The 98293-nt window shown below is 50.9% G+C and carries 87 protein-coding genes and 2 tRNA genes (1 of these 89 only partly in view); 48 read left to right on the top strand and 41 right to left on the bottom strand.

What is annotated here, in order from left to right:
* Nucleotides 1-149 precede the first annotated feature (149 nt).
* Complete coding sequence (sfsB, locus tag LVQ79_RS09340) at nucleotides 150-413, bottom strand: DNA-binding transcriptional regulator SfsB (RefSeq protein ID WP_151992984.1); 264 nt, start codon at nucleotides 411-413, stop codon at nucleotides 150-152.
* A 224-nt stretch (nucleotides 414-637) separates the two neighbouring features.
* The gene (gene ispB / locus LVQ79_RS09335) at nucleotides 638-1609 is read right to left on the bottom strand and encodes an octaprenyl diphosphate synthase (RefSeq protein WP_232864710.1); all 972 of its coding nucleotides are present in this window, start codon (nucleotides 1607-1609) and stop codon (nucleotides 638-640) included.
* 261 nt (nucleotides 1610-1870) lie between these two features.
* On the opposite strand from ispB, the gene rplU reads away from it, so the two are divergent.
* The 4 genes from rplU to cgtA all read left to right on the top strand — a co-directional run bounded on the left by rplU (nucleotide 1871) and on the right by cgtA (nucleotide 4731).
* Complete coding sequence (gene rplU, locus LVQ79_RS09330) at nucleotides 1871-2182, top strand: 50S ribosomal protein L21 (protein ID WP_034498836.1); 312 nt, start codon at nucleotides 1871-1873, stop codon at nucleotides 2180-2182.
* A gap of 18 nt (nucleotides 2183-2200) precedes the next feature.
* Nucleotides 2201-2458, top strand: a complete 258-nt coding sequence (rpmA, locus tag LVQ79_RS09325) for a 50S ribosomal protein L27 (protein ID WP_024549632.1) — start codon at nucleotides 2201-2203, stop codon at nucleotides 2456-2458.
* Nucleotides 2459-2576: 118 nt separating this feature from the next.
* Nucleotides 2577-3542, top strand: a complete 966-nt coding sequence (locus LVQ79_RS09320) for a DMT family transporter (RefSeq protein WP_064514076.1) — start codon at nucleotides 2577-2579, stop codon at nucleotides 3540-3542.
* Between the two features lie 16 nt (nucleotides 3543-3558).
* Nucleotides 3559-4731, top strand: coding sequence for an Obg family GTPase CgtA (gene cgtA / locus LVQ79_RS09315; RefSeq protein ID WP_232864709.1), 1173 nt, complete (start codon nucleotides 3559-3561; stop codon nucleotides 4729-4731).
* A gap of 52 nt (nucleotides 4732-4783) precedes the next feature.
* Here cgtA and pmrB read toward each other — a convergent pair whose 3' ends face one another.
* Genes pmrB through dacB form a run of 3 tightly spaced genes read right to left on the bottom strand, consistent with a single transcriptional unit; the run spans nucleotide 4784 to nucleotide 7938 of the window.
* Entirely contained in the window at nucleotides 4784-5842 is a 1059-nt protein-coding gene (pmrB, locus tag LVQ79_RS09310; RefSeq protein ID WP_232864708.1) for a two-component system sensor histidine kinase PmrB, read from the bottom strand.
* Nucleotides 5839-6501 (bottom strand): two-component system response regulator PmrA, encoded by a 663-nt coding sequence (pmrA, locus tag LVQ79_RS09305; RefSeq protein ID WP_232864707.1) that lies wholly within the window; start codon nucleotides 6499-6501, stop codon nucleotides 5839-5841. The genes pmrB and pmrA overlap by 4 nt, the downstream gene beginning before the upstream one ends.
* A 3-nt stretch (nucleotides 6502-6504) precedes the next feature.
* Nucleotides 6505-7938, bottom strand: coding sequence for a serine-type D-Ala-D-Ala carboxypeptidase (gene dacB / locus LVQ79_RS09300; protein WP_232864706.1), 1434 nt, complete (start codon nucleotides 7936-7938; stop codon nucleotides 6505-6507).
* A 254-nt stretch (nucleotides 7939-8192) separates the two neighbouring features.
* On the opposite strand from dacB, the gene greA reads away from it, so the two are divergent.
* A complete protein-coding gene (greA, locus tag LVQ79_RS09295; RefSeq protein ID WP_034459707.1) occupies nucleotides 8193-8669 on the top strand; it encodes a transcription elongation factor GreA in 477 nt (158 codons plus the stop codon).
* Nucleotides 8670-8775: 106 nt separating this feature from the next.
* On the opposite strand, the gene yhbY is transcribed toward greA, so the two are convergent.
* Complete coding sequence (yhbY, locus tag LVQ79_RS09290) at nucleotides 8776-9069, bottom strand: ribosome assembly RNA-binding protein YhbY (protein ID WP_064514066.1); 294 nt, start codon at nucleotides 9067-9069, stop codon at nucleotides 8776-8778.
* Between the two features lie 126 nt (nucleotides 9070-9195).
* Between yhbY and rlmE the strand changes: the two genes are divergently transcribed.
* The 18 genes from rlmE to mtr all read left to right on the top strand — a co-directional run bounded on the left by rlmE (nucleotide 9196) and on the right by mtr (nucleotide 28607).
* On the top strand, nucleotides 9196-9825 hold the full coding sequence (gene rlmE / locus LVQ79_RS09285) for a 23S rRNA (uridine(2552)-2'-O)-methyltransferase RlmE (protein ID WP_064514064.1): 630 nt from the start codon (nucleotides 9196-9198) through the stop codon (nucleotides 9823-9825).
* A 56-nt stretch (nucleotides 9826-9881) separates the two neighbouring features.
* Complete coding sequence (ftsH, locus tag LVQ79_RS09280; protein WP_232864705.1) at nucleotides 9882-11819, top strand: ATP-dependent zinc metalloprotease FtsH; 1938 nt, start codon at nucleotides 9882-9884, stop codon at nucleotides 11817-11819.
* A 99-nt stretch (nucleotides 11820-11918) separates the two neighbouring features.
* Entirely contained in the window at nucleotides 11919-12767 is an 849-nt protein-coding gene (gene folP, locus LVQ79_RS09275; RefSeq protein ID WP_232864704.1) for a dihydropteroate synthase, read from the top strand.
* On the top strand, nucleotides 12760-14097 hold the full coding sequence (gene glmM / locus LVQ79_RS09270; RefSeq protein WP_034459694.1) for a phosphoglucosamine mutase: 1338 nt from the start codon (nucleotides 12760-12762) through the stop codon (nucleotides 14095-14097). The genes folP and glmM overlap by 8 nt, the downstream gene beginning before the upstream one ends.
* Nucleotides 14098-14331: 234 nt before the next feature.
* Nucleotides 14332-14661, top strand: a complete 330-nt coding sequence (gene secG / locus LVQ79_RS09265) for a preprotein translocase subunit SecG (RefSeq protein WP_034459692.1) — start codon at nucleotides 14332-14334, stop codon at nucleotides 14659-14661.
* 45 nt (nucleotides 14662-14706) lie between these two features.
* Nucleotides 14707-14793: transfer RNA gene (locus LVQ79_RS09260), tRNA-Leu, on the top strand.
* Between the two features lie 60 nt (nucleotides 14794-14853).
* Nucleotides 14854-14930: transfer RNA gene (locus tag LVQ79_RS09255), tRNA-Met, on the top strand.
* A 210-nt stretch (nucleotides 14931-15140) separates the two neighbouring features.
* Nucleotides 15141-15593: a ribosome maturation factor RimP gene (gene rimP, locus LVQ79_RS09250; protein WP_151992992.1), complete on the top strand. Its 453-nt coding sequence runs from the start codon at nucleotides 15141-15143 to the stop codon at nucleotides 15591-15593.
* Between the two features lie 27 nt (nucleotides 15594-15620).
* Nucleotides 15621-17108 carry a transcription termination factor NusA gene (nusA, locus tag LVQ79_RS09245; RefSeq protein ID WP_064555429.1) on the top strand — a complete coding sequence of 496 codons (1488 nt, stop codon included), beginning with the start codon at nucleotides 15621-15623 and terminating at the stop codon, nucleotides 17106-17108.
* Between the two features lie 24 nt (nucleotides 17109-17132).
* A complete protein-coding gene (gene infB, locus LVQ79_RS09240) occupies nucleotides 17133-19817 on the top strand; it encodes a translation initiation factor IF-2 (protein ID WP_232864703.1) in 2685 nt (894 codons plus the stop codon).
* Between the two features lie 68 nt (nucleotides 19818-19885).
* Nucleotides 19886-20290, top strand: a complete 405-nt coding sequence (rbfA, locus tag LVQ79_RS09235) for a 30S ribosome-binding factor RbfA (protein WP_034459684.1) — start codon at nucleotides 19886-19888, stop codon at nucleotides 20288-20290.
* The gene (gene truB, locus LVQ79_RS09230; RefSeq protein WP_232864702.1) at nucleotides 20290-21234 is read left to right on the top strand and encodes a tRNA pseudouridine(55) synthase TruB; all 945 of its coding nucleotides are present in this window, start codon (nucleotides 20290-20292) and stop codon (nucleotides 21232-21234) included. Before rbfA ends, truB begins: the two co-directional genes overlap by 1 nt.
* Before the next feature lie 153 nt (nucleotides 21235-21387).
* Complete coding sequence (rpsO, locus tag LVQ79_RS09225; protein WP_064514052.1) at nucleotides 21388-21657, top strand: 30S ribosomal protein S15; 270 nt, start codon at nucleotides 21388-21390, stop codon at nucleotides 21655-21657.
* A 245-nt stretch (nucleotides 21658-21902) separates the two neighbouring features.
* Complete coding sequence (pnp, locus tag LVQ79_RS09220) at nucleotides 21903-24032, top strand: polyribonucleotide nucleotidyltransferase (protein WP_232864701.1); 2130 nt, start codon at nucleotides 21903-21905, stop codon at nucleotides 24030-24032.
* 117 nt (nucleotides 24033-24149) lie between these two features.
* Nucleotides 24150-25034, top strand: coding sequence for a lipoprotein NlpI (nlpI, locus tag LVQ79_RS09215; RefSeq protein WP_064514048.1), 885 nt, complete (start codon nucleotides 24150-24152; stop codon nucleotides 25032-25034).
* Nucleotides 25035-25144: 110 nt separating this feature from the next.
* A complete protein-coding gene (gene yrbN / locus LVQ79_RS09210; protein WP_110510645.1) occupies nucleotides 25145-25222 on the top strand; it encodes a protein YrbN in 78 nt (25 codons plus the stop codon).
* The gene (locus tag LVQ79_RS09205) at nucleotides 25215-27203 is read left to right on the top strand and encodes a DEAD/DEAH family ATP-dependent RNA helicase (RefSeq protein WP_232864700.1); all 1989 of its coding nucleotides are present in this window, start codon (nucleotides 25215-25217) and stop codon (nucleotides 27201-27203) included. Before yrbN ends, LVQ79_RS09205 begins: the two co-directional genes overlap by 8 nt.
* Before the next feature lie 159 nt (nucleotides 27204-27362).
* Nucleotides 27363-28607 (top strand): tryptophan permease, encoded by a 1245-nt coding sequence (gene mtr, locus LVQ79_RS09200; RefSeq protein WP_232864699.1) that lies wholly within the window; start codon nucleotides 27363-27365, stop codon nucleotides 28605-28607.
* Between the two features lie 31 nt (nucleotides 28608-28638).
* On the opposite strand, the gene LVQ79_RS09195 is transcribed toward mtr, so the two are convergent.
* From LVQ79_RS09195 to ubiU, 3 genes are all read right to left on the bottom strand, one after another.
* Complete coding sequence (locus LVQ79_RS09195) at nucleotides 28639-29634, bottom strand: luciferase-like monooxygenase (RefSeq protein WP_232864698.1); 996 nt, start codon at nucleotides 29632-29634, stop codon at nucleotides 28639-28641.
* An 82-nt stretch (nucleotides 29635-29716) separates the two neighbouring features.
* The gene (locus LVQ79_RS09190; protein ID WP_232864697.1) at nucleotides 29717-30601 is read right to left on the bottom strand and encodes a U32 family peptidase; all 885 of its coding nucleotides are present in this window, start codon (nucleotides 30599-30601) and stop codon (nucleotides 29717-29719) included.
* Nucleotides 30602-30609: 8 nt separating this feature from the next.
* Nucleotides 30610-31605 (bottom strand): ubiquinone anaerobic biosynthesis protein UbiU, encoded by a 996-nt coding sequence (ubiU, locus tag LVQ79_RS09185; RefSeq protein WP_232864696.1) that lies wholly within the window; start codon nucleotides 31603-31605, stop codon nucleotides 30610-30612.
* A 247-nt stretch (nucleotides 31606-31852) separates the two neighbouring features.
* Between ubiU and ubiT the strand changes: the two genes are divergently transcribed.
* Complete coding sequence (gene ubiT / locus LVQ79_RS09180; protein WP_034459662.1) at nucleotides 31853-32377, top strand: ubiquinone anaerobic biosynthesis accessory factor UbiT; 525 nt, start codon at nucleotides 31853-31855, stop codon at nucleotides 32375-32377.
* The gene (locus tag LVQ79_RS09175; protein ID WP_232864695.1) at nucleotides 32371-32877 is read left to right on the top strand and encodes a GNAT family N-acetyltransferase; all 507 of its coding nucleotides are present in this window, start codon (nucleotides 32371-32373) and stop codon (nucleotides 32875-32877) included. Before ubiT ends, LVQ79_RS09175 begins: the two co-directional genes overlap by 7 nt.
* A gap of 84 nt (nucleotides 32878-32961) precedes the next feature.
* Here the strand turns inward: LVQ79_RS09175 and LVQ79_RS09170 are convergent, their stop codons facing one another.
* On the bottom strand, nucleotides 32962-33285 hold the full coding sequence (locus LVQ79_RS09170) for a GIY-YIG nuclease family protein (RefSeq protein ID WP_232864694.1): 324 nt from the start codon (nucleotides 33283-33285) through the stop codon (nucleotides 32962-32964).
* 53 nt (nucleotides 33286-33338) lie between these two features.
* On the opposite strand from LVQ79_RS09170, the gene LVQ79_RS09165 reads away from it, so the two are divergent.
* Together LVQ79_RS09165 and LVQ79_RS09160 are read left to right on the top strand one after the other, a co-directional pair.
* Nucleotides 33339-33779: a YhbP family protein gene (locus tag LVQ79_RS09165; protein WP_232864693.1), complete on the top strand. Its 441-nt coding sequence runs from the start codon at nucleotides 33339-33341 to the stop codon at nucleotides 33777-33779.
* An 18-nt stretch (nucleotides 33780-33797) separates the two neighbouring features.
* A complete protein-coding gene (locus LVQ79_RS09160) occupies nucleotides 33798-34439 on the top strand; it encodes an NAD(P)H-binding protein (protein WP_232864692.1) in 642 nt (213 codons plus the stop codon).
* A gap of 6 nt (nucleotides 34440-34445) precedes the next feature.
* On the opposite strand, the gene nrdG is transcribed toward LVQ79_RS09160, so the two are convergent.
* The 5 genes from nrdG to treR form a co-directional block, all read right to left on the bottom strand.
* The gene (gene nrdG / locus LVQ79_RS09155; protein WP_232864691.1) at nucleotides 34446-34910 is read right to left on the bottom strand and encodes an anaerobic ribonucleoside-triphosphate reductase-activating protein; all 465 of its coding nucleotides are present in this window, start codon (nucleotides 34908-34910) and stop codon (nucleotides 34446-34448) included.
* An 18-nt stretch (nucleotides 34911-34928) separates the two neighbouring features.
* Nucleotides 34929-37079: an anaerobic ribonucleoside-triphosphate reductase gene (gene nrdD, locus LVQ79_RS09150; RefSeq protein WP_232864690.1), complete on the bottom strand. Its 2151-nt coding sequence runs from the start codon at nucleotides 37077-37079 to the stop codon at nucleotides 34929-34931.
* A 345-nt stretch (nucleotides 37080-37424) separates the two neighbouring features.
* Nucleotides 37425-39080, bottom strand: a complete 1656-nt coding sequence (gene treC, locus LVQ79_RS09145; RefSeq protein WP_232864689.1) for an alpha,alpha-phosphotrehalase — start codon at nucleotides 39078-39080, stop codon at nucleotides 37425-37427.
* Between the two features lie 45 nt (nucleotides 39081-39125).
* Complete coding sequence (gene treB, locus LVQ79_RS09140; RefSeq protein ID WP_232864688.1) at nucleotides 39126-40544, bottom strand: PTS trehalose transporter subunit IIBC; 1419 nt, start codon at nucleotides 40542-40544, stop codon at nucleotides 39126-39128.
* A 124-nt stretch (nucleotides 40545-40668) separates the two neighbouring features.
* Nucleotides 40669-41616 (bottom strand): trehalose operon repressor TreR, encoded by a 948-nt coding sequence (gene treR, locus LVQ79_RS09135; RefSeq protein WP_232864687.1) that lies wholly within the window; start codon nucleotides 41614-41616, stop codon nucleotides 40669-40671.
* 377 nt (nucleotides 41617-41993) lie between these two features.
* Between treR and mgtA the strand changes: the two genes are divergently transcribed.
* Entirely contained in the window at nucleotides 41994-44705 is a 2712-nt protein-coding gene (mgtA, locus tag LVQ79_RS09130) for a magnesium-translocating P-type ATPase (RefSeq protein ID WP_232864717.1), read from the top strand.
* Between the two features lie 185 nt (nucleotides 44706-44890).
* A complete protein-coding gene (locus LVQ79_RS09125; RefSeq protein WP_232864686.1) occupies nucleotides 44891-47281 on the top strand; it encodes a beta-N-acetylhexosaminidase in 2391 nt (796 codons plus the stop codon).
* 61 nt (nucleotides 47282-47342) lie between these two features.
* Here LVQ79_RS09125 and ridA read toward each other — a convergent pair whose 3' ends face one another.
* The 8 genes from ridA to arcA form a co-directional block, all read right to left on the bottom strand.
* Nucleotides 47343-47732, bottom strand: a complete 390-nt coding sequence (gene ridA, locus LVQ79_RS09120; protein WP_064560965.1) for a 2-iminobutanoate/2-iminopropanoate deaminase — start codon at nucleotides 47730-47732, stop codon at nucleotides 47343-47345.
* 67 nt (nucleotides 47733-47799) lie between these two features.
* Nucleotides 47800-48261, bottom strand: a complete 462-nt coding sequence (pyrI, locus tag LVQ79_RS09115) for an aspartate carbamoyltransferase regulatory subunit (protein WP_151993011.1) — start codon at nucleotides 48259-48261, stop codon at nucleotides 47800-47802.
* A gap of 17 nt (nucleotides 48262-48278) precedes the next feature.
* Nucleotides 48279-49211: an aspartate carbamoyltransferase gene (gene pyrB, locus LVQ79_RS09110; protein WP_154150851.1), complete on the bottom strand. Its 933-nt coding sequence runs from the start codon at nucleotides 49209-49211 to the stop codon at nucleotides 48279-48281.
* Between the two features lie 258 nt (nucleotides 49212-49469).
* Nucleotides 49470-49949, bottom strand: a complete 480-nt coding sequence (locus LVQ79_RS09105) for an arginine repressor (RefSeq protein WP_226811972.1) — start codon at nucleotides 49947-49949, stop codon at nucleotides 49470-49472.
* Between the two features lie 156 nt (nucleotides 49950-50105).
* On the bottom strand, nucleotides 50106-51575 hold the full coding sequence (gene arcD, locus LVQ79_RS09100) for an arginine-ornithine antiporter (protein WP_151993013.1): 1470 nt from the start codon (nucleotides 51573-51575) through the stop codon (nucleotides 50106-50108).
* A gap of 75 nt (nucleotides 51576-51650) precedes the next feature.
* Complete coding sequence (argF, locus tag LVQ79_RS09095; RefSeq protein ID WP_151993014.1) at nucleotides 51651-52655, bottom strand: ornithine carbamoyltransferase; 1005 nt, start codon at nucleotides 52653-52655, stop codon at nucleotides 51651-51653.
* 21 nt (nucleotides 52656-52676) lie between these two features.
* Nucleotides 52677-53591, bottom strand: a complete 915-nt coding sequence (locus tag LVQ79_RS09090) for a carbamate kinase (protein WP_151993015.1) — start codon at nucleotides 53589-53591, stop codon at nucleotides 52677-52679.
* A gap of 16 nt (nucleotides 53592-53607) precedes the next feature.
* The gene (arcA, locus tag LVQ79_RS09085) at nucleotides 53608-54828 is read right to left on the bottom strand and encodes an arginine deiminase (protein WP_232864685.1); all 1221 of its coding nucleotides are present in this window, start codon (nucleotides 54826-54828) and stop codon (nucleotides 53608-53610) included.
* A gap of 673 nt (nucleotides 54829-55501) precedes the next feature.
* On the opposite strand from arcA, the gene LVQ79_RS09080 reads away from it, so the two are divergent.
* Nucleotides 55502-55954 carry a NanQ anomerase/TabA/YiaL family protein gene (locus tag LVQ79_RS09080; protein ID WP_232864684.1) on the top strand — a complete coding sequence of 151 codons (453 nt, stop codon included), beginning with the start codon at nucleotides 55502-55504 and terminating at the stop codon, nucleotides 55952-55954.
* Between the two features lie 46 nt (nucleotides 55955-56000).
* Here the strand turns inward: LVQ79_RS09080 and argF (LVQ79_RS09075) are convergent, their stop codons facing one another.
* Nucleotides 56001-57005: an ornithine carbamoyltransferase gene (gene argF / locus LVQ79_RS09075; RefSeq protein ID WP_232864683.1), complete on the bottom strand. Its 1005-nt coding sequence runs from the start codon at nucleotides 57003-57005 to the stop codon at nucleotides 56001-56003.
* Entirely contained in the window at nucleotides 57002-57070 is a 69-nt protein-coding gene (gene argL, locus LVQ79_RS22665; protein WP_407643460.1) for a putative translational regulatory protein ArgL, read from the bottom strand. Before argL ends, argF (LVQ79_RS09075) begins: the two co-directional genes overlap by 4 nt.
* Before the next feature lie 99 nt (nucleotides 57071-57169).
* Between argL and rraB the strand changes: the two genes are divergently transcribed.
* From rraB to uhpT, 6 genes are all read left to right on the top strand, one after another.
* The gene (gene rraB, locus LVQ79_RS09070; protein WP_064513995.1) at nucleotides 57170-57598 is read left to right on the top strand and encodes a ribonuclease E inhibitor RraB; all 429 of its coding nucleotides are present in this window, start codon (nucleotides 57170-57172) and stop codon (nucleotides 57596-57598) included.
* A gap of 56 nt (nucleotides 57599-57654) precedes the next feature.
* A complete protein-coding gene (gene miaE / locus LVQ79_RS09065) occupies nucleotides 57655-58431 on the top strand; it encodes a tRNA isopentenyl-2-thiomethyl-A-37 hydroxylase MiaE (RefSeq protein WP_232864682.1) in 777 nt (258 codons plus the stop codon).
* 98 nt (nucleotides 58432-58529) lie between these two features.
* The gene (gene uhpA / locus LVQ79_RS09060) at nucleotides 58530-59120 is read left to right on the top strand and encodes a response regulator transcription factor UhpA (RefSeq protein WP_232864681.1); all 591 of its coding nucleotides are present in this window, start codon (nucleotides 58530-58532) and stop codon (nucleotides 59118-59120) included.
* Nucleotides 59120-60622, top strand: coding sequence for a signal transduction histidine-protein kinase/phosphatase UhpB (gene uhpB, locus LVQ79_RS09055; RefSeq protein WP_232864680.1), 1503 nt, complete (start codon nucleotides 59120-59122; stop codon nucleotides 60620-60622). The genes uhpA and uhpB overlap by 1 nt, the downstream gene beginning before the upstream one ends.
* A gap of 9 nt (nucleotides 60623-60631) precedes the next feature.
* Nucleotides 60632-61960, top strand: a complete 1329-nt coding sequence (locus LVQ79_RS09050) for an MFS transporter (RefSeq protein WP_232864679.1) — start codon at nucleotides 60632-60634, stop codon at nucleotides 61958-61960.
* Nucleotides 61961-62098: 138 nt separating this feature from the next.
* Entirely contained in the window at nucleotides 62099-63490 is a 1392-nt protein-coding gene (uhpT, locus tag LVQ79_RS09045) for a hexose-6-phosphate:phosphate antiporter UhpT (RefSeq protein ID WP_232864678.1), read from the top strand.
* 52 nt (nucleotides 63491-63542) lie between these two features.
* Here the strand turns inward: uhpT and LVQ79_RS09040 are convergent, their stop codons facing one another.
* On the bottom strand, nucleotides 63543-64046 hold the full coding sequence (locus tag LVQ79_RS09040; RefSeq protein WP_232864677.1) for a GNAT family N-acetyltransferase: 504 nt from the start codon (nucleotides 64044-64046) through the stop codon (nucleotides 63543-63545).
* A 170-nt stretch (nucleotides 64047-64216) separates the two neighbouring features.
* On the opposite strand from LVQ79_RS09040, the gene LVQ79_RS09035 reads away from it, so the two are divergent.
* On the top strand, nucleotides 64217-65404 hold the full coding sequence (locus tag LVQ79_RS09035; RefSeq protein WP_232864676.1) for a YjgN family protein: 1188 nt from the start codon (nucleotides 64217-64219) through the stop codon (nucleotides 65402-65404).
* 69 nt (nucleotides 65405-65473) lie between these two features.
* On the opposite strand, the gene LVQ79_RS09030 is transcribed toward LVQ79_RS09035, so the two are convergent.
* From LVQ79_RS09030 to pepA, 3 genes are all read right to left on the bottom strand, one after another.
* A complete protein-coding gene (locus LVQ79_RS09030) occupies nucleotides 65474-68329 on the bottom strand; it encodes a valine--tRNA ligase (protein ID WP_232864675.1) in 2856 nt (951 codons plus the stop codon).
* A gap of 6 nt (nucleotides 68330-68335) precedes the next feature.
* Nucleotides 68336-68794 (bottom strand): DNA polymerase III subunit chi, encoded by a 459-nt coding sequence (locus tag LVQ79_RS09025; protein ID WP_034459595.1) that lies wholly within the window; start codon nucleotides 68792-68794, stop codon nucleotides 68336-68338.
* A 76-nt stretch (nucleotides 68795-68870) separates the two neighbouring features.
* Nucleotides 68871-70382, bottom strand: coding sequence for a leucyl aminopeptidase (gene pepA / locus LVQ79_RS09020; RefSeq protein ID WP_232864674.1), 1512 nt, complete (start codon nucleotides 70380-70382; stop codon nucleotides 68871-68873).
* Nucleotides 70383-70659: 277 nt separating this feature from the next.
* On the opposite strand from pepA, the gene lptF reads away from it, so the two are divergent.
* The gene (lptF, locus tag LVQ79_RS09015; RefSeq protein WP_232864673.1) at nucleotides 70660-71763 is read left to right on the top strand and encodes an LPS export ABC transporter permease LptF; all 1104 of its coding nucleotides are present in this window, start codon (nucleotides 70660-70662) and stop codon (nucleotides 71761-71763) included.
* Nucleotides 71764-72843, top strand: coding sequence for an LPS export ABC transporter permease LptG (gene lptG / locus LVQ79_RS09010; protein WP_151993027.1), 1080 nt, complete (start codon nucleotides 71764-71766; stop codon nucleotides 72841-72843). It begins immediately after the preceding gene.
* 81 nt (nucleotides 72844-72924) lie between these two features.
* Here lptG and LVQ79_RS09005 read toward each other — a convergent pair whose 3' ends face one another.
* A complete protein-coding gene (locus LVQ79_RS09005) occupies nucleotides 72925-74427 on the bottom strand; it encodes a helicase HerA-like C-terminal domain-containing protein (RefSeq protein ID WP_232864672.1) in 1503 nt (500 codons plus the stop codon).
* Between the two features lie 136 nt (nucleotides 74428-74563).
* Between LVQ79_RS09005 and LVQ79_RS09000 the strand changes: the two genes are divergently transcribed.
* Nucleotides 74564-76201: a glycerone kinase gene (locus LVQ79_RS09000; RefSeq protein ID WP_232864671.1), complete on the top strand. Its 1638-nt coding sequence runs from the start codon at nucleotides 74564-74566 to the stop codon at nucleotides 76199-76201.
* Nucleotides 76202-76279: 78 nt separating this feature from the next.
* Here the strand turns inward: LVQ79_RS09000 and LVQ79_RS08995 are convergent, their stop codons facing one another.
* Nucleotides 76280-76780 carry a M48 metallopeptidase family protein gene (locus LVQ79_RS08995; RefSeq protein ID WP_151993030.1) on the bottom strand — a complete coding sequence of 167 codons (501 nt, stop codon included), beginning with the start codon at nucleotides 76778-76780 and terminating at the stop codon, nucleotides 76280-76282.
* A gap of 116 nt (nucleotides 76781-76896) precedes the next feature.
* Here LVQ79_RS08995 and rlmG point away from each other — a divergent pair, with 116 nt between their 5' ends.
* On the top strand, nucleotides 76897-78033 hold the full coding sequence (gene rlmG / locus LVQ79_RS08990) for a 23S rRNA (guanine(1835)-N(2))-methyltransferase RlmG (RefSeq protein ID WP_232864670.1): 1137 nt from the start codon (nucleotides 76897-76899) through the stop codon (nucleotides 78031-78033).
* On the opposite strand, the gene LVQ79_RS08985 is transcribed toward rlmG, so the two are convergent.
* The 3 genes from LVQ79_RS08985 to lsrR form a co-directional block, all read right to left on the bottom strand.
* Nucleotides 78030-80048, bottom strand: coding sequence for an oxidoreductase (locus LVQ79_RS08985; RefSeq protein ID WP_232864669.1), 2019 nt, complete (start codon nucleotides 80046-80048; stop codon nucleotides 78030-78032). The two genes, rlmG and LVQ79_RS08985, sit on opposite strands and share 4 nt — an antisense overlap.
* 209 nt (nucleotides 80049-80257) lie before the next feature.
* A complete protein-coding gene (gene lsrK / locus LVQ79_RS08980) occupies nucleotides 80258-81838 on the bottom strand; it encodes an autoinducer-2 kinase (RefSeq protein WP_151993033.1) in 1581 nt (526 codons plus the stop codon).
* A 29-nt stretch (nucleotides 81839-81867) separates the two neighbouring features.
* Nucleotides 81868-82839 carry a transcriptional regulator LsrR gene (gene lsrR, locus LVQ79_RS08975; RefSeq protein ID WP_064513960.1) on the bottom strand — a complete coding sequence of 324 codons (972 nt, stop codon included), beginning with the start codon at nucleotides 82837-82839 and terminating at the stop codon, nucleotides 81868-81870.
* Between the two features lie 231 nt (nucleotides 82840-83070).
* Here lsrR and lsrA point away from each other — a divergent pair, with 231 nt between their 5' ends.
* From lsrA to LVQ79_RS08940, 7 genes are all read left to right on the top strand, one after another.
* The gene (lsrA, locus tag LVQ79_RS08970) at nucleotides 83071-84552 is read left to right on the top strand and encodes an autoinducer 2 ABC transporter ATP-binding protein LsrA (RefSeq protein WP_232864716.1); all 1482 of its coding nucleotides are present in this window, start codon (nucleotides 83071-83073) and stop codon (nucleotides 84550-84552) included.
* Nucleotides 84549-85580, top strand: coding sequence for an autoinducer 2 ABC transporter permease LsrC (gene lsrC, locus LVQ79_RS08965; RefSeq protein ID WP_232864668.1), 1032 nt, complete (start codon nucleotides 84549-84551; stop codon nucleotides 85578-85580). The genes lsrA and lsrC overlap by 4 nt, the downstream gene beginning before the upstream one ends.
* Entirely contained in the window at nucleotides 85581-86582 is a 1002-nt protein-coding gene (gene lsrD, locus LVQ79_RS08960; RefSeq protein ID WP_232864667.1) for an autoinducer 2 ABC transporter permease LsrD, read from the top strand.
* Nucleotides 86583-86584: 2 nt separating this feature from the next.
* Nucleotides 86585-87604 (top strand): autoinducer 2 ABC transporter substrate-binding protein LsrB, encoded by a 1020-nt coding sequence (lsrB, locus tag LVQ79_RS08955; protein WP_151993037.1) that lies wholly within the window; start codon nucleotides 86585-86587, stop codon nucleotides 87602-87604.
* 10 nt (nucleotides 87605-87614) lie between these two features.
* Complete coding sequence (gene lsrF, locus LVQ79_RS08950) at nucleotides 87615-88505, top strand: 3-hydroxy-5-phosphonooxypentane-2,4-dione thiolase (protein ID WP_232864666.1); 891 nt, start codon at nucleotides 87615-87617, stop codon at nucleotides 88503-88505.
* Nucleotides 88502-88792 carry a (4S)-4-hydroxy-5-phosphonooxypentane-2,3-dione isomerase gene (lsrG, locus tag LVQ79_RS08945; RefSeq protein WP_232864665.1) on the top strand — a complete coding sequence of 97 codons (291 nt, stop codon included), beginning with the start codon at nucleotides 88502-88504 and terminating at the stop codon, nucleotides 88790-88792. The genes lsrF and lsrG overlap by 4 nt, the downstream gene beginning before the upstream one ends.
* 123 nt (nucleotides 88793-88915) lie before the next feature.
* Nucleotides 88916-89692, top strand: coding sequence for a glycosyltransferase family 25 protein (locus LVQ79_RS08940; RefSeq protein ID WP_232864715.1), 777 nt, complete (start codon nucleotides 88916-88918; stop codon nucleotides 89690-89692).
* A 26-nt stretch (nucleotides 89693-89718) separates the two neighbouring features.
* On the opposite strand, the gene ygjG is transcribed toward LVQ79_RS08940, so the two are convergent.
* The 7 genes from ygjG to proP form a co-directional block, all read right to left on the bottom strand.
* Nucleotides 89719-91113 carry a putrescine aminotransferase gene (ygjG, locus tag LVQ79_RS08935; RefSeq protein ID WP_232864664.1) on the bottom strand — a complete coding sequence of 465 codons (1395 nt, stop codon included), beginning with the start codon at nucleotides 91111-91113 and terminating at the stop codon, nucleotides 89719-89721.
* A gap of 252 nt (nucleotides 91114-91365) precedes the next feature.
* Nucleotides 91366-92088: an ABC transporter ATP-binding protein gene (locus tag LVQ79_RS08930; RefSeq protein ID WP_232864663.1), complete on the bottom strand. Its 723-nt coding sequence runs from the start codon at nucleotides 92086-92088 to the stop codon at nucleotides 91366-91368.
* Complete coding sequence (locus LVQ79_RS08925; RefSeq protein ID WP_232864662.1) at nucleotides 92075-92911, bottom strand: ABC transporter ATP-binding protein; 837 nt, start codon at nucleotides 92909-92911, stop codon at nucleotides 92075-92077. Before LVQ79_RS08925 ends, LVQ79_RS08930 begins: the two co-directional genes overlap by 14 nt.
* Entirely contained in the window at nucleotides 92904-93737 is an 834-nt protein-coding gene (locus LVQ79_RS08920) for an ABC transporter permease (protein WP_232864661.1), read from the bottom strand. The genes LVQ79_RS08925 and LVQ79_RS08920 overlap by 8 nt, the downstream gene beginning before the upstream one ends.
* Nucleotides 93737-94786, bottom strand: a complete 1050-nt coding sequence (locus LVQ79_RS08915) for an ABC transporter permease (RefSeq protein ID WP_232864660.1) — start codon at nucleotides 94784-94786, stop codon at nucleotides 93737-93739. The genes LVQ79_RS08920 and LVQ79_RS08915 overlap by 1 nt, the downstream gene beginning before the upstream one ends.
* A 67-nt stretch (nucleotides 94787-94853) precedes the next feature.
* A complete protein-coding gene (locus LVQ79_RS08910) occupies nucleotides 94854-96422 on the bottom strand; it encodes an ABC transporter substrate-binding protein (protein ID WP_232864659.1) in 1569 nt (522 codons plus the stop codon).
* A gap of 944 nt (nucleotides 96423-97366) precedes the next feature.
* On the bottom strand, nucleotides 97367-98293 hold the 3' portion of the coding sequence (proP, locus tag LVQ79_RS08905; RefSeq protein WP_151993047.1) for a glycine betaine/L-proline transporter ProP. 579 nt of this gene lie beyond the right edge of the window; the window shows 927 of its 1506 coding nt (coding positions 580-1506); the start codon falls outside the window, past its right edge — the gene reads right to left on this strand; its stop codon occupies nucleotides 97367-97369.

Here is a 98293-nt window from a genome sequence, read left to right as displayed (position 1 = left end):
GGGGGCAGTGAGATTGATAATACCGAGAGCTTGTGAAAGTTCCATTTAAAAAGGGTCCATGTTGAGCATGAACCCTTTTTACACGAGCCACCGGATCGGTCAACTGATCCTTAAACGATCGGCATTAACCGGGCTTGCCCGGTTTTTTTTTATCTTTTCCGCATAAGGCTCATTCGGTCAATGAACTGATGAGTTTGCGGATCGTAGTAGCGTGAAGGCCAAATCACCCAAGGTGAAGTTTCCAGTGCCTGCGCGATGATTAATTCACCTTTTGGCCAAGGGCGTGTCAACGTATTAGCTAAAGTAGAAGAGCTTAGACCTGCTTTCCGTGATTCAGCCGCAAGTGATGTTCCGCGTTTGCGTAGCCCTGCAATGATATCTGCCGGGTGCCAGTCAGTATTGTTACTTTCCATGTTTCTCCCTGTAACCGCTTCTATTTACCGGTTTACTCAATTGCGGTTATAGCACAGCATTAATCCAAAAGACTCCAATAAATGGCGTAAAAATTCAAATTTGTGTTAACACACACAAAGTGAATGAAACCAATGAATACAGGATGCTAGGGAGAGTGGTTTTGAGGGCTGGAATGAATTTATTGGAAACTTAGTGCGCCTTTGAACGGCGCACTAAATAGAGATTAACGATCGCGTTGAACAGCCATGCGGGCCAGAGCAATTAAAGCTTCTTTGTACTCGCTTTCAGGCAGAACATTCAGAGCTGAAATAGCTTTGTCAGCTTCTTGTTCTGCACGTAGTTGAGTCCATTCCAGCGAGCCACAGGCCGCCATAGCATCTAACACCGGCTGCAGTAAATGACGCCCGTTGCCTTGCTCAATAGCCTCACGAATCATTTTGGCTTGCTCAGCATTACCGTTACGCATTGCGTGCAGTAAAGGGAGAGTTGGCTTACCTTCGTTCAGGTCATCCCCCACATTTTTACCAAGCGTTTGGCCATCGGCACTATAGTCCAGAAGATCGTCGATAAGCTGGAAAGCCGTCCCGAGATAGCGGCCATAATCCTGAAGTGCGAGTTCTTGTTCCGCAGATGCATCAGCTAAAATACCTGAGCATTGAGCTGCAGCTTCGAACAAACGCGCTGTTTTGCTGTAAATCACCCGCATATAGCTTTCTTCAGTAATATCAGGGTCATTACAATTCATCAATTGCAGAACTTCACCCTCGGCAATGACATTCACTGCTTCGGACATCACTTCCAGAACCTTGAGCGAGCCTAGTTGAGTCATCATCTGGAAGGCGCGGGTATAAATAAAATCACCAACCAATACACTAGCGGCATTGCCAAATGCGGCGTTAGCCGTTGCTTTCCCGCGACGCATATCTGACTCATCAACGACATCATCATGAAGCAGTGTCGCGGTATGGATAAATTCAATGAGCGCTGCAATATTGATATGCGCGCTTCCCTGATAACCAAGCGTGCGAGCAGCAAGAACAGCAATCATTGGACGGATACGTTTACCACCGCCACTGACGATGTAATACCCTAACTGATTGATCAATTGGACATCTGAATTCAACTGTTCAAGGATGACCGCATTGACTCCCGCCATATCTTGCGCGGTTAACTCGTTAATTTTTTCTAAATTCATCGCAAAAGTCTGGCTTAAAGTCCTGTTTACCACATGTCTTTATGGAATCACGTGAGGGTAGAGGAGTAATAATGTAGTACAGATTGTACTGAAAAAACGAGGCAGATAAACGGCTGGTGTGATGTTGCGTTTTTTTTCTACTCTGTTTAATGACAGGGCTTGTCAAAGGCTCTCGTTTTGCGTAATATTCGCGCCCTATTGTGAATATTTATAGCGCCACCTGAAACATACGTAGGGTGCGTGCGGAAAGCGGAGTTTTATATGTACGCGGTTTTCCAAAGTGGTGGTAAACAACACCGAGTAAGCGAAGGTCAAACCATTCGCCTGGAAAAGCTGGACATCGCAACTGGCGAAGCAGTTGAGTTCGCAGAAGTTCTGATGATCGCTAATGGTGAAGAAATCAAAATCGGCGTTCCTTTCGTCGATGGCGGCGTAGTTAAAGCTGAAATTGTTGCTCATGGTCGTGGCGAGAAAATTAAGATTGTTAAGTTTCGTCGTCGTAAACACTACCGTAAGCAGCAGGGTCATCGTCAGTGGTTCACTGATGTGAAAATCACCGGCATCAGCGCTTAATACAGGGGAGCATATTAAATGGCACATAAAAAGGCTGGCGGCTCTACTCGTAACGGTCGCGATTCCGAAGCTAAACGTCTGGGCGTAAAACGTTTCGGCGGAGAAGCAGTTCTGGCAGGCAGCATTATCGTTCGTCAACGTGGTACTAAATTCCACGCTGGTACTAACGTAGGTTGCGGCAAAGATCATACTCTGTTCGCTTTGACTGACGGTAAAGTTAAGTTCGAAGTTAAAGGTCCGAAAAACCGTAAGTTCATCAGCATCGTTGCTGAATAAGTTTTTCGCGTCCCGGTAACGGATAGAAGCCCCGCAACACGTTGCGGGGCTTTTTACATTCTGCGACCGGTAAATCAATGAAGTATTTTCTTCAGATTTCGGGTTGCAGGATTAGATCATGAAACAGCAGGCAGGGATTGGCATTCTCCTGGCGCTTACAACAGCAATTTGCTGGGGTGCATTGCCAATAGCGATGAAACAGGTGCTGACGGTAATGGAACCGCCAACAGTTGTTTTTTATCGCTTCCTGATGGCAAGTCTGGGTTTGGGTAGCATTCTTGCTATACGCGGAAAATTGCCTCCGTTGGCGTTGTTCAGAAAGCCACGTTGGTTGGGCTTACTCGCGATTGCAACGGGTGGCTTGTTCGGTAACTTTTTGCTGTTTAGTTCATCACTACAGTATTTAAGCCCGACGGCATCACAGGTTATTGGCCAGCTTTCCCCAGTGGGAATGATGGTGGCAAGCGTTGTTGTGCTGAAAGAAAAAATGCGCGGTACGCAGGTCATCGGGGCCACAATGCTTCTTTGCGGGTTGGTGATGTTTTTTAATACCAGCCTGATAGAAATTTTTACCCGCCTGACAGATTACACCCTTGGGGTGATTTTCGGTGTTCTGGCGGCGACAGTGTGGGTCACCTATGGTGTGGCGCAGAAGGTATTATTACGCCGCCTGGCCTCGCAACAGATCCTCTTTTTGCTGTACACTTTATGTACTCTTGCGCTTTTCCCATTGGCTCAGTTGGATAAAATCTTCCAACTCAGTAATTGGCAACTGGCGTGTTTAGTTTTCTGTGGCCTGAATACACTGGTTGGGTATGGGGCACTGGCAGAAGCCATGGCACGGTGGCAGGCGGCACAGGTTAGCGCCATTATTACGCTAACTCCGCTGTTTACTTTGCTATTTTCAGATTTATTAGCGTTAGCCTGGCCCGATTTCTTCGCCATGCCGTTACTTAACCTTGTGGGTTATTGCGGCGCGTTTATCGTGGTTGCAGGTGCGATGTATTCAGCCATTGGTCACCGTCTTTGGGGACGCTGGCGCAAAACCGAAGCTGTTCTTCCAGTACAACGTTCGGGCGAATGATTTACGGAGAAGTGAAATGAAGTTTGTTGATGAAGCAACGATCCTGGTCGTAGCAGGTGATGGCGGTAACGGCTGCGTTAGCTTCCGTCGTGAAAAATATATTCCCAGAGGTGGCCCGGACGGTGGTGATGGCGGTGATGGCGGTGATGTGTGGCTTGAGGCTGACGAAAACCTCAACACCCTTATCGACTATCGCTTTGAGAAATCTTTCCGCGCTGAACGTGGTCAAAATGGCCAGAGCCGTGACTGTACCGGTAAACGTGGTAAAGACATTACCGTTAAAGTCCCTGTAGGGACGCGTGTTATCGATCAAGGCACTGGCGAGACTATGGGTGACATGACCCTGCATGGTCAGAAGCTGATGGTTGCTAAAGGCGGCTGGCACGGTTTGGGTAATACCCGTTTCAAGTCATCTGTAAACCGTACACCACGCCAGAAAACCATGGGTACCCCAGGTGAGAAGCGTGATATCCAACTTGAGCTGCTGCTGCTGGCAGACGTGGGTATGCTTGGTTTGCCAAATGCGGGTAAATCTACCTTTATTCGTTCTGTCTCTGCGGCAAAACCAAAAGTAGCGGATTATCCGTTTACTACCCTGATCCCAAGCCTTGGCGTTGTCCGTATGGATAACGAGAAGAGCTTTGTGGTTGCCGATATTCCAGGGCTTATCGAAGGTGCAGCTGATGGCGCAGGCCTCGGCATCCGCTTCCTGAAACACCTTGAGCGTTGCCGCGTGTTATTGCACCTCATCGATATCGCACCAATTGACGAATCAGATCCGGTTGAAAATGGCCGAGTCATCATTGGTGAGTTGGAAAAATACAGCGAGAAACTTGCTGAGAAGCCACGCTGGTTGGTCTTCAACAAATGCGATTTGATGAGCAAAGAAGACGCCGAAGCGCGTGCAAAAGAAATTGCGACCGCAATGGGCTGGGAAGAGAAATACTACCTGATCTCTGCAGTTAACCGCGAAGGCGTTAACGCGCTGTGCTGGGATGTAATGGACTTCATCATTGCTAACCCGAAAATCACTGAGCTTCAGCCTGTTGCTCCTGAGAAAGTCGAGTTTATGTGGGATGATTATCATCAGCAGCAACTCGATGCAGTAGAAGCAGAAGAAGATGATGACTGGGATGACGATTGGGATGAAGATGACGACGAAGGTGTCGAGATCATCTACCAGAAATAAGACGTTATCTTTGAAGGGGCCGGAAATTTTCCGGCCTTTTTTTATTTGGGAGTCACTGGCTTTGCGCAGGGATCCAGCAGCTCGCCTGAAGACCAATCTCTTTAGGGCCACTCTCTAACGCTAATTTCCCATGATGTAGCTGAACGATACGCTGAACAATATTCAAACCTAAGCCACTGCCGCCATAACGTTGATCCATACGGCGGAAAGGATCGGTAATCGTCTGGCGATGTTCTTCGTCTATACCTGGCCCTTGATCGGACACCGCAAGTGTTGCGCCATTACCCTCAGCAGTTAATGACACCGTAATGTTACTTTTGACCGGGCTATAACGGGATGCGTTTTCCAGCAGGTTACGCAGCATCAGACGCAGTAGTACGGCATCCCCCTGAACGATGTTTTCACTTTCCTTTGGCCAGATGATCGATTGTTCACGCGAGGCGACCATTTCTTCCATTTCCATTTTGAGCGGCGAAATAATGTCGCGTTGCCAGTTCAGCGTATCGTAATGCCCACTCGCCAGAGCTTGCCCTGCACGCGAGAGCATTAGCAACTGCTCTATGGTATGCATCAGCTGATCTATTCGCTCCAACAGCATAGGAGCTTGCTGAACGCCTGAGTTTGCCATCAACTCAAGGTGCAGTCGAATGCCAGCCAATGGCGTACGAAGCTCGTGGGCAGCATCGGCAGTAAATAAGCGTTCTTGCTGAATAGTATGGTCAAGCCTTGCCAGCAATTGATTCAGTGAATTGGTGACGGCAACCATCTCTTCCATGTCTGAATACATTGGCAGAGGGGTAAGATTATCAGCGGAACGATTAGCAAGGCTGGTGCGCAGTCGATTCAATGGACGGGTAATCCAGGTGATCGCCCAGAAAGAGAAGAACAATGTGAAACCAATCATCACCAGAGAAGGAACCAGCAATGAAGCAATAGCTTCGCGGATCTCCTTCTCTACATGCTGATTTCGTGCCTTGGCGGACAGCGTTTCACTGACCAGGAAACTGATTTGCTCTCGACTTTCATGCCATAACCAAATGACACTAATTAACTGGAAAAACAAAAGAATAAGAGCGAGAAGTATCATCAAACGCTGGCGCATGCTGTTCATGTTCGGCTCTCCAGTCGATAGCCAACACCACGCACGGTTTTTATTCTGTCTTTGCCTAGCTTGCGTCGAAGATTGTGGATATGCACTTCTAACGTATTTGAGCCAGGGTCATCCTGCCAACTGTAGATATCTTGTTGTAATGTTTCACGGTGCACCGTCTGCCCGATTCGCATCATCAATCGTGTGAGTAACGCGAACTCTTTTGGCGTGATTTCAACGGCCTGGTCTTGTAGAAGTACTTGCTGAGTCTGCAGGTTGAGTGTCAGATCATCATGCTGAAGAAGGTTATCGCTATGTCCTTGATAACGGCGAATCAATGCCCGCGTACGAGCTTGTAATTCAGCTAGAGCAAAGGGTTTGACCAGATAATCATCGGCACCAGAGTCCAGACCGTTAACTCGATCTTCAAGAGCGTCACGTGCTGTTAATATCAACACTGGTGTACTGATACTACGGCGTCGCCATTGCCTCAAAAGGGTGGCACCATCTTTGTCTGGTAGGCCAAGATCGAGGATGATCATGCCATATTCGCCACTTTCTATCAGTGCATCCGCTTCGACGGCTGTCGTTGCACAATCGAGAGCATAACCCTCGTTGTTTAATGCCAGCACCAAGCCTTCCCGTAACAGTAAATCGTCTTCAACAATCAGCAGTTTCATAACTCAATTATTCTGGTAGATATCCTTATAGAGACGACTTTCAAAGCGCACTAATGGGATACGACGGTTACGTTGATCGGCAGGCTCAACAGCATAGCCTGACAAATATTGCACAAAGGCCATGCGCTGGCCGCTGGCAGTGGTGATAAATCCTGCAAGGTTATATACACCTTGCAGTGAGCCTGTCTTAGCCGAAACTTTGCCGTCAACACCCGCCTGATGTAGGCCTGCACGATACTGCAGCGAGCCGTCATAACCGGCCAACGGTAACATTGAGATAAAGTTAAGCTCAGTGTCATTCTGGGCGATGTATTGCAACACCTGCATCATGGTGGCGGGTGAAATCAGATTATGTCGAGACAACCCCGAACCATCTACCAGGATACTATTACCTAAATCGACACCCGCTTTTTGTCGCAGGATTTGTCGTACTGCGTCAGCACCTGAACGCCACGTCCCCGGGACGCCAAAACGGTTATGGCCGATGGTTCGAAAAACAGTATCGGCGATCATGTTGTCTGATTTCTTCAGCATTACCTTTAGCAAATCGTGCAGTGGTGCAGATTGCTTGCTGGCAATTACCGTTCCTGGGGTATTGGATTGCGTCTGACGCAATAAGGTCCCGCTGTAGCTTATCCCGGCCTCTTTCAGTTCGGCTTTCAAAATCGCGCCTGCGTAACTGGCTCCATCCTGTATTGCGAAGGCTAGCGGGAGGGGGTCTGCACGTTGTGTCATGCAGCCGGTAAGCGTAAAGCGATTCAGGTCGCCTGGCACCACATCCAGTTCACAATATTGTGCATCTGGTGAGCCTTTGGCGAGAGTTCTAACCTGGCTGAACATAACCACAGGATAGTAGGAAGCGATGCGGATGAAGGCTAAATCATCAGCTTTTGGGGCACTATAGAGCGAAACAGAAAAACAGTTTCGGTCGACAATTGCAGCAGCAGGCGGGGCGCTAAAACACTGAGTCATATCATTCCACGGCCAGCCAGGCGCTTTGTCATGACTGGCGAATATGGATGTGTCGATCAGTACATTACCCTGAATTTGCTGTACGCCTGATTTTTTCAGGACAGCGACCATATTGCGAATATCCTGCCGTTTTAGCGTAGGATCGCCACCAAATCGGGCAATAAGGTCACCTTGTAATACACCGTTACTGACTTGTGCATTACTTTCAAGCGTGGTGTTAAACCTGAAATCTGGGCCCAATTGTAATAATGCTGCCAGAGCCGTGATGACTTTTTGGGTACTTGCGGGCAGCGCCATCTGTTGACTGTGATAGTCAATCAATGGGGCCGGCGCACCAATTTTTTGCACCATCAAAGCCAAGTTCGCGCCAGCGGGGAGCTGGGAAGTATAGTCTTCAACGTTGGCGGCCTGGACGGTAAACACCACAGCGCTGGTCAATCCAATGACAAATCTAAAAAATCGCATAATCTCGCGGTAACAACCTGGAAACGTATCGTCATACTACGGTGCATCGCAGTGCAAAGTAAACGATGACCCTTAGTGAACTCCAGGGTAAAATACAGGTCAATTTGGAAACCGTTCCTGACCTGGTGCTTTGCTCCGGGTCAGTTTTATTTTGCTTAGTGCCAGGGGTTTGGCTTATTTAAAGCAAACCAGGCTCTGGATTCAGGAATGCCGTTTGGTAATTCTGAACAGGAAAGTTTTGAAGAGGTATAACAATGCAACCTATTCCGATGACCCTACGTGGCGCAGAAAGATTACGTGAAGAGCTGGATTTCCTGAAGTCTGTGCGTCGCCCACAAATTATTGCCGCGATTGCTGATGCTCGCGAACATGGCGATCTGAAAGAAAACGCTGAGTACCATGCCGCACGTGAGCAACAGGGTTTTTGTGAAGGCCGTATCCAGGATATCGAAGCGAAGCTGTCTAACGCTCAGATTATCGATATCACCAAAATGCCAAACAATGGCCGTGTCATTTTTGGCGCGAGCGTTACGGTTTTGAATCTGGATAACGACGAAGAGCAGACTTATCGCATTGTTGGTGATGATGAAGCTGATTTTAAACAGAATCTTATTTCAGTGAACTCACCGATTGCTCGTGGCCTTGTGGGCAAAGAGCAGGAGGATGTTGTTGTTATCCGCACGCCGGGCGGTGATGTTGAGTTCGAGATACTAAAAGTGGAATATTTATAATATCTGCTACGCTTTTTTATAGCGTGGCGTATTGTAAAGAAAGGAAAAAGGCCGCACCGCGGCCTTTTATCAACTAACAGAGCGTGGCATTTTGCACACTCTCTGCTTATTTTGGCAGAGAAATTTTGCGCTCTTTAGACGCGCGATAGAGCACCAGCGTTTTACCGATAACCTGTACATTACAGGCGCCGGTTTCACGCACGATGGCATCCACGATCAAGGTTTTAGTTTCGCGATCTTCCGTTGCGATTTTCACCTTGATTAACTCATGATGTTCAAGCGCTTGTTCAATCTCGGCCAGTACCCCTTCGGTCAAACCGTTATTGCCAAGCATAACTACTGGCTTGAGCGGATGAGCAAGACCTTTCAGGTGCTGTTTTTGTTTAGTACTCAGATTCATCGTATTTTTTGCTTACGTTGGGATTGAAAACGGTTCATTCTACCGCCATATCTCCCGTATCGCCAATCGGCTGTGCTGATAACTCTTACAGCCTGCTATTCACGATGAACAAAGTTGGAATTTGAGATGACAGGTAAAAAGCGTTCTGCCAGCTCTAGTCGCTGGCTGCAGGAACACTTTAGCGATAAATATGTAATTCAGGCGCAGAAAAAAGGGTTACGTTCCCGTGCCTGGTTTAAACTTGATGAAATACAGCAAAGTGACAAACTTTTTAAGCCAGGAATGACTATTGTTGATCTTGGCGCTGCTCCCGGAGGCTGGTCACAGTATGTGGTGACTCAAATCGGGAATCAGGGGCGAATCATTGCTTGCGATCTTTTACCAATGGATCCTATCGTTGGTGTTGATTTCCTTCAGGGTGACTTTCGTGATGAATTAGTCGTGAAAGCTCTGTTGGATCGTGTTGGTGACAGTAAAGTTCAGGTTGTCATGTCAGATATGGCTCCAAATATGAGCGGGACACCGGCAGTTGATATTCCTCGGTCTATGTATTTAGTAGAGCTGGCACTGGAAATGTGTCGTGATGTTCTTGCACCGGGTGGTAGTTTTTTAGTGAAAGTGTTTCAGGGCGAAGGTTTCGATGAGTATCTGCGGGAAATTCGCTCCCTGTTTACGACAGTTAAAGTTCGTAAACCGGACTCTTCTCGTGCCCGCTCACGTGAAGTGTACATTGTAGCGACTGGGCGAAAAGTATAGTCCCCTGACGCTGTTTGTTAACACAGTTGTAATATGAGGTTAATCCCTTGAGTGACATGGCGAAAAACCTAATACTCTGGCTGGTCATCGCGGTTGTGCTGATGTCTGTGTTCCAGAGCTTTGGGCCCAGCGAGTCAAACGGCCGTAGGGTGGATTACTCCACTTTCCTGTCTGAAGTAAATCAAGACCAGGTTCGCGAAGCGAGTATCAATGGACGTGAAATCAAAGTTACCAAGAAAGATAGTAACCGATACACGACTTACATCCCCGTTAACGATCCTAAGCTGCTTGATAATCTGCTGACCAAAAATGTGAAAGTAGTAGGCGAACCGCCTGAAGAGCCAAGCCTGCTGGCTTCTATTTTCATCTCCTGGTTCCCAATGCTATTGCTGATAGGGGTCTGGATCTTCTTTATGCGTCAAATGCAGGGCGGCGGAGGCAAAGGTGCCATGTCGTTCGGTAAGAGCAAGGCGCGTATGCTCACCGAAGACCAAATTAAGACCACTTTTGCTGACGTTGCTGGTTGTGACGAAGCAAAAGAAGAGGTTGCTGAGCTGGTTGAGTACCTTCGTGAGCCAAGCCGTTTCCAGAAACTGGGCGGTAAAATCCCGAAAGGTGTGCTGATGGTTGGCCCTCCGGGTACCGGTAAAACCTTGCTGGCGAAAGCCATTGCAGGCGAAGCGAAAGTACCATTCTTTACCATTTCCGGTTCTGACTTTGTTGAAATGTTCGTGGGCGTGGGTGCATCTCGTGTTCGTGACATGTTTGAACAAGCTAAGAAAGCGGCACCATGCATCATCTTCATCGATGAAATCGACGCCGTAGGCCGTCAGCGTGGCGCGGGTCTTGGTGGTGGTCACGATGAGCGTGAACAGACACTGAACCAGATGCTGGTTGAAATGGATGGATTCGAAGGTAACGAAGGTATCATCGTTATCGCTGCGACTAACCGTCCAGACGTACTTGACCCAGCGTTGCTGCGTCCAGGCCGTTTTGACCGTCAGGTTGTTGTTGGCCTGCCAGACGTGCGTGGTCGTGAGCAAATCCTGAAGGTGCATAGCCGCCGTGTGCCACTGGCTCCAGATGTCGATCCAGCAATCATTGCACGTGGTACTCCAGGCTTCTCCGGTGCAGATCTTGCAAACCTGGTGAACGAAGCTGCTCTGTTTGCTGCCCGTGGCAACAAGCGTGTGGTTTCCATGGTTGAATTCGAAAAAGCGAAAGACAAAATTATGATGGGTGCGGAACGTCGCTCCATGGTGATGACTGAAGCGCAAAAAGAATCCACCGCATACCACGAAGCGGGTCACGCAATTATTGGTCGCCTGGTTCCAGAGCATGATCCTGTGCATAAAGTAACTATCATTCCGCGCGGTCGTGCGCTGGGTGTGACGTTCTTCCTGCCAGAAGGTGATGCAATCAGTGCCAGCCGTCAGAAACTGGAAAGCCAGATTTCTACGCTGTACGGTGGTCGTCTTGCTGAAGAAATTATTTACGGTGCTGAGCATGTTTCTACCGGTGCGTCTAACGACATCAAAGTAGCAACATCTATCGCTCGTAACATGGTCACCCAATGGGGCTTCTCTGAGAAACTCGGTCCGTTGCTATATGCGGAAGAGGACGGTGAAGTGTTCCTGGGCCGCTCCGTGGCGAAAGCAAAACATATGTCCGATGAAACTGCACGTATCATCGATCAGGAAGTGAAGCTGTTGATTGAGCGTAATTACGCTCGTGCTCGTCAGCTCCTGAATGAAAATATGGATATTCTTCACACCATGAAAGACGCACTGATGAAGTATGAAACCATCGATGCGCCACAGATTGATGATCTGATGAATCGTCGTGATGTGCGTCCGCCAGCGGGCTGGGAAGAATCAAATAACGGCAACAACAATTCTGATAACAATGGTACACCACGAGCACCGCGTCCGGTCGACGAACCGCGTACGCCAAATCCTGGTAATACTATGTCAGAGCAGTTGGGCGATAAATAAGTCGTCTCTGCCGGATGTTACTGCAGTAATCTATAAAACCCTGGGCTTGTCCCGGGGTTTTTGTTTTTGTCTTAACCAAAGTCTATGCAGGGAATTTTGATGAAACTCACCGCTCAGGGCACTACGCTCGATCTTTCTCATCCTCATATCATGGGTATTTTGAACGTCACGCCAGACTCTTTTTCCGATGGTGGAAAGCACAATTCGTTAGTGGAAGCCTTAAAACACGCTAACGCGATGATTAACGCTGGTGCGACGATTATTGATATTGGTGGTGAGTCGACGCGCCCAGGGGCGGCTGACGTGAGTGTAGATGAGGAGCTGTCGCGTGTGATTCCGGTCGTTGAAGCAATTGCACAGCGCTTTGAGATCTGGATTTCAGTCGATACCTCCAAACCTGAAGTGATTCGCGAAGCAGCACGGGTTGGGGCACATATCATCAACGATATTCGCTCGTTGCAAGAACCTGGCGCGCTTGAAGCAGCCGCTGAAACTGGTTTGCCCGTTTGCCTGATGCACATGCAGGGCGAACCTAAGAATATGCAGCAGGCTCCGCGTTACGATGATGTTTTTGCAGATGTGAATCGCTTTTTTATCGACCAAATAGCACGCTGTGAAGCGGCGGGCATCGCAAAAGAAAAATTGTTGCTCGACCCCGGCTTCGGTTTCGGTAAAAATCTGACCCACAATTATCAACTTTTAGCCCGACTTTCCGAATTCCATCACTTTGGCTTACCGCTATTGGTGGGGATGTCGCGTAAATCAATGGTTGGCCAACTGCTCAATGTCGGGCCGGATCAACGCCTGAGTGGCAGTATTGCGTGTGCAGTCATTTCTGCGATGCAAGGGGCTAATATCATTCGAGTTCACGATGTAAAAGAGTCAGTCGAAGCGATGCGCGTGGTGGAAGCCACACTTTCAGCGAAGGAAAAAAAACGCTATGAGTAACCGTAAATATTTTGGCACAGATGGCATCCGCGGTCGTGTAGGCGATTCCCCGATTACCCCTGACTTTGTGCTGAAGCTCGGCTGGGCTGCGGGTAAAGTATTAGCACGCCACGGCTCGCGTAAGATTATTATCGGCAAAGATACTCGTATCTCAGGTTACATGCTGGAATCTGCTCTCGAAGCGGGCCTCGCTGCTGCGGGTTTGTCTGCTTCATTCACCGGTCCGATGCCAACGCCTGCTGTTGCTTATCTGACCCGTGCATTCCGTGCCGAAGCAGGGATCGTTATCTCTGCATCGCATAACCCGTTCTATGATAACGGGATCAAATTCTTCTCAATTGACGGCACAAAACTGCCAGACGAAGTTGAAGAAGCCATTGAAGCTGAAATGGAAAAAGAGATCACCTGTGTTGATTCCGCGGAACTGGGCAAAGCCAGCCGTATTGTTGATGCGGCAGGTCGCTATATCGAATTCTGCAAAGGCACATTCCCTAATGAATTAAGCCTCAGCAGCCTCAAAATTGTTGTCGATTGTGCCAATGGAGCGACTTATCACATTGCGCCAAATGTGCTGCGTGAGCTGGGTGCTACGGTCATTACCGTGGGTTGTGAACCGAACGGCGTCAACATCAACGAAAAATGTGGTGCCACTGACGTTCGTATGCTCCAGGAGCGCGTGCTGGCTGAGAAAGCTGACATTGGTATTGCACTGGATGGTGATGGCGACCGTGTCATCATGGTCGACAACCTGGGCCATAAAGTTGATGGCGACCAGATCCTCTACATCATTGCTCGCGAAGGGCTTCGTCAGGGCCAACTGCGCGGCGGTGCCGTTGGTACACTGATGAGCAATATGGGTCTGGAGCTGGCGTTGAAACAGCTGGGTATTCCGTTTGCTCGTGCAAAAGTGGGCGACCGCTATGTGCTGGAAAAACTACAGGAAAAAGGCTGGAGAATTGGTGCTGAAAACTCAGGCCATGTGATCTTGTTGGACAAAACCACCACTGGTGACGGTATCGTTGCAGGTTTGCAAGTACTTACCGCTATGGTGCGTAACCATATGAGCCTTCATGACTTGTGTAGCGGAATGAAATTATTCCCACAGGTTTTGGTTAACGTACGCTTTACTGCGGGCAGTGGCGATCCGCTTGAGCACGACACCGTGAAAAAAGTGACCGCTGAAGTTGAAGAAGCACTGGGTAACCGTGGTCGTGTGCTACTGCGTAAATCGGGAACTGAGCCTTTAATCCGTGTGATGGTAGAAGGTGAAGATGAAGCGCTGGTTATTGAGTATGCCAACCGCATCGCTGATGCCGTAAAAGCGGTTTAATTTATTATCGCTATGGTTGTGTAAAAAGGCGGCACTTGCCGCCTTTTTTATAAACAAATCCAAATGTATTGCTGTTTTTTTCTCCAGTCAGTGAAATGTGAATAAATTGCCCTTGCGCGTGACCCCGGCTTTGGTTAGTATTCTCACCCGCTTCAGTGGGTAAACTTAAACGTATCCGCTTGACTGGTTTGAAGCTTTGGTATGCGGTAATACCGCAAGGAACAGGTTGATAATATGTACGAAGCTCTTTTAGTTGTTTTCCTTATTGTAGCCCTGGGCCTTGTAGGTCTTATCATGCTGCAACAAGGTAAAGGCGCTGATATGGGAGCCTCCTTCGGAGCAGGCGCTTCCGCTACGCTGTTCGGTTCAAGTGGTTCTGGTAATTTCATGACCCGCATGACCGCTGTGTTAGCAACGCTGTTCTTTATCATCAGCCTGGTACTGGGTAACCTCAATACCAACAAAACCGATAAAGGAAGTGTGTGGGATAATTTAACTCAGCCAACAAAAACTGAGTCACAGCCAGCGGCACCTACCAAGCCGAGCAGCGATATCCCGCAGTAAGTAGTAAGCTTCAATACGGTAAGAAGTGATTACCGTGTTCAAAGTGCCGAGGTGGTGGAATTGGTAGACACGCTACCTTGAGGTGGTAGTGCCCGATTGGGCTTACGGGTTCAAGTCCCGTCCTCGGTACCAAAATATCTGCATTTCTTGCATTTTATGCAATATCGGCGTAATATTTGCCACGTTTTCGGACGCGGGGTGGAGCAGCCTGGTAGCTCGTCGGGCTCATAACCCGAAGGTCGTCAGTTCAAATCTGGCCCCCGCAACCACTTTCCCTGAGAGTTCTTTTTCAAATATACTGTGAACACCAGATGGTGCCTCGCGAAGAATTTAGAAAAAAATTCTCCTGGATATTGTCCGAACCGCATTCGCGGTGTACAGGGTTCAGTTATATAAAGCCTCGATTTATCGGGGTTTTTTGTTATCTGACTTTAGAATAACTGGGCTATATGCCCTTTTTTTATTTCTTGGGGGTGGGCTTGTCCACATTAGAGCAAAAATTAACAGAGATGATTTCAGCACCGGTCGAGGCGCTGGGCTATGAATTGGTAGGAATCGAATTTGTTCGAGGTCGCCAATCCACGCTGCGCATCTATATTGATAGTGAAGATGGCATCAATGTTGATGATTGTGCTGATGTCAGTCACCAGGTAAGTGCAGTTATGGATGTCGAAGACCCAATCACTGTGGCTTACAACCTGGAAGTTTCCTCACCAGGCCTTGATCGCCCAATGTTTACCGCCGAGCATTACGTCCGTTTTACCGGTGAAGAAGTAAGCATTGTATTGCGAATGGCCGTGCAAAACCGTCGTAAATGGCAGGGTATTATTAAAGCCGTAGAAGGTGAGATGATCACGGTTACGGTGGAAGGCAAAGATGAAGTGTTCGCGCTGAGCAACATCCAGAAAGCGAACCTGGTACCCCACTTTTAATAGTTTGGATTGAGGTGAAAACCCAGGATGAACAAAGAAATTTTGGCTGTTGTAGAAGCAGTTTCCAACGAAAAATCACTGCCGCGTGAGAAGATTTTCGAAGCGCTGGAAAGTGCACTGGCAACAGCGACCAAGAAAAAATACGAACAAGAGATTGATGTGCGCGTTAGCATCGATCGTAAAAGTGGTGACTTTGATACTTTCCGCCGTTGGGTCATTGTAGAAGAAGTTACTCAACCTACGCGTGAAATCACTCTTGATGCAGCTCAATTCGAAGATCCAGAGCTGAATGTTGGCGGATATGTTGAAGATCAGATTGAATCTGTAACCTTTGACCGTATCACTACTCAAACTGCAAAACAGGTTATCGTACAAAAAGTACGTGAAGCTGAACGTGCAATGGTGGTTGATCAGTTCCGCGAGCACGAAGGTGAAATCATCACCGGAGTGGTGAAGAAAGTTAACCGTGACAACATCTCTCTTGATCTCGGTAGCAACGCTGAAGCTGTAATTCTTCGCGAAGATATGCTGCCACGTGAAAACTTCCGCCCAGGTGACCGTATTCGCGGTGTGCTTTATGCTGTGCGTCCGGAAGCTCGTGGTGCTCAACTGTTTGTTAGCCGTTCCAAGCCAGAAATGCTGATCGAATTGTTCCGCATTGAAGTGCCGGAAATTGGCGAAGAAGTTATTGAAATCAAAGCCGCTGCTCGTGATCCTGGTTCTCGTGCGAAAATCGCCGTGAAAACCAACGACAAGCGTATCGACCCAGTAGGTGCTTGTGTTGGCATGCGCGGTGCGCGTGTTCAGGCAGTTTCTACTGAACTGGGCGGTGAGCGTATTGATATCGTGCTGTGGGACGATAACCCGGCACAATTCGTTATCAATGCTATGGCTCCGGCTGACGTGGCTTCCATTGTTGTTGACGAAGACAAACATACAATGGATATCGCGGTAGAGGCAGGCAATCTGGCACAAGCAATCGGTCGTAACGGACAAAACGTTCGTCTGGCTGCACAGCTGAGCGGCTGGGAACTCAACGTTATGACTGTTGATGACCTGCAAGCCAAGCATCAGGCTGAAGCACATGCTGCCATTGATACCTTTACCAAATACCTCGAGATCGACGAGGATTTTGCCACTGTATTGGTAGAAGAAGGCTTCTCCACCCTCGAAGAGTTGGCATACGTGCCGATGAAAGAGCTGCTGGAAATTGACGGCCTTGATGAAGATACAGTGGAAGCATTACGTGATCGCGCCAAAAACGCCCTCACCACACTGGCATTGGCGCAGGAAGAAAGCCTGGGCGATAACAAACCTCAAGAGGATCTGCTGAACCTCGAAGGTATGGATCGCAACCTGGCCTTTAAACTCGCTTCGCGCGGTGTGAGCTCGCTGGAAGATTTGGCTGAGCAAGGTGTCGACGATCTGTCAGATATTGAAGGTTTAACCAACGAGAAAGCCGGGGAATTGATTATGGCTGCTCGCAATATCTGCTGGTTTGGCGGCGAAGCGTAATAAACTGTAGCAGGAAGGAACAGCATGACAGATGTAACCGTAAAAGCGCTGGCCGCAGAGATTCAGACCTCCGTGGACCGCCTGGTACAGCAATTTGCTGATGCAGGGATCCCTAAGGCTGCTGATGATTCTGTCTCGGCCCAGGAAAAACAGACATTACTGGCGCACCTGAATCGTGAACACGGTTCTGCGCCAGATAAGTTGACATTACAGCGCAAAACGCGCAGTACTTTAAACATTCCAGGTACCGGTGGGAAAAGTAAATCGGTACAAATCGAAGTCCGCAAGAAGCGCACCTTTGTGAAACGTGATCCGCAAGAGACAGAACGTCTTGCCGCGGAAGAACAGGCGCAGCGTGAAGCGGAAGAGCAAGCCCAACGTGAGGCGCAGGAAGCTGCCAATCGTCAGGCGCAAGAAAAAGCTAAACGTGAAGCTGAAGATAAAGCTAAGCGTGAAGCCGCTGATAAAGCGAAACGTGAAGCTGCGGAAAAAGACAAAGTGAGCAATCAACAAGACGATATGACGAAAAGCGCCCAGGCAGATAAAGCCCGTCGCGAAGCTGAAGCTGCAGAGCTTAAGCGCAAAGCTGAAGAAGAAGCCCGTCGCAAATTAGAAGAAGACGCCCGTCGTGTAGCTGAAGAGGCCCGTAAAATGGCTGAAGCTAACGCAGGTGTATGGACGGAAGAAGAGAAAGTGGAAGACGATAAATCTGATTACCATGTAACCACTTCTCAACACGCTCGCCAGGCTGAAGACGAAAACGACCGCGAAGTTGAAGCTGGCCGTACTCGTGCTCGTACTGCGACAACTAAAGCACCACGCCAGAAGAAAGGCGGCAAACACGGCGAGTCTAAAGCTGACCGTGAAGAAGCGCGTGCTGCAGTTCGTGGTGGTAAAGGCAAGCGTAAACCAAGTTCTCTGCAGCAAGGCTTCAACAAGCCTGCGCAGGCAGTTAACCGTGACGTCGTTATCGGCGAAACAGTGACTGTTGCAGAACTGGCTAACAAAATGGCTGTTAAAGGCTCTCAGGTCATCAAAGCGATGATGAAACTGGGTGCTATGGCGACCATTAACCAGGTCATCGACCAGGAAACCGCACAGCTGGTTGCCGAAGAGATGGGCCACAAAGTTATCCTGCGTCGTGAAAACGAGCTGGAAGAAGCGCTGATGAGCGACCGTGACACTGACGCAGTTGCTGAGTCACGTGCTCCAGTTGTTACCATCATGGGTCACGTTGACCACGGTAAAACTTCCCTGCTCGACTACATTCGTTCTACTAAAGTAGCGTCTGGCGAAGCGGGTGGTATTACCCAGCACATCGGTGCATACCACGTAGAAACTGACAACGGTATGGTTACCTTCCTGGATACCCCGGGACACGCAGCGTTTACTTCTATGCGTGCTCGTGGTGCTCAGGCGACGGATATCGTTGTTCTGGTTGTTGCTGCAGACGATGGCGTAATGCCACAAACTATCGAAGCTATCCAGCACGCGAAAGCGGCGCAGGTGCCGGTAGTCGTTGCGGTGAACAAAATCGATAAGCCAGAAGCTGATCCAGACCGCGTTAAGCAGGAACTGTCTCAGTACGGCATCATGCCAGAAGAGTGGGGCGGTGAAAGCCAGTTCATCCACGTATCTGCTAAAGCAGGTACTGGTATTGACGAACTTCTGAACGCAATCCTGCTGCAAGCTGAAGTTCTCGAACTGAAAGCAATGCGTGATGGTATGGCGAGCGGTGTAGTTATCGAATCCTTCCTGGATAAAGGTCGTGGCCCGGTAGCAACTGTTCTGGTTCGTGAAGGTTCGCTGAACAAAGGCGACATCGTTCTTTGTGGCTTCGAATATGGCCGTGTTCGTGCAATGCGTGACGAAATGGGGCGTGAAGTTACTGAAGCGGGTCCGTCTATTCCTGTTGAAATCCTTGGTCTGTCTGGTGTTCCGGCAGCGGGTGATGAAGTAACAGTTGTTCGTGACGAGAAAAAAGCTCGTGAAGTTGCTCTGTATCGTCAGGGTAAATTCCGCGAAGTTAAACTGGCTCGCCAGCAGAAATCTAAACTGGAAAACATGTTCGCCAACATGACCGAAGGCGAAGTGTCTGAAGTTAACGTTGTGCTGAAAGCGGACGTTCAGGGTTCTGTTGAAGCGATCAGCGATTCCCTGCTGAAACTGTCTACTGATGAAGTTAAAGTTAAAATCATCGGTTCCGGTGTTGGTGGTATCACTGAGACTGACGCAACGCTTGCTGCAGCTTCTAACGCTATTCTGGTTGGCTTCAACGTTCGTGCTGATGCATCTGCACGCCGCGTTATCGAGTCAGAAAGCCTGGATCTGCGTTACTACTCCGTCATCTACCATTTGATTGACGAAGTTAAAGCAGCAATGAGCGGCATGCTGTCTCCGGAACTGAAACAACAGATCCTCGGCCTGGCCGAAGTTCGCGACGTGTTCAAATCACCGAAATTTGGCGCAATCGCAGGTTGTATGGTTACCGAAGGTGTGGTCAAACGTCACAACCCAATCCGTGTTCTGCGCGACAACGTTGTTATCTATGAAGGCGAGCTGGAATCCCTGCGCCGCTTCAAAGATGACGCTAACGAAGTTCGTAATGGTATGGAATGTGGTATCGGCGTGAAGAACTACAACGATGTGCGTGTTGGTGATGTGATCGAAGTATTCGAAATCATCGAAATCCAACGTACCATCGCCTGATATCAGCCGGGTACATAGCTAATATCTTTAGGGGGCCGAGCGCCCCCTGATTTTATGGAGAATTTATTATGGCGAAAGAATTTGGTCGCCCACAGCGTGTTTCCCAGGAATTGCAGAAAGAGATCGCAATCATCCTGCAGCGCGAAATTAAAGACCCGCGTCTGGGCATGATGACCACCGTTTCTGGTGTCGAAGTGTCACGCGATCTGGCTTATGCCAAAGTGTTTGTAACCTTCCTGAACGATAAAGACGAACAAGCAGTGAAAGAAGGCATCAAGGTTTTACAGGATGCTTCTGGCTACATTCGTTCTTTGCTGGGCAAAGCAATGCGCCTGCGTATCGTGCCTGAACTGACTTTCTTCTACGATAACTCGTTGGTTGAAGGTATGCGCATGTCGAATCTGGTATCTAACGTCATCAGAAACGATGATGAGCGCCGTGTAAACGATACGGATGACAGCAAGGAGGATTAATGAGTCGTCCTCGTCGTCGTGGTCGTGATATCCACGGAGTACTGTTGTTAGATAAACCTCAGGGTTTATCTTCGAACGATGCATTGCAGAAAGTGAAGCGTATTTATAACGCTAACCGTGCCGGGCATACCGGAGCGCTTGACCCACTTGCAACTGGCATGCTGCCGATTTGCCTCGGTGAAGCGACAAAGTTCTCGCGTTATCTGCTCGACTCCGATAAGCGTTACCGTGTTATTGCCCGCCTTGGGCAGCGCACTGATACTTCTGATGCTGATGGCACAATCGTTCAGGAGCGTCCGGTAACCTTTACCGAGCAAGAGTTGGCGCAAGCGTTAGATAGCTTTCGTGGTGAAACGCAGCAAGTTCCATCGATGTACTCCGCACTGAAATATCAAGGCAAGCCACTTTATGAGTATGCGCGCCAGGGTATCGAAGTGCCGCGTGAAGCGCGGTCTATCACGGTTTACGAACTTCTGTTTATTCGCCATGAAGGCAATGAACTTGAGTTGGAAATTCACTGTTCTAAGGGAACATACATCCGAACTATCACTGATGATTTAGGTGAAAAACTCGGTTGTGGTGCTCATGTGACTTTCCTGCGTCGCCTTGCAGTGAGCAAGTATCCTGTCGAACGCATGGTAACGCTTGAGCAATTGCATGCATTGGTTGAGCAAGCACAAGCGCAAGAAATTGAGCCATTGGTGCTGTTAGATCCATTATTGATGCCAATGGATAGTCCGGCTTCAGACTTCCCAATCGTGAATTTATTACCTGCTGTTGCGGGTTACTTCAAGAATGGGCAGCCGGTGCAAGTGGCAGGTAGCCCAGTAGAAGGGCTAGTCCGCGTCACCGAAGGTGATGAAGGCAAATTTATCGGCATGGCCGAAATTGATGATGATGGACGCGTAGCGCCTCGTCGTTTGGTTGTTGAGTATCCGCTCTGACACCTGGAGTTGCCTTGCGATAAGAGGTGGCTACAGGTAAAATGGCGCGGCTTAACTTTCATACCTTTGTTTAACATTGTTGTGAAAGTGCACTGGAGTTGCTGAATTAGAGATCGGCACTCTATCTTTTTATCTATAATTTTGGAGTTTAAAATGTCTCTAAGCGTTGAAGCTAAAGCAAAAATCGTTTCCGAGTTCGGTCGTGGTTCTAACGACAGCGGTTCTACCGAAGTTCAGGTTGCACTGCTGACTGCTCAGATCAACCACCTGCAGGGTCACTTCTCTGAGCACAAAAAAGATCACCACAGCCGTCGTGGTCTGCTGCGTATGGTTTCTCAGCGTCGTAAACTGCTCGACTACCTGAAGCGTAAAGATGTAGCACGTTACACCAGCCTGATCGAGCGTCTGGGTCTGCGTCGCTAAGTCTTGCGAGTTTCAGAAAAAGGGGCCTTTTAGGGCCCCTTTTTTCAACCAGATGGCAGCAATTCTATGGAAACTAATGTATTGTTGCAGTGTGTGATCTTTGTTGCAGAGGTTCGCGCGGCTAATGAGAGGCTTTATCCGCATAGGCGGGTTAGGGTTGTCATTAGTCGCGAGGATGCGATAGAGATCGGGTTAAACGGAGCAAGTGCAATCACCTGCTACCAAAGATTATTAAGGATATTATTTTGCTAACTCCGATTGTCCGTAAATTTCAATACGGTCAGCATACGGTCACAATAGAGACCGGTATGATGGCTCGCCAGGCTACCGCAGCAGTAATGGTAAGCATGGACGACACCGCTGTATTCGTGACCGTAGTCGGTCAGAAAAAAGCGAAAGCAGGCCAGGACTTCTTCCCTCTGACTGTTAACTATCAGGAGCGTACTTACGCTGCTGGTCGCATCCCAGGTAGCTTCTTCCGTCGTGAAGGCCGTCCAAGCGAAGGCGAAACACTGATCGCGCGTCTGATTGACCGTCCAGTGCGTCCGCTGTTCCCGGAAGGTTTCGTGAACGAAGTTCAGGTTATCGCGACTGTTGTTTCCGTGAACCCACAAGTTCACCCAGACATCGTTGCAATGATCGGTGCATCTGCCGCTCTGAGCCTGTCTGGTATTCCATTCAACGGCCCAATTGGCTCTGCACGTGTTGGTTATATCAATGACCAGTATGTTCTGAACCCAACTGCTGACGAACTGAAAACCAGCAAGCTGGATCTGGTTGTTGCCGGTACCGAAGGTGCTGTGCTGATGGTTGAATCCGAAGCTGAACTGCTGAGCGAAGACCAGATGCTGGGCGCGGTAGTATTTGGCCACGAACAACAGCAAGTTGTTATTCAGAACATCAACTCTCTGGTTGCTGAAGCTGGCAAACCACGTTGGGACTGGCAGCCAGAAGCCGCTAACGAAGCGCTGAATGCGCGCGTTGCTGCACTTGCTGAATCCCGTCTGAGCGATGCTTACCGTATTACTGATAAGCAAGAGCGTTACGCACAAGTCGACATCATCAAATCTGACGTTATCGCTGCACTGTCAGCTGAAGACGATTCAATTGATGCTGGCGAAATCAGCGACATCCTGCATGCTATCGAGAAAAATGTTGTTCGTAGCCGTATTTTGGCTGGTGAACTGCGTATCGATGGTCGCGAAAAAGACATGATCCGTGGTCTGGATGTGCGTACTGGCGTTCTGCCACGTACTCACGGTTCTGCACTGTTCACCCGTGGTGAAACTCAGGCGCTGGTTACAGCAACTCTGGGTACCGCACGTGACGCACAGAACCTGGATGAGTTGATGGGCGAACGTACCGACAACTTCCTGTTCCACTACAACTTCCCTCCGTACTCCGTAGGCGAAACCGGCATGGTCGGTTCTCCTAAGCGTCGTGAGATTGGTCATGGTCGTCTGGCTAAGCGTGGCGTACTGGCTGTTATGCCAGAAGCTGACCGCTTCCCGTACACCGTACGTGTAGTGTCTGAAATCACTGAATCTAACGGTTCTTCTTCCATGGCTTCCGTATGTGGTGCTTCTCTGGCACTGATGGATGCAGGCGTGCCAATCAAAGCCGCTGTAGCCGGTATTGCGATGGGTCTGGTTAAAGAAGGCGAGAACTTTGTTGTTCTGTCTGACATCCTTGGTGACGAAGATCACCTGGGCGACATGGACTTTAAAGTTGCTGGTAGCCGTGAAGGTATCTCTGCACTGCAGATGGATATCAAAATCGAAGGTATCACTCGCGAAATCATGCAGGTGGCTCTGAACCAGGCTAAAGGTGCGCGTCTGCATATCCTTGGCGTGATGGAACAGGCTATCAACGCTCCGCGTGGCGATATCTCTCAGTTCGCTCCACGTATTCACACAATCAAAATCAACCCAGACAAGATCAAAGACGTGATTGGTAAGGGTGGTTCCGTGATTCGTGCGCTGACCGAAGAAACCGGTACAACTATCGAAATCGAAGATGACGGCACCGTGAAAATCGCGGCGACCGATGGCGAGAAAGCGAAGTTTGCTATTCGTCGTATCGAAGAGATCACTGCTGAAATCGAAGTAGGCCGTATCTACCAGGGTAAAGTTACTCGTATCGTAGATTTCGGTGCATTCGTTGCTATCGGCGGCGGCAAAGAAGGTCTGGTGCACATTTCTCAAATCGCTGACAAGCGCGTAGAGAAAGTGACTGACTACCTGCAGATGGGTCAAGAAGTTCCAGTTAAAGTACTGGAAGTTGACCGCCAGGGCCGTGTTCGTCTGAGCATCAAAGAAGCAACTGAGCAGTCTCCAGCGGAAAACGCAGCACCAGCTGCACCAGAAGCTGAGTAAGCGATACCGATTAAGCTCTCCATGGCGACATGGAGAGCTATTTATTACGGGGCAGGGAGTCTCGTTTTAGAGCCGGCGGACAGGACGTCATCCATATGTTGTCTTCGGGAGTGGGAAATGAAGCCTTTTTTGCGCTGGTGTTTCGTTGCGACAGCTCTCGCGCTGGCAGGATGCAGCAACTCCTCCTGGCGTGAACGTGAAGTCCTGGCGGTGCCATTGCAGCCGACTTTGCAGCAAGAAGTCATTCTTGCACGCATGGAACAGATACTTGCCAGCCGGGCTTTAACCGATGATGAGCGCGCGCAGCTTTTATATGAGCGCGGAGTGTTGTATGATAGCCTCGGCTTGCGGGCTCTGGCGCGAAATGATTTTTCACAAGCGTTGGCAATCCGCCCCGATATGCCTGAAGTATTCAATTACTTAGGTATATATTTAACGCAGGCAGGCAATTTTGATGCTGCCTATGAAGCGTTTGATTCTGTACTTGAGCTTGATCCAACTTACAACTATGCGCATTTAAATCGCGGTATCGCCCTCTACTACGGTGGTCGTTATCGTTTAGCGCAAGATGATCTGCTAGCGTTTTATCAAGACGATCCCAATGATCCTTTCCGTAGTCTGTGGCTCTACATTGCTGAAAGCAATTTAGATGCAAAGCAGGCTAAAGTGGCGTTACAACAGCGCCTCGATAAATCGGACAAAGAGCAATGGGGATGGAACATTGTCGAGTTCTACCTGGGGAACATTAACGAAAAAACGTTAATGGAACGCCTCGAGGCGGACGCAACGGATAACACCTCGCTCGCTGAGCATCTCAGTGAAACCAACTTCTATTTAGGTAAGTACTACCTAAGTCTGGGGGAAAAGGACAGCGCCACGGCACTGTTCAAGTTAGCGGTCGCTAACAACGTACACAACTACGTTGAGCATCGTTATGCATTGTTGGAATTAGCGCTCTTGGGCCAGGAGCAAGATGACCTGGCAGAATCGGACCAGCAATAGCTGACGAACATCGATCAGCCCATAAACTTTTTTATTAAAGTCATCACCTTAACGGGTGAGGGCGTTTTTGTTCGTTAATCAACCAAATTTGAGCCGGTTCACACTTTTCAATGAAAATTGCAGGTCAATTTCACGATGAGTTATGTAGACTGGCCGCCATCTACGAGGCACGTGTACTACATGACTGACAACATCGAGACTACTACTATCGAAACTACTTTTTCTGATCTGGGTCTTAACGACTCCATCCTTAAAGCCCTGAACGATCTGGGTTACGAAAAACCATCTCCAATCCAGGCAGAGTGTATCCCACAACTGCTGGCTGGCCGCGATGTACTGGGTATGGCCCAGACGGGTAGCGGCAAAACTGCAGCGTTCTCTTTACCGCTGCTGCACAACCTTGATCCAGAGCTGAAAGCACCACAAATCCTGGTGCTGGCACCGACCCGCGAACTGGCGGTTCAGGTTGCTGAAGCCATGACGGATTTCTCTAAACATATGCACGGCGTAAACGTTGTAGCCCTTTACGGTGGCCAGCGTTATGACGTGCAGCTGCGCGCCCTGCGTCAGGGACCACAAATTGTTGTTGGTACCCCAGGTCGTCTGCTTGACCACTTAAAACGCGGTACGCTGAACCTGTCCAGCCTGAAAGGTCTGGTACTGGATGAAGCTGATGAAATGTTGCGTATGGGCTTCATCGAAGACGTTGAAACCATCATGGCTCAGATTCCAGAAGGTCATCAGACCGCTCTGTTCTCTGCAACTATGCCAGAAGCGATTCGTCGTATTACCCGTCGTTTCATGAAAGATCCGCAGGAAGTTCGCATTCAATCTAGCGTTACTACTCGCCCGGACATCAGCCAGAGCTACTGGACTGTGCACGGTATGCGTAAGAACGAAGCACTGGTTCGTTTCCTTGAGTCTGAAGATTTTGATGCGGCGATCATTTTCGTACGTACCAAAAACGCAACTCTGGAAGTGGCAGAAGCGCTGGAACAGAGCGGCTACAACAGTGCTGCACTGAACGGTGACATGAACCAGGCGCTGCGTGAGCAAACTCTGGAACGTCTGAAAGACGGTCGTCTGGATATCCTGATTGCAACCGACGTTGCGGCTCGTGGCCTGGACGTTGAGCGTATCAGCCTGGTTGTTAACTACGACATCCCGATGGACTCAGAATCTTACGTTCACCGTATCGGTCGTACCGGTCGTGCGGGTCGTGCTGGCCGTGCTCTGCTGTTCGTTGAGAACCGTGAGCGTCGTCTGCTGCGCAACATCGAACGCACCATGAAGCTGACTATTCCTGAAGTAGAGCTGCCAAACCGTGAACTGCTGAGCGAGCGCCGTCTGGCCAAGTTCGCAGCTAAAGTTCAGCAGCAGCTGGAAAGCAGCGATCTGGATCTGTACCGTGGTCTGCTGGCAAAAATTCAGCCTGTGGCTGATGAAGAGCTGGATATGGAAACACTGGCTGCAGCACTGCTGAAAATGGCACAGGGCGAACGTCCTCTGATCCTGCCACCAGATGCACCAATGCGTCCTAAGCGTGAATTCCGTGAGCGTGATGAGCGTTTCGAACGTTCAGACCGTGCTCCACGTGGCGATCGTCCGGATCGTGCACCACGCGGTGACCGTCCAGAGCGTTCAGATCGTCCACAGCGTGATGGCGATGCACCACGTCGCGAACGTCGTGATGTTGGCGATATGGAACTGTACCGCATTGAAGTTGGCCGTGATGATGGTGTTGAAGTTCGTCATATCGTTGGCGCTATCGCTAACGAAGGTGATATCAGCAGCCGTTACATCGGTAACATCAAGCTGTTCGGAACTCACTCTACTATCGAACTGCCAAAAGGCATGCCGGGCGAAATCCTGCAGCACTTTACCCGTACTCGTATTCTGAACAAACCAATGAATATGCAGTTGATGGGTGATGCACAACCTCGTACTGACCGTGGCGGCGAACGTCGTGGCGGCGGTGCTGGTGCAGGCGCAGGCCGTAGCTTCGGTGGTGGTGGTGAGCGTCGTGAAGGCGGTCGCGGTCCACGTCGTGATGGCCCTGCAGGTGCTGGTGCACCACGTAGCTTCAGCGGCGAACGTCGTGAAGGCGGTCGTGGCCCACGTCGTGAAGATGGCGCAGCTCCAACTCGTCGTCGTACAACTGAAGCTTAATTGACAGAAGTTTATGCCTGCTGTTAATCAGCAGGCAGTGATAAAAATCCTGGTTAATGCAACCGGGATTTTTTTTATCCAAATTGTACTCATGTACTGGTACAATGTAGCGCAGTAAGCCTGTCGCTTCGACAGTCGTTCATTGTCTCAGGAATTCGTATGGCAACTTTTGCAACCACCCACGCTTCGCCGTCTATTTTCGGTGGGGTAATGATTATTGGCGGCACTATTATTGGTGCAGGAATGTTCTCTCTGCCGGTGGTGATGTCTGGCGCGTGGTTCTTCTGGTCTATTGCAGCGTTATTAGTGACCTGGTTTTGTATGCTGCACTCCGGATTGATGATTCTGGAAGCCAACCTCAATTACCGCGTTGGCTCAAGCTTTGATACCGTCACCAAAGATTTGCTGGGTAAAGGTTGGAATCTGATCAATGGCCTTTCCATTGCATTTGTTCTGTACATCCTTACCTACGCCTACATTTCGGCAAGTGGTTCGGTGATTCACCACACGCTCGGTAAAATGTCTGTCGATTTCCCTGCGCGATTTGCCGGGTTAATTTTTGCCTTTATCGTCGCTTTTATTGTTTGGCTCAGCACCCGTGCAGTGAGCCGCATGACGACGATTGTGCTCGGCGCAAAAATCCTCACCTTCTTTATGACGTTTGGCGGCCTGATGTGGCATGTCGAACCTGCAACGCTTCTGGATAGCAAAGCGATTAATCCAAGTTATCTGCCGTATTTATTCATGACGCTACCTTTCTGTCTGGCATCGTTTGGCTACCACGGTAATGTGCCGAGCCTGATGAAGTATTACGGCAAAGATCCACAGACCATTAAGCGTTGCCTTGTCTGGGGGACGTTAATGGCGTTAGTGCTGTACATCATTTGGTTGGTGGGCAGTATGGGAAATATTCCGCGCAGTGATTTTATTGCCATTGCCGACAAAGGCGGAAATATTGATGTGCTGGTAGGCGCGTTGAGCGGTGTGTTGAATAGCCGTGCGTTGGAGTTGCTGCTGATCGTGTTCTCTAATTTCGCCGTTGCGAGTTCCTTTTTGGGCGTGACCCTGGGCTTATTCGATTATCTGGCCGATCTGTTTAAATTTGATGACTCACCAGTTGGTCGCTTGAAAACCGCGTTAGTGACTTTCATCCCGCCAATGTTAGGGGGTGTTATCTGGCCTGACGGATTTATCTACGCGATTGGATTTGCGGGGCTGGCGGCGACTATCTGGGCGGCAATTGTTCCTGCTCTTCTGGCAAAAGCTTCTCGCAAGAAATTCGGTAGTCCAATTTACCGGGTGTGGGGCGGGAATAAAATGATTGTGCTGATTCTTATCTTTGGTGTGACTAACGCCACCATCCATATCCTTTCAAGCTTCGATTTACTGCCGGTTTATCACTAAAAATTCGCCCCTCGACCGAGGGGCGAAAACTTTACAAGCTCTCGTACACATCCATCGCCAGATCAAAGGAATGCAGGCGAGCTTGGGTATCAAAAATCTGGCCATTAACCATAATTTCATCAGCCTGCGTTTCACGCAGCAATGAGATCAGACCGTGGCGGACTTTTGCAATATCTCCCACCAGAGACATGCTCAATGCCTGCTGCACGCCATATTTCTCAGCCGGGCTCCAGAAGTTATCCATGTTTTCAATCGGCGGTGGTAACTGGCCCGTTTCGCCACGACGCAATTTAGCGAAAGCTTGCTGCATCGAGGTAAACAGGAATTCGGCATCGCGGTTGCTGTCAGCGGCAATAATATTGATGCATACCATTGCATACGGTTTTTCCAGGCGTGCAGAAGGTTTGAACTGGGCACGATAAAGTTGCAGCGCCTGGAACAACATATCGGGTGCAAAGTGTGAAGCAAAAGCAAACGGCAGCCCAAGTTGGGCCGCCAGTTGGGCGCTATACAAGCTTGATCCCAGAAGCCAGACAGGGATTTTAGTGTTGTAGCCAGGAACCGGGCGCACTGCCGGGTTTGGGTCAGTAGCATCAAACCATGACACCAGTTCGCTGACATCGCGTGGGAAGTTGTCGATATCACCACTCATATGGCGGCGCAATGCCATCATAGTGCGCTGGTCGCTTCCCGGCGCGCGACCTAATCCCAAATCAATACGCCCGGGATAAAGCGTTTCCAGCGTACCAAACTGCTCTGCAATCACTAGCGGTGAATGGTTTGGTAACATTACGCCACCAGAGCCCAGGCGCAAAGTCTCGGTATTCGCCGCCAGATAGCCAATCAACACGGATGTCGCAGCACTCGCGATGCCGGTCATATTGTGGTGTTCAGCCAGCCAATAGCGGTGGTAGCCACGTTTTTCGGCCAGGCGAGCTAAATCTAAAGAACGATGGAATGCATCACGAGGCTGAGAGCCTAGTGGAATCGGGGCTAAATCGAGTAGAGAGAACGGGACTGAAGTCATAACGGCTCACTTTGTTTTCTGCTGATTACTTTTCAGTATTACGCAAAATCATCAACAATTAAGTAACAAAGTGAGCCTTTTCTCAGCTCTGAGTAACCAGTTCTAAGCCAGCGACACGTCGCCAGTAACCATTACAATCGGTTTGCTGTGCCAGAGATAACGGCGCATTGCCATTTTCATTTTTGCGGAAGGCTTCCAGAACGCGAAGTGTTTCCATACCCATCGGTGATAAACGCACCATATCGACTAAGCCTTTCATCGACGCCAGTTCATTTCCGAGGTTGTAAACATAGCCGCTCATGGTCTGAATGCCATTAAGCACAAACACTTGCTGGTTTTCCTGAGACAACATGTTGCGGCCGACAGGATATTTAATGCAGCAGGTTTCGCATTCATCTTTTGGCTTGTCTTCGGAACGCGCGGTGAAACAGCGTGCGGAATAAGCCAAAGGCAAGTGGCCGTAGCTCAGTACTTCAACTTCAAACTTGTTGCGGATACCTAGCTCATCACACTGAGTCAGCATGTTTGCCAGCCAGTCGCGAGACAGCTCAACCGGCATACACCAACGAACCATGCCTTGTTTGTACAGCAAGCGTAGCGTAACCGCGTTATAGCAGTTAAGCGCGTGGCCTGCGACAAAGGGCAGTTTGCGTTCTGCCGCCATATTCACAGCACCGAGATCATTGGCTTCAATCAGGAAATCACCATTCTCGACGTAGCGTTTGAGCTCGTTTAATTCAGACGGTGCCTGAACCAGCGCGAGCGTGGAAAGCACCACTTGTTTGCCCTGGCCCGCGAGGCTCTTCGCCATATCCAGCCAGTCACCGGTTTTGGTTGCGCGGCGCTTGCTACACACTGACTCGCCAAGATAAATCGTTTCGGCACTGCTGCTTGCCGCAGCCTGGTAAAATTTTTCCAGCGTCTCTTTTGGCCAGTAGTACAGAACCGGCCCTAATGAATATTTCATGGTCATCCCTACTGCCATTTACGGTGATAGGCACCGAGAGTGGTTTGCGTGCCTTCGGCCATCGCTCCCAGATCTTCCATCCACGCAGGTTTCGCACGGTAGTTTTCCGGATCAGCCATACACAGATCGATTGCCTGACGCCAGACTTTCGCGACCTGGCTGACATAGGCCGGGCTACGCTGGCGGCCTTCGATTTTCACCGATGCAATATTTGCGGCTAATAATTCAGGCAGCAGTTCAAGTGTGTTCAGGCTGGTTGGCTCTTCAAGAGCGTGATACTTCTGATCGTCAACCAGATAGCGACCTTTGCACAGCGTTGGATAACCTGCGTTTTCACCATCCTGATAGCGGTCGATCAGCACATCGTTGAGGCGTGATTCGAGGCCCTGTGGCGTTTGCTGCCAGCGAACAAACCGCGCAGGCGAGCAGGCACCAACGGTATTCGGTGATTCACCGGTCAGATACGAAGAAAGATAACAACGTCCTTCAGCCATAATGCACAGGCTACCGAAAGCAAACACTTCCAGCGGAACCGGAGTGACCCGAGCCAACTGTTTTACCTGATGAATGGATAACACGCGTGGGAGAACAACGCGTGCAACGTCGAAGTTGCGATGATAAAAGCGGACAGCTTCTTCATTTGTGGCGGAGGCTTGTACCGATACGTGGCGCTCAATATGTGGGTAACGTTCAGCCGCATATTCAAGCATGGCGAGGTCGGCCAGAATTAAAGCGTCGGCTCCGAGTTGCGCTGCCATATCGACTGCACGTTGCCAACGCACGTAGCCGTCCGGATGCGCAAACGTATTGATAGCGATGTGCAGTTTACGGCCATGTTGATGCACGTAACTCACCGCTTCTTGCAGTTTCTTCTCCGTGAAATTTAGTCCAGCAAAATGGCGGGCGTTGGTGTCATCTTTAAGACCAATGTAAACCGCATCGGCACCATTATCGATGGCCGCTTTCAACGCCGGTAAGTTTCCAGCTGGGCAAAGCAACTCCATAATTTATCCTGAATCATTGGGTAACCTTAAAGGAAACCCATGCGGCCCAGTGTCGGACAGCAAAATTGTTAACGAACTGGGATTTTAGTTAACCCGTCCACGACAAATTTTGATTTAAGGCAGCTAATGGCGTATTGATGAAATCAATATGATGGTATTGATAACCCGCAAACTTGTTGATTTACACCGCTACGGAGAATGGCTGGTGTGGCAAAATGGTGGTTAAATTTCTCAAGGAGTAAAGCTTGTGTTGGATAAATTGCGTTCACGCCTGGTCCATCTTGGCCCGTCACTGTTAAGAACACCGGTTAAACTGACGCCCTTTGCTCTAAAGCGCCAGGTGCTTGAACAGGTTCTTGGCTGGCAGTTCCGTCAGGCAATGGAAGAAGGTGAACTCGAATTTCTTGAGGGACGCTGGTTAAGTATTGAAGTACGCGATCTCGGTCTAAAATGGTTTACTTCGGTACAAGATAATAAACTGGTTGTGCGTGAAGATGCTCCGGCTGATGTGAGTTTCAGTGCGACAGCCAACGATTTGTTGATGATCGCTGCACGTAAACAAGATCCCGATACCCTGTTTTTCCAACGCCGCCTGATGATTGAAGGTGACACTGAGCTGGGTCTGTACGTCAAAAATTTAATGGATGCCATTGAGCTGGATGCGATGCCAAAACCACTACGCATGCTGCTGCTGCAACTGGCTGATTTTGTCGAAGCGGGGATGAAGCATAAACCTGCTCCAGAAAGTAACTCGGTAGGTGAGCCATGCTAATTCGTGTAGAAATACCTATTGATGCTCCAGGCATCGACGCATTACTTCGCCGCTCCTTTAATGGTAATGGTGAAGCAGATTTGGTAAAGGATTTACGAGAAGACGGTCTGTTAACACTGGGTGTTGTTGCCACGGATGACGAAGGTCAGGTCGTTGGTTATGCTGCATTCAGTCCGGTTGCGGTAGAAGGTGAAGAACTTCAGTGGGTTGGTCTTGCACCACTGGCGGTAGACGAAGCTTATCGCGGCCAGGGGTTGGCGAAAAAACTGGTTTACGAAGGACTCGATTCACTCAATGAATTTGGTTATGCCGCCGTTGTGACATTGGGCGAACCCGCGCTGTATAGCCGTTTTGGTTTTGTTCCGGCAGCTCAACACGGTTTACGTTGTGCCTGGCCTGATACCGAAGCCTATTTTCTGATTCATCCACTGGCCGATGATGCGCTCAATGGCGTGAGTGGTTTAGTGGACTATCACGAGCATTTCAACCGGGAGTTTTAATCCCCTTCATCTTTCGTATCACAGCGGTGTTGGCTGCGTTCATGCACCCCAGTCACTTACTTGAGTAAGCTCCTGGGGATTTACTCACTTGCCGCCTTGCTGCGATACGAAATCTATTGGGGATTGAGTTAAGATGCCTGCCAACAGGTCTTCAAAAGGCAAAATGCCTGTCACTAATCTCTCTTTCTGAATCTTAGTCAGCTGTTTAATGCGGTATTCCAGGCGCAACGCACTTGAACGATCGCCAACCAGATGGCTGAATGCCAGCGTCAATTCACCTTTCCCGCGTAATGCTTTTGCCCCTTTTCCAGCCTGATGCTGCAAGAAACGGCGCTCCACATCGGTGGTAATGCCCGTGTATAAACGGTTATCGAGGGTGCGGACTAAATAGAGATACCAGGGAGACATAGGTCAGGCGCATAATTGATGTTTTCCGCAGAATATCACTCTTCAGGTTGCACATGGAAACTCTCAATGCCATTAGTCGTTGGCTGAACAAACAGCATGTACTGACTTACTGCGTAGGCAGTAATGGTGATTTATGGTGCGCAAATGCGTTCTACTTATTTGATGAACAACGCGTCGCTTTCTACCTGTTAAGCGAAAGTCACACTCGTCACGGAGAGTTGATTGGAAACCACGCCAATGTAGCCGGAACGGTTAATGGGCAGCCCAAAACCGTGGCGTTAATTCGTGGCGTACAGTTTCGCGGTGAAATCACGCTGGTTGCAGAGCAAGAAGCCGACAGCATTCGTGCTCGTTACTGCAAGCGCTTCCCAGTAGCGCGAGTGATGAAGGCGCCAGTGTGGGAAATTCGCCTTGATGAAATAAAAATGACAGACAACACGCTCGGTTTTGGTAAAAAGCTCCACTGGCTGCGAGATGACACTAAACTTGGTTAATAAGCGACAGGAGAACTTATGAGCCGGGTTTTGATAACAGGAGCTACAGGCCTGATTGGCGGGCACTTATTGCGAATGTTGATTGATGAGCCACAAATCAGTCATATCGTTGCTGCGACACGGCGCCCCTTGCCTGCAATGAATAAAGTCACCAATCCCTATGATCCTCAGTTGAGTGATGCACTTACACAATTAAGCGAGCCGATTGATACAGTCTTTTGCTGCCTCGGTACCACGATGAAAGAAGCAGGCAGCAAAGAAGCTTTTGTGCTGGCGGATTACACGCTGGTGGTGGATACCGCAATCACCGGGCTGCGTCTGGGAGCTAAGCAGATGCTGGTGGTTAGCGCCATTGGCGCGAATAGCAAATCGCCATTCTTTTATAACCGGGTAAAAGGGGAGATGGAGGCGGCATTGATAGCGCAACAGTGGCCGCGTCTGACGATTGCTCGTCCATCCATGCTGCTCGGACATCGGGAATCACAGCGTTTAAATGAGTCGCTGTTTGCACCTTTGTTCAAAATCATGCCTGGGAAGTGGAAGTCCATTGAAGCAAGGGATGTGGCGAAAGCAATGCTGCATGAGGCGCTTAAACCTGCAGGCGAGGGTGTGAATATTCTGGACTCAAGTCAGTTACGTGAAATAGCAAAAGCCCCATAAGGGGCTTTATCGCAAATGATGTACGACCTGGTTGCTGCTGCCGCGCCAGACCAGCGCTGGATCTTTCAAATCCTGAACGAACTTGCCATCGATTAGCACGTTAATTAAATCAACCACTTCGCGCTGAGCTGCCGTTAATTCATCAAGCGTGTAACCCGTCCACATCCAGATATCTTTGCCAGGGCATTCCGTCCGCACTCGCTGTACCAGCTTCAGCACATCCGCGATGTTTTGCGGATGAAGCGGATCGCCGCCCGAAAGCGACAGACCCTGGCGGCGGATACGTGTATCGTTCAGATCGTTAATGATCCGATCTTCCATTTCCTGGGTGAACGGCATACCTGAATTTAACCGCCAGGTGCTTTTGTTATAGCAGCCTGGGCATTCATGTACGCAGCCGGAAACGAACAGCGTGCAGCGTGTCCCAGGCCCGTTAACAATGTCTACCGGATAGTATTGATGCACATTCATTTTCGCTTTGCTCTGACGTTAATTGCTTTGCGAAGAATCTAACTGCCCGTTACCCAAATGCTTCACGCGGCGCTTCACTTCTTCCTGCTTGCCAGCGTTAAACGGACGTGCATCCGGGCTACCGAGATAACCACAAACACGGCGTGTTACCGATACACGAGCGGCATCGTGGTTGCCACATTTCGGGCAGGTAAAACCTTTGCTGGTGCATTCAAACTCACCGGTAAAGCCACACTCATAGCACTCATCAATTGGTGTATTGGTGCCGTAATACGGAACGTGCTTGTAGCTGTAATCCCAGACGTCTTCCAGCGCTTGCAGGTTGTGCTGGATGTTCGGGTATTCGCCGTAACAGATGAAACCACCGTTCGCGATCGGTGGATACGCTGCTTCAAAGTCGATTTTGTCGTACGGGTTAACTTTCTTCTCAACATCCAGGTGGAAGCTGTTGGTGTAGTAACCTTTGTCGGTCACGCCTGGAACCACGCCAAACTCAGCGGTATCAAGACGGCAGAAGCGGTCACACAGGTTTTCACTTGGTGTGCTGTACAGGCTGAAACCGTAGCCAGTCTCTTCTTTCCAGCTGTCGGTTGCCTGGCGCAGGCGTTCAACAATGGCGACGGCTTTCGCGCGTAATTCTTCGCTGTCGTAAACGTGCTGGTTACCAAACAGGGCATTCACCGTTTCGTGGATACCGATGTAACCCAGAGAAATCGATGCACGGCCATTTTTGAAGATCTCAGAAACGTCGTCGTCTGCTTTCAAACGTACACCACAAGCCCCTTCCATATACAGGATTGGTGCCACGCGAGCTTTTACACCTTCCAGACGAGCGATACGTGTCATCAGAGCTTTATAAGCCAGTTCCAGGCGCTCATCGAGCAGCTTCCAGAAGGCAGCTTCGTCACCTTTTGCTTCCAGCGCAATACGTGGCAGGTTCAGGCTGATAACGCCGATGTTGTTACGACCATCATGAATCTGCTCACCGTTTTCTTCGTACACACCCAGGAAACTGCGACAACCCATTGGCGTTTTGAACGAACCAGTGACTTTAACGACCTGGTCGTAATTCAGAATGTCCGGATACATGCGTTTGCTGGCGCATTCCAGAGCGAGCTGTTTGATGTCGTAGTTCGCATCGCCAGCCTTGTGGTTCAGGCCATCTTTAATGGCGAAAACCAGTTTCGGGAACACCGCAGTTTTACGGTTTTTACCCAGACCCGCGATGCGATTACGCAGAATAGAGGTCTGAATCAGGCGTGATTCCCAGCTAGTTCCCAGGCCGAAACCGAAGGTCACGAATGGCGTCTGGCCATTAGCGGTGTGGAGCGTATTCACTTCATATTCCAGCGACTGGAAAGCGTCGTAGCACTCTTTCTCAGTACGTGAAAGCGCATAACCTTTAGCGTCTGGGATCTGCCATTCTTCGGCAGTTTTACGGTGTTTCTCAAAGCTTTCGGTAACAAATGGTGCCAGCACTTCATCAATACGGTTAATAGTGGTGCCGCCATAAATGTGGCTGGCAACCTGGGCAATGATTTGTGCGGTAACAGCTGTTGCTGTTGAGATAGATTTTGGCGGCTCAATTTCCGCATTCCCCATTTTAAAGCCGTGCGTCAGCATGCCTTTAAGATCGATAAGCATGCAGTTAAACATCGGGAAGAACGGCGAGTAATCAAGATCGTGATAGTGAATATCACCACGTTCATGCGCCAGAACCACATCGCGTGGTAACAGGTGCTGTGAGGCATAGTGTTTAGCCACAATACCGGCTAACAGGTCGCGCTGGGTCGGGATAACTTTGCTGTCTTTATTGGCGTTTTCATTGAGCAAAGCGGAGTTGGTTTGTTCTACCAGACCACGAATTTCTTGATTCAGGCGGCCACGCTTCTCACGTTCGATATCGCGGTCGTGGCGATATTCAATGTATGCACGTGCAAGTTGCTTGTAGTCACCGGCCATTAATTGGTTTTCGACGGCGGTCTGGATTTCACCAATATCAACCTGGTTACGACCTTCCATCTGCGCACGGACAATATCTGCTACGGTGGCGCAATAGTCTGCGTCATCGACTCCCGCTGCTTTAGCTGCACGAAGAATAGCTTCTTTTATGCGCTCTGAAGTGAAAGGTACTTTGCACCCGTCTCTTTTCATCACATGCGGTGTCATGGTTTCTCCATATTTAAAAATGTTATCCACAAAGGATTAGAATTGCCTACGGGCTGTAATTGCTCGGGCTGTCATAGGCTTTCTGTTTTCTGGCCTACGTTTATCCACAGATAATCCCCAGAATCATCTGTGGAACATGTTGTTATAATAGTCGATAACTACAACATGTTGGGTCGGGGTGCATTTTAAGGTCTATATGTAGTGATTTGCATCAAAGATGTTTGCGATTTTATTGATACAGAACAAAGTAAATCAGGCGTAGCAGGAAGGATGGGCGGTGAGGGAAAATCTTTAAATTTGAAGGAGGAGATCTCCCTCAAATATGAGGGAGAAATCGGGTAAGGATTAACCTTGCAACCAATAGACAGCCTCGAATGGCCGTAAACTTATCTCGCCAGGTTTACCTACAGCATCAGAATAGTTGCTCATCAGTACATCCCAGTCACCTTCGAAGGCTTCCGGCATCCACCACTGATTTTCACGGCTGAGATTGGCTGCGACAATCAATGTTTGCCCTTGCCACTCGCGGCGATAACACCATAAATACGGGTGCTCCGGCAGCAAATCCTGATAACTACCCCAGGTGAAAACAGGGTTTGCTTTACGCAGCTTAATCAGTTGCTGGTAGGCATAAAATACCGAGTCCGGGTCATCCACTGCTGTTTTAGCATTGATGGTTTGATAGTTATCGCAAAGGTTAATCCACGGTGTTCCCTGGGTGAAACCTGCGTTTTCGCCATCGTCCCACTGCATCGGTGTGCGGCTGTTATCGCGTGATTTGCTGGCAAGAATAGCCAGCAGATTATCGCTATCCCGGCCTTGCGCCCGCAGTTCCGCGTACATGTTGTGGCTTTCCACATCGCGATAATCAACGATGCGTTTAAAGTGTGGATTGGTCATCCCCAGCTCTTCGCCCTGGTAAATATATGGCGTGCCTTGCATACCGTGCAGCACCATGCCCAGCATTTTTGCTGCCGGAACGCGCAGTTCGCCTTCATCACCAAAGCGCGACACAATGCGCGGCTGGTCGTGGTTACACCAGAACAGGGCATTCCACGCCACGTTGTGCATACCTTGCTGCCAGTGGCTGAAAATAGCTTTCAGTGCCACATAATCTGGAGCCGCCAGCGCCCATTTTTGCCCGTTGGGATAATCCACTTTCAGGTGATGGAAGTTGAACGTCATCGACAGTTCATCGCTGTTAAGCGCCGCGTATTGCTGGCAATTATCAAGCGTGGTTGACGACATTTCACCAACAGTCATCAATCCGCGTGGCTTAAACACATCGCGGCTGAATTCTTGCAGATATTCGTGAATGCGTGGCCCGTCGGTGTAAAAACGACGCCCGTCACCACCATCAATATCGCTTGGGAAATCTTGATCTTTCGATATCAGGTTGATCACATCAAGGCGTAAACCGTCTACGCCACGATCCGCCCAAAACTCGCAAACCTTCTTTAGTTCATCGCGAACCTGCGGGTTTTCCCAGTTCAGATCCGCCTGCTCCGGCGCAAATAAGTGCAGATAATACTGGCCGCTTTCCGCGTGCCAGCGCCAGGCGTTACCCCCAAATTTAGAGCGCCAGTTGTTAGGCACCAGATCTGGCGTACCGTCGCGCCAGATATAAAACTCGCGGTATGGGCTTTCTTTGTTTAGCGCTTCATGGAACCAGGCGTGTTGCGTGGACGTGTGGTTAAACACCATATCCAGAATGACGCGGATGCCGCGTTCATGGGCACCTGCGACCAATAAATCAAAATCATCCAGCGTGCCGTAGGTGTGGTCGATGGCGCAGTAGTTCGCCACGTCGTAGCCGTTATCCACCTGCGGGGAAACATAAAACGGTGTCAGCCAAATGGCATCAACACCCAGCAGTTTGAGGTAGTCGAGGCGCTTGATAACACCAATCAGATCGCCTGTGCCGCTGCCGGTCGTGTCCTGGAAACTCTTGGGGTAGATTTGGTAGATGACACCATGTTGCCACCAGGGAGTTGTGTTCATAATTCTTTCCTAAATCGAAGGGGCCAAAATTGGCCCCAGGTAAAACTAAACCACTAACAACGTGCCCTGACGATGTTTGCGCTTATACATCACGCTGGTCAGCACGATTGGAATCACCACCGCAATCAGCATCGCGAGGGAATACACTTCCCAGTAACGCGGCTGGATGGACAAAATGCCCGGCAAGCCGCCGACGCCAATCCCGTTCGCCATCACGCCGCTCAAGCCACACAACAAGCCTGCGATACCTGATCCAATCATCGCGCACAGCATCGGGAAGCGGTATTTCAGGTTGATGCCGTACATCGCCGGTTCGGTCACGCCGAGGAAGGCGGAAATCGCTGCCGGAACGGAAATCTCACGTTCGTTATGCTTACGGCTGCAAATAATGATGCCGACAACCGCAGACGCCTGCGCAATGTTAGACAGCGCAATCAGCGGCCACACTGGCGTTCCGCCCATGCTCTGAATCATCTGCATATCGATGGCGAGCGTCGTCTGGTGGACACCGGTAATCACCAGCGGGGCGTACAGGAAGCCAAACAGCGCGGCACCAACTGGCGCAAAACTTCCCGTCATCAAATGGCGAACCGCAAAGGCCACGCCATCACCAATCCAGCGGCCAAACGGGCCGATAAACGCGTGAGCCAGGAATACCGCCAGAATCAGCGAACACACAGGCACTATTACAAGATAGAGGTAATCTGGAACAATGCGTTTCAGACGCGTCTCAATAAAGCCCAAAGCCAGGCCCGCTAACAACGCTGGAATCACTTGCGCCTGGTAGCCGACTTTCTCGATAGTGAACCAGCCAAAGTTCCACACTTCTGGAATTTTGCTACCTAATTCATAGGCATTCATCAGCTGTGGTGATACCAGCGTGACGCCGAGCACAATCCCAAGGATAGGAGTTCCACCCATTTTCCGCACAGCTGACCAGCAAATACCGACTGGCAGATAGAAGAAAATTGCCTCGCCAATCAACCATAAGAAGTCGTAGATCGATTGCAGGGAAGGGTGCATTTGCGCGAGCGTAAGCCCGTTGCTCATTGGCAAATCGCCAATCACATTACGGAACCCGAGGATCAAACCACCGCTGATCAACGCCGGTAATAAAGGGAAGAAGATCTCTGCAAAGTGGGAAATAAGCTGTTCGTGCCATTTCATGTTCTGACGCGCGGCAAGTTTCGCTTGTTCTTTATCTGCGGTGCTGTGCCCTGTGGCGGCGATCAATGCCTGGTAGTAATCGCCCACTTCCGGACCAATCACCACCTGGAACTGCCCGGCGTTGGTAAAGCAGCCTTTAACCATCGGCAGCTCTTCAATCTCTTTCGGCTTCGCAATTGCGGTGTTGTTCAATACAAAGCGTAAGCGGGTGATGCAGTGACTGACGGTAGCAATGTTTTCACGCCCGCCGACCAGTTCTATCAGCTTATCGATATCCTGTTGTTTCACTTTGGCCATGATGAGGTTCCAGAGTAAGGAGAGAGTTTTTATCTGCCGCAAGGTTATCTTTTAATCTTCCCAACGAAAATGGGAACGTTCCCGAAATCCAGCGACGATCACAATAAACCGTCATCGTGGTGATTTACTGGAGAGTGCTGGGGATAACGATCTGGCGCAGATCGCGTGCTTTTGTGACTTGCCCGATCAACTGCAATACCGCCTGACGGCCTGCTTCCGCATAGCCGGGATCGACGGTAATAATCTCCGGATGCAGGAACTTCATCAGCGGCGTATTACCGACGCTCGCCAGTTGCAGCGTGTTGCTCTGGTGTTCCTGCAAATATTTGCTGGCACCCAGAGCGAGGGTATCGGTGGCGCATAACAGGGCGGTGGTCTCCGGCAGCAAAACTTCGGCGACGTGTTCGTAACCCTGTTTCATCGCCAGCCCCGGCAGGGCTACATTTGGCGCCAACTGATGTTGTTTGCAGAAGGTGAGATAGGCTTCATGGCGGCGTAAACCGGTAGTCACATCGCTATGCGGTACGCCGAGGAAACTGATGTGACGATGGCCTTGTTCATAAAGGCGCGACATTAAAATATTGATGGCCCCTTCATCGTCATAACAAACCGAGGCAAACCCTTTGGCATCCCGCGCCATCAGTACCAGCGTTGATTGCCACGGGGCGAGTATTTTTTCATTAATACCGGTAAAACCGAACAGGATTACGCCGTCGATATTGCGCCGCTTGAGCATGCCGAGGTGTTCTTCAACCAGCTCCGGGTCGAACTGGCTTTCCATCATAATCGGGTCGTAACCCTGCTCGTAAAGTGCCGGTAGCATGGTTTGTACTGCGAGGTTTTCCGATAACGAATCCAGACGCGTCACAATAATAGCGACCACTTTATCGCTCTGCCCGCGCATGGCGCGTGCCGAACGGGAAGGGGAAAACCCTTCTTGCTGCATCACCGCTTCAACCCGCTCACGTGTGCGAGCACTCACTCCGCTTTCATTGTTCAATACACGAGAGACGGTCGATTTACCCACACCGCTCAAGCGGGCGATATCTTTTATCGTGAGGCGGCTTTGCATAACAATCCTTATTCCCGGCAATCAATTGCTCATTAGAGTACGGCGGCGAAACAATATCACAAGGGAAAAAATTCTGGTTTACGTTAGGTTGATGTTTCGAGGCGTAGAATGCCCGCGACTAATGTGATGACTTTTCTTTTAACCGGAGGCGACATGGAACCTGATCCCAGTCCAGACCCTGTAATGACAGGAATAATCCGGTAAAAAACCCTTCTCAATAAGAAGTGGCAGCCTTACCGGATAGCGTAAGGCAGCGGCTTCAATCGTCCTTTTCGATTTGTCCCTGCTGATGAAAAAATTTGATCTGTAAGGTCGGCTGAGCCGCGCCTGCATGTCACCAGGCTCCATATTATGTGGGGCCGAGGGACTCTTTTATGCTGTTAAAAAATCTCACCCGGCAGTTGTTCGCACAACTGGGCCGTCACCTGCCTCGTCGCCTGATCCAGCGCGACCTGATGCCTGATGACAACACTGTTGCTCACGCACAAGAAGTTCCGGCTTCACTGAGCGAATCCTGCCTGAAATATGCGCAAGCATCTGAAGAACAACTGTATCGCGATTTCCAAAGCCATCCGGAAGGGCTGAATGTGCGTGAAGTTGAAAACGCTCTCGAACGCCACGGCCCGAACCAAATCCCGGCGCAAAAACCGTCGCCGTGGTGGGTTCATTTGTGGCTGTGCTATCGCAACCCTTTCAACATCTTGCTGACAATCCTCGGCATTGTTTCCTATTCCACCGAAGACCTGTTTGCCGCAGGCGTCATTGCGCTGATGGTGGTGATTGCCACGCTGCTGAATTTTGTGCAGGAAGCGCGTTCCACCAAAGCGGCGGACACGCTAAAAGCGATGGTCAGCAACACCGCCACCGTGCTCCGTGTGGTGAATGAAAACGGTGAAAACGAGTTTGTCGAAATCTCCCTCGACCAACTGGTGCCGGGCGATATCGTCAAACTGGCGGCGGGCGACATGATCCCGGCGGATTTGCGCGTCATTCAGGCTCGCGATCTCTTCGTCGGCCAGGCGTCGCTAACCGGTGAATCGCTGCCAGTTGAAAAGGTGGCAGTCAGCCGCGACATGTCGCACAACAACCCGCTGGAATGCGACACGCTGTGCTTTATGGGCACCAACGTAGTGAGCGGCACGGCGCTGGCAATGATTATTTCTACCGGCGGCAACACTTGGTTTGGGCAACTCGCCGGGCGTGTCACCCAACAAGAAAGCGAGCCGAACGCATTCCAGAAAGGCATCAGCCGCGTAAGCTGGGTGCTGATCCGCTTTATGCTGGTGATGACGCCGATTGTGCTGCTGATCAACGGCTTCACCAAAGGCGACTGGTGGGAAGCGGCGCTGTTCTCGCTCTCCGTTGCGGTGGGTTTGACGCCTGAAATGCTGCCGATGATCGTCACTTCAACGCTGGCTCGCGGGGCGGTAAAACTCTCGAAACAGAAAGTGATCGTCAAACACCTCGACGCGATTCAGAACTTCGGCGCGATGGACATTTTGTGCACCGATAAAACCGGCACGCTGACGCAAGACCGCATTGTTCTGGAAACTCACACCGACATTCTTGGCGCGGTAAGCAACCACGTTCTGCACACCGCGTGGCTCAACAGCCATTATCAAACCGGGCTGAAAAACCTGCTGGATGTCGCGGTACTGGAAGGTGTGGAAGAAGATCATGCTCGAAACGCTGCAGCCCGCTGGCAAAAGGTGGACGAAATCCCGTTCGACTTTGAACGCCGCCGTATGTCGGTAGTGGTTTCTGAGCAGCCGGATGTGCACCAGTTGATCTGCAAAGGCGCGTTGCAGGAGATCCTCAACGTCTGTACGCAAGTGCGTTATGGCGATGAAATCGTGCCGCTGAGCGAATCCATGCTGGCTCGTATTCGCCGCGTGACCGACGATCTGAACCGCCAGGGCCTACGTGTTGTAGCGGTGGCGACCAAATTCCTGCCAGCGCGTTGTGAAGATTATGGTCGTGTGGATGAATCTGATCTGATCCTCGAAGGCTATATCGCGTTCCTGGATCCACCGAAAGAAACAACCGCACCTGCGTTGAAAGCACTCAAAGCCAGTGGCATTGCCGTTAAGATCCTGACCGGGGATAGCGAGCTGGTAGCGGCGAAAGTGTGCCGTGAAGTCGGGCTGGACGTTGGCGAATTGGTTATCGGTAGTGATATCGAAAACATGGCTGACGAAGAACTGGCGGCGCTGGCGTTGCGTACCACGCTGTTTGCCCGCCTGACGCCAATGCATAAAGAACGCATCGTGCGTCTGTTGCGCGGCGAAGGCCACGTGGTTGGATTCATGGGCGACGGCATTAACGATGCCCCGGCCTTGCGTGCCGCAGACATCGGTATTTCCGTCGATGGCGCAGTGGATATTGCCCGCGAAGCCGCTGACATCATCCTGCTGGAAAAAAGCCTGATGGTGCTGGAACAGGGCGTAATTGAAGGGCGCAGAACCTTCGCCAACATGCTGAAATACATCAAAATGACCGCCAGTTCTAACTTCGGTAACGTGTTCAGCGTGCTGGTGGCGAGCGCCTTCCTGCCGTTCTTGCCGATGCTGCCGTTGCACTTACTGATTCAAAACCTGCTGTACGATGTGTCCCAGGTGGCGATTCCGTTCGACAACGTTGACGACGAGCAAATCAAGAAACCACAGCGCTGGAACCCGTCGGACTTAGGCCGTTTTATGGTGTTCTTTGGGCCAATCAGCTCCATCTTCGACATTCTGACGTTCTGCGTGATGTGGTGGGTGTTCAAGGCGAACGTGCCGGAAGCGCAAACCCTGTTCCAGACCGGTTGGTTCGTGGTCGGTTTACTGTCGCAAATATTGATTGTGCATATGATTCGTACCCGTCGCATCCCGTTTATTCAGAGCCGTGCCGCCTGGCCGTTGATGATCATGACGCTGGTGGTGATGGTAGTTGGCATCAGCCTGCCGTTCACTCCGCTGGCAAGCTACCTGCAACTTCAGGCGCTGCCGCTGAGCTACTTCCCATGGCTGATTGCGATCCTCGCCGGATATATGACGCTGACTCAATGCATGAAAGGTTTCTACAGCCGTCGTTACGGCTGGCAATAATATACCCATCATCCTTCAAGCTGCAGCGGCGTTGGCTGCAACTCGAATGCTAATGGATATAGTAAATATGAGCGGGATGTGATCTACATCCCGTCAGTTTTCTCCATAACCTTGATGAATATTTCCGCACGTGTTACCAGATTGTTTTTGCTTTTTTCTGGCCCGTCATTGTTAAAGGAATATTCATGTTTAAATCCATACGTTTGAGCCTGCTGGCAGGTTGCATCGCTGCAACTTGCCCGGCCTGGGCCGCACCAGCTGGTGATTTGCCACTGATGCCCTGGCCGCAGGAAGTTAACCGTCCGGCAGCGGAAGGCATGCTGCAAATTGATAACGCCATTTCCATAAAAATCAGCGGCGACAAACTGCCTGGTGCCACCGAACGCTGGCGGCAGCGAATTTCCCAGCAAACGGGCTGGCAGTTGCAACCCGCTCAGGCGAATCCCGCCAAACCGACTATCAATATCCAAATCAAAAATATCGTTGCCCCACTGCCAAAACTCGACAGCGATGAAAGCTACGAATTAAGCGTCACCGCTGACGGTGTAAAGCTCACGGCAAACACGCGATTTGGCGCGATGCGCGGCATGGAAACCCTGTTGCAGCTGATTCAAAATGGCCCGGAAAACACCGCCATTCCGTTTGTCGCCATCAAAGACCAGCCTCGCTTCCCGTGGCGTGGATTGTTAATCGACTCCGCCCGCCACTTCATGCCAATCAAAGATATTCTGCGTCAGTTAGATGGCATGGCCGCCGCCAAAATGAACGTGCTGCACTGGCATTTAACCGACGATCAGGGCTGGCGCTTTGCTTCCACTGCGTATCCAAAATTGCAGCAACTGGCGAGCGACGGTGATTTTTACACCCAGGCGCAGATGAAAGAAGTGGTGCGCTACGCGACTTCTCTTGGCATCCGCGTGGTGCCAGAAATGGACTTGCCAGGACACGCATCGGCGATTGCGGTGGCTTATCCTGAACTGATGAGCGCGCCGGGGCCATATCAAATGGAGCGCCATTGGGGCGTGTTGAAACCGCTGCTTAACCCGACCAAAGACGCGGCCTATAAATTTGTCGATACCCTGATTGGCGAACTGACGGCGATTTTCCCGGACGGCTATTTGCACATCGGCGGCGATGAAGTTGATGCTGAACACTGGCAAAATTCGAAAGAAATCCAGACGTTTATGAAGCAGAACAATCTGGCGGATACCCACGCATTGCAGACGTACTTCAACCAGCGCCTGGAGAAGATCCTCGAAAAACATCACCGTCACATGATGGGCTGGGATGAGATCTATCACCCGGATCTGCCGAAAAGTATTTTGATCCAATCATGGCAGGGACAGGATGCGCTGGGGACCGTCGCCGCGAACGGGTACAAAGGCATTCTCTCCACCGGCTTCTATCTGGATCAGCCGCAGTCTACCGCTTACCACTATCGAAACGAGATCCTGCCCCAGGGCCTGAACGGCATCGACAAAATTACCGAAGCTGACAGCGCCCAAAGTTGGTTCTTCAATATGCCGCGCCTGAAAGGCAGTGCGGTGGAAGGCAGTTTCACTCTGGTGAGCAGCCAAACGGCATGGCGTGGCTTTATCGACTTTAAAGGTAAATCCCGCCGCGCGGTACGCGATATTGAATGGCTGAGCCCAACCCAGGTGACGTTCACCGTCGATACCTGGATGGGAGAAACACGCCCGGTATTAACGCTCGATAAAGACAAATTGAGCGGATATATGCTGGTGGGCAATGTGCGTTACCCTGCAACTGGCCAGAAATTAGATGACGTGCCTGATGGCATCCAGCCTGTGGTGCCAACCCCTGAGCAGATGAGCAATATCCTCGGTGGCGAGGCGGCTCTGTGGGCTGAAAACGTGGCATCTCCATTACTGTATATCAAGCTGTGGCCGCGTGCCTTTGCGGTCGCTGAACGTTTGTGGTCCGCCGAAGATGTGAAAGATATCGATAATATGTATCAGCGTTTGCAGGCGATAGATGCGTGGTCAACCGTTTCAGTTGGCCTACAGCAGCACGCTGCTGCAGCTCTACAAATGACGCGCCTTGCGGGTTCGACGGAAATTATGCCGTTGCAGATCCTCGCTCAGGCGGTTGAACCGGCGCAGTACTACACGCGGCAGCATCTGAAATTCAAGGCGGGTAATTACCATCATTTCGAGCCGCTAAACCGTTTTGCTGATGCATTGGGTGCAGAAAGCAGCCAGGTGCGTGCGCTGGATCTCTGGGCCGATAAACTAATAGCCGACCCGGAGGACAGTAACAGTGCGGAGTCTTTGCACCGTACTTTTGCTCGCTGGCAAAGTAACACGCCAGATGTGCTGGAACTTATCGATGGCAATTACCAGCTTAAAGAGCTGAAACCAGTGGCTGAAAATGTCGATAAACTGGCGGGAATTGGCTTGCGATTAACGGACTTAGTGGCGAAACAGGGAACATTGAGCGCTGATGAAGTTCAGGGGATTCAAAAACAGCTCGATGAAGCGGCGCAAACGCAGGATGAAGTGGTGATTGCGGCGGTGTATCCGTTGCAGAAATTGTTGCGGGCGAGTGTTAAGTAGGCCGTACAGAAGCGCCATCCGACAAAACAAAAGGCCGCGAAAGCGGCCTTAAATTCAATCGTTAGCGGCGAATGGCAATCGCTTCGATCTCAATCTTCACATCTTTAGGCAGACGAGCTACTTCCACGCAAGAACGCGCTGGGAAAGTCGCTTTGTGCTCATTAAAGAATGCTTCGTAAGTTGCGTTTACGGTCGCAAAGTCATTCAAATCTTTTACGAAAACAGTCGTTTTAACGATATCGCCCACTTTCAGGCCAGCGGCTTCAACAATCGCCTGCACGTTTTCCAGAGACTGGCGCGCTTGTGCTGCCACGTCTTCCGGTACGGTGCCTGTTTTTGGGTTCACTGGGATCTGGCCAGAAGTGATAATCATGCTGCCAAGATCGACACCCTGAACATATGGGCCGATTGCTGCTGGGGCATTTTCGGTGCTGATGGTACGAGAAGACATTTTCATTCCTTATGAGAAGTGATAAAGCTCCCGTCCATTATAGGGACGAGAGCTTTAGCGGCAATGATTAATCTGCCAGCACAACGTAATGTGAGAACTCCTTCTCACAATATTTGCATTTGAGACTGATGTTCTCGTCGCGTTTTTTCACTGCGAACGAAGAGTGAACCGGTTCGCTGCGGCTGATGCAGTTGGTATTTGGGCAAACCAACACTCTATCAATGCGTGAAGGCAGGCTCGGTTTGCTCTTGCCGACCACTTCATATTCATCGATACGGTTTACTGTCGCATGCGGTGCATACAGCGCCAGTTGGTTAACTTGCTCATCGGTCAGGAAGGTATTTTCGATTTTAATCAGGTCTTTACGGCCCTGTTCTTTTGAAGGCAAGTTCAGGCCGATGGTGATGCGCTGGTCGGTTTCAGTTAACTGGAACAGAGTCAGTAACTTAAAGCCCACCTGTGCAGGAATATGATCGATAACTGTTCCGCGTTTAATCGCTTCAACTTGTAATTTGTTGTCGTGTGTCATCTTAATCTTCCTCTCACTCAAACCAGTTCAGGTTGCAAAACTAACGCCAGCAGAGCCTGGCGGGCATAAATACCGTTGCCTGCCTGCTGGAAATACCAGGCGTGCGGGGTTTTATCGACATCTGTAGTGATTTCATCAACGCGTGGCAGCGGGTGTAGCACTTTCATGTTCTCGCGGGCATCGACAAGGTCTGCTGCACGCAGGACAAACTGCGCCTTCACGTTGGCGTATTCAGACGGGTCCAGGCGCTCTTTCTGTACGCGAGTCATGTACAGAATATCCAGCTCGCCTACAACGTCGTCGATAGCTTCATGGCAGCTCCAGACGATGCCTTTTTCATCCAGCATATCGAGAATGTATTTCGGCATTGCCAGCGCGTTTGGCGCGATAAAGTAGAAGCGGTTACCTTCAAATTTCGCCAGAGCTTGTGCCAGAGAGTGCACGGTGCGGCCATATTTCAGGTCACCGACCATGGCGATATTCAGGTTTTCCAGACGCCCCTGCGTTTCCTGGATGGTGAACAGATCCAGCAGCGTTTGTGTTGGGTGTTGGTTGGCACCATCACCTGCGTTCAACACCGGTACATTGCCTGAGAACTCCGTTGCCAGGCGTGCAGCACCTTCTTGCGGATGGCGCATTACGATTGCATCAACATAGGTGCTGATAACTGAAATAGTATCGGCCAGTGTTTCGCCTTTCTTACCCAGCGAGGTATTGCTGCTGTCGGAGAAGCCGACAACCGATGCACCCAGACGGTGAATCGCGGTCTCAAAAGAGAGACGAGTACGCGTTGAAGCCTCAAAGAAGCAACTGGCAACAACGATGTGTTTCAACAGTTCAGGTTGCGGATTCGCTTTCAGTTTTGCCGCCGTAGACAACACCAGTTCAAGTTCTTCACGACTGAGATCGTTTATGGAAATGATATGTTTTTGATATAGGGGGTTAGCCATGTTTATCTCCTGTTCTCGGGCGTCGGGCAAAAAAAAAGCCCCTCAATGAGGGGCCTTTGGAATTGATTGCTGCAACGGAGAAAAAAACAGGTTAGCGCCGTCTTTTAGACGACGTGGTGTGGCAATTTTTTGAACACACTGGACCATGCTTCCTCCGGCAAATTGTGGCGCATTATACGCATGTGGGAGGACACTTCAAGGGATAAATTCACATATTTTGGCCATTAGCAATCGGTTGCTGTGAATATTTATCCGACTCTAATGTAATCCAAGGGTTTGCATAACCCGCCGATGGACCTGTGCGGTTTTTTGTACCTCGCGTGGTGCAATCCATACAATGCTGCTGCCCGCTACTACGCCTAAAATCTCTGGCACGGCACGATAATCGAGAATTCTTGCTATGGCTCGCCCGTATCCATGAACGGCATGAATCATGACAAACTCAGCATTATGCTCGACGCTAATCACCATCTCCGCTATTGAACGTGCTGCATCCGGTGCGGGTTGAGATTGCGGATTTAATGCATAAATTTTCTGACCTTTGGCGTTACGTATTTTGATAACGCCAAGCAATTTCAGCAGACGGGACACCGTAGACTGACTAATGTTTTCAAATCCGTGGAGCTGCATATCGCGGCGCAGTTCTTCTTGCGATTGATAGCTTTTATGGACAATGAGTCTTTGGCAGAGTGTTAGCTGATTATGATCCTTCTCCGAGGGTGCGTGGGATACGCTCATTGCATTCACCATTCCTTGATTTATCAGGCGACTAATTTACGCCGCTTATAAATCCAAACCGTTTGCTCGATCAGGTTTTTCTAATCTAACCAACAAATAATGTTGCTAAATGTATTATTATTAGAATTTAACGCCCCTTTCGGGGCGTCATAGTTATCAGGTAATCTGAATAGAACCGGAAACAACCAGTTTTAACGTCCAGGCTGCTAACAGTAGAATTGCCGCAGCGATTGCCCATTCATAACCCTTCAGCATTTGTTGCCCTTGCTGTTTCTTCTGCCACAGGAAGACCACAAGCCCTGGGGTGAATAGCAACGAACTCAGTAGCATTGAGTCGCCAGCGGCGTAGCAAAGCCAGAAACCGTAAACGGTGGCGATAACGCCGAGTATTAAACCGCTGGTGCGTGATTCTCCTTTCGCATAGCGTTCACCCGTCCAGGCAAGTTTCAAACCATAGGCGGCGCTAAACAGGTACGGCGGCAGAATGGCGGCGGTTGCGATAGAGAACAGCGCCTGATAACCCGCCTGGTAAAACAGAGTGAGAATCAGGAATAACTGGATCAGGCCGTTGGTTATCCACAATGAGAACGAAGGTGAATGTCTGGCGTTCTCCCTGGCGAAGATTTTCGGGAAGATCCCGTCTTTGGCGGCAACGCGAGGCAGTTCTGCGGCAAAAAGCGTCCAGGCGAGCAGGGCGCCGGCAACAGAAAGAATAACGCCACCGGCAACAAATTTAGCACCCCATGGCCCAACTACACTCTCCAGCACGCCTGCCATAGAAGGGTTTCTCAGCCCGGCAAGGGATGCCTGATCCAAAATCCCCATCGACAGCACGCTGACCAGCACATAGATTGCCAGTGCGCCCAGCAAACCAATCACTGTAGCCTTACCGATATCGCTACGATTTGCGGCACGAGCAGAAACGACGGTTGCCCCTTCAATACCGATAAACACCCATGTGGTCACCAGCATAGTATTTTTCACCTGATCGAACAGCTCAGGCGCGGTGCCGTTGACGAGCATCATGCGGCCCCAGAAGTCGGCTGTGAAGACACCGATCTTAAAGGCTATCAACACCGCGACGATAAACACCAGCAGGATAACCACTTTGACGACGGTGAGGATCGTGTTGATGTAAGCCGCTTCACGTACGCCGCGCAGAACCAGTGCGTGTACCAGCCACAACACTATAGATGCGCCGATTATCGACGGCAGGTTATTACCATCGCCGAATACCGGGATGAAAAAGCTCATCGCGCTAAACAGTAATACCGCGTAGGAAACGTTGCCCAGCCAGGCGGAGAACCAGTATCCCCAGGCAGATTGGAAGCCGATGAAATCGCCGAATCCAGCGCGAGCGTAGCTATAGACGCCCCCTTCAAGTTCCGGGCAACGGGAGCTGAGGTTTTGATAGATAAAGGCGAGACATAACATCCCGACTCCGGTTATTACCCAACCAATGAGTAACGCGCCCGGTGAGGCGACGGAGCCAAAGTTTTGCGGCAGGCTGAATACCCCACCGCCAATCATTGAACCAATTACCAGCGCAACCAGCGCGCTAAGCCCTAATTTTGTTTCTTTTGTTGTGGATGTCTCGGCGACATCTCCGTGGGTAGCATCGGCCATTTTCCTTTCCTCTTGCTGTGGGATGCAGCATGAATGCACGGGTGGCGGCGAGGGCATCCCCGCCGCCGGTGCGAATTACTCTCCGAGCGTGGCAACCATGACGGCTTTAATCGTATGCATACGGTTTTCGGCTTCATCAAAGACAATGGAATGCGCTGATTCAAAGACTTCTTCAGTCACTTCCAGCCCTTTCAGGCCGTATTCCTGCTCGATTTCTTTACCGACTTTGGTGTGTTCGTTATGGAAGGCTGGCAGGCAGTGCATGAATTTCACATTCGGGTTGCCAGTAGCATTGATGACATTTTGGTTAACCTGATAGGGGGTCATGATACTGACGCGCTCAGCCCAGGCTTCTTTAGGCTCGCCCATAGAAACCCACACATCGGTGTAGAGGAAATCAACGCCTGCCACACCTTCTTCGACGCTATCGGTCAACATGATGCGACCACCGGTTTCTTTAGCAATCGCGCGGCATTGCTCAACCAGGGCAGGTTCAGGCCAGAAGGCTTTTGGCGCGACCAGGCGAATATCCATACCCATTTTCGCAGCACCCACCATCAGGGAGTTGCCCATGTTATTGCGAGCATCACCCAGATAAGCGAAGGCGATATCCTGAAGTTTTTTGTCCGGCGCATGCTCAAGCATGGTCATCAAATCCGCGAGAATTTGAGTTGGGTGGTATTCATTGGTCAGGCCGTTCCACACCGGAACACCTGCGTACTCGCCCAGTTCTTCGACGATATCCTGGCCGTAGCCGCGGTATTCAATGCCGTCGTACATGCGGCCTAAAACGCGGGCGGTATCTTTCATGGATTCTTTATGGCCGATTTGCGAGCCGCTTGGGCCGAGGTACGTCACCAGCGCACCCTGATCGAACGCGCCGACTTCAAATGCGCAGCGCGTGCGGGTGGAGGTTTTTTCGAAAATCAGCGCGATGTTTTTGCCCACCAGGGTTTTCTTCTCAGTACCTGCTTTTTTGGCGGCTTTCAGTTCGCGAGACAAGTCGATCAGGTACTGGATTTCTACAGGTTTGAAGTCCAGCAGTTTCAAAAAGTTGCGGTTTTTCAGATTGATAGTCATTTTTTTATCCTTTTGAAATTATTAAGCAATACGAATCAGCGTACCTTTCTCACCCGCCAGAATTGCCGGGCCATCCTCAAGCGCTCCAATCCCGGCAATACCGTGGCACTGCGCCACAAACTTGCTACAGGCAGCGACTTTCGGGCCCATCGAACCGGCGTCGAATTTCATGGCATCCAGTTCCTGCGGCGTAATATGAGAAATTGGTCGCTGAGTTGGCGTGCCCCAATCGAGATAGACGGCGTCGGCATCGGTGAGGATCAACAGCGCATCGGCTTCGATCTGGCGCGCCAGCAATGCGGCGGAAAGATCTTTATCAATCACCGCTTCGATACCGTGGTAGCCGTCGGCTTTTTCGACTACCGGAACACCGCCGCCACCGTTGCAAATCACCAGGTGATCGCGCTGAATAAGGGCTGTGATCGCATCGCTTTCCACAATCTGTTTTGGTTGTGGGGATGGCACTACGCGGCGGAAATACTGGCCGTCGGCTTTAACTGTCCAGCCCTTTTCCGCAACCAGCATGTCGGCTTGCGCCTTGTCATACACCGGGCCGATGTACTTCGTTGGGTTTTCGAACGCGGGGTCGTTGGCGTCCACTTCTACCTGAGTCAGCAATACGCTGACTTCCCGGTTTGGCAGCTGATTTTTCAGCGACTGCTGTAGCATGTAGCCAATCATTCCCTGACTTTCGGCTCCAAGAATGTCGAGTGGATATGGCGTCACTTTTTCATAGGCACTGTTTTGTAGTGCCAGCAACCCGACTTGTGGGCCATTGCCATGAACCAGCACGACACGCCAGGAGGAGGTGAGTTGTGCTATGGTTTTAGCCGCTAAGTCAATGTTCTTACGTTGTATTTCTGCTTCCAGAGGCTCGCCGCGTTTCAATAGCGCGTTGCCGCCCAGTGCTACAACCAGTGTCGGTTTGTGTTCCATTTCATCTCTCCCTGGATTAAATACCGTCACGTTCTAGTGGGCAGCTCATGCAGCGTGCACCACCGCGACCACGGCCCAATTCGTCACCAGGAATCGGCAAGACTTTGATGCCCGCTTTGTCGTATTTTTCGTTGGTCCAGATATTGCGTTCATAGCCGATGACCACACCAGGGCGTACGGTTAGCACGTTGTTGGCGTCATTCCATTGCTCACGCTCAGCTTCAAACGCATCACCGCCAGTGGTGATTAAACGGACCTGATCGATACCCAGCGCTTGTTCAATCGCATGCAGCAGGTTTGGCTCCTGATGGCGTTTGATGCCACCGCGACCATCCGGGGTTAGCGTCCAGCACTGGGCGTCTTTGCGGACCACTTCCGGGTAAACGGAGAAGGTGTCGATATCGATGTGTGTCATCACAGTATCGAGGTGCATACAGGAGCGGTGTTTAGGCAGTTCAACGGCAATAACGCGAGTGGCTTGTTGATGTTTGAATAATGATTCAGCGAGGAACTCGACACCTTGCGGAGTGGTGCGCTCAGACAAACCAATTAATACCGCACCACGGCCAATGACTAATACATCACCGCCTTCTAATGTTGCGTGGTCATAATTAATATTGTCATCGCCATAATATTTAATAAAGTTTCCATCGGTAAATAATGGATGCCAACGGTAAATCGCTCGCAGGTTATTTGTTTCACGTTGGCGTGCGGCTTTCGCCATTGGGTTAATAGATACGCCATTATAAATCCAGCAGGAAGTATCGCGGGTGAATAAATGGTTAGGGAGCGGTTTCATAATAAAGTCGGTGACTTCATGGGTATCGACAACCATATTTTGAATATAAGTTGGAATTTCACCATAAGTCAGGCCGCCGCTCAGCCTGCGAGCCAATTCACGATGTGACATATCTGCAAGCCAGCTGCGAATGTCGGAGGCAAATGCTGGGCCAAGGCGGTAGTCAGAAATCTGTGTTGCCAGCAGCCATGCCTTGGCATCGCTGACATCCAGCGTTTGAGTGAGAAGGTCTGTCAGTAATAAAACCTCAACCCCCTCACCGCGTAATGTATTAGCAAATATATCGTGTTCTTCGCCAGCACGTTCTACAGATAAAACGTCGTCAAATAATAGTTCCTGGCAATTAGATGGGGTGAGTCTTTTCAGGCTCAGATTAGGGCGATGCAGCATTACACTGCGAAGTTGTCCAATTTCGGAACCAACATAGTGCTTGTCCATGACTATTCCTTTGCATTAATCCTGAGATGAAAATATCAGTGGTAATAGTTAGCTATTACCGCAAGTTAAATAGGCTTTCGAAATGTCTTCGAGGCGTATGTTAATTTCATGAGGGATATTTAATGTGAGCTTAATCACGCGCTCAAGCGCCTTTTTAATTCTCTGTTAATTAATTGATAGCTGTCATGGAATTATAAATAAAGCAATTGAGCAGTCTGAATAACTACGCGAAATTATGCATATTCTATTTTATTAGTGTTAACCCAATGTTATTGGGTAAACAAACTGATGTTTTTTAACTTGTTGAAATTTAACAGCATTTTGAAATTTAAATATAACTATGCATAAAGCCGCATTTTTCATCCACAGCATGGGAAAATAAACAAAATAGTTATGACTAAACTTCCACTAATTTACCTGGTTTTAAACTGTGACTGGTGGTTCATTTTAAATAATTTTGTTTTTTAAACAGTTAGTTACGAGGTTGTCTGTTGGGTTGGGTTTAGAGGTTATGCTTTTTTTATGCATAAAAACCTCATGGCTGATACAAAGCTGTAACATGTTTTGCGCTAAACATGCGCCAGCACAGGTTTTCTTAAAAAATTCATGGCGGCAAAAGGTGAATGCTCGTATAAATACCGTAATAAAACATCGTTTCAAAAAGGTATTAATCATGATTATTGGCAACATTCATTCTTTGCAATCCTGGCTTCCTGAAGAACTGCGTCAGGCGATTGAGCATGTTAAACAGCACATCACTCCTGAAACTCCATTAGGCAAGCATGACATCGACGGTAACCGTCTGTTTATGTTGGTTTCTGAAGACTCTACGCAACCTATTGAAGAGCGTCCGGCAGAGTTCCACCAGCGCTATCTGGATATCCAGATTGTGATGCGCGGCCTGGAAGGTATGACGTTTAGCTGCCTGCCAGCTGGTACGCCGGAAACTGACTGGCTGGCTGATAAGGACATTGCGTTCCTGCCAGAAGGCGAGCAGGAAAAAACCATCGTGTTAAATGAAGGGGATTTCGTGGTGTTTTATCCAGGCGAAGTTCACAAACCGCTGTGCGCTGTGGGGAAACCGGCGACTGTGCGTAAAGTCGTGGTTAAGATGCTGGTTGGATAACGAAATTTTTCCCTAACCCTCTCCCACGGGAGAGGGAAGGCTGTAGTTACTTCGTAAGCGTCGCCACCATCACCGCTTTAATGGTGTGCATCCGGTTTTCCGCCTGATCGAACACCACGCTGTTTGCCGACTCAAACACCTCGTCCGTCACTTCCATACCGCCATGCAGGTCATATTGTTCTGCCATCTGTTTGCCCAGCGTCGTCTGGTCATCATGGAAAGCAGGTAGGCAGTGCAGGAATTTCACCTGCGGATTGCCGGTCAGTGCCAGCATCGCGCTATTAACCTGATAAGCCCGCAGCAAGTTAATACGCTCCGCCCATTTCTCTTTGGCCTCACCCATAGATACCCACACATCGGTATAAATGAAGTCAGCATCTTTAACGCCTGTGGCAACATCTTCCGTCAGCGTTATTTTCCCGCCGTTGTGAGCGGCCATAGCCTGGCACTCTGCCACCAGATTTTCATCAGGCCAGCAGGCTTGTGGAGCCACAAGGCGCAAATTCAGCCCGGTGAGTGCGGCGGCTTCGAGCATGGAATTGCCCATGTTATTACGTGCATCACCTGCATAGACCAGCGTCATCTGCTGGAAGGTTTTGCCAGGCAGTTGTTCCTGCATAGTCAGTAGGTCTGCCAGTAATTGCGTAGGATGAAACTCGTTCGTCAGCCCATTCCATACCGGTACACCGGCAAACTGCGCCAGTGTTTCAACGATTTCCTGACCAAACCCGCGATACTGAATACCGTCATACATACGGCCTAGTACACGCGCCGTATCTTTAATTGATTCTTTATGCCCAATCTGGCTTCCGCTTGGGCCGAGATAAGTGACGCGAGCGCCCTGGTCAAATGCGGCAACTTCGAAAGAGCACCTCGTACGAGTCGAGTCTTTTTCGAAGATGAGCGCGATATTTTTTCCAGTAAGATGCTGAACTTCAGTGCCTTTTTTCTTATCGTTTTTTAGTTTGGCAGACAGGGTAAGTAACTCATGAAGCTGTGCAGGTGTGAAATCCAGTAATTTAAGAAAATGCTTTTGATAGAAATGACTCATATTTTCCTCGCATGGCACAAGCCATTTATTGAATTAATATTCAATTTATATGTATGAATATTCATTTGCAACCCCCGATGGATAAATCTTTATCGGGAAAGGTGGAGGCAAACTCAGCCGTGTGTGAAAATAGAAGTATCTGCCTACAAATTGAGGAAAGGGCCATGGCAAATCCAGAACTACTCGAAGAGCAACGCGAAGAAACGCGTTTGATTATTGAAGAATTACTGGAAGACGGCAGCGATCCTGACGCGCTGTACACAATCGAGCATCACCTTTCCGCAGACGATTTCGAAACTCTTGAAAAAGCAGCTGTTGAAGCTTTCAAAATGGGTTACGAAGTTACTGACCCGGAAGAGCTCGAAGTGGAAGAGGGTGATACCGTTATCTGCTGTGATGTGCTGAGTGAAAGTGCGTTAAAAGCTGAGCTGTTGGATGAGCAAGTAGAACAACTGCTGAACCTCGCTGAGAAATTCGGTGTGGAGTATGACGGTTGGGGCACTTACTACGAAGATCCGAATGGCGAAGACGGTGAAGAAGGTGATGACGACGAAGATTTAGCTGACGAAGACGACGACGGCGTACGCCACTAATCTCTTCTGTGCAGCGGCGATTGCCGCTGCACATCAAGGAAAGATAACTCCCCATTATGAACTACCCGCAACTACTCTCCCCGGTACTGAATTTTCTGCACTGCCCAACGCCTGATGCATGGATTGAAAAAGCCCGCCAGCCGGAGCATTTGCCATTGCTGCTGACTGACCATCTGGTGTGCGAACTCAAAGCTGCGCAAACGGCGATGTTTTTGATTCGCAAATATGTTGCCGATAAAAGCAGTGCGCAGTTTTTACTTGATTGGCTAAAACCCTATGAAGATTTCGCTTTCCGTGAGGGAGCCGAACCTGATTTTGTCGCGCTGCATAAAACCCTGAGCAAGAACGTCATGCCGCAAACGCAGAGTGCCTGGGGCCAGCAACTTATCGACAGCATGGTATTGTTGATTAAAGAAGAGCTGCACCACTTTTGGCAGGTGCGCGAGATCATGATCGCCCGCAATATTCCTTACGTGAAAATGACCGCCAGCCGTTACGCCAAAGCGCTTCTGAGCCAAACGCGTACTCATGAGCCGGTTATGCTGGTGGATAAACTGATTTGTGGGGCGTATATCGAGGCGCGATCCTGTGAGCGTTTCGCCTCTCTGGCTCCGCACCTGGATGATGAATTACAGAAATTCTATTTGTCGCTGCTGCGTTCGGAAGCTCGGCATTATCAGGATTATCTAGCGCTGGCAGAACAGATTGCAGGTGGGGACATCAGCGATCGTGTGCGTTTCTTTGGCGAGGTCGAAGCGGCATTGATTAGCAGCCCGGACGAAGAGTTTCGTTTTCACAGCGGCATACCTTTCTCTAAAACAGCAGGGTCGTGAATTGCCCCTGCCTGTGGCTTCACTGGAATTGCTTAAGGCTTGAACAGCTTCGCGCTTATCGCTAAGGTAAGCGCGTTTTTACCTTCCTGGAAAGTATCATGATAACCATCGCCCTTATTGACGACCACCTTATCGTCCGCTCTGGCTTTGCACAGCTGTTGGGGCTGGAGCCAGATTTTCAGATTGTGGTTGAGTTCGGCTCCGGGCGCGAAGCGCTGGCCGGGCTGCCGGGGCGTGGCGTGCAGGTGTGTATTTGCGATATCTCGATGCCGGATATTTCCGGGCTGGAACTACTCAGCCAGCTACCAAAAGGGATGGCGACGATTATGTTGTCGGTTCACGACAGCCCGGCGCTGGTGGAGCAGGCTTTAAACGCCGGTGCGCGTGGCTTTCTGTCAAAACGCTGCAGCCCGGATGAGCTGATTGCCGCGGTCCATACGGTGGCGACAGGCGGCTGCTACCTGACGCCAGACATTGCCATTAAACTGGCGGCCGGCCGGCAGGATCCGCTAACCAAACGCGAGCGCCAGGTGGCGGAAAAACTGGCCCAGGGCATGGCGGTCAAAGAGATTGCCACCGAACTTGGGCTGTCGCCGAAGACGGTTCACGTGCATCGCGCCAATCTGATGGAAAAACTCGACGTCAGCAACGATGTCGGACTGGCTCATCGCCTGTTTGACGGATGGTGATGCAACCCTTTTTCTCCCGGCTTATCTCCGTCGTCGCCAGTTTTTTTATCTTCACAGCCAGCTGGTTTTGCCTGTGGAGCATCAGCTTGCACCTGGTGGAACGGCCTGAGCTTGCAGTACTGCTGTTTCCCTTCGGCCTGCGTTTAGGGCTGATGCTGCAATGCCCGCGCGGCTACTGGCCTGTATTGCTCGGCGCGGAGTGGTTGATGCTCGTCTGGCTGGCGCAGGAAGTCGCACTGGCGCATCTTCCACTGTTGATGATCGGCGGTGTGCTAACCCTCCTGCCCGTGGCGCTGATTTCCCGCTACCGGCATCAGCGCGACTGGCGCACCTTGCTGCGTCAGGGTGGGGCGCTGATTGCAGCCGCACTATTACAGTCGTTACCGTGGCTCGGGCAAGGGCAGGAGACCCTGAACGCGCTGTTGCTCACGCTGACCGGCGGGTTAACCCTGGCCCCAACCTGCCTGGTTATCTGGCATTACCTCACCAGTACCGTCTGGCAGCCGCTGGGGCCGGGACTGGTTTCACAGCCGGTGAACTGGCGTGCTCGTCACCTTATCTGGTATCTGCTGCTGTTTGTGGTCAGCTTGTGGCTACAACTTGGACTACCAGCCGAACTTTCCCGCTTTACCCCATTTTGCCTGGCGTTGCCGATTATCGCCCTGGCCTGGCATTACGGCTGGCAGGGCGCGCTGATCGCGACGTTGATGAACGCCATTGCGCTGATCGCCAGCCAAACCTGGCACGATCACCCGGTGGATCTGCTGCTTTCGTTGCTGGCACAAAGCCTGACCGGGCTGTTGCTGGGTGCGGGGATCCAGCGCCTGCGTGAGCTTAACCAGTCCCTGCAAACTGAGCTTGCGCGCAATCACCGTCTTGCTGAACGCCTGCTGGAAACCGAAGAGAGCGTGCGGCGTGAAGTGGCTCGTGAACTCCATGACGACATCGGCCAGACCATTACCGCGATTCGTACCCAGGCGGGGATTGTGCAGCGCCTGGCTCCGGGAAACGAAGGGGTCAAATTGGGTGGGGCGCATATCGAACAGTTGTCCCTTGGGATTTATGATTCGGTACGCCGCCTGCTGGGACGGCTGCGCCCGCGCCAGCTGGATGATTTATCTCTGGAGCAGGCGATTCGTTCGCTGATGCGTGAAATGGAGCTGGAAAGCCGTGGCATCGTGAGCCACCTCGACTGGAAAATCGACGAGCCGCTACTGAGCGAAAGCCAGCGCGTTACGCTGTTCCGCGTCTGCCAGGAAGGGCTGAACAACATTGTGAAACACGCCAGTGCCAGCGCAGTAACGATCCAGGGCTGGCAGCAGGACATGCGCCTGATGTTGGTAATTGAAGATGACGGCAGCGGCCTGCCATCCGACTCCGGGCATCAAGGTTTTGGCCTGGCAGGTATGCGCGAACGGGTCACGGCGCTCGGCGGAACCCTCACTATTTCCTGTACTCACGGCACGCGCGTCAGCGTCAGTTTGCCATTGCGATACGCGTAAGGACTGACGATGTTCACTTTCCTGAAAGCCCCACTGGCGGCGACACCCGTCAGCGATAAAGCCGAAATTGACGCCCGCTATAGCTACTGGCGTCGGCATATTCTGATCACCATCTGGCTGGGCTATGCGCTGTTTTACTTCACCCGTAAAAGCTTTAATGCCGCCGCGCCGGAAATTCTCGCCAGCGGCGTGATGACACGTACCGATATCGGCCTGTTGGCTACGCTGTTTTACATAACTTATGGGCTGTCGAAATTTTTCTCCGGCATCGTCAGTGACCGTTCAAACGCCCGTTATTTTATGGGGTTGGGGCTTATCGCGACCGGCGTTGTTAACATCCTTTTTGGTTTCTCCACCTCCCTTTGGGCATTCGCCTTGTTGTGGGTGCTGAATGCCTTTTTCCAGGGCTGGGGTTCGCCGGTATGCGCCCGTTTGCTCACGGCATGGTACTCCCGTACCGAGCGCGGTGGCTGGTGGGCGGTATGGAACACCGCGCATAACGTTGGCGGGGCGCTAATCCCTATGGTGGTCGGCGCGGCGGCGCTGCATTACGGCTGGCGTGCCGGGATGATGATCGCCGGTTCACTGGCTATTCTGGCCGGGTTATTTCTCTGCTGGCGTCTGCGCGATCGCCCGCAAACCGTAGGCTTGCCGCCGATAGGTGACTGGCGGCACGATGAACTGGAAATCGCCCAGCAGCAGGAAGGTGCAGGGCTGACGCGCCGGGAAATCCTCTACAAGTACGTACTGGGGAATCCTTATATCTGGCTGCTGTCACTGTGCTATGTCCTGGTCTACGTGGTTCGGGCGGCGATCAACGACTGGGGTAATCTCTACATGTCGGAGACTCTGGGCGTGGATCTGGTCACTGCGAACTCGGCGGTAACGATGTTTGAGTTGGGTGGGTTTATCGGCGCACTGGTGGCAGGCTGGGGGTCAGACAAACTCTTCAATGGCAACCGTGGGCCAATGAACCTGATATTTGCCGCCGGGATTTTGCTCTCGGTAGGCTCGCTATGGCTGATGCCGTTTGCCAGCTACGTGATGCAGGCGGCCTGTTTCTTCACCACAGGATTCTTTGTGTTTGGCCCGCAGATGCTTATCGGCATGGCGGCAGCGGAGTGTTCCCACAAAGAGGCCGCGGGGGCCGCGACCGGCTTTGTTGGCCTGTTCGCTTATCTCGGCGCATCTTTGTCTGGCTGGCCGCTAGCGCGTGTGATCGATATCTGGCATTGGAACGGTTACTTCGCGGTGATTGCTATCGCGGCAGGCATTTCTGCGCTGCTGTTGCTGCCGTTCCTGAATGCCCAGTCCCCACGCGTCCGCAGCGAAGCGTGATACATCTCACCTTTTTACCTCGAATGGCGCAAAACTAAGAAATTTTCCAGGTTGTTCCTGGAAGCCATCTCAGGCCAAAGCCGCTGCTGATTTTTACAATGCCTGCCATCACGCAGGTTTTTAAATCAGGAGTAACCCATGCTGGCCTTATTAAATCAGGTGCGCAAGCCGACCCTGGATCTGCCGCTCGATGTGCGGCGCAAGATGTGGTTCAAACCGTTCATGCAGTCTTACCTGGTAGTCTTTATTGGCTACCTGACCATGTATCTGATCCGTAAGAACTTCAACATTGCGCAGAACGACATGATCTCTACTTACGGGTTGAGCATGACGCAACTGGGGATGATAGGCCTGGGCTTCTCCATCACCTACGGCGTGGGTAAAACCCTGGTTTCCTACTACGCAGACGGCAAAAACACCAAGCAGTTCCTGCCGTTTATGCTGATCCTCTCGGCTATCTGTATGCTCGGCTTTAGCGCCAGTATGGGGACCGGCTCGGTCAGCCTGTTTATGATGATTGCCTTCTACGCCCTGAGCGGTTTTTTCCAGAGCGCGGGCGGCTCGTGCAGCTACTCCACCATCACCAAATGGACACCGCGCCGCAAGCGTGGAACCTATCTGGGGCTGTGGAATATCTCCCATAACCTTGGCGGTGCGGGTGCAGCAGGCGTTGCGCTAATTGGCGCGAACGTCCTGTTCGACGGCCACGTCATTGGCATGTTTATCTTCCCATCCATCATCGCGCTGGTTGTTGGCTTCATTGGCCTGCGCTATGGCAGCGACTCCCCTGAGTCTTACGGCCTGGGCAAAGCTGAAGAGTTGTTTAGCGAAGAAATCAGCGAAGAAGATAAAGAGACCGAAGACGAGTCGATGACCAAATGGCAAATCTTCGTGGAGTACGTGCTGAAGAACAAAGTTATTTGGCTGCTGTGCTTCTCCAATATCTTCCTCTACGTGGTGCGCATCGGTATTGACCAGTGGTCCACGGTTTACGCGTTTCAGGAGCTGAATCTTTCCAAAGAAGTGGCGATTCAGGGCTTTACCCTGTTTGAAGTAGGGGCATTGGTCGGCACGTTGCTGTGGGGCTGGTTGTCGGATCTGGCGAACGGTCGCCGTGCGCTGGTCGCCTGCGTTGCGCTGGCATTAATTATTGCGACCCTCGGCGTTTATCAGCACGCCAGCAACCAGTATGTCTACCTGGCATCGTTGTTCGTGCTGGGCTTCCTGGTGTTTGGTCCACAATTGCTGATTGGCGTGGCGGCAGTCGGCTTCGTTCCGAAAAAAGCTATCGGTGCGGCTGACGGCATCAAAGGCACCTTCGCCTATTTGATTGGCGACAGCTTCGCTAAGTTAGGGCTTGGGATGATAGCCGACGGGACGCCAATTTTTGGTCTGACTGGCTGGGCAGGGACTTTCGCAGCACTTGATGCCGCTGCAATCTGTTGCATCGTGCTGATGGCGATGGTGGCGGTGATGGAAGAGCGCAAAATCCGCCGTGATAAGCGAATTCAACGGTTAGCTACCCAATAAAAGTTGCAGGGTTTACTGGATCGAATAGATTCAGTAAACCCATTTAAAGCGGTTACAGAGACTTAATCATCCGCACTTCGCAATCCACATGGCCAGTGCAGCCAAGCGGCTCAGAAATATGTTCAAAGCCCAGACGCTCATACAGCGCGATGGCTTCAGTCAGAAACGCTGTGGTTTCCAGATAGCAGCGCTTAAAGTCTTTTTCGCGGGCAAAATCCATTGCCTGCAACGCCAGGCGTTTAGCCAACCCTTTGCCACGCACTACCGGCAGGAAATACATCTTCTGCAATTCACAAATATCCGGTTCGCTGCACGTTAACGGCGCGACACCACCACCACCGACAACTTCACCATCCACTTCCACAACCCAATAGGCATGACCCGGTTGGCTGTAGAGCTGATAAAGCTCATCGAGATTTGGATCTGCCACGGTATAGCCTTTATCGGCGGTTAAGCCATATTCAGCAGAGACTTCGCGGATAACGCGCGCGATGGCCGCATTGTCCTGGGGGGTTATCCGGCGCAGTGCGATTTCAACCGGAGCAGCAAGATTCATAGCGTGGACTCATTAATGATGGGGATAAAGATTGAATATTTAAATACCACTGTGAAAGTTAATAAGCAAGTTCCTAAAGTAGCGAGGAAATCCCGAACCGGATTATTTCGAAGTAGTTTGCTGTGGTTAAATGCTGACCGTTAAGTATTTCATTTTCAATAAGGATGGATATGTTTGATCAGCAGGGAACTCCAGAAGTTAGCCACTCAAGGAATATTACTTTTCATGGCACAGGCAGCGGCTATTTTGGCGTGTGCGTTGTTAATTTTCTACTCACTCTTGTCACGTTTGGTATTTTTGCACCGTGGGCCTACGTGCGTTGTAAACGTTATATTTACAGCAATACCGAATTATCGGGTTCACGGTTTTCTTACAACGTGAAAGGTGGATCACTATTCATAAGCTGGCTTTGCCTTTTTGTTTTCTTTGGGGCTTTAGAATTTGCAATCATTAAACAAAGCAGTCCTTTGTCATTTTGCCTGTTAGCGATATTGATATTGTTCTTGCCTTATTTAGTTATTCAAAGTCTGCGTTATCAGATGCAATCAACAACGCTAAATAATGTACGGTTCAATTTTAATGCATCAGGATTTAAAGCCTGGTGGGTGATGATGGGTGCGCCATTATTAATGCTCGCAGGTGTTTTTTTAATCTGCTCGATGATTGTCTATACCGCAAGTTCGGCCTCTTTGTTTGAAATGGACAGGATTGTTATCACGATTGTTATTGCCATGATTGTAGGCATCCTGGGATTTGGCGCAGTACAGGGCGTTGCCGTCGGCATGTGGTTGAATTTATTATTCAATGGATTAAGCTTTGGAACGCAAAAATTTGCGGCTAGTGTCAGTGTCAAAAAATGTGTGATGTTCAGTATTATCGGTATGCTTCTTTTGACTCCATTCTTATTGCTGGTGTTGAAGTTAATAGCGCCGACTATAATACACGTGGTTTTATCTGGCGGCATGATGTCACCGGACGAGCTGGCATCAGTTCAAGGAACAATCCTAATTTGTTATTTGATTTATCTGCTTGGACTCATCGTTAGCTTTAGCTATTTATATGTGATGATGCGGAATTATTACTATAAGCAAGTAGCGCTGAGTGAAAAAATAGCTTTCCGCTCCACTTTGACATTAGCTGGATTTGTCGGGCAGCTTATTATTAATGGCTTAATCACTTTGTGCACATTCGGTATTGCCTACCCTTGGGCACGTATTCGTTACTGCCGCTATCTGGCAAAAAACACCTGGGTTGATGGTGATTTAGACGACCTGGAATTGCAGGATCACGACGATAAAATTGCCACCGATGTGGTGAGCCGAATTTCACGTGGGTTGGTACCGAATCTTAATTTATAGCATTCAAGCTTGATGGCACCAAAAAAAAGGCCGGGAAATGTCCCGGCCTTCTCATATCAAAGCACTCAATTACAGCGCAGCGATAGTTTCTTTCTGCTCAGCCAATTTCACTTTAGCTTCGCCACATGCCGCCAGACGTTCGCGTTCTTTCGCAACTACGGCTTCTGGCGCGCGCGCCACAAAACCTTCGTTAGACAGCTTGTTTTCGATGGATGTAATTTCCACATCCAGCTTCGCCATCTCTTTGTCCAGACGCGCAAGTTCAGCCGCTTTGTCGACCAGGCCTGCCATTGGGATCAGCAGCTCTGCACCTTCGATGATTTTGGTCACGGAAACCGGGCCTTTATCATCAGCAGGTAGCAGGGTGATGCTTTCCAGACGCGCCAGGTTTTGCAGGAAGGTACGGTTCGCATTAACACGACGTTCCGCTTCCGCGCTCACGTTACGCAGCAGGATTGGCAGTGGTTTGCCCGGAGAGATGTTCATCTCAGCGCGAACGTTACGCACGGCGGTGATCGCCAGCTTCATCCACTCGGTATCGGCAAACGCAGCTTCATCGTCCTGCTCGCTGTTATACGCCGGGAATGGTTGCAGCATGATGGTATCGTCGGTGATGCCTTTGAAGGTCTTCACGCGCTGCCAGATGGTTTCGGTGATGAATGGAATGATTGGATGCGCAAGACGCAGCAGACCTTCCAGCACGTTAATCAGCGTATTACGCGTACCGCGCAGTTCCGCTTCAGTGCCACTGTTCATAACTGGTTTGGTCAGCTCAAGATACCAGTCGCAGAACTGGTTCCAGGTGAATTCGTACAGAATGTTGGCAGCGATATCAAAGCGATAGCTGTCCAGCGCTTCACGGTACGCTTTCACCGTGCGGTTGAATTCCGCCAGAATCCAGCGGTCTGCCAGAGACAGAACCATTTCGCCGCCGTTAAAGCCGCAATCCTGGTCTTCAGTATTCATCATCACGAAACGGCTGGCGTTCCAGAGCTTGTTACAGAAGTTACGGTAACCTTCCAGGCGCTTCATGTCCCAGTTGATGTCGCGACCAGTAGACGCCAGAGCTGCCAGCGTAAAGCGCAGCGCATCGGTGCCGTGCGGTTCGATACCGTTCGGGAATTGCTTCTCGGTGCGCTTACGGATTTTCTCAGCCAGCTGCGGCTGCATCATATTACCGGTGCGCTTCTCAAGCAGGTCTTCCAGGGAGATACCGTCAACCATATCCAGCGGGTCGATGACGTTACCCTTGGACTTGGACATTTTCTGCCCTTCGTCGTCGCGGATAAGACCGGTCATGTAGACAGTTTTAAACGGAACCTGTGGTTTGCCGTCTTCATCTTTGATGAAGTGCATGGTCAGCATGATCATGCGCGCAATCCAGAAGAAGATAATGTCGAAGCCGCTAACCATCACGCTGGTTGGGTGGAAGGTGCGCAGCGCTTCGGTGTTCTCAGGCCAGCCGAGCGTAGAGAATGTCCACAGACCGGAGGAGAACCATGTGTCCAGAACGTCTTCGTCCTGGTTCAGAGCAACGTCGTCGCCGAGGTTGTTTTCAGCGCGAACTTCCGCTTCATTACGGCCAACATACACGTTGCCTTCGGCATCGTACCAGGCCGGGATGCGGTGACCCCACCACAGTTGACGAGAAATACACCAGTCCTGAATATCGCGCATCCAGGAGAAGTACATGTTTTCGTACTGCTTAGGCACGAACTGAATATCGCCTTGCTCAACAGCTTCAACCGCGACTTTCGCCAGCGGCGCGGTGCGCACGTACCATTGGTCGGTCAGCATTGGCTCGATAACCACGCCGCCACGGTCGCCGTAAGGAACGGTCAGATCGTGAGGTTTGATCTCTTCCAGCAGGCCCATTTCGTCGAACTTAGCGACCACAGCTTTACGCGCGGCAAAACGCTCCAGTTTCTGGAATTCAGCCGGGATCTCGTTGCTGTAAACGTCTGCTTCTTCGCCGTTGGTATCGAACACTTCTGCCGCTTCGCGGATATCACCGTCGAAGGTCAGAATGTTGATCATTGGCAGGGCATGACGGCGGCCAACTTCGTAGTCGTTAAAGTCGTGTGCAGGCGTGATCTTCACGCAGCCGGTGCCTTTTTCCATGTCGGCGTGTTCATCACCCACGATTGGAATCAGACGGTTAACCAGCGGCAGAACAACAAATTTGCCGATCAGATCTTTATAACGCGGATCTTCTGGATTCACTGCCACACCGGTATCACCGAGCACGGTTTCTGGACGGGTGGTGGCGACAACCAGGTAATCTTTGCCGTCAGCGGTTTTTGCGCCGTCAGCCAGTGGATAACGCAGGTGCCACATAGAACCTTTAGATTCGCGGTTTTCAACTTCCAGATCGGAAATTGCGGTGCGCAGTTTCGGGTCCCAGTTTACCAGGCGTTTGCCACGATAAATCAGATCTTCTTTGTACAGGCGGACGAACACTTCTTTCACCGCGTTGGACAGGCCTTCATCCATGGTGAAGCGTTCGCGCTCCCAGTCTACGGAGTTGCCGAGACGACGCATCTGACGGGTGATGGTGCCACCAGACTCTGCCTTCCACTGCCAGATTTTGTCGATGAAAGCGTCACGGCCATAGTCATGGCGTGTTTTGCCTTCTTCGGCGGCAATTTTGCGCTCGACGACCATCTGGGTCGCGATACCGGCGTGGTCAGTCCCCGCCTGCCACAGAGTATTTTTACCCTGCATGCGCTGGTAACGAATCATGGTATCCATGATCGTCTGCTGGAAGGCGTGACCCATATGCAAGCTGCCGGTAACGTTCGGCGGCGGGATCATGATGCAGAAGCTTTCCTGGCTAGTGTCGCCATTTGGCTTAAAGTAGCCCTGCTGTTCCCAGTGCTCGTAAAGCGGCTGTTCGATATCTTGCGGGTTATATGTCTTTTCCATTGTCTGCTATGTCGTTCCCGGCGGGGTATGAGTCGCCGTAGTCAAGTGGAAACCAGCAACGCGGTACGCCTTATAGCGATCACGGGCCAGTTGTTTTTGAGTGTCTTCGTAAGGTACGAAGTCTATCACTTCATGGAAAGCGGTGGCAAAATCTGCGAACTGTGGCAACAGGCTAATCAGCACATCGCGCGGAGAACTACCGCGTCGTTGCGGCCAGGCCAATTCTACCGGGGCACCATAACGCGGCCCTTCACCGGCAAGATTATGCGGCACAAATGCGTGCGCGTCGCGCTGCCAGAGTGCTTCATCCAGACGGATAGCTTGTTGTTCATCAACACAAGCAATCAGCAGGCGTTTTCCTGCACGAAAGCTTTCTGCCGCCAGTTCACACACCAACGCTTCAACGGCACTCAACTCACCGGAAGGCGTGTCGTTGTCGAGCAGGTAGAACGTCGCGTTTTTCATTAAGCCAGCTTTTTCTATTGAATGGTGTTTCACTCTAACCCTCGCCTGAGGAGAGGGTTAGAGTGAGGGTGTTAAATTACTCTTCGCCGTTAAACCCAGAACGGTTCAACAGGAATTGTGATAACAGCGCAACAGGGCGGCCAGTTGCGCCTTTGGCTTTACCAGAACGCCATGCGGTACCGGCGATATCCAGGTGCGCCCAGTTGTACTTACGGGTAAAGCGCGACAGGAAGCAGGCAGCGGTGATTGCGCCACCTGGGCGGCCACCAATGTTTGCCATATCCGCAAAGTTGGAGTCCAGTTGATCCTGATACTCATCAGCAATCGGCAGACGCCACGCGCGGTCACCGGCCTGTTCAGACGCGCCGATCAGTTCGTGAGCCAGTGGATTGTGGTTAGACATCAAACCGGTGATGTGATGGCCAAGAGCAATCACACAAGCACCGGTCAACGTCGCCACATCGATAACCACATCAGGTTCGAAGCGCTCAACGTAAGTCAGCACATCGCACAGAACCAGGCGGCCTTCAGCGTCGGTGTTCAACACTTCAACCGTTTGACCAGACATGGTGGTCAGCACGTCGCCTGGGCGATAAGCACGGCCACCAGGCATGTTTTCACAACCCGCCAGCACGCCAATAACGTTAATCGGCAGATTCAGCTCTGCAACCATACGCATTACGCCGTATACGGAAGCCGCTCCGCACATGTCGTATTTCATCTCGTCCATGCCTTCGGCAGGTTTGATAGAAATACCACCGGAGTCAAACGTCAGGCCTTTTCCGACCAGCACGATTGGGCGCACATCAGGATCGGCGCTGCCTTTGTATTCGATAACCGACATCAGCGATTCGTTCTGGGAACCATCGCCTACTGCGAGGTATGAGTGCATGCCCAGTTCTTTCATCTGCTGTTCGCCAATCACGCGAGTAACAACGTTTTTGCTGTAAGAATCAGCTAACTGACGCGCCTGGGAAGCCAGATAAGCCGCGTTACAGATGTTTGGTGGCATGTTGCCAAGATCTTTTGCCGCTTTAATACCAGCAGCAATCGCCAGACCGTGCTGAATGGCGCGCTCACCACTCGTCAGTTCGCGGCGGGTTGGCACGTTAAAGACCATTTTACGCAGCGGGCGGCGTGGCTCGCTTTTATTGGTTTTTAACTGGTCGAAGCTATACAAAGATTCTTTTGCCGTTTCTACTGCCTGGCGTACTTTCCAATAAGTATTACGGCCTTTTACGTGCAACTCGGTCAGGAAGCATACGGCTTCCATTGAACCGGTATCGTTCAGAGTATTAATGGTTTTCTGGATAACCTGCTTATACTGACGTTCATCCAGTTCACGCTCTTTGCCACACCCAATCAGTAGAATGCGCTCTGAGAGTACGTTTGGAACGTGGTGGAGCAACAAAGTTTGACCGGGTTTCCCCTCGAGCTCACCACGGCGCAAAAGCGCGCTGATGTAGCCATCGCTGATTTTATCGAGTTGTTCGGCGACCGGGGACAGGCGACGCGGTTCAAAGACTCCCACAACGATGCAGGCACTACGCTGTTTCTCGGGACTACCGCTTTTTACACTGAACTCCATGCACTACGCTCCTGAATCTTAAAGACAACGGCGGTGGCTACAGCTAGAATTGCAAGCTTTCGTAACTCATCTCCGCGGTTGCGATGACTTCGTGTTAATCTTACGAGTATGTTTTTTTACGGTTTCGGCAACGTCATTTAAATCACCCTGCGCCAGTATTATGCCGGGCTTTTTAATCTTAGCGATGTTTTCGACGACTCAAGAGAATAAATGACGTATAAGCGATGAAACAAGCGATTTTCCTGCAAAAAGACTCGTTTTCACAGGCGTATTTAATGTGATTATCATAAGATATCTGGTTCGGGAGACGCTCAAAAGCCAACTTGCGATCCTCTTCATCCTGCTACTGATCTTCTTTTGTCAGAAGCTGGTCAGGATTCTCGGGGCGGCGGTTGACGGCGATATTCCGACAAACCTCGTACTTTCTTTGTTAGGACTTGGTGTGCCTGAAATGGCGCAGCTCATCCTTCCACTTAGCCTTTTCCTTGCGCTGCTCATGACGCTAGGCCGACTGTATACCGAAAGTGAAATCACGGTAATGCATGCCTGTGGTTTGAGTAAAGCTGTGCTGATCAAAGCTGCAATGATCCTCGCACTCTTTACCGGTGCAATTGCAACAGTCAACGTAATGTGGCTTGGGCCGTGGTCTTCTCGTCATCAGGACGAAGTATTGGCTGAGGCCAAAGCTAACCCTGGTATGGCTGCACTTGCTCAAGGGCAATTCCAGCAAGCGACCGACGGCAACTCAGTTTTGTTCATTGAAAGCGTTGACGGCTCAAGTTTTAAAGACGTTTTCCTCGCTCAGTTGCGCCCGAAAGGTAATGCGCGTCCATCGGTAGTGGTTGCGGATTCCGGCCATTTATCTCAACGCCCTGACGGTTCGCAGGTTGTGACGCTCAATACCGGTACGCGTTTTGAAGGTACAGCATTGCTGCGCGATTTCCGTATTACTGACTTCAAGGATTATCAGGCGGTTGTAGGGCACCAGACGGTTGCGCTTGACCCTGAAGATTCCAGTCAGATGTACATGAAAGCTCTGTGGACTAACGATGCGCCAAATGCTCGCGCTGAACTGCATTGGCGTCTGACACTCATTATGGCCGTTGTCATTATGGCGTTGATGGTGGTGCCATTAAGTGTGGTGAACCCACGGCAGGGGCGCGTGCTTTCAATGCTTCCGGCGATGTTGTTATATCTGATTTTCTTCCTGCTTCAGACCTCGCTGAAATCGAATGCGGCGAAGGGGAAAATCGATCCGATGATCTGGATATGGTTGGTTAACCTGGTCTATTTTGCCATCGCGATTGCCCTCAATGTGTGGGATACGGTGCCTATGCGCCGGCTACGTGCAAGCTTTAGCAGAACACGAGGAGCGGCATAAATGTTTGGTGTTCTCGACCGATATATCGGTAAAACCATCTTCACCACCATCATGATGACGCTGTTCATGCTGGTGTCGCTGTCGGGCATTATTAAGTTTGTCGACCAGTTGAAAAAGGCCGGGCAGGGCAGCTATTCAGCAATGGGCGCAGGTGTATATACCGTCCTTAGCATTCCAAAAGATATCCAGATCTTCTTCCCGATGGCGGCACTGCTTGGTGCTCTACTTGGGTTGGGGATGCTGGCGCAGCGTAGCGAACTGGTGGTGATGCAAGCCTCTGGTTTTACGCGGATGCAAATTGCGCTGTCAGTAATGAAAACGGCTATTCCGTTGGTGTTACTGACCATGGCGATTGGTGAATGGGTTGCTCCGCAAGGCGAACAAATGGCCCGTAACTATCGTGCACAACAGATGTATGGCGGTTCTTTGCTGACAACTCAGCAAGGCTTGTGGGCTAAAGATGGCCAAAGTTTTGTCTATATCGAGCGCGTTAAAGGCGATAACGATTTGGCGGGCGTGAGTATTTATAGTTTTAACAAAGAGCGTCGTCTGCAATCTGTTCGTTATGCGGCATCGGCCCAGTACGATGTGGAACATAAGGTATGGCGTTTGTCACAGGTTGATGAGTCAAACCTGACAAATGAGAAGCAAATTACCGGTGCTCAAACCGTTAGCGGTGAGTGGAAAACCAACCTGACCCCAGACAAACTAGGTGTAGTGGCGCTGGACCCGGACGCGCTTTCTATCAGCGGCCTGCACAATTATGTGAAGTACCTGAAATCCAGTGGCCAGGACGCCGGGCGTTACCAGCTCAACATGTGGAGCAAAATCTTTGCGCCACTCTCCGTTGCGGTAATGATGCTGATGGCCCTGTCATTCATCTTTGGCCCACTGCGTAGCGTGCCAATGGGTGTGCGGGTTGTCACTGGTATCAGCTTTGGTTTCGTCTTCTACGTGCTTGACCAAATCTTTGGCCCGCTAAGTCTGGTTTACAGCATCCCGCCGATTTTGGGTGCGTTGTTACCAAGTGCGACGTTCTTCCTTATCAGTCTGTGGATGATGATGAAGCGCTCCGGCTAATAATACCCTTCATACTTCGAGTTGCAGCTGCGTTGGCTGCAACTCGAATTATTTTGGGTATAGATAGTTAACGTGTAGAAATTACCGTTTCCGCCCACCCATAATACTGCCTAAAACTCCGCGAATAATTTGGTTAGTTACCTGGCGTGCCGCACTCTTCGCCATGGTTTGCACGACGCCATCTTTCTTGCCGCCACGCGGGCCCGTAGTGCCAAACAGAATATCTTTTAGCCCGCCGAGAATACCGCTATCAACCGCTACAGCTTCGCCTTTGGCTGGTGGTGCATTTTGTTGCTCACATGCCGCCTGAACACCTTGCTGTAAGCGCTCATACGCCGATTCCCTGTCGACCGTTTCATCGTATTTACCGTATAACGGTGAATGGTTCAAAAGCCCGTTGCGTTCATCGTCAGTGACCGGCCCCATGCGTGAACAAGGGGCGATAACCATGGCTCGCTCAACCACCGTCGGGCTGCCTTTTTCATCCAGCAATGAGATTAGTGCCTCGCCAGTGCCTAACTCCTGGATCGCTTTTTCGGTATCGAACTTTGGATTTGCGCGCATGGTTTGCGCGGCAGTTTTAACGGCTTTCTGATCTTTAGGCGTAAAGGCACGCAGCGCATGTTGAATGCGGTTACCGAGCTGGCCGAGCACGGTATCCGGAATATCAGATGGGTTTTGGGAAACAAAATAGACCCCGACGCCTTTGGAACGAATCAGGCGAATTACCTGCTCGATTTTGTCCAACAATACCTGTGGGGCATCGTTAAACAACAGATGCGCTTCGTCGAAGAAGAACACCAGTTTTGGTTTTTCCAGGTCGCCAGCTTCAGGTAATTGCTCATAGATTTCCGAAAGCATCCACAACAGGCTGGCGGCGTACAGTTTCGGCATCTGATAGAGCTTTTCGGCCGATAGAATATTGATAATTCCTTTACCATTAGCATCAGTGCGCATCCAGTCTTTGATATCCAGCATCGGTTCGCCAAAGAAATATTCGGCCCCCTGTTGTTCAAGCTGCAACAGCCCACGCTGAATGGCACCCACCGATGCACTGCTAATGTTGCCATACTGATTCTGGAACGATTTTGCGTTATCGCCGATGTACTGCGTCGCCGCGCGCAGATCTTTAAAATCGAGCAGCAATAGACCTTGATCGTCGGCAATGCGGAAGATGATTTGCAGTACACCCGCCTGTACTTCATTGAGGTTGAGCAGGCGTGAAAGTAGCAATGGGCCAAGATCGGACACCGTTGCTCGCACCGGGTGGCCTTTTTCGCCAAAAATATCCCACAAGACAACTGGATTGCTATGAGGTGACCAGTCAGTCACGCCAATTTTGGCAAGCCTTGCGATCAGCTTTTCGGATTCAGCACCTTCTTGCGCAATACCCGTGAGGTCGCCTTTTACATCAGCCATAAATACTGGCACACCGATTTCTGAAAATGACTCGGCCAGTTTTTGCAGCGTCACGGTTTTACCAGTGCCTGTAGCCCCGGTGATTAGCCCGTGACGGTTTGCCATGTTGGGCAACAGATGCAGTTCTTGTTCGGTAGTTCTGGCAATCAGGAGCGGCGCAGTCATGGTGATTTTCCTGTGGCAACATTTCCATAAGCATAGCAAGTGGATAGGGAACGTCATCACTCAAAAATCCTGGTTTGCGGCATCTCTCGCAGCAAAGGCTATGCTTTGCATATGTATTACTTATTGTTGGGAAACTATGTCCAGATTCTTCTTTAATGACCGTCAGCAAATGGTCAACGATGCCATCGAAGGCGTCATCATCAGCTCTCGTTTTCATAACCTGGCCCGGTTAGATACCGATCCCGCTATTCGCGTGGTGGTGCGTAAAGACTGGAACAAAAGCAAAGTAGCGATTATTTCTGGCGGTGGTTCGGGTCATGAACCCGCGCACGCAGGCTTTGTTGGTAAGGGGATGCTCACCGCAGCGGTATGTGGTGATCTGTTCGCATCACCGAGCGTGGATGCGGTATTAAACGCCATTGTGGCCGTGACCGGCGACCGTGGTTGCCTGCTTATCGTCAAAAACTATACCGGTGACCGCCTGAATTTCGGGCTGGCAGCCGAGAAAGCTAAAAAGCACGGCCTGAAAGTGGAGATGGTGATTGTTGGCGATGATATTTCGCTGCCCGATAACAAGCAGCCGCGTGGAATTGCCGGGACAGTACTGGTACACAAAATTGCGGGCTTTGCCGCAGAGCAGGGGAAATCATTGAGTGATGTTCGAGACATCGCGCAAAGTGCCTGCGACAGCATTGCCAGCATCGGTGTCGCCATGCAAACCTGCAATCTTCCCGAGCAAAATGAGGAAAAAGGGCGCATCAAAGGCGGTCACGTTGAGTTAGGGCTGGGTATTCACGGCGAACCCGGAGCAAGCACCGTTGCAAGCCAGAACAGCCAGCAAACAGTGGCGACGCTGGTAAAACATTTGCGTAAGAAAATCGGTAAAGAAGCAAGACTGGCTGTGTTGGTAAACAACCTGGGCGGAGTTTCATCGTTAGAAATGGCCATCCTGACGAAAGAGTTGGTGTATTCAGAAATGAAAGAGCAAATCGACTACTTGATTGGCCCTGCACCGCTGGTTACCGCGCTCGATATGAAAGGTTTTTCGCTCTCGGCCATTGCTCTGAATGAGACATTTATTAAAGCGCTGCAAGCGGATGTCGCAACCACAGGCTGGCAACCGATGGTAAAACTCCATGCGATGCCGATGCAAAAACACAGCGTCATTCGCGAGGGAACGCATGCAAAACCGTCGGAAAACGACACGGTTAAAGCACTGGTAGGCCGCATCACGCAGACGCTTATTGAGCAGGAAAAAGTGTTGAATGCCCTGGATGCTAAAGTCGGGGATGGTGACACCGGCTCCACGTTTGCACTGGGGGCGCGAGATATCGCGCAGCTTAACGATGACGGAAAGCTGCCATTAAATGATACCGCAGCACTCCTGGAGTTAGTCGGAGAACGCCTGGCAACAGTCATGGGTGGTTCAAGCGGCGTGCTGATGTCTATTTTCTTCACGGCAGCCGGGCAAAAAGTCGCTAAAAAGCAAAAAATTGCAGATGCGTTATTGTTTGGCCTTGAGCAGATGAAGCGCTACGGTGGGGCCGAGTTGGGGGATCGTACCTTAATTGATGCCTTGCAGCCTGCACTTGAAGCGCTCAAAGATAGCGACCTGAACGCTGCTGTGAAGGCTGCACAAGATGGTGCGGAGGCAACGGCGCAGATGCAAAAGGCTAATGCCGGGCGCTCGTCATACGTGAACAGCGATAACCTGAAAGGGGTGAAAGATCCTGGTGCGGTGGCGATTGCTGCGGTCTTTGCCGGGTTGAAGTAATGGCATCGTGATTGTGTCGGATGTCGCGGGCGCTAATCCGACCTACAATTGCATGATTTGGCAGGAGATAGATGTTGCTCAAGCCTGACCGTTCAATGCCATCTGCGTTAACCAAAGCCGTGTATCAAACTCCAACTGGTGATATTGCGGCTCCATATGGCAGCACAGCGAATAGAATGCTTTGTTGTGATCTTTCTCTTTCAGGTGCGCCAGTTCGTGAACCACAATCATGCGCAAAAAGGCTTCTGGCCCATTCTTAAATACTGTCGCGACACGAATCTCCGCTTTGGCTTTCAGCTTGTTCCCCTGAACGCGCGAAACCGCAGTATGCAGACCCAGCGCGTTATTCAAAACATGGATCTTGCTGTCATAGGCGACTTTATTAATCGGCGGCGCATTGCGCAGATACTGGTTCTTCAGATCTTGCGTCCACGCATATAGCGCTTTATCGGTCGTGATGTTGTGCGTATCCGGATACCGTTTTTGCAGCACCTCGCCCAGACGTTGTTCCGCAATCAATGTTCTGACCTGTGCGAGCAAATGCTCGGGATAGCCTTGAAGGTAGGTTAAATTGCTCATTAGATCTCGCTCGCTCGACGTCTTTCAAAAGGCAGTTGCGCAGTTTGAGGAAAAAAAAGGGTATACTCACGCCCCCATTCGGGGATAAGCAGAAATTTTACCATCCAGGAGGGCCGATGAGCCAATTAGACGACGGTTTCCGTTCACTGACACTAAAACGTTTTCCAGAAACGGACGACGTTAACCCACTACAGGCGTGGGAAGCTGCCGATGACTATCTTTTGCAGCAACTGGACGAAATCGAAATCAGTGGCCCGGTCCTGATTTTTAACGACACTTTCGGGGCGCTGTCTTGCGTGCTGGCTGAACACAAGCCATACAGCATCAGTGACTCATATCTTAGCGAACTGGCTATCCGTGAGAACTTGCGTGAGAACGGCATCGTTGAATCCAACGTAACGTTCCTTGATAGCACCGTTAAATACCCGGAAGCGCCAGCCGTAGTTCTGATTAAGATCCCTAAAACGCTGGCACTGCTTGAGCAACAGCTTCGTGCGTTGCGCCATGTTGTGACCCCTGAAACACGTATTATCGCGGGTGCAAAAACGCGTGATATTCACAACTCAACTATCGAGTTGTTTGAAAAGATTCTTGGGCCAACCACCACGACGCTTGCGTGGAAAAAAGCGCGTCTGATCAACACGACGTTCAATGCTCCGGTAATTAAAGAAGTACCCGAAACGCTGAACTGGAAACTGGAAGGCACGCCGTGGACGATTCATAACCACGCTAACGTATTCTCCCGTACCGGTCTGGATATTGGTGCTCGCTTCTTTATCGAAAATCTGCCGACAGGTCTTGAAGGTGAAATTGTTGATTTAGGTTGTGGTAACGGCGTGGTCGGTTTGCACCTGTTGGAGCAGAACCCGGATGCGAAAGTGGTATTTGTTGATGAATCACCGATGGCCGTGGCATCCAGCCGCAAGAACATCGAATTCAACATGCCAGAAAACCTGGAACGCTGCGAGTTCATGATTAATAACGCATTGTCCGGTGTTGAGCCATACCGTTTTAACACCATTCTGTGCAACCCACCGTTCCACCAGCAGCATGCCCTGACCGATCAGGTTGCGTGGGAAATGTTCCACCACGCCCGTCGTTGCCTGCAAAATGGCGGCGAGCTGTACATCGTTGCTAACCGCCACCTGGATTACTACCACAAACTGAAGAAGATCTTCGGTAACTGCGACACCGTGGCTACGAACAAGAAATTCGTCGTATTAAAAGCCGTGAAACTAGGCCGTCTTCGCTAAATTTCCAGCGCTAAACGGGTGCCTTGCGCGATTGCGCGCCGGGCATCCAGCTCCATCGCCACATCCGCACCACCAATCAAATGCAGCGTTTTCCCCAGTTCGCGTAACGGTTCTGCCAGTTCACGACGTGAATCTTGCCCGGCACAAATAATCACGTTATCGACCGCCAGCGTCTGCGACTCTCCACCGACCGTAATATGCAGCCCTTCATCGTCAATGCGTTCATAAGTCACACCCGCCACCATTTTCACGCCACGCGCTAACAGCGTTGTGCGATGGATCCAGCCTGTTGTTTTGCCCAACCCTTCGCCAGGCTTACTGGTTTTGCGTTGTAGCATCACAATCTGACGTGGGCTTTTATGCAGATGTACGCCTTCCGGGCGTAAACCGCCCGCATGTTGCAGGCTAGTATCGATACCCCATTCCACGCAAAACTCTGCGATGTTCTGGCTGGTGGATTCCCCTTCCTGGCTTAAATACATCGCGGTATCAAAGCCAATCCCGCCAGCACCGATGATTGCCACACGGTTACCCACTGGTGCTTTCTCGCGTAGCACATCGATGTAATTGAGGACTTTAGGATGCATGATGCCGTCAATAAGCGGCAGGCGTGGCTCGATGCCGCAGGCGAGAATAACCTCGTCGAACTCTTTGAGCATTGGCGCGGTGACGTACTGATTAAGGCGAACTTCAACGCCCGTCAGCCCCAGCATGCGGCGGTAATAGCGTAGCGTTTCGTAAAATTCCTCTTTGCCGGGGATCTGCTTGGCAATATTAAACTGCCCACCGATTTCTGAAGCGGCATCGAATAATGTCACTTTGTGGCCACGTGCCGCGGCGTTGATCGCAAAAGCGAGTCCTGCGGGACCGGCTCCCACCACTGCCAGGTTTTTAAGCACGGCGGCAGGTACAACAGGCATTTTTGTTTCATGGCAGGCGCGCGGGTTCACCAGGCAGGAAGTGACTTTGCCAAGGAAAATCTGATCCAGGCACGCCTGATTACAGCCGATGCAGGTATTGATCTCATCTTCACGCCCTTGCTCGGCTTTGGAAACAAACTCGGCATCGGCGAGGAATGGCCGTGCCATCGACACCATATCGGCGTCACCTTCGGCAAGGATCTTTTCGGCTGTTTGCGGATCGTTAATTCGGTTGGTTGTGACCAACGGGATCGAAACCTGACCCTTTAGTTTGCGCGTTACCCAACTGAATGCACCGCGTGGCACAGGTGTTGCAATGGTTGGAATACGCGCTTCGTGCCAGCCAATACCCGTGTTAATCAGCGTCGCGCCTGCATTTTCAATGGCTTTGGCAAGCTGAACGGCTTCTTCAAAAGTACCGCCACCCTCTACTAAATCGAGCATCGACAGGCGGTAAATAATTATGAAATTAATCCCAACTCTTTCACGAACTGCGCGTACCACTTCGATAGCAAAACGCATGCGTCGGGTGTAGTCGCCACCCCACTCGTCATCGCGCTGGTTGGTTCTTGCGGCCAGAAACTGGTTAATCAAATAACCTTCGGAACCCATGATTTCCACGCCGTCGTATCCGGCTTGCTTCGCAAGGCTCGCGCACTGAGCAAACTCTTCAATCAGCGTGAGGATTTCATCATGGGTCAGTGCATGCGGCTTAAAGCGGTTAATTGGAGCCTGAATAGCGGAAGGGGCGACTGGGTTTGGTTGGTAGCTGTAGCGCCCGGTGTGCAGGATTTGCAGGGCAATTTTCCCACCTTCACGGTGTACGGCGTCGGTCACGATCTGGTGATGAGCAAGTTGGCTTTCATTGTTGAGCACAGCGCCGCTTTCCACGCCAACACCTGAAGGGGAAGGGGCAATGCCGCCGGTCACAATCAATGCCACACCGTGGCGCGCACGCTCGGCATAAAAGGCGGCTAAACGCTCGGCGCCATTCGGAAGTTCTTCAAGTCCGGTATGCATCGAACCCATCAGCACACGGTTTTTAAGCTGGGTGAAACCCAGATCTAGCGGGGCAAACAGCGACGGATAGCTCATATTCTCTTCCTGAAAAGGTCATTATTATTATGTGGTCGGATGAGTTAGTAATTTAGCGGGATGTAGCGTAAATGTGGGAAAGTTGTCTGATGATTGTGACGTGATTCAAAGAACGATGAGGTTTTCCGCAAGGGCAAAGGATTTAAATCTTCCCCCTGGAAAAGAAATTTTCTTCTTATTCCAGAGGGCATAGCTAACTGACCTTTCCGTCAAAGAGAAGGGCGCATCACCAGACCTGGAGCCTGCCACATCGAAGTGGTTAAACCGCTATCCACCAGCGTGAGCTGGTCGGCATACACCTTCGTCCATTTACGTTTCATCTCGTCATATAGCTCACGGTGCGCCCGATTTGGCGTGAATTCGCGTTGCCATTGCACCAGGCGCTCACCCGCTTCAGCAAGGTCGTTAAACAACCCAGCACCGACACCCGCAGCAATAGCACAACCGAGTGCCGTCGCCTCTTTAACGACGGGCACACGCACTGGTAACCCTGTTACATCACTCAGGATCTGGCTCCACAACGCGCCTTTAGAACCCCCGCCTGCAAATACCAATGATTCAAACTGGATGCCGGAAAAACCGGAAATCTGCTCAAGATTGCACGCAGAGACAATCGCAGCATTCTCTTCTAATGCCCGGAATAGTGTCGCTTTATTGCATTTTTCGGGGTCGATTGAGAGGTTAATAAATGACGGTGCTGCGTGATACCACTGTTTGAAATGCATGGCGTCGGAGAAAATCGGCATCACGCCGTGAGAGCCCGCAGGAACTCGCGCAGCCATATCTTCGAGTAGGGCGTAAGTGTCTACGCCAAGCCTTTCTGCCAGCAGTTTTTCTTCAGCGCAGAAAGCATCCCTGAACCAACGCATTGTCAGGCCGGTAAAGAAGCTGATGGATTCCGCCTGCACCATGTTGCTGATGACATGCGGATTAATGCGGATATTCATCTCTGGATCGGTTTTGATAGCAGGCAGATTCACTACCTGCTGCCAGAACGTGCCGCCTAACACTGCCGCCTGTCCGGCGCGGACTACGCCAAGACCGACACAACCTAGCTGTACATCGCCACCCCCCATAACCACCGGAGTGCCAGCCAGTAAACCGCTCTGCTGTGACGCTTCTTGCGTTACACCACCAAGTACCGTACCGGTTTCTTTAACTGGCGAGAGAATATCTGCCCGCAATCCAGCCATATCCATCAGTGACGGTTGCCAGTCACGAGTCGCCAGATCGAGCATTCCTGTTGTACCCGCATTAGAAGGATCAACCGCCAGCTCGCCGCTGAGTTTTGCTGCCAGCCAGTCGCTGATCATGGTCACGGTCGCGGCCTGGCGATAAATATCCGGACGGTGATGCGCAAGCCACAACAGGCGCGGCATCGCGCTTAGCGCCAGCGTTTGACCAGAAACATGATAAACCTCGGATTCAAACTGGAAATCGTGGATCTCTTTAAGTTCGCTGACTTCACGGCTGGCGCGGGCATCAACGTTGGCACATGCCCAGATAGGATCGCCGTTACGATCGTAGAGCACGATCCCTTCGCGCATTGAACAGCAGGAAACTGCGCTGATAGCACCAGGTGGAAGATGTGCTTTTTGGAGAGCTTCACGAATGCACTGGCAGGCAAGCTGCCAGTTGGTTGAGAGGTCAAACTCCATCGATCCGGGGACATCGGTGATGCTTAAATGTTTCCATTCAGCCTGGCCGACGGCAATCTGGTGGCCTGAAGTATCAAAGATGACGGCGCGAATACTGCCCGTCCCGGCGTCTAATGCCAACAAGTAACTCATTGATTATCCCCGCAAGCTAAGGCGCGAGGTTAATCAGCCAAAGCTAACACCGCCCGCGCAGTCTCTTCTTCCGTCACCAGGCCGTTTATTCGCAGGCCTCGAAGTGCGGCATAAATAGCGTCCGCTTTGTCCACGCCTCCCGCGACACCCACAATGGTTGGGAGATGCGCCAGGTCGTCGAGCGTTACGCCAAGCAGTTCGCGGTGAATTTCCAGAGCTTCCACCAGTTCGCCATCCGCTTGCAGGAAATAGCCAAGAATATCGCCCACAGCACCTTTGCGGGCGTACATCAGTTGTTCTCCCTCGCTGATATAACCGGAACGTAAGATAGTCGCATCGCGCTTCTGGTTGATAGCGCCGATACCCACTACTGCGACATCCGCGGCCGTGGCGGCGAGAATGACATCCCGCACGCTCGACTCCATGCGTAAAATCTCTGCCACTTGGGGCGATGAAACCCGCAGTGGTGCCGGAATCATGCTAACGCTACATGCCGCATCCAATTGGCCGATGCCGGTCATGTACGGCCCAACACCGCCGGAAAGTGTCACCAGACGAATCTGTTGCGAGCTAATAAAACCACTCAAATGTTGGAGGCAATTCATCGTTGCCTCACCAAATCCCACCGCCAGCAACTGCCCTGGTTCCAGAATCCCCATCAGTGATTGCGCTGCGCCAATGCCTAACCGCGTGTTCATCGGTGGGGTGTTATGCGCGGGAAGGACACGCGCAATTTTGAGACCGAATCGCTGCTGCAACTGAGTTTCCAGTGCCAGGCATCCTTCAAAACGCGAGTTAATCTGTACGCGAATCACCCCAGATTGACGCCCTTTCTCCAGCAGGCGTGAAATCTTTAAACGTGGCAGCCCTAGCCGCTCACCAATGTCATTCTGTGTCAGGCCGTCGTGGTAGTAAGACCAGGCCACGCGTGCCAATAGCTCTTCTTCGGCCATTGGGAGTGCTGCTAGTTTCCCTTCTTCTGCTGCTCGTTTATCGCTCATAAGTGAACTCTTATTAAAATTTAGATCATATGTTCGAAGGTGCGGGGTAAGAAAATGTGAGGCACACGGCAAAAAGATCATTTTCAGATGCAAATGGTTTAGCTGATCTATTTAAAAATTTTGTGATCTCTGCCCTGTTGTAAAAATTACCCGGCGTCTACGCTTTTGAACATTATTAATTCAATTTCTCTTTTGTTCAATTGTGGAGTGACGATGCCAAACACCACCGCAATGCTTGAAGCACAACAGATAAGCAAACAGTTTTCTGGTGTGAGCGTGCTCAAAGCTATTGATTTTGCTCTGTATGCAGGGCAGGTCCACGCATTGCTGGGCGGTAATGGGGCAGGGAAATCCACACTGATGAAGATTTTTGCCGGTGTGGAAGCCCCAGATAGCGGTGAACTGAAGGTACAAGGCAAAGCATTTGGGCGGCTCAAACCAGGTCAGGCGCATGAGTTAGGCATTTACCTTGTGCCGCAGGAACCGATGCTGTTCCCCAATCTGACGGTGCGCGAGAACATCCTTTTTCGGCTGCCGCGGCTAAACGATATGGAAAAGCGCCTGCAAGAGAAAATGCAGCAGCTTGAATGTCAGATCCCACTTAGCGCTACAGCCAGCACGCTGGAAGTGGCCGATCAACAGATGGTCGAGATCCTGCGTGGTTTAATGCGTGAGGCGAAGATCCTGATCCTGGACGAGCCTACCGCGTCCCTTACACCTGGCGAAACCGAACGGCTATTTCGTCAGATCCGCGCTTTGCAAAGTCTTGGAGTGGGCATTGTATTTATCTCCCACAAATTGCCGGAAATTCGCCAGCTTGCCAGCCATATCTCAGTGATGCGTGACGGTGCCGTAGTGTTACAAGGTGAAACTGCGCAGCTTCTTGATGAGCAGCTGATCAACGCCATGACACCGAACGATCGCCAACACGCGTTAAGCGATACACAAAAATTGTGGCTGGCATTGCCGGGAAATCGTCGCACCGAACCACAGGATTTTCCGGTACTGCGCGTAGACGAGCTGACCGGTGAGGGATTTATCGATCTTAGTTTTGAACTGTATGCAGGTGAGATCGTAGGCCTTGCTGGATTGGTGGGCTCCGGGCGTACCGAACTGGCAGAAACGCTCTATGGTTTACGGCCGGTTCGCGGTGGGCACATTTATTTAGAAAATCGTGAAATCAGCAGCGATTGTACCAAATCACGGCTCGATCGCGGACTGATTTACTTGCCAGAGGATCGCCAGGTTTCCGGACTATTCCTTGATGCGCCGATCCGCTGGAATACAGTGGTGCTGAATGAGTCGGGCCTGTGGCAACAAAGCAGGCGCGAGTCCGCGATAGTGGAACGTTACCACCGGGCGCTTGGGATCAAATTCAACGATGCCGGGCAGACGGTGCGCACGCTTTCCGGTGGCAACCAGCAAAAAGTCCTGCTGGCGCGATGCCTTGAAGCCAATCCGCTGCTGCTCATCATTGATGAACCTACGCGCGGTGTGGATGTGGCGGCGCGAGCGGATATCTATCAGTTGATCAAAAGTGTGGCGGCGCAAAATGTTGCGGTGCTGATGATCTCATCCGATCTTGATGAGTTCAGCGGGCTTGCGGATCGCGTGCTGGTGATGCACCAGGGTGCCATGAATGGTGAGCTACGTAAGCCAGCAATCACTGTGGATCGCATGATGAGTATGGCGTTTGGCGGAGGTAAAGCATGAAAACATTGCTGCGCAACCGTGAACTCAGCGCGCTGCTGGCGATAGTTGCCCTATTTGGCGTGTTGGTTGGGCTCAATCACAGCTACTTCAGCTTGCAAACGCTAAGCATGATATTCACCAGCGCTCAGATCCTAATCCTACTGGCGGTAGGGGCTTCGATGGTGATGCTGACGCGCAATATCGACGTCTCCGTGGGGTCAACTGTAGGGCTGTGTGCAATTGCTGTCGGCGTGGCGCTTAACAGCGGCTTCAGCTTACCGGTATCGATGCTTTTTGCCTTGTTGATTGGCGCGGTGGCGGGTTTCTTTAATGGGATTTTAGTCGTCTGGCTGCGTATTCCCGCAATTGTAGCGACCCTTGGTACGCTCGGGCTTTATCGCGGCGGTATGTTGTTATGGACAGGAGGCAAATGGATTGAAGGACTGCCCCCTAATCTGAAATCGCTCTCCGAACCCGTCGCTTTGGGGATTTCCCCGCTTGGTTTTACGGTTCTTGCTTTAGTGGCTATCGCTGCCTGGGTATTTGCACGAACCGCTTTCGGGCGTGATTTTTACGCTGTTGGCGACAACCTGGCCGCTGCTCGCCAGCTTGGTGTTTCGGTAAACCGCACCCGTCTTATGGCATTCACTTTCAATGGCATGCTGGCGGCTATCGCCGGGATTATCTTCGCTTCGCAAATTGGCTTTGTACCTAATCAAACCGGCAGCGGGCTGGAGATGAAAGCTATCGCAGCTTGTGTGCTGGGCGGTATCTCTCTGCTTGGTGGTACTGGAACGGTCATTGGTGCATTTCTCGGCGCATTTTTCCTCACGCAAATCGACACTGTTCTGGTGCTCTTCAAACTCCCTGCCTGGTGGAATGACTTTATTGCAGGTCTGGTTTTACTCGGCGTACTAGTGCTGGATGGGCGGTTACGTCAGGCACTGGCGCGCCATCAGCGGGCGCAAAAATACAGCCGTTTTGTACCGCCATTACCGGGTGCGAAAAATGTGCGGCCTTTTCCTCGGAAGAAAAAGGATGTGGCGTAGATGAAGCTAAAACTCAACTGGGAAGTGGCGCTGTTTCTTATTCTGGTGGTCGAAATCTTGCTATTCGGAGCAATTAACCCACGCATGTTAGATATCAATATGCTGCTGTTTAGCACCAGCGATTTTATCTGTATCGGCATAGTGGCGCTGCCGCTGACGCTTGTGATCATCAGCGGTGGCATTGATATTTCGTTGGGCTCGACCATTGGCCTGTGCGCTATTGCGCTGGGGGTGATGTTGCAGGCGGGTTTGCCAATATCTGTAGCCATAATTTTGACCCTGGCAGTCGGCCTGCTATGCGGATTGTTTAATGCGGCATTGATTCACTACACCGGCATCAGCCCGCTGGTTATCACGCTCGGCACGCTTTATCTGTTCGGCGGAGCGGCATTGCTGCTTTCCGGTATGGCGGGTGCGACGGGTTATGAAGGCATTGGTAGCTTCCCGGATGCATTTACCAACTTTGCCAATCTGACGCTTTTCGGTCTCCCCATTCCGCTGGTGATGTTTGCCGTTATCACGCTGATTTTCTGGCTACTGACCCACCGCGCACGCGTTGGTCGCCATATCTTTCTAATTGGGCAAAACCCGCGAGCGGCGCGTTATGCGGCATTACCGGTGAACGGCTCACTGTATGGCGTCTACGGCATGGTGGGGTTGGCGTCAGCTATTGCGGCGATTGTGCTGGTTTCGTATTTCGGCTCGGCGCGTTCTGATTTAGGGCGCGATTTGTTAATGCCTGCTTTAACGGCGGCAGTGCTGGGTGGGGCGAATATTTATGGCGGTTCCGGTTCGATTTTAGGTACCGCGCTGGCGGCGTTATTAGTCGGGTATTTGCAACAAGGTTTACAGATGGCTGGCGTGCCTAATCAGGTATCGAGTGCGTTGTCCGGTGCGCTGTTGATTGTGGTGGTCATTGGTCGTTCGGTGAGTTTGCACCGCGAATATCTACAAGCGGCGTGGCGTCGTTTGCGCGGTAACAGAAAACTAACGGGAGTGTGATTATGAAGCAGACAACAAAACGCGTCCTGCAACTCAGTGCATGGGCATTAGCCTTTGGTGTGGTTAGTGTGCAAGCCGCCGACAGGATTGCCTTTATTCCAAAACTGGTTGGCGTGGGCTTCTTTACCAGCGGTGGCAATGGCGCGATGCAGGCGGGCAAAGATCTCGGTGTTCCGGTGACTTACGATGGGCCAACTGAACCAAGCGTCTCCGGCCAGGTGCAGCTTATCAACAACTTCGTCAATCAGGGTTATAACGCGATTATTGTCTCAGCGGTTTCGCCTGATGGGCTGTGCCCTGCGCTTAAACGCGCCATGCAGCGCGGGGTAAAAGTGCTGACCTGGGACTCTGATACTAAACCTGAATGCCGCAGTATTTACATCAACCAGGGAACGCCGCAACAGCTCGGCGGCATGCTGGTGGATATGGCGGCCAAACAAGTTACTAAACCTGCTGCCAAAGTTGCATTCTTCTACTCGAGCCCAACGGTGACGGATCAAAACCAATGGGTGAAAGAGGCAAAAGCGAAGATTGCGAAGGATCATCCAGAATGGGAAATCGTCACCACACAGTTTGGCTATAACGATGCCACCAAATCTCTGCAAACTGCAGAAGGGATCTTAAAAGCGTACCCGGATCTGGATGCGATCATTGCGCCCGATGCTAACGCATTACCTGCTGCCGCACAGGCTGCTGAAAACCTGAAACGCACCAATGTTGCGATTGTCGGTTTCAGCACGCCGAACGTCATGCGCCCGTATGTTGAACGCGGCACTGTTAAAGCCTTCGGTCTATGGGACGTGGTGCAACAGGGTGAAATTGCGGTGAACGTCGCAAATACCATGCTGAAAAAGGGCGATCTTAATGTTGGTGACACTGTTGATGTGGCGAAAATTGGCAGCCTGAAAGTCGAGCCGAATAGCGTACAGGGCTATCAGTATGAAGCGAAAGGCAACGGTATTGTGCTGCTGCCGGAGCGCGTAGTGTTCACCAAAGAGAACATCGGTAAATACGACTTCTGAGGAGGGAAAAATGGCAGATCTTGATGATATCCGTGAAGGCAAAGATTACGGCATTGGCCGTCCTCAGGAGAACCAAGCGTTTTACCTGAAGGGCAGCGGGGCGCTGGACTGGGGAATGCAGTCGCGCCTGGCGCGAATCTTTAACCCTGATTCCGGGCGCACCGTGATGCTGGCCTTCGACCACGGTTATTTCCAGGGGCCGACGACGGGCCTTGAGCGCATTGATTTGTCGATTGCGCCGCTATTCCCAGAAACGGACGTGCTGATGTGTACGCGCGGTATTTTACGCAGCGTGGTTCCGCCAGCTACCAACAAACCGGTGGTGTTGCGGGCCTCGGGCGGGAATTCAATTCTCAGCGAATTGTCGCGTGAAAGTGTGGCTGTGACGATGGAGGACGCGTTGCGCCTCAACGCCTGTGCGGTGGCGGCGCAGATTTATATCGGCAGTGAATACGAGCATCAGTCGATCAACAACATCATCAAGCTGGTGGACGAAGGCACACGCTATGGCATTCCAACTCTCGCTGTAACCGGTGTGGGTAAGGAGATGGCGCGTGATGCGCGTTATTTCTCGCTTGCCAGCCGAATCGCTGCAGAAATTGGGGCGCAGTTTGTGAAAACCTATTTTGTCGAAGAGGGTTTCGAGAAGGTTGCTGCCAGTTGCCCGGTGCCGATCGTTATCGCCGGAGGCAAGAAATTGCCGGAACAAGAGGCGCTGGATATGTGTTTCCGGGCCATCGACCAGGGCGCATCCGGCGTGGATATGGGGCGTAATATCTTCCAGTCAGACGCGCCGCTCGCCATGCTAAAAGCGGTGAAAAAGGTGGTGCATGAAAATGTTCCCGCCCGCGAAGCGTATCAATTCTGGCTGGATGAAAAACACCATGGAGGCAAGGCATGAACGTGACGCTGGTGGAAATTAATATTAAACCGGAGCGTGTGGACGAGTTTATGGACGTGTTCCGCGCCAATCATGAAGGCTCAATCAAAGAGCCGGGGAATCTGCGTTTTGATGTGTTGCAGGACCCGGATATTGCTACGCGGTTCTTTATTTATGAGGCCTACCAGGACGATGAAGCCGTGCTGGCGCATAAGCAAACGCCGCATTACTTAGCGTGTGTTGATAAGCTTGAAGAGATGATGTCAGAACCGCGTAAGAAGCGGAGTTTTGTGGGGTTGTTGCCTTAGGGTTTGATACAACTGAGGTAAGTTTAGAGAGATTTTTGTCGATACGTCTTTATAATGATGCGCATACTTTGATGGCACCTTTTGCCGGGTGCAATTTTATATTTATCAGGGATGATTACCGTGATGAAGATTTTTATCGTAAACCTTGAAGGCTCTGTTGAAAGAAGACAATCCATCTCTTTACAGTGCGAGAAATTAGGCCTTCCTTTTGAAATATTTAATGCTGTAGACGGCAGGAAATTTTCTCAAGAAGAACTCGCAGCCGTGACTCAAAAGGACTGCTATGCAGTTAAGCCAGGTGAGGTAGGTTGCGCTCTCAGTCATATTTATATTTATCGTAAAATGATTGATGAAGGAATAAAAACAGCGCTGATTTTAGAAGATGATGCATTGCTATCAGACATAGTTAAAACGTTAGTAGAGGTTGACCCATTAGCTAACTATAACGATGAACCGAAAGTATTGTTATTGAGTAAAACAAATAGAATTATAGATAAAAAAATTCTGGATATTAATCATCAATATGCAATTTATCCTGTTTACCATGCAACCACCACTCATGCTTATATGATTAATCTTGAGGCCGCTCGTAACCTGGAAAAATTACTTTTCCCTGTATGGATGGTTGCAGATAAGTGGCAGCTTTTCGAAGACTATTCAGCGATTAAGACGTTAGCAGTTTATCCTGAGCCAGTAACTTTAGCTGAACATGCGCAACAATCTGTTATTCTTGAAGATGGTATTGATGAGAACCATATAAAGAAAAAGAAAGAAATATGGTTAAAGATTATGGCCAACAGACCATTCAAAGTAAAAGTTAGAAATCGTCTGCGTCGTATGTTCACACCCTTATTTTACAAAATAATTAACGTGAAAAAATTGAGAGCGCAAGAGCAATAGTTCCATAGGAACTATTGCTCTAGTTGCTAATCAGCTATTCCTGCCATTTCACGCTTTGTTACACGTAATCCCTGCAAAGCCTTCCTCGCACAGCCCAACACATGTTCACACTGCTCAATCGTGATAGTCAGTGGAGGCTCAACACGAATGGTTTTCGAATTGTTGAGCGTTCCGGCGACCAGCACCTGCTGGCGGAACATTTCGCTGGCAAAGTTATAGCCAATTTCGTTGTCGCTAAACTCGATGGCAATCAACAAACCTTGCCCGCGGGCATCAACCACCAGTTCCGGAAACTCGCGTTTCAGAGCCTGGAAGCCATCCACCAACAGTTGTCCTTTCTGTTGCGCTTGTGCCGGTAGATTCTGCTCAAGCAGCACATGAATGGTTGCAAGTGCAGCCGCGCAGGCCAGCGGGTTGCCGCCAAATGTTGTGGTGTGCAGGAAAGGATTATCAAACAGCACAGAAAATACTTCTTCTGTCGCAACGGTGGCACCAATCGGCATTACGCCACCGCCGAGTGCTTTGGCGAGGCATAAAATATCAGGCTGCACGTTCTCATGTTCACAGGCGAACATTTTGCCCGTACGTCCCATACCGGTTTGCACTTCATCAAAAATCAGTAGTGCGCCAAATTCGTCACATAATTTACGAACCGCCGGTAAATAACCTGCTGGTGGGATAATCACGCCGCCTTCACCTTGAATAGGTTCAAGGATTACGGCCGCGACATCATCGCCGGTTTTACGGCATTCGCTTAACATAGTACGCATCGCGTCTATAGTGCCGAACGGAACATGCCTGAAACCCGGAAGTAACGGCATAAACGGTTTACGGAAAGCCGATTTTGCTGTTGCTGACAACGCCCCGAGAGATTTGCCATGAAACGCGCCACTGGCTGCGATAAAGGTAAATTTCCCGCGTGGAGATTGATAGGCCTTGGCGAGTTTAATCGCGGCTTCAACCGATTCTGTACCGCTGTTGCTAAAGAAGCTGTATTTGAGTTTACCCGGAGTGAGGGTCGCAAGCGTTTTGGCGAGCATCGCCCGTAAGGGGTCGAGCAGCTCCTGACTGTGCAGGGGTTGTTTTTCTAGCTGATGCTGTACGGCGGATACCACTGTTGGATTACGGTGCCCCACGTTAAAAATGCCGAACCCACCCAGACAATCTAAATATTCCTTACCCTGGGTGTCGACAAGCGTATTTAAACTACTCGCTTGCCACTCTACGGCTCCGTAATCCCCGCCGGCGGTCACTGATTTGCGATACTCAAGAAAACCCGGATTCACATGCTGTTGGAAGTTTTCGATAACCTCTCGGTTTAGCGCTTTCATCTCCTCATGGGTGAGTGTCTTCTTTTCGATGATGTTCAAAGCGTGCGCTGTGCAGGCAAGAGCCGAAGCGCTAGTCGGTAACCTGTTCAAAATGTGCTCCTGGGAATGGCGTATCACGCGATACACATAACAAGTATTGCAGGGAATACGCCACTTCGCTTCCCCTAACAAAAATCAGGATAAACGATCTGGGGGATTTGGGATTGCGTAATAATTAATCACAAAGAGTCACGTTTTGCGGCTAAATATGCTGGTCAGAGGCGAGTTTGCTATGTGATATCTGGTTTTATTGCACCATAACCATGCGTCATGCTGCTTATTGGTGCGTTTACAGATTGCCGCTTACGCGGCATCCATGCGGTGCTCGCCTCGCACCAGAGCGGCGCGGTCAAACTCATGTTTAATGATGCCGCCTGCCATATATGCTGCGCGGTCCGACATATGCGCAATCACATCGGCATCATGGCTAACGAGCAGATAGGTCATGCCGAACTGTTGTTTGAGGCGATTTAACAGATTGAGAATTTCGGCCTGCACGGACATATCGAGTGCCGAAGTGGGTTCATCAAGCAGCAGAATTTTAGGCCGCAACAGCAGCGCTCGCGCAATAGCGACACGTTGGCGCTGCCCGCCGGAAAGCTGGTGCGGATAGCGCTTCATTGCATCCGTTGGTAGCCCTACCTGAAGGAGCGCCTCTTCCACGCGATCAGCTATTTGCACTTCCCCATGAATCATTAGCGGCTCAGCAAGCGTGCGGTAAATGTTGTGATTAGGATGCAAAGAGGCATACGGGTCCTGAAACACCATTTGCACGTTGCGGCGCAAATCACCCTGAAAACGCACGCCGGGTTTAATTACCCCATCCAGCAGTTTTACGCCACCTTGCCACTCGCGTTGTAAACCCGCGAGGACGCGCAAAATAGTAGATTTCCCACACCCTGATGCGCCAATTAAACTGAATGTTTCCCCTGAATTAATAGCGAAACTGGCATCGCGAACGGCGGTTTTGGTCTGGCCTTTCGCGCTAAATTGCACGCATAGATTACTGACTTCAACGATCGCCATGATGTTCTCCCTGTAAATTCTGGCTGCGGTCTAAAGTCGGTAGCATCATGCCGTAAGTTGCAGCGTTAGGGCGGCATGTCCAGAGCGTACGGGTATAAGGATGTGTTGCTGTGGCAAGCTGACTGGCTGCCATCTCATCCACTTTTTGTCCCTGATACATCACCAGTACACGTTGGCAATGCTGTGCAACAAGCGGCAGATCGTGGCTTATCAGCAACATTGCCATCTGGCGCTGCTCGCACTGTTCAACCAGCAGTTCCAGAATCTGGTTGCGCAGGCGAGCATCCAGCGCAGAAGTCGGTTCGTCGGCGATCAACACTTTTGGATTGTTGACCAGAGCGATTGCGATCATCACGCGTTGCCCCATGCCGCCGGAGAGTTCTGCCGGGTAGCGTGACAGCACATTTTCCTGTAACCCAACAGCGCCGATCACTTCATGGATCCGCTCACGGCGCTGTGAACCAGATAGCTTTTGATGCAAGCGCAGTGCTTCATCAATTTGCTGTGCAACGCTTTTCACCGGGTTAAGTGCGTAGCGAGGGTCTTGTAAAACCATCGCGATATCATTACCACGCAGGCGTTGCCAGTCACGGTTACGCATACTGAGCAGATCGTTATCCAACACTTTTAGCTGAGTTGCGCTTACCTTGCCCGGTTTACGCACCAGACCCATTAACGCTCTGGCGGTCATCGATTTACCCGATCCCGATTCGCCTACCAATGCCAGTCGTTCGTTACCTAGCGTGAATGAGAGATTATTCACGACCCGAGCGCCCGGATAATCAATGTTTAATCCACTGACTTCAATACGATTCTCAGTCATTTCCAGGCTCCAGCACGTCGCGCAATCCATCACCCAGTAAGTTAAACGCCAGGCTGCTAATCAAAATGGCGGTACCTGGAATTGCGGCAATCCACCACTGATCGAAAATAACCTGCATACCGTCAGCGATCATCGAACCCCATTCTGCCATCGGCGGTCTGGCTCCCAGGCCTAAGAAACCCAACCCGGCTGCGGCTAGAATAATCCCGGCTAAGTCGAGCGCCAGGCGCACAATCGCCGAAGGTAAACACAGCGGCAGAATGTGACCTGCTAAAAGGCGCGCTCCACGAATTCCCATCATTTCTGCGGCGGCGAGATAGTCGCTATGGCGCAGACGCTGAATTTCGCTGCGCGCCTGACGTGCATAGGCAGGCCAGGTGGTGAGTGCCAGCGCCAGAGCGCCATTCACAAGGCCTGGGCCAAGCATTGCCACAAAAGCAAAGGCCAGAATCAGGCGTGGCATCGACATAACGACGTCGGTAAAACGCATTAACACCCGCTCCAGCCAACCGCCGTAATAGCCCGAAAGAATACCGATCAGCAGCCCAACGGGGAGCGTTATCACTGTGACCAGCAACACCAGGCCAAGAGCAGGGCGTGAGCCATAAATCAGACGTGAGAGCAGGTCGCGACCATAGCTATCGGTGCCCAACCAGTGCTGAGCATTGGGTGCCTGCAGACGTGCTGCGGCATCCTGCCAGTTCGGATCAAACGGTGCGAGTAGCGGAGCGAAGATGGCAATCAGCACTAGCAGGGTAATGATGATTAACCCGCACAGTGCCGCCGGTGAGCGCAATGTGCGGCGTAAAAAGAGATAAGACGGCATTAGCGCACCCTCGGATCGGTGACACGCACCAGCACGTCAGTCAGATTGTTGATAATGACAAACGACACGCCAATCAACAGTGTGCCGCCCATAATCGCTGTGGTGTCGCCCGCAAATAGAGCGGTGGTGAGATAGCGCCCAATACCCGGCCAGGAAAAGACCGTTTCAGTCAGTACCGCACCTTCAAGCATGCTGGTGTACGCCAGCGCAATAACCGTAAACAATGTGCCGCGAATATTGGGCAGCACATGGCGCACCAGAATCGCCATCTCCCCGGCGCCTTTGGCGCGTGCCAGCGTGATGTATTCTTTGTTCATTTCACTCAGACAAGCGGTACGTGTGAGGCGGGTAATACTGGCCAGCGAGTAATAGGCGAGTAGTAACACGGGTAACGTGAGGTGATTGATAGCATTCAGGAAGGCATCACGATCGCCAGATAGCCAGGTATCGACCAACACAAAGCCTGTTTTGGCCTCCACGCTGTACTGATAAATATCGTCCAGACGCCCCGGCCCGGCACTCCATTGAAGCCGTGCATAGAAAAACGCCAGCATCAGCAGCCCCAACCAGAAGATAGGGACTGAATTGCCAAGCAGTGTGAACGTGCGCACCGCTAAATCCCATGGTGAGCCGGCAAATCGAGCACAAAGTACACCAAAAATAACGCCCATAACGCTGCCAATAATCAGCGCGAGGGTCGCAAGTTCAAGTGTTGCCGGGAAGGCGGCGAGTAAATCGTGTAATACAGGCTGCCCAGTGGCGCTGGCGGTGCCTAAATCTCCATGAGCAAGACTGGTCAGGTAATGCCAGAACTGAACGGGAAGGGGCTGGTCCAGACCAAGCTGGTGGCGCACCTGATCGTAAGTGGCCTGGCTTGCATGATCGCCAACGATTTGCAGTACACGATCCACTGGAGAAAGTGCCGACAGGGCAAAAGTGATAAGCAGTAAACCGATAATCGTTAGCGCCAGGGTAAACAGCCCCTGGAGCAGCGTCAACAATGAGCGGTTTAAGCGACTCGAGGCTGAAAGGGTGGAGATGTCTGACATGCGGAACTCTTCTTAAACATATTTCGCGGATTGTCTCCTTTCCCCCAAGAGAAAGGAGACAAAGCAGTTATTTGCTCACTCGATCGTAATACACCATATCCGCATTCAAACCTTGCTGGTAGCCCTTCACATTCTCACGCACCACGATCTGGGTTTTACCCTGATCAACAAATACGTACGGCGAATTGTGCTGAACTTCTTCCTGTATTTTTTTATACAGATCCAGGCGTTTCGCCGGGTCAGCCTCCGCAACTGCGGCCAGAGTTTGCTTGCTCAACTCCGGGATTTGCCAGCCGTTTAAACCTGCAACGGTACTTGCTTTGCCATCGTTATAAGCAAAGGCACTGGCGTTGGAGTGGGCGTCAAAATAATCCGGGATCCACAGACGAATCGCCGCCTGATGCTGTTTAGCACGAACACGAGCGTACACCTGGCTGCCCGCGGCTGGCAGAAGATCAATCTTCACGCCGCCCTGAGCAAAGCTTGCCTGCATAGACTGCGCGATGGTGATAAACGGTGGCTTGTTTTCTACATCCAGCGTGAAGTGCGCGTCTTTGATACCTGCTTTGGCGAGGATCTCTTTCGCTTTTGCCGGGTCAAATTTGAATGGATTGTTGTCCAGAGCCCCGGCGAAACCAACCGGCAGGAAACTTTGGTGGATAAAGTACTGGCCTTTCAACAGATCTTTGGTGATGCCCTGGTAATCCACCAGATAACGAGAGGCTTCCCAGAGGGCAGGGTTTTTCAGCAACGGATTTGCATCGTTACCCGCATTGAACACCATATAGTTCTGCTCGGCAGAAGGGATGCTCAGCACTTTCACTCCCGGTTTTCCTTCCAGTGCGCTGGTCTGATCCGCACCCAGGTCGCGGGCAATATCGGCGTCACCTTGCTGAATCAGCAAGCGGCGAGCGGCAGGGTCTGGCACGTTTTTAATAATGATATTTTTAACTTTAGGCGCGTCACCCGGTGAGGTTGGGTTCGCGTCTAACACAATGGCCTGATGCGGCTGGTAAACACGCATCTTGAATGGGCCACTGCCCGCAGAGTGCATTTTCAGCCATTCGTTACCGAAATCACCGGCTTTCGCATTGGGGGAAACGGCTTTTTCATCGACGATAGAGGCAATCGGTGTGGAGAGAATATTCAGTGCTACCGCCGGGCTAACATCAGCCGTCCAGTGCAATTCCAGCGTGTGGTCATCGACCTTTTTCAACTGGCTGGCGATGTTGTCTGGCTGCCAGCCCAGGACGTTAAGGATAAACGCCGGGGACTTATTGAGCGTAACTGCACGGGTATAAGAGAAGATCACGTCTTCAGGGCGCAGCGGATTGCCCGATGAGAATTTGGCATCCGGGCGCAGCTTAATGGTCAGTTTTTTGTTAGCCGCATCGCCCTGCCAGCTTTCTGCCAGCACCGCGACCACTTTCGCCGGGTCTTCACGGTCGGCCTGCACCAGGCGCTGGTAAAGGCTTGGCACCGTTTGAATGCTCGACAGTTCATTAGCTTCCGCAGGATCAAGGCTGACGATATCGTCCAGTCCCTGGGCAACAATTAAAGTATTTGGCGGTGTGGCGGCAAAGCTGCTTGCGGAGATTGCAGCTAAGAGCATTAACGGCAGTATTTTTCTTTGCATATTGCACCCTGCGTAAAAGAGAGGAATTCTTTATGAGTTGTTATTCGCGGACTGGGTTACGTTAGGTGAGTAATGGATATTCACAAAGTCCAAATAATACTTTGCTTATAAACATAAGGTATAACCCATTCCCACCAGGAATGAGCTGTCTCTTATACGCAACTTACTCGAGCAATTTTGTCAGAGTGAGATCTGTAAGCCTCGTTGATTTTCCGTTCACCCGTGCGTTCAGTTATCTCTTTAATTCCTGCACACGGTGAACGTATCAAGGGATTAACGCCAATCCCTTGATAATCCAGGCGCCCGGTCATTAAATTGCCGCTGCGCGGTAAACCCCAGCTTATCCCCAACATCACGGTCGTTCGCGACTCGTTCCCGACGATCGCTCTCTTTCGCTGCTCCCGGCAGCTCAACCCTGACTTATGGGGAACACTGGGGCAATTTATACCGGGAACAAGGTCAAAACCGGCTCGGTGCTGTCTTTGGGTTTTGACGTTGACCTTAGGTTCCGGCTTCAATCGCGCCGTTTTTCACCCTTCAGTCGGGGTCACGTGGCCGGGAGCCACGTGAGTGAGCGATCGTCGGACAAAAATGTCAGGAACATTTTTGAACAACGCTTGCGTTGGCCACGAAGTGGTTCGGCACAGGGATGTGCCGAATAAACGAGTCGCGAACGACCGCGAATGTTGGGTGAAAAACGGTGTTTACCGCTTGCGGTGATTGATTTGCCGGGAGTCCGGGTTCTTAGGGTGGCGACGGTGGCCACCCTAAGACGTTCACCGGTACAGTGGCCACATGAAACACTGAACACCGGGTGAACGGAACTGTCTCACGACTCACGGAGATGTGACTAAGAGACAGAGGTGTAAGCGGTAATGCAGAAATGAAAACGCCGGGCATATACCCGGCGTCCTTATAGCAGTCAAAATTGTATCAGTCAGAAATTACTCGTTGATGCGCGGGTGCTGATCCACCAGATTGGTACGCTTCGCCTGTAATTCTTCAATCTCACGGTCGATATCTTCGATTTTTTGCTCGATGTTATCGTGATGTTCCTGAACAATTTCACGCGCTTCGGCGATATCAGAGGCCGCAGGTGTTGCGCCTTTTAACGGTTTATTCGCCGTCTCTTTCATCGTCAATCCAGTAATCAAACCGACAACCGCCACCACCATCAGATAATACGCTGGCATCATCAGGTTTTCGGTCGATTCCACTAACCACGCCGCAACCGTTGGGGTCACACCCGCAACCAGCACCGAAATATTAAAGGCACTGGCTAAGGCACTGTAACGAATATGCGTCGGGAACATGGCGGGCAGAGTCGAAGCCATCACCCCGGTGAAGCAGTTCAGCACGACTGCCAGAATCAGCAGCCCGGCGAATATCAGCCCCAGCACATTACTGTTAATCAGAATAAAGGCCGGGATCGCCAGAACAAGCAATGCCAAGCTACCGACGACGATAAATGGACGGCGGCCAAAACGGTCACTCAGTAGGCCAATCATCGGCTGCACAAACAGCATCCCAATCATAATGGCGATAATAATCAGCACGCCATGTTCTTCGGAATAATGCAGATTGTGCGACAGGTAACTTGGCATATACGTCAGCAACATATAGTAGGTGACGTTGGTGGAAATAACGATACCGACACAGGTCAGCAGGCTGCGCCAGTGTTTGGTCGCAATCTCCTTGAACGAGACTTTTGGGCCATCAGTCAGACCTTCTTTATCGCCTTGTTCAAGCTTTTCGATGTGCTGCTGGAACGCTGGAGTTTCTTCCAGTGCATGGCGCAGATACAGGCCGATAATCCCTAATGGTAACGCCAGGAAGAACGGCAGACGCCAGCCCCATTCAAGGAAGTTAGC

It is taken from the genome of Buttiauxella cochleicola (assembly GCF_021282405.1).
Lineage (GTDB): Bacteria > Pseudomonadota > Gammaproteobacteria > Enterobacterales > Enterobacteriaceae > Buttiauxella > Buttiauxella massiliensis.
Note: the sequence above shows the minus strand (reverse complement) of the source record. Positions and strands in the feature narration are given on the sequence as shown.

Bases quoted from the DNA above. Each gene is read 5' to 3' on its own strand.
- pepA (WP_232864674.1), bottom strand. From the start codon at position 70,382: ATGGAGTTCAGTGTAAAAAGCGGTAGTCCCGAGAAACAGCGTAGTGCC.
- cgtA (WP_232864709.1), top strand. From the start codon at position 3,559: ATGAAGTTTGTTGATGAAGCAACGATCCTGGTCGTAGCAGGTGATGGC.
- rpmA (WP_024549632.1), top strand. From the start codon at position 2,201: ATGGCACATAAAAAGGCTGGCGGCTCTACTCGTAACGGTCGCGATTCC.
- mtr (WP_232864699.1), top strand. From the start codon at position 27,363: ATGGCAACTTTTGCAACCACCCACGCTTCGCCGTCTATTTTCGGTGGG.
- LVQ79_RS09000 (WP_232864671.1), top strand. From the start codon at position 74,564: ATGTCCAGATTCTTCTTTAATGACCGTCAGCAAATGGTCAACGATGCC.
- truB (WP_232864702.1), top strand. From the start codon at position 20,290: ATGAGTCGTCCTCGTCGTCGTGGTCGTGATATCCACGGAGTACTGTTG.
- LVQ79_RS09080 (WP_232864684.1), top strand. From the start codon at position 55,502: ATGATTATTGGCAACATTCATTCTTTGCAATCCTGGCTTCCTGAAGAA.
- LVQ79_RS09320 (WP_064514076.1), top strand. From the start codon at position 2,577: ATGAAACAGCAGGCAGGGATTGGCATTCTCCTGGCGCTTACAACAGCA.
- rpsO (WP_064514052.1), top strand. From the start codon at position 21,388: ATGTCTCTAAGCGTTGAAGCTAAAGCAAAAATCGTTTCCGAGTTCGGT.
- rraB (WP_064513995.1), top strand. From the start codon at position 57,170: ATGGCAAATCCAGAACTACTCGAAGAGCAACGCGAAGAAACGCGTTTG.
- LVQ79_RS08985 (WP_232864669.1), bottom strand. From the start codon at position 80,048: ATGAGCTATCCGTCGCTGTTTGCCCCGCTAGATCTGGGTTTCACCCAG.
- LVQ79_RS09025 (WP_034459595.1), bottom strand. From the start codon at position 68,794: ATGAAAAACGCGACGTTCTACCTGCTCGACAACGACACGCCTTCCGGT.
- LVQ79_RS09205 (WP_232864700.1), top strand. From the start codon at position 25,215: ATGACTGACAACATCGAGACTACTACTATCGAAACTACTTTTTCTGAT.
- ubiU (WP_232864696.1), bottom strand. From the start codon at position 31,605: ATGGAGTTGCTTTGCCCAGCTGGAAACTTACCGGCGTTGAAAGCGGCC.
- greA (WP_034459707.1), top strand. From the start codon at position 8,193: ATGCAACCTATTCCGATGACCCTACGTGGCGCAGAAAGATTACGTGAA.
- rplU (WP_034498836.1), top strand. From the start codon at position 1,871: ATGTACGCGGTTTTCCAAAGTGGTGGTAAACAACACCGAGTAAGCGAA.
- lsrD (WP_232864667.1), top strand. From the start codon at position 85,581: ATGAAGCTAAAACTCAACTGGGAAGTGGCGCTGTTTCTTATTCTGGTG.
- LVQ79_RS08915 (WP_232864660.1), bottom strand. From the start codon at position 94,786: ATGTCAGACATCTCCACCCTTTCAGCCTCGAGTCGCTTAAACCGCTCA.
- LVQ79_RS09035 (WP_232864676.1), top strand. From the start codon at position 64,217: ATGTTTGATCAGCAGGGAACTCCAGAAGTTAGCCACTCAAGGAATATT.
- LVQ79_RS09030 (WP_232864675.1), bottom strand. From the start codon at position 68,329: ATGGAAAAGACATATAACCCGCAAGATATCGAACAGCCGCTTTACGAG.
- yhbY (WP_064514066.1), bottom strand. From the start codon at position 9,069: ATGAATCTGAGTACTAAACAAAAACAGCACCTGAAAGGTCTTGCTCAT.
- yrbN (WP_110510645.1), top strand. From the start codon at position 25,145: ATGAAAATTGCAGGTCAATTTCACGATGAGTTATGTAGACTGGCCGCC.
- uhpT (WP_232864678.1), top strand. From the start codon at position 62,099: ATGCTGGCCTTATTAAATCAGGTGCGCAAGCCGACCCTGGATCTGCCG.
- lsrG (WP_232864665.1), top strand. From the start codon at position 88,502: ATGAACGTGACGCTGGTGGAAATTAATATTAAACCGGAGCGTGTGGAC.
- rlmG (WP_232864670.1), top strand. From the start codon at position 76,897: ATGAGCCAATTAGACGACGGTTTCCGTTCACTGACACTAAAACGTTTT.
- LVQ79_RS08925 (WP_232864662.1), bottom strand. From the start codon at position 92,911: ATGACTGAGAATCGTATTGAAGTCAGTGGATTAAACATTGATTATCCG.
- arcA (WP_232864685.1), bottom strand. From the start codon at position 54,828: ATGGACAAGCACTATGTTGGTTCCGAAATTGGACAACTTCGCAGTGTA.
- LVQ79_RS09105 (WP_226811972.1), bottom strand. From the start codon at position 49,949: ATGAGCGTATCCCACGCACCCTCGGAGAAGGATCATAATCAGCTAACA.
- LVQ79_RS09125 (WP_232864686.1), top strand. From the start codon at position 44,891: ATGTTTAAATCCATACGTTTGAGCCTGCTGGCAGGTTGCATCGCTGCA.
- LVQ79_RS09175 (WP_232864695.1), top strand. From the start codon at position 32,371: ATGCTAATTCGTGTAGAAATACCTATTGATGCTCCAGGCATCGACGCA.
- ispB (WP_232864710.1), bottom strand. From the start codon at position 1,609: ATGAATTTAGAAAAAATTAACGAGTTAACCGCGCAAGATATGGCGGGA.
- lptG (WP_151993027.1), top strand. From the start codon at position 71,764: ATGTTTGGTGTTCTCGACCGATATATCGGTAAAACCATCTTCACCACC.
- lsrA (WP_232864716.1), top strand. From the start codon at position 83,071: ATGCTTGAAGCACAACAGATAAGCAAACAGTTTTCTGGTGTGAGCGTG.
- LVQ79_RS09090 (WP_151993015.1), bottom strand. From the start codon at position 53,591: ATGGAACACAAACCGACACTGGTTGTAGCACTGGGCGGCAACGCGCTA.
- LVQ79_RS09170 (WP_232864694.1), bottom strand. From the start codon at position 33,285: ATGTCTCCCTGGTATCTCTATTTAGTCCGCACCCTCGATAACCGTTTA.
- lsrK (WP_151993033.1), bottom strand. From the start codon at position 81,838: ATGAGTTACTTGTTGGCATTAGACGCCGGGACGGGCAGTATTCGCGCC.
- LVQ79_RS09165 (WP_232864693.1), top strand. From the start codon at position 33,339: ATGGAAACTCTCAATGCCATTAGTCGTTGGCTGAACAAACAGCATGTA.
- pyrB (WP_154150851.1), bottom strand. From the start codon at position 49,211: ATGGCTAACCCCCTATATCAAAAACATATCATTTCCATAAACGATCTC.
- uhpB (WP_232864680.1), top strand. From the start codon at position 59,120: ATGCAACCCTTTTTCTCCCGGCTTATCTCCGTCGTCGCCAGTTTTTTT.
- lsrB (WP_151993037.1), top strand. From the start codon at position 86,585: ATGAAGCAGACAACAAAACGCGTCCTGCAACTCAGTGCATGGGCATTA.
- nlpI (WP_064514048.1), top strand. From the start codon at position 24,150: ATGAAGCCTTTTTTGCGCTGGTGTTTCGTTGCGACAGCTCTCGCGCTG.
- argF (WP_151993014.1), bottom strand. From the start codon at position 52,655: ATGACTATCAATCTGAAAAACCGCAACTTTTTGAAACTGCTGGACTTC.
- miaE (WP_232864682.1), top strand. From the start codon at position 57,655: ATGAACTACCCGCAACTACTCTCCCCGGTACTGAATTTTCTGCACTGC.
- treC (WP_232864689.1), bottom strand. From the start codon at position 39,080: ATGAACACAACTCCCTGGTGGCAACATGGTGTCATCTACCAAATCTAC.
- pyrI (WP_151993011.1), bottom strand. From the start codon at position 48,261: ATGACACACGACAACAAATTACAAGTTGAAGCGATTAAACGCGGAACA.
- treR (WP_232864687.1), bottom strand. From the start codon at position 41,616: ATGCAAAGCCGCCTCACGATAAAAGATATCGCCCGCTTGAGCGGTGTG.
- LVQ79_RS08930 (WP_232864663.1), bottom strand. From the start codon at position 92,088: ATGGCGATCGTTGAAGTCAGTAATCTATGCGTGCAATTTAGCGCGAAA.
- LVQ79_RS08920 (WP_232864661.1), bottom strand. From the start codon at position 93,737: ATGCCGTCTTATCTCTTTTTACGCCGCACATTGCGCTCACCGGCGGCA.
- LVQ79_RS09005 (WP_232864672.1), bottom strand. From the start codon at position 74,427: ATGACTGCGCCGCTCCTGATTGCCAGAACTACCGAACAAGAACTGCAT.
- sfsB (WP_151992984.1), bottom strand. From the start codon at position 413: ATGGAAAGTAACAATACTGACTGGCACCCGGCAGATATCATTGCAGGG.
- treB (WP_232864688.1), bottom strand. From the start codon at position 40,544: ATGGCCAAAGTGAAACAACAGGATATCGATAAGCTGATAGAACTGGTC.
- LVQ79_RS09050 (WP_232864679.1), top strand. From the start codon at position 60,632: ATGTTCACTTTCCTGAAAGCCCCACTGGCGGCGACACCCGTCAGCGAT.
- argF (WP_232864683.1), bottom strand. From the start codon at position 57,005: ATGAGTCATTTCTATCAAAAGCATTTTCTTAAATTACTGGATTTCACA.
- nusA (WP_064555429.1), top strand. From the start codon at position 15,621: ATGAACAAAGAAATTTTGGCTGTTGTAGAAGCAGTTTCCAACGAAAAA.
- pmrB (WP_232864708.1), bottom strand. From the start codon at position 5,842: ATGAACAGCATGCGCCAGCGTTTGATGATACTTCTCGCTCTTATTCTT.
- nrdG (WP_232864691.1), bottom strand. From the start codon at position 34,910: ATGAATGTGCATCAATACTATCCGGTAGACATTGTTAACGGGCCTGGG.
- ridA (WP_064560965.1), bottom strand. From the start codon at position 47,732: ATGTCTTCTCGTACCATCAGCACCGAAAATGCCCCAGCAGCAATCGGC.
- pmrA (WP_232864707.1), bottom strand. From the start codon at position 6,501: ATGAAACTGCTGATTGTTGAAGACGATTTACTGTTACGGGAAGGCTTG.
- LVQ79_RS09040 (WP_232864677.1), bottom strand. From the start codon at position 64,046: ATGAATCTTGCTGCTCCGGTTGAAATCGCACTGCGCCGGATAACCCCC.
- lsrR (WP_064513960.1), bottom strand. From the start codon at position 82,839: ATGAGCGATAAACGAGCAGCAGAAGAAGGGAAACTAGCAGCACTCCCA.
- LVQ79_RS09190 (WP_232864697.1), bottom strand. From the start codon at position 30,601: ATGAAATATTCATTAGGGCCGGTTCTGTACTACTGGCCAAAAGAGACG.
- rlmE (WP_064514064.1), top strand. From the start codon at position 9,196: ATGACAGGTAAAAAGCGTTCTGCCAGCTCTAGTCGCTGGCTGCAGGAA.
- infB (WP_232864703.1), top strand. From the start codon at position 17,133: ATGACAGATGTAACCGTAAAAGCGCTGGCCGCAGAGATTCAGACCTCC.
- LVQ79_RS09195 (WP_232864698.1), bottom strand. From the start codon at position 29,634: ATGACTTCAGTCCCGTTCTCTCTACTCGATTTAGCCCCGATTCCACTA.
- nrdD (WP_232864690.1), bottom strand. From the start codon at position 37,079: ATGACACCGCATGTGATGAAAAGAGACGGGTGCAAAGTACCTTTCACT.
- LVQ79_RS08940 (WP_232864715.1), top strand. From the start codon at position 88,916: ATGAAGATTTTTATCGTAAACCTTGAAGGCTCTGTTGAAAGAAGACAA.
- uhpA (WP_232864681.1), top strand. From the start codon at position 58,530: ATGATAACCATCGCCCTTATTGACGACCACCTTATCGTCCGCTCTGGC.
- secG (WP_034459692.1), top strand. From the start codon at position 14,332: ATGTACGAAGCTCTTTTAGTTGTTTTCCTTATTGTAGCCCTGGGCCTT.
- folP (WP_232864704.1), top strand. From the start codon at position 11,919: ATGAAACTCACCGCTCAGGGCACTACGCTCGATCTTTCTCATCCTCAT.
- LVQ79_RS08910 (WP_232864659.1), bottom strand. From the start codon at position 96,422: ATGCAAAGAAAAATACTGCCGTTAATGCTCTTAGCTGCAATCTCCGCA.
- dacB (WP_232864706.1), bottom strand. From the start codon at position 7,938: ATGCGATTTTTTAGATTTGTCATTGGATTGACCAGCGCTGTGGTGTTT.
- arcD (WP_151993013.1), bottom strand. From the start codon at position 51,575: ATGGCCGATGCTACCCACGGAGATGTCGCCGAGACATCCACAACAAAA.
- LVQ79_RS09160 (WP_232864692.1), top strand. From the start codon at position 33,798: ATGAGCCGGGTTTTGATAACAGGAGCTACAGGCCTGATTGGCGGGCAC.
- ftsH (WP_232864705.1), top strand. From the start codon at position 9,882: ATGGCGAAAAACCTAATACTCTGGCTGGTCATCGCGGTTGTGCTGATG.
- lsrC (WP_232864668.1), top strand. From the start codon at position 84,549: ATGAAAACATTGCTGCGCAACCGTGAACTCAGCGCGCTGCTGGCGATA.
- glmM (WP_034459694.1), top strand. From the start codon at position 12,760: ATGAGTAACCGTAAATATTTTGGCACAGATGGCATCCGCGGTCGTGTA.
- LVQ79_RS08995 (WP_151993030.1), bottom strand. From the start codon at position 76,780: ATGAGCAATTTAACCTACCTTCAAGGCTATCCCGAGCATTTGCTCGCA.
- rbfA (WP_034459684.1), top strand. From the start codon at position 19,886: ATGGCGAAAGAATTTGGTCGCCCACAGCGTGTTTCCCAGGAATTGCAG.
- lsrF (WP_232864666.1), top strand. From the start codon at position 87,615: ATGGCAGATCTTGATGATATCCGTGAAGGCAAAGATTACGGCATTGGC.